This is a genomic window from Bradyrhizobium manausense (assembly GCF_018131105.1).
Lineage (GTDB): Bacteria > Pseudomonadota > Alphaproteobacteria > Rhizobiales > Xanthobacteraceae > Bradyrhizobium > Bradyrhizobium manausense_B.
Genome location: NZ_JAFCJI010000001.1, coordinates 2541240 through 2652473 on the forward strand (window position 1 = coordinate 2541240; position 111234 = coordinate 2652473).

Here is a 111234-nt window from a genome sequence, read left to right on the forward strand (position 1 = left end):
GATAGCTATCACCGTGTCTACCGGCAGATATCAACTGCTTACGCGCTGACTTCGACGTCCGGCATTGCCGCGAAAATCGGCCGCATCCTGGTCGAGGACATCGCGTATCAGCCGTCGAAGTTTCGTCCAGGAGAACTGCTGGCGGTGATGCCAAAAGATCCGTCTGCCCATCAAAACCCCGCGCAGATGCGGGAATTGATGGAGAAGGTCGGAAACCTCTATGAGGGCGCACGGATCGGCAAAGCGACAATTGCCGATCTGTCGATGGAGACACCGCAAGGGACCGGCAAACTCAACGCCATCAGATATTCCGAGGGCGAGTTCGCGCTGGAGGGTTTCGATGCGCCAACCCCGCAGGGCCGGATCAAGATGGAGCGCTTCGCGCTGAAGTCGTTCAGCGTCGCGAACCTGTTGCGTTGGGCGGCAAACCTCACCACTCCCGGAAGAGCGCCCTCGCCCGATCAGATGCTCGGGCTGTTCGGCGTGCTGGCAGGCGCGGAGATCAAGGGCGTGGTGGCGCCGTTCAAGACCACCAAGAAGCTGGTCACGATCGACACGGTGAGCCTGGATTGGGGGCAGTTGATCGGTTCGATCCCGAGCAAGACGCACATGGTTGCCAAATTTGTCACGCCCACCGATCCATCTGATCCGAAGCAGCTTCCGTTGCTCGCCGCCGGCATCGACAAGCTCGCGATCGACCTCGATCTCGGCGCGGCCTGGACCGAGTCCACCAACAGCTTCGCTCTGACCCCGGCGACCCTGGACATCGGAGGGATCGCCAAGGCGCAATTGCGCGTCGCACTCGGCAATGTGCCGCGCGAGACGTTTTCGACTGAGCCCGCTCAGCTCATGGGACAAGCTGCCCGGATCGAGGCCGGCGCGCTCGAGTTCTCACTGCACGACAACGGTGGCGTCGACCTCGTCGTCGCGCAGTTCGCGCGCATGCAGAATGTCAGCCGCGACGCCGCGCGTCAGGCGATCGTCGAAAGCATCAAGGCAAAACGCGAGCAGATTGCATCCGCCAATCCGGATGCGGACGCCGCCGTGGATGCGGTCGCCCGTTTCGTCGAGACGCCGGGCCAGACGTTGTCCATCAAGCTCTCCCCGCGCGCCAAGGCGCCGCTGATGCAGATCATGCAGCTCTTGCAAACCGACCCGCAGAGCGCGTTGGCGCAGTTCAGGATCGAGGCGTCGACGGGACTGTAGAGCGGGCGCGCGCTCTCACCACCGTCATGGCCGGGCTCGTCCCGGCCATCCACGCTCTTCCGCGCCTGCCCAAAAACGTGGATGCCCGGGACAAGCCCGGGCATGACGGATTCTTGCTACCTCCCCGCACACGAAGGGGCAAAGACCCTCATTTCTGCGGCAGGTTCACCTTCACATGCAGCTCGCGGAGCTGCTTCGTCGTCGCATCCGACGGCGCGCCCATCAGCAGGTCCATGGCCTGCTGGTTCATCGGGAACAGCGAGATCTCGCGCAGATTGTTGGTGCCACAGAGCAGCATCACGATGCGGTCGACACCCGCGGCCATGCCGCCATGTGGCGGCGCGCCGTACTGGAAGGCGCGGTACATGCCGCCGAAGCGGTCGACCACTTCCTGCTCGCCGTAGCCTGCGATCTCGAACGCCTTCACCATCGCTTCCGGCACGTGGTTGCGGATGCCGCCCGAGGCGATCTCGTAACCGTTGCAGGTGATGTCGTACTGGAACGCCTTGATGGTCAGCGGATCCTGGCCCTTCAGCGCCTCGAGGCCGCCCTGCGGCATCGAGAACGGGTTGTGCGAGAAGTCGACCTTCTTGTCGTCCTCATTGTACTCGTACATCGGGAAGTCGACGATCCAGGCGAGCTCGAACCGCTCCCTGTCGGTGAGGTTCAGTTCCTCGCCTACCTTGTTACGGGCGAGCCCTGAAAACTTCCAGAACTTGTCGGGATCGCCGGCGACGAAGAAGGCGGCATCGCCTTCCTTGGTGCCGATCTGCGCACGGATCGCGGCGGTCCGCTCCGGTCCGATGTTGTTCGCAAGCGGACCTGCGCCCTCGCCGCCCTCGCGCCACATGATGTAGCCGAGGCCGGGCTGGCCTTCGCCCTGCGCCCACGAGTTCATGCGGTCGCAGAATGCACGGCTGCCTCCACCGGTCGCCGGGATCGCCCAGACCTGGTTCTTGGGGTCTTCGAGCATGCGCGCAAAGACCTTGAAGCCGGAGCCGCGGAAGTGCTCGGAGACGTCCTGCATCTCGATCGGGTTGCGCAAATCAGGCTTGTCGCTGCCGTATTTGCGCAGCGCCTCGGCGAACGGAATCCGGCGCCAGTTCTTGCTCACCGGCTTGCCCTTGGCGAACTCCTCGAACACGCCGGTGATGACGGGCTCCATCGCCGCGAAGACGTCTTCCTGCGTGACGAAGCTCATCTCGACGTCGAGCTGGTAGAACTCGCCGGGCAGACGGTCAGCGCGCGGGTCCTCGTCGCGGAAGCACGGCGCGATCTGGAAGTAGCGATCGAAGCCCGACATCATCAGCAGCTGCTTGTACTGCTGTGGCGCCTGCGGCAGTGCGTAGAACTTGCCGGGATGGATGCGCGACGGCACCAGGAAGTCGCGCGCGCCTTCCGGCGACGACGCGGTCAGGATCGGCGTGTTGAACTCGAAGAAGCCCTGCCCCTCCATGCGCCGGCGCATCGACTTGATGATCTCGACGCGGGTCATGATGTTCTGATGCAGCTTCTCGCGACGCAGATCGAGGAAGCGGTACTTCAGACGGATGTCCTCGGGATATTCCTGGTCGCCGAAGACAGGCAGCGGCAGATCGCCGGCCGGACCCAGCACCTCGATCTCGGTGACGTAGATCTCGATCTTGCCGGTCGGCAGATCGTCATTGTCGGTGCTCTTGTTATCCGCGCCGGCCGGGCGGCGGCGCACCTTGCCGTCCAACTTGACCACGAATTCGGAACGCAGCTTTTCCGCTTGTGCGAACGCCGGCGAGTCCGGATCGACCACGCACTGGGTCAGGCCGTAATGGTCGCGCAGGTCGACGAAGAGCACGCCGCCATGGTCGCGGACGCGATGGACCCAGCCCGAGAGGCGAACCGTTTCGCCGATGTTGCTCTCGCGGAGCGCGCCGCATGTATGTGACCGGTAGCGATGCATGGTCGTCCCAAAATCAATGTCGGAGGATACGAATCGGACGGCCTGAAACGACCGGTCCGACGTTGCGGCAGGGTTTACCCGACGAGGCCCAAAGCGGCAACCTCAAGGCGGTAACCAAGGGAACGGCCTGTTTTGGGCCTGACGGCCGCCATTTTTGCCCAATCCGGACCCGTCCCTTTGCCATCGGGCGTTCCAGCCCTATCTTGACGGTATGACCGTGCATTTCCCCTTCCAGAACTCATATTCGGCCTTGCCGGACAGCTTCTTTGCCCGCGTCGCGCCGACCCCCGTATCCGCGCCCCGGCTGATCAAGCTGAACCGGCCCCTGGCAATCCAGCTCGGGCTCGATCCTGATCTGCTTGAAAGCCCTGAGGGCGCCGAGATCCTGGCCGGAAAGACGGTTCCTGATGGAGCCGACCCCATCGCCATGGCTTATGCCGGACACCAGTTCGGGCATTTCGTGCCCCAGCTCGGCGACGGCCGCGCGATCCTGCTCGGCGAGGTTATCGACCGAGACGGCGTCCGCCGCGACATCCAGCTCAAGGGCTCGGGTCCCACCCCGTTCTCCCGCCGCGGCGACGGCCGCGCAGCGCTTGGGCCGGTGCTGCGCGAATACATCGTCAGCGAAGCCATGTTTGCGTTGGGCATCCCGACCACACGTTCGCTGGCCGCCGTCATCACCGGCGATCACGTCATCCGCGAGACCGCGCTGCCCGGCGCCGTGCTGACCCGCATCGCCTCCAGCCACATCCGGGTCGGTACCTTCCAGTTCTTCGCGGTGCGCCGCGACACCGACGCGATCCGCCGGCTCGCCGATCACGTCATCACCAGGCACTATCCGGATCTGCTTCATGCCGAGCGGCCCTATCACGCGCTGCTCGCGGGCGTCGTCGCGCGCCAGGCCGAACTGATCGCGCGGTGGCTGCTGGTCGGCTTCATCCATGGCGTGATGAACACCGACAACTCCTCCATCTCAGGCGAGACCATTGACTACGGCCCCTGCGCTTTCATGGACGCCTACAACCCTTCGCAGGTGTTTTCGTCGATCGACGAGATGGGCCGCTACGCCTACGCGAACCAGCCCCGCATTGCGTTGTGGAACCTGACGCGACTGGCCGAATGCCTGCTGCCGTTGTTCTCCGACGACCAGGAGAAGGCCGTCGCGGAAGCCCAGGACATTCTCGGCGCTTTCTCCGAGACGTTCAGCGCCGCCTATCAGGCAGGCCTGCGCAAGAAGGTGGGCCTGTTCACAGAGCGCGATGGCGACGAGGCCCTGATCCAGGACCTGCTCGACGCCATGGCCAAGAACCAGGCCGACTTCACGCTGACGTTCCGCAAGCTCGGCGAGGCCGCCGGCGATGACAGCGCCGACGTCCGCGCGCAGTTCACGGAGCCCGCAGCCTTCGACGAGTGGGCCGGACTCTGGCGCGCGCGCATCGCGCTGGAGCCGCAAAGCGCGGCCGAGCGGCAAGCCGCGATGCATGCCGTCAATCCGATCTTCATCCCGCGCAACCACCGCGTCGAGGCCGTGATCCAGGCCGCGGTGAACGATGACAACTACGCACCGTTCGAGGAATTGGTGAAGGTGCTGGCGAAACCGTTCGAGGACCAGCCGGATTACGCCGCCTACGCCGACCCGCCGTTGCCGGACCAGCGGGTGCTGCAGACGTTCTGCGGGACGTGAGGCAAGCGGGGCTTCGTATGCAGCCCTGCCATCGATCGCCGCCGTCCGCGCGCTCTGCGGATTTTCCGATAATCGCATCATGCCCCTGTTTTGCCCGACGTGTCAACGGATGCTGAAACACGCGTAACTCATCATCGCGGCAACCACCGGCTACTGTGCATGGGGTTGTTTTCGAGATTTTTCTTCGCCCACACATTCTGTGGAATTCCGGGCGCGCGGAACCGCTGTCATCAAACTGAAACACACGCGCTCTAACGGCCTGTCAGGGCCGTCTTGCCGGAGGCGCCCATCCTCCAACGATCCTGACAGCGCACCATGCCGTTCAAATTCGTCCACATCACCGACACGCATCTCGCGAACCCCGGGATGAAGCTCTATGGGCTAGATCCGCGCGCCCGGCTCGACGCGGCGATCGCCGACATCAACACGCACCAGTCCGACGCCGCCTTCGCGGTCGTGACCGGCGACCTCACCCATTGGGGCGAGCCGGAGTCCTATGCCAATTTCGCCGAGGCGATGTCGGCGCTGAAGATTCCCTACATCGCCATGGTCGGCAATCACGACAAGCGCGTTGCCTGCCTCGACGGCCTGAAGGCCGCGCCGCGCGATCCCAATGGTTTCGTGCAGGGCACCCGCACCACCGAGCACGGCCTGTTCATCTTCCTCGACACGCTGGACGAGACCAGCCACGCCGGCGAGATGTGCGCCAAGCGCTTCGCGTGGCTGGCAAAGACGCTCGCCGCAGCGCCCGCCGATCAGCCTTTCGTCGTGTTCATGCATCACCCGCCCTTCCCGGTCGGCGTGCACGCAATGGACGAGATCGGGCTGAAGCAAAGCGCGGAGTTTGCCGAGGTGATCGCGCCCTACCGCTCGCGCATCCGCCACCTCTTCTTCGGCCATGTGCACCGGCCGATCTTCGGCAGCTACGGCAAGATCCCGTTCTCGACGCTGCGCGGCACCAATCATCAGGTCTGGTTCGAGCTCGATGCGGGCGCGCCGCATCTGGCGAGCCACGAGCCGCCGGCCTATGGCGTGGTGCTGATCGATGACGAAAACCTCGTCGTGCACAGCCACGACTTCCTCGACACCAGTCTGCGCTTCCCATTCGAGCCGCCTGCGGACGTGGACGGCCGCGACTATGCGCTCAACTTCCCGGCGCGGTGAGATGAGCCTCGCAGAACCCGCGGCTCTCCCGGTCGCGGTATCGGCGCCGCCGCGCCTGAACCTCATGACGCGGTTCACCACCCGCTTCAAAGCCTCGCTCCCGGCCTATCTGCTGCTGCTGCCCTCGCTGGTCTTCCTCGCGCTGTTCACCTATGGCGCGATGGGACGCGTGCTGATCGATGCACTCTATCAGCGCGCCACGCCGCGGGCGCCGCTTCGCTTCGTCGGTCTCGACAATATCAGCGCCGTGCTGGCCGACCCTGCCTTCACCGGCGCCGTCATCAACAACCTCATCTACGCCATCGGCACCGCGATCCCGAGCATCGGCCTTGCCCTGTTGTTTGCACTGGCACTTGCACGTACCAATGCCGTGACCAGCGCGCTGCGCGCCGCGCTGTTCTTGCCGGTGCTGATCCCGATGGTCGCGGCCTCCGCGCTATTCCTGTTCATCTTCCTGCCCAATGTCGGCCTGCTCGACTACTACATCGGCCGCTTCCTGCCGGTGCTGCCGAACTGGCTCGGCGATCCCGACATCGCGCTCTACGCGATCATGATCATCACGATCTGGAAGAACGCCGGCTACTACATGCTGTTCTTCCTCGCCGGCCTCCAGGCCGTGCCCGAGGACGTGATGGAAGCCGCGCATCTCGATGGCGCAGGGCCGTATCAGAGGCTGCGCTACATCATCCTGCCGGAGCTCAAACCCACGTTCCTGTTCGTCATCGTGATCGCAACGCTGAACGCGGTGACGCAGGTCGACCACGTCTTCGTCTTGACCCAGGGCGGCCCGTCGAACGCCACCAATCTGGTGCTGTTCTACATCTATCAGCAGGCGGTCGAGCATTTCGACATCGGGAGAGCCTCAGCCGCGACGCTGCTGACGCTCGCCGCCTTGATGGCCCTGACCGCACTGTCGTTCCGCACCATGGCGAACCGTGAGAGCGGGCCATGACGCTGATCGACAAGCTCTACAAGGACGGCCCGCTCGCGACGCGCAACGAGATTACGCCGAAGCTCGGCTTCCTGCTGACGATCCTGCTCGCGCTCGCCTGGCTGATCCCGTTCCTGTGGATGGGCGTCGCCACACTGCGCCCGGCCTCCGACGGCATCAATCTGATGGCGGAGCTGATGCCGAGCCTGAAGCCGACGCTCGACAATATCAGGGACGCCTGGGAGATCGGCGATTTTCCGCGCTACTTCCTCAACACCACGATCATCTGCACCGGCATCCTTCTCGTGCAGTTCGTCACGATCACGCTGGCTGGCTTCGCCTTTGCGCGGCTCGACTTCGCCGGCAAGACGCCGATCTTCTATCTGTTCCTGATGCAGCTGATGCTGGTGCCGGTTCTGCTGATCGTGCCGAACCTGAGCCTGGTGGTGCAGCTCGGCCTCTATGACACGCTCGCCGGCGTGATGATGCCGTTCTTCGCTTCCGCCTTCGGCACCTTCCTGATGCGCCAGGCCTTCGAGGCCATTCCAACCGAGCTGGAAGACGCCGCGCTGATCGACGGCGCCAGCCTGATCCAGCGCATGCGCCACATCTACGTGCCGCTGTCGCTGCCGAGCTTTTCCGCCTTCGCCATCATCTCCGTCACCAGCCACTGGAACGACTTCCTGTGGCCGCTGATGGTGATCAATTCGCCGGACAAGCGACCGCTCACGGTCGGGCTCTCGGTCTTCACCAAGACCGCGGAAGGCACGCAGGCCTGGGGCACCATCGCCGCCGGCACGCTGATGGTGATTGCACCGCTGCTCATCACGTTCCTGATCTTTCAGAAACGCTTCATCAGTTCTTTCGTCACCTCAGGCATCAAATAGGAGATTCTTGGATGCTGTTCTCCCGCAGGCTCATGCTCGGCCTCGCCATGGCCGGTGCTTTCGCCTTCCCGGCGCTCGCCGGTGAAGGTCCGACCGAGATCGATTTGTTCTTCCCCGTGCCCGTCGACGGCAAGCTCGCCCGCGACATGGGCACACTGATCAAGGAGTTCAACGAGGGTCACCCCGACATCAAGGCGACCGCGGTTTACACCGGCTCCTATGACGACACGCTGATCAAGACGCGCGCCTCGATCAAGGCCGGCAAGCCGCCAGCTGCCGTGATCATGTCGGCCAACTTCCTGCTCGACATGCAGATCGAGAACGAGCTCACCAATCTCGACAGCCTGATCGCAGCCGACGGCAGCACCAAGGACCAATTCCTCGGCCAGTTCTTCCCCGCTCTCCAGGGCAATGCGGTGATCAACCGGTCGGTTTACGGCGTGCCGTTCCACAATTCGACGCCGCTGCTCTACATCAACGCCGACAAGGCCAAGGAAGCAGGCCTCGACCCGAACAAGCCGCCGCAGACCTGGGCCGAGCTTACCGACTGGGCCAAGAAGCTCACCAAGCGTGAGGGCGACAAGGTGACCCAATGGGGCATCGCGATCCCCTGCGCTTATGACTATTGCGGATGGATGATGGAAACGCTCACCATGACCAATGGCGGGCGTTACTACAACGAAGAGTTCGGCGGCGAGGTCTATTACGACACGCCCTCGATGCTGGGCGCGCTGACCTGGTGGAACGACCTCGTGAGCAAGTACAAGGTCCACCCGCCCGGCGCCACGCCTGGTCCGGCCGTCAGCACCTCCTTCATCTCCGGCAACGCCGCGATGATGATGCTGTCGACGGGATCGCTGACCTATGTGCGCGAGAATGCCAAGTTCAACTACAAGGTCGCCTTCATCCCGCGCAACGTCCGTAACGCCGTGCCGATCGGCGGCGCCTCGCTGATCATTCCGGCGGGCGTGGAAGCCGACAAGCAGAAGGCCGCCTGGACGCTGATCAAGTGGATGACGTCGCCCGAGAAGAGCGCCTGGTGGAGCCGCGCGACCGGCTACTTCGCGCCCAACATGGCCGCCTACAAGACGCCTGACATGGTCGACTTCCTCAACAAGAACCCGGACGCCAAGACCGCCGTGGAGCAGCTCGACGTCGCCAAACCGTGGTTCGCGACCTACAAGACCGTGCCGGTGCGCAAGAACCTGGAGGACGAGGTGATGCTGGTGCTCAACGGCAAGAAGCAGCCGAAGGAAGCTCTTGTCGCCGCCCAGAAGGCAGCGGAGGAGACGCTTAAGCCGTACAACGCCGAGACGTCGCTGAAGCTGCCGTAAGGCGAGCGAACCACATGAGAAAGCTTCGGCGTCCCGTCATGCGGGACGCCGAAGTCGTTTCGGTGGCCAGTGTCGCCCCGGATCAATAGAGCTTGGTACCGTTGCTCTTCACAACCGTCACATCATGTCCCTTGGCGGTCATGCATTGCTTGTAGACGGCCCCCTGCGCGTAAGTTGCCTTGCGCGCCGAAAAGATTGCCTCTGTCGTTCCCGCCTCGGCGAGGCAGGTAGCCCGGGCATTCGCATAGCCTTTACCCGCCGCAAGTGCTGACGAGCCGATGCAGCCGACTGCAGCCGAAATCAATGCGATCGAAATCAACCTCTTCATTGCTACCCCCTGAATCAAAAAGTGCGCAAAGCTATTCTCTCAATCAAAGCGTGAAAAGTAACACGGACAGCGGCATGCATTCAAGCCTCGCCGGCACAGGCCGGACGAACTCGTCTAGTCACGCTTGCCGTCGAGCCTGAACACCATCTGGGTCGGGCGCACGAAGCGCAGCGCGACCAGGAGTACTGACAGCACGGTGCACATGTAGATCACCGCCATGGCGTCGATCGAATAGACCGGGCGGACGCCGCCGGCGAAGACGTTGTAGTACAGCGCAACGACGAGGGTCTGCGAGCCGCCCCCGGCAAGCAGGAACGCCAGCTCGAAATTCGAGATCGTGTTCACGAGAACCAGCAAGCCTGCCGTGAGAATGCCCGGCAGCATCAGCGGCAACAGGATACGGCGAAATATCTGCAGGCGGCTGGCGCCAAGCATCTGCGCCGACCATTCCAGATTGAGGCTGATCTGCTCGAAGAACGGCAGCAGGATGAACACAGCCAGCGGCACCATGGGGACGAGCACGGCGAGAACGACACCGAGCACTGTCCCGCCGACCCCGAAACCATAGAGGGTTGTGGCAAGCGGAATGCCATAGGTCATCTGGGGGATGAGCAGCGGCAGGAAGTACAGCAGCAGCAGGACCGGCTTGGCGTTGAAATTCCGCCGCGCCAGCACATAGGCCGCCGGAAAGCCGATCGCGAGCGCGATGAGTACCACCGCCATCGCGATGAACAAGGTGATGAAGAGGACGTGAGGCAGCTCGAACTCTCGCCAGGCATAAGCGAACCAGTCCGTCGTGAAGGCCGGCGGCAACGGCTTGCCGAACCAGCGCTTGGCGAACGAGCTCACCACGACATGCGTCACGATCCCGAGCAGGTTGAGGATGAACCCGAGCAGGAACAGATAGATTGCCAGTCTCCACATCCGTCCGCGCATTGGCTTCCCCTCAGCGTTTGCCGACGCCCATGGTCGTGGCGATGGTCATGCGGCGACGCACCAGCACGATCAGCACCAGCGCCGCGAGCTGGCAAAGCCCCATGATGACCGCGATCGCGGATGCATAGGACATGTCGTATTGCTCGAATGCCTGCTGATAGGCCGCGATCGAAATCGTCCGCGTCGAGCCGGCCGGCTGGCCCACCATCACCGCGGACGGAAACACGGCGAAGCTCATCACGAAGACCAGTGCGAACGCGATGATCAGGCCGGGCGCGATCAATGGAAACATGACGCGCCGGAAGATCGTCCAGGGGCCCGCCCCCAGCATGCGGGCGGAGCTTTCCAGGCTCGGGTCGATGCCGGAGATGTAGCCGAGCAACATCAGGAAGCAGAACGGAAAGTTCTGCATGAACAGCGAGAAGGTGACGCCGATGGAATTATGCGTCAGCTCGAGCGGGTTCTCAATCAGCCCGGCGGCGATCAGCAACTGGTTGAGCCAACCGTTATGGCCATAGAAGCCCAGAATTCCTTCCGACAGGAAAACGACGCCGAGCGAGATCGGCAGCACCAGGATCGTCGTGATCGTGCGCTCGAACCAGATGCCGCGCCGCATGCCGTAGGCGAGAAACAGCGCCACCAGCACCACCGCAACCGTCGTCGGCAAGGCCAGCATGAAGGTGGTCTTGATCGTGCTATATTGATAGGCGTCGCTGAAGAAGGCGACATAGTTCGCGAATATCCCCGCTCCTGGCTTCTTCGGCTGCAAGCTGATGTAGATACCGTACAGGAACGGGTAGACGAACATCGCGAGCACATAAAGCAGCGACGGCGCGAGACACAGGATCGCGACGAGGTCGAGTTCGCTGCGAGAGTCGGAGCGGATGCGAGCCACGATCTGCCCTCTCACTCGCGCCGCAACAGGACGAACTTGTCCGCCGGCAGGGTCAGATCCAGCGTCTCGCCCAATGTGAGCTTCTCAAGCGAGCGGATCCAGAGCCGCGCACCACCCTCGAGCGAGATCTCGGCCTCCTGCTCGCGCCCAAGATATTCGACCAGTTCGACCTTGCCGCGCATCGCATTGGCGCCATCGGCGGCCTTGCCGAGACGCACATCCTCAGGGCGGATTGCGAGGACAGCCTGCTCGCCCGGGCGAAAGCCGTCCCTCGCCCTGGCACTCAGGATCTGTCCCCTGAAACCAGCCTCGATCGTGCCGCCCGCTTCGATGCCGAGCGTGACATCGAGGAAATTTCGAACGCCCATGAAATCGGCGACGAAGACGTTGTTGGGCGTGTCATGGATCTGTTGCGGCGTGCCGACCTGCATCAGCACGCCCTCACGCAGCACGACGATGCGGTCGGAGAGCGACAGCGCCTCGGCCTGATCGTGGGTGACGTAGATGGACGTCAAGCCGAGCCGCGCGTGGAGCTGCTTGATCTCGGCGCGCATCTCGACGCGCAGCTTGGCGTCGAGATTGGACAGCGGCTCGTCGAACAGCATCAAGCGGGGATGCAGCACGAGAGCGCGCGCGATGGCGACGCGTTGCTGCTGTCCTCCGGAGAGCTGGCCGGGATAGCGGTCTTCATAGCCGGCAAGGCGCACCAGGCCGAGCATTTCCTGGACACGCTGCGCGATTTCCGCGGACGGGCGCTTCTGCAGCGAGAGGCCGAAGGCGACATTGCCGAAGACGGTCAAATGCGGGAACAGCGCATAGTTCTGGAACACCATGCCGAAGCCCCGCCTCTCCGCCGGCACGTCGTCAATTCGCCGCCCGTTCAGGTGAATCTCGCCGTCGCTCGGCGGCACAAGACCCGCGATGATGCCGAGCGCCGTAGACTTCCCGCACCCGCTCGGCCCCAGGAAGGTGACGAATTCACCGCCGACGATCTCGAGCGGAAAATGGTCGAGCACGACCTTGCCGCCGTAGCGCTTCGTGATCGACATCTGCAGATTGTCAATGGAATCGGCCATGCTTCCGCCCCGCACGCGCGCGCGAGGGCCGCTTCAGCGAGCCCTCGCGTCCTGATCTTTGTTGTTATTGCTTCTTGACCTGGTCGGCGCCGATCTCACGGTCCCACCGTTCCATCGCGTAGCTCAGCTCGGTCACGCCCAACGGAGGGGATACCTTCCACTTGGTCCCGATCTGATCGTATTCAGGACGCCAGAACTCCTTCACCTCGTCCTGGATCTCCTTGGGCGCCGATGCCAGCGACGCGGCCTTCACGACCGGGCCGATGAAGGCCTTCCAGGTCAGCGCCTGCTGGTCCGGCTTCCACATGAACTTCATGAGGTCGACGATGACGTCGACCTGCTCCTGAGGCACTCCCTTCGGGATGCACCAATAGTGGCCATCGACCACGAACGTGGTGTTCTCCAGAATGGCGATCTTGGACTCCGGCGGAATCACGCTCTGCGCGCGGGGCTTCATGTCCCACTCCATGATCCCCGCGATCATCCAACGCTGCCCCTGCGCGAACTCCTTCAGCGTGATCGCAGTGCCGGTCGGATAGTACTCCACCGACTTGCCGAGCTCCTTGAGGTAGTCCCAGCTCTTGTCCCAGCCCTTTTCCGGGTCGAGCGGCTTGGAATCCCCGAGCATGAAGGCAAAGCCCTGCAGGATCGCCCGGCCCGGTCCGCTGTTCGCCGGGCGCGCGTACATGAACTTGCCCGGGTTCGCCTTCACCCACGCCTGCAACTCCTGCGCGGTCTTGGGCGGGTTCGGCACCTTCGCCGGATTGTAGATCAGCACCGGCCCTCCGGCATTGCCGACGGACGGAATGAGGACGCCTTTGCCCTCGTCGTAAAGCGCCTTGCCCGCGTCGGTGAGAGCGTCACGCGGAAAACTTTTCTGATAGTCGGGGATCGCGATAAGCTGGCCGTTCTGGGCCAACAGCGCGCCGCCATCCTGCCCGGTCAGCACCAGATTGATATCGAGTCGTCCGGCGTCCTGCTGCGCCTTGATCTTGGCCGGAAGCTCCGGCGCTGGCGCGCGCTGGATCTTGATCTCACCGACCTTGTCCGGATTGGCCTTCTTGTAGTTCTCAATGATGATTTGCGTGGAGGCGAGGTCGCCGCCGGTATCGATGATAGAAAGACTGATCGGAGCAGCAAGGGCTCCGCCACAAAACGCCGCTCCCATCAAGGCGGCGGCCGTCAAGGTCGCAGACCTGATCCTCATTCTCACCTCCCACGCGCTTTATTTTTGGCGCAACTTGTTATTTATTTGTAAGGCGAGCATCAACGAAGTTCTTGCCGCTTGTCAAGCGGTCTGTTCTTCAGCCGCTTCGAGCTGCGGCCAAGCGCCTCGGCGCACGGATTGAGATGTTAAAAACTTGTTTGTATGCCCCACGCAAAACCGGGCGGAGCTGGACTTGAAAAAGCCTGCGATGAAATCCGCGGAATTGCAGCTCTCCTCCTCGACGGGACGGTTGAGCGATCGCGTCTATGACCACGTGCTCGGTCATATCGCGATGGGCATCCTTCCTGTCGACTGCCGGCTGCCGCCCGAGAACGGCCTTGCCGAACTGCTCGACGTCTCGCGCCCCGTCGTTCGCGAAGCGCTGATGCGATTGCGCGATGACGGGCTGATCGCATCGCGCCAGGGAGCGGGCTGGTTCGTCACGCGGCGCCCGGCCGCCAATGCCTTCGACTTCGCGCCGGTCAGCAGCATCCCCGACATCCAGCGCTGCTTTGTGTTCCGGATGGCCGTCGAGGGCGATGCCGCCGCGTTGGCCGCGCGAAACCGCGACAAGCAAAGTCTCCGTCGTATCCAGCAGGTCCTGACGAAGCTCGATGCCATGGTTGCGCAGGGGCGCGAGGGCGGCCTCGGCGTCGAGGAGGATCTGCTCTTCCATCGCACGATCGCAGAGGCGAGCGGCAACCGCTTCTTCGTCGAAACGCTGATGTCGCTGAGGGAACAGATCGCCATCGGCGTCAATCTGAACCGCAACCTGTCGCTCATTCAACCGCGCGGCCGAATCCTGCGAGGCCAGCAGGAGCACCGCCGCGTTTTCGAAGCCGTCGAGGCCCAGGACGAAGAAGGCGCCCGTCGCGCGATGCGCACGCATGTCGACAACGCACGAAAGAGAATCTTCGAGGGAGGCTGATATCGCCGCTATCAGCGGCTCGAATGCGGGTCCAGCGTCCGCGTCAAACACCACGCGCTCACCCCGGACGTCGAAGGGTCCTCGCCGCCGTGGAGACCTTGGCGGCAGGCTACCGAAGTTCATCACGTGATGGGGGGCCCTCCGACCATTAACCCCCCGTCCACCATCCGGCCCGGCCCGCCGCCGGTAACCATTTGAATTAACAGACCCTCAACGCACAGCCGACAAATCTAACGGTGTTTCTGGAGATTTCCGCCGTGGATCTGTTGGTTTTCGAGTTCCTGGGATTGGCGCTGGTTGGCATGTGCCTGGTCGTGGTGGCAGTCCCCTGCGCCCGCAAATCCTCGCACCGGATCCGCTACGAATAGGAATTCTGGCCGCTTCAGGCGATTCTAGTCCCAATGCAAGGCTCGAATTCGTTAAGAGCCCCTTGACATCACAGCGCTTTCGGCAGAACGGCTGATAGCAAGTGTCATGGGCCGTTCATGGATTTGATTACCACCACCGCTGACCTCGCGGCTGCCTGCAGCCGGCTGGCCAAGCATCCCGTCATTACCGTCGATACCGAGTTCCTGCGCGAGACCACCTATTACCCGCTGTTGTGCGTGGTGCAGATGGCCAGCCCCGAGGAAGCGATCGTCATCGACACCCTGGCCGAGGGCATCGACCTCAAGCCTTTCTTCGAATTGATGGCCAACGAGAGCGTGCTGAAGGTGTTCCACGCCGCGCGCCAGGACATCGAGATCATCTGGCATCAGGCCAATATCATCCCGCATCCGGTGTTCGACACCCAGGTCGCCGCCATGGTGCTCGGCTATGGCGACAGCATCGCCTATGACGCGCTGGTCGAGAAAGTCACCGGCCACCGGCCGGACAAGACCCACCGCTTCACCGACTGGTCGCGCCGGCCGCTGACGAAAGAGCAGATGCATTACGCGGTCTCCGACGTGACGCATCTGCGCGACGTCTTCGCCGCGCTCGACGCCGACCTGAAGAAGCGCCGCCGCAGCGAATGGGTCTCGATCGAGATGGAGGTCCTGACTTCGCCCAAGACCTACGACTTCCACCCCGAGCGCGCCTGGGAGCGGCTGAAGACACGGGTGCGCAAGCCGAAGGACCTCGCGGTGCTCATGGAGGTCGCGGCCTGGCGCGAGCAGGAAGCGCAGAGTCGTGACGTCCCGCGGGGGCGCGTGCTGCGCGATGAGGCCGTGAGCGACATCGCGACCCACGCCCCCAACACGATCGAGAAGCTTGCCCATCTGCGCTCGGTACCGAAGGGCTTTGAGAAGTCCAAATGGGGCTCGGACATCGTCGCCGCCGTCGAGCGCGGGCTGGCGCGGGATTTCGCCACGCTGCCGAAGCTGGAGAAGCCGCGCAACAACAACAATGGCGCCGCGACCGTCGAACTGCTGAAGGTGCTGCTGCGCATGACCGCCGAGCGTCATGCCGTGGCGAGCAAGGTGATCGCAACCGTCGACGATCTCGAGGAGATCGCAGCCGACGACGAGGCCGACGTGCCGGCGCTCCGCGGCTGGCGCCGCGAGCTGTTCGGCGATGCCGCGCTGAAGCTGAAACGCGGCGAACTCGCGCTTGCGATCGAGAAGGGGCGCGTGGTCGGGGTTCAGCGGGCGTAGGACTCGCTGCCTGCCCTACCCCCATTGCGAGCGTAGCGAAGCAATCCAGTCCGTTTTCGCGGAGACAGTCTGGATTGCTTCGTCGCTTCGCTCCTCGCAATGACGAGGAGAGCGCTTACGCCTGCGGCAGCTTCGCCACTTCCGGCTTCATGTCATCAAGCACGCCTGATATCGCGGCAATCAGTTCGTCGATCTGAGCCTTGGTGACGATCAGCGGCGGGCAGATGGCGATGGCATCGAGCATGTTGCGCGAGATCACGCCGCGTTCCTGGAGCATGCGGCTCGCCATGCCGCCGACGGCGCCGGGCGTCGCGGCTGCAGTCTTGCGGCCCTTGTCGAGCACCAGCTCGAGCGCGGCGATCATGCCGACGCCGCGAACCTCGCCGACCAGCGGATGGCTGGTGAGCTCGCGCAGCTTGCCCTGCATGTAGCCGCCGAGTTCGGCGGCATGCGCGACCAGACCGCGCTCCTCGATGATCTTGAGGTTTTCCAGTGCAATCGCCGAGCCGACCGGATGGCCGCCTGCGGTGAAGCCATGCCCGAGCACGCCAATCTTGTTGCTCTCGTCCGCGATCGGCTCGAACATGCGCTCGTTCATGATGATGGCCGACAGCGGGAAATAGCTCGAGGTGATCTGCTTGGAGACCACCATCGCGTCGGGCTTGATGCCATAGGTCTCGCAGCCAAACATCTTCCCAGTGCGACCGAAGCCGCAGATCACCTCGTCGGCGACCAGCAGGATGTCGTACTTCTTCAGGACCTTCTGGATCTTGTCCCAATAGGTGGCCGGCGGCACGACAACGCCGCCCGCTCCCATCACCGGCTCACCGAAGAAGGCCGCAATCGTGTCCGGGCCCTCCTTCTGGATCAACGCATCGAGCTCCTCGGCCCGACGCGTCGCAAACGCTTCCTCGCTCTCGCCCGGCGCGCCGTCCTTGTAAAAATGCGGTGAGCCCGTGTGCAGGATGTACGGCAGCGGCAAATCGAACGAACGGTGATTATTGGGCAGGCCGGTGAGGCTCGCAGATGCAATGGTGACGCCGTGATAGGCGCGCATTCGGCTGATGATCTTCTTGCGCTGGGGCTGGCCGAGCGCGTTCGAACGATAGGCGATCAGCTTGAGGACGGTGTCGTTCGCCTCCGAGCCGGAATTGGTGAAGAACACCTTGCTCATGGTGACAGGCGCGAGCGCGACCAGCTTCTCGGCGAGATCGATCGAGGGTCCGTGCGATTTGGCCGAGAACGTGTGATAGAATGGCAGCGCCTGCATCTGCTTGTGCGCGGCCTCGACCAGCCGCTTCTCGTTGAACCCGAGCCCGACGCTCCACAGGCCCGCCATCGCCTCGAAATAGCGTTTGCCCGCCGCATCGAACACGTACGGCCCCTCGCCGCGCTCGATCACCAGCGGACCAGCCTGCTGATGGGCGCGCGCATTGGTGTAAGCGTGGAGCTGGTAGGCCACATCCCGGGCTTCTTGCGAATTGGGCAGCATGGACATTTGCGGAATCCCTTACGTCACTTGGCTATTGCGACAGGGCAGAACTTGCAACGCCAATTCGTCGGCAGCAAGCGCTCAGCAGCGTTGCACAAAGCCGCACACGGCGCAGCGCTCAGGCCGCGCCGTCATCATTCCCGTCGTCGTCGGCTGCGGCCTCCCTCACCTCGACCAGAGCCATCGACAACAGATAGGCGGTCGTGGGCAGACCGGCCCGGCGCGCCGCCTCGACGGCACGCGACAGGTCGCTCGCCAGCTCCTTGAGCTCGTCCTCCCGCGACAATGTCCCCCCATCCATCCGCCGATCGCGTCGGCCTAGACCGCGACGGCGCCGCTGGTTCTGATCAGTTCAGCGCTGGACTGGAGTGTAGCAAAATTGGCGATGACATTCACCACCGACTGCTTGTAGACGGCCGCCTCGCTTGTGTCCGGCTGCCGGCAGGCCACGGCATTGGTGACCACCTGATAGCGGTGGCTTCGATGAAATCCCTCGACGACGGTAGCCAGGATAGTCTCGTCGAGGGAAAAGCCGGTCAGCACGCAGCGCACATTGCGGATACTGGACATGTGGTCGGCGAACCGGGAGGAACTGTAGGCCGATGGCAACGCGTGCTCGAACATCATCTCGCCCGGCCGGGGCTTGGCCTCGGCAATCCAATCGGTCAGCCTGGGTGACGGATTGAACCACGCCGCCTCCGCGATGCGTTTCAAATGCATTACCGGCCAGCCATTGCTCCGCCACAACGCGAGCAGTTCCAGGCAGCGCTTGATTGCGGCGTCGCCGTCGAGAACGACGTGGCGGCGCCCTGGGATCAGATATTCCACCTGGAGGTCCGCGCAGACCAGAACCAGCGGATCGTCGTGGGAGATCGGCATTATCTTGCGCAGAGCTGCACCCGTTTCAGCTGTCGGCCAGCGCGAGATCCCGCAGCGGCGAGGTCACCGCCCGCCCCGCCGAGGCATCGAGCACGCCGGGACGATCCCAGTCGCCCTCGGGACGGATGATCACGTAGGGATCGCTATCCAGCGTGATAGCGTCCGGCCCCGGCTCGATCTCCAGCAGCATTTCCGTATAGGAAAAGTCCGAGAAGGTGATCTTGCGATTGTGGCCCATCGGCTTCGCGCCGAAATGAGCCCAGAAATCCACCAGCCGGTCCTGCGCCTGGCCGTAGATCTTGCGGAACCCCTTGCGCTTCACATAGTCGACGCTGGCCTGCACCAGCTTGAACGAGATGCGCGAGCGGCGATATTGGTGCCGCACCGCCAAGCGCTCCACCTTGGCGAAGTCGCCGAAGAAGCGCACGCGCAGGCAGCCCGCCGGCTCGTTGCCGATGTAGCCGATGAAGTGCGCGGCCACCATGTCGTTGCCGTCGAACTCCTCGTCAAACGGACAATCCTGCTCGGCAAGATAGACCGCGGAGCGGATGGCCGTGACCAGCATGAGGTCACTCGGATCACGCGCAAGGCGGATGGTGATGGCGCGGGAGTCGGGCTTGGCGAGAGGGATCCTAGTGCCGTGCATCTGAAAAGCTCCTTGCTTGGATGATCGCGCTTGGCATGAGCATCGCCTGTCGACGCCAGGGGCGCTCGTAACACCAAAGGTCGGGTTGGAAGCTCGAAACAGGCTTGAATCCGGTCGCCCTCATGATCTCGCGTCCGGCCTCGGTTGACGGCTGCGCATAGCAGTCCGCGCCGCGAAACCTTATCTGGCGCAGATGAGCCGCGGCCTTGCCGAGACCGGCGATGCCCCGGCCGGTCGCCGCAATCGCCCAGATGTAGATCGCAGAAACTTCTTCATTCGCGGAAGCGAGATAGCGCGTCTCAGGCGCGGTCAGACAGATATCGTCGAGCAACAACGCATCATGACCGCGATCGCTCAGAAACAGGAAGGCCATTCCGCCGAGCAGATGGCCGTTCCGGGTAAAGGTCAGGATGCTGTGAGGATCGAAGGCAAAGTACTTCGCAAGCTCCGCTGCCCCGATCTGAACGCCCGGCACGAGCCGGCGCGCCATCTCGGAGAGCGCTGCGATTTCGGAAAATTGCGCGCAGCGGACATCGACCTCGGGGCTCAGCGGCAAGGCATCGAAATCATGCCTTGCGGCAAACGAGCCCCTTTCCATACTCATGCCGTGCCTCTATCGTTCAGGGGTTTTACGCGCCGCTATCGGGAAAAGCTTAGCGGCAGGAGATCAGGAGTATGCAGCAAGTATTGCACCGGGGTGCTGCAATGATGCAGCACCATGAAGAAGCGCTAAATGCGTCCTGGGACGATTTGAAATTATTTTTAGCCTGCGCAAAATTTAAAAGTTTCCGGAACGCCGCCGAAGAGCTCGGGCTCACCTCCACGACCTTGATGCGCAGGATCGACCGGCTCGAAGAGAGCATTGGTTGCAAGCTTTTCCTGCGCGACCAGAGCGGGCTCACGCTCAGCGACGAAGGCACCGCGATGATCGCCGACGTCGCGCATATGGAGCGTCACGCCTTCAACGTCTTCCGGCGCGCCTCGCGCTCGTCCAACGACACGGCGGGCACGGTGCGCGTTGCGGTGACGGAAGGCCCCGGAAATTTCTGGATCCTGCCGCGGCTGATCGATTTTCAGAAGACCTATCGCAAGATCACGGTCGACCTGCGTTGCGCGATGGAGCAAGCGGATGTGGCGCGGCTGGAGTCGGACATTGCGATCCAGCTCGAGCCACCGACCAATCCCGACCTCATCGTCGCCAAGCTCGGCCGGCTGCACATCTATCCCTTCGTCTCGAAGGACTACGCGGATCTCTACGGCGTGCCGGCGACGCTCGCTGAGCTGCCAAGCCACCGCATCATCAAGCAGAGCGCGCCGCAGGTCGACGACGGCGCCTACGCCCGCGTGCTCGGGCTGAAATCGCTGGAGGGCATTGTCGGCATCAAGACCAACTCTTCGGTCGGCGTGCTCTACGCGGTCGAGCGCGGCGCCGGCATCGGCTTCCTGCCGTCGGTCTCGATCGCACTCGGTGCGCCGCTCATAGCCGTCGACCTCGGCGTCAGCCACCACGCCGACCTGTGGCTGACCTATCACAAGGAGTTCCGTTCCTCCGAGCGGCATAAGATCGTGGTCGACTGGCTGAAGAAGATATTCGATCCCAAGACCTATCCCTGCTTCCGCGACGAATTCATCCATCCGAACGCGTTGGTGCCGATGATGACGGCCGCGCGAGAAGGCCTTGGGTTGACGGGCTATGTCGCCGCGACGCCGACGTAGACACGAACGAACGGCGCCTCACCACCGATATTCGAAGCCGATCGTGCCCTGGTGCGACGTCAGCTCGTTGCGGAACTTGCCGTCGTAATTGACGTAGAGCCGTGCGGTGTTGGTCAGGCTGAGCGACGCCGAGGCGCCGGCGTCCATGCCGTAACGGCTCTCGCCGATGCCGGGGACGATGATGTTCTGGGTGCCGAGGCTCACCTGCACCGAGCCCAGATCCTGATAAAAATTGTCGACGAACTTGCCGTAGGCCGATAGGTCCAGGATCTTCCGATCGAAGATGAAGTAGCGCCCGATCTCGGCGCCGACCAAGAGGCGTGCTCGCGCGATCGCGCTCGAGCCGACGTTGAGCGGATCGAGTCCACCCGCCTCCTGGAAGGCAGCCCCGGTGGCCCGAACATATTCGAGCCCGCCCTTGGGCACGACGCGCATCTGGTCCTTGGTCCAGTAGTAGCTGATCTCGGTCAGCGCACCGTCGACTGCGGCGCGATAGCCCGCCGTCGCAAGGCCAAAGCCGGTGTCCCGGCTGGAATGGACCTTGCCGAAACCGTGCACCACCGCAAACGCCCAGGTCCAGGGCCCCTTGTCGACGGAGCCGTTGAAGCCGATCTGCGTGAGGTCAAGCGTCGCCGACTGGAGCGCGAGCGGCACGTCGATGTCGGTATGGCTCTGATCGACGGAGAAGCCGAGATTGACGCCAGGCGCGATCCGCGCACCGAAGCCGGCGACGCCGCCGAACGTCTTGCGCTTGTCGCCGACGAAATCGCCCTGCGGGTCGGTCCGGACCGAAATGCCGTAACCTTCGTACCAGGTCCGATAGCGCGGATCCTCCGCGCTATCGGAAGCGCCGCCGCCGCCGGGATTGGTGCGTGACATCCGGTTGATGCCGCCGGAGGCCTGGTTGCCGAGGCGCTCCAGGAAGTTCGAGCCGAGATTGAGCGTGCTGCTGCCGGCCGACTGGTTGTAATTGGTCGATGTCGGGCTCGGCGTCGGCGCTGCCGGCGCGAGCGCCTGCGCGAAACCTGATGTCGCCGGCATGATCACGACGACCACAAGGGCCACGGCGATCGCCGTCACGATCCGGCGCACACGGTCCAGCCCGATCGTCTGCCGTATCCCCTGGGGCTGCGGAGTGCAGCACATGACGACTATTCCCGAAGCAAAAAGACGGCCCGCAAAAATACAACACGAACGGCGAGCAGGTGCGGCGATTTGTGCCGAACTGCCACGAAGGGTCAACCGTTTGGCATGCTATCGCTGGGGCGATTGCGCCGGGCTGTGGTTCCGTTGCCACAGGTCGCAAATTGCGGCGGGATATCTCCGGACTGATCTTGAAATTCGCACGCGGCTTGCTAGCGCGCGGTTTTCGTGTTGGAATACTGCACACAATCGGAATTGGCCGCTCGGCTGTGCGTTTCGCGACAATGAGACTCGAACAGACTTCCGGAAGCCCGTTTGTGACGTGGCACGCGAAAAGCGGCCGCGTCTTTTTAGTATCTAGCGGAGGAGACTAACGATGCCACAAAAGGGCACCGTCAAATGGTTCAACCCGACCAAGGGGTATGGGTTCATCAAGCCGAACGGCAGCGATAAGGACGTGTTCGTCCACATCTCGGCTGTCGAGCGTGCCGGACTCTCGACCCTGAATGAGAACCAGGTGGTTGAATACGACCTCGTGGAGAACCGCGGCAAAGCGTCCGCGGAAAACCTCAAGGTCTCCTGATTTCTCTCAAAGCTGCGCGCGAGAGATCATCATGACGTTGCCCCCGGCTCTGCCGGGGGATTTTGTTTGGAACGATGAATTGCGACCGCGCTTCAGTTCACCACCGGCGCAACCAGAAAATTCTCAGACGCCGAACTGCCCGCTGTCTTGCAGACATCCCCCTCTATCTTGACCTTGCCGGTCGCGAGCAACCTCAGCGCTGCGGGATAGATGCGATGCTCGACTTCGAGGATGCGCTCCGACAGAGTCTCTGCCGTGTCGTGATCGCCGACAGGCACCGCACCTTGCATCACGATCGGGCCGGCATCGGTCTCGGGGATGACGAAGTGCACTGTCGCGCCGGACAGTTTGACGCCGGCTCGCAAGGCCTGGCCGTGCGGATCGAGGCCGGGGAAAGACGGCAACAGCGAGGGATGGATGTTGAGCATCCGCCCGTACCAGGCATTTGTGAACTCGGCCGTGAACAGGCGCATGAAGCCGCCCAGGCAAATCAACTCGATGCCGTGCTGGTCCAGCGCTGCCTGCAACACCGCCTCGAAGCCGGCGCGGTCCTTGCCGAACGGCTTGCTCTCGATAACCTGCGTCTTCACGCCCGCCGCGTTGGCCCTTTCGAGCCCGAGCGCGTCAGCCTTGTTCGAGATGACGAGCGAGATCTCCGCCGGAAAATCCGCGGCGCTTGCTGCCTTGATCAGCGCGGACATGTTGGAACCGCGACCGGAAATCAGGATGGCGACGCGGCGCTTCATCACAGCGCCAGATCGAGATGGCCGTTATAGACGACGCGATGCTCGCCCTCGGCCGGGATCACGGTGCCGAGCTGTGCCACAGTCTCGCCGGCATCGATGAAGACCCGCATGACCTCGTCGACCTTGTCAGGCTCGACGATCGCGATCATGCCGATGCCGCAGTTGAAGGTGCGCAGCATTTCGAGTTCGGCGATGCCGGCCTGGGCCGCCAGCCATTTGAACACCGGCAGCACCGGCAGGCGCGCCAGATCGATGCCCACGCCGAGGTGGCTCGGCAGCACGCGCGGAATGTTGTCGGTGAAACCGCCGCCGGTGATGTGCGCAAGGCCCTTCACCGCAGCCGTCTCGCGAATCGCGCGCAGGCAGGATTTGACGTAGAGCCGCGTCGGCGTCAGCAGCGCGCCGCCGAGCGTCATGACAGGTGCGAACGGCGCCTGTGCCTCGAAGCCGAGACCGGACTGTTCCACGATCTTGCGCACCAGCGAGAATCCATTGGAATGCACGCCCGACGAGGCGAGACCGATCACCGCGTCGCCCGCGGCGATGTCCTTGCGTGGCAAAAGCGTGCCACGCTCGGCGGCGCCGACGGCAAACCCGCCGAGATCGTAGTCGCCGTCCTTGTAGAGGCCGGGCATTTCGGCGGTCTCACCGCCGATCAGGGCGCAGCCGGACTCGCGGCAACCTTCCGCGACGCCCGCGACGATCGAGGCCGTTGCCTCCGGGTCGAGCTTGCCGCACGCGAAATAGTCAAGGAAGAACAGCGGTTCGGCGCCCTGCACCACGAGGTCGTTGACGCTCATGGCAACGAGGTCGATGCCGATCCCGCCATGCAGGCCGGTCTCGATCGCGATCTTGACCTTGGTGCCAACACCGTCGGTGGCCGCAACCAGGACGGGGTCCTTGAAGCCGGCCGCCTTGAGATCGAACAAACCGCCGAATCCGCCGATCTCAGCGTCGGCGCCGGGCCGTGCGGTGGCGCGCACCATCGGCTTGATCAGGTCGACCAAGCGGTTGCCCGCGTCGATATCGACGCCTGAATCGGCGTAAGTGAGGCCGTTTTTGCGGTCGGTCATGCCGGATTTCCAGTGGGTTTGCGGCTGGTTACGTCGAATTCCGGGGACACGCAATGGCAAGCGTGGCGCCCCGGCCTATACTATGTAGATATCAACCGGTTCAGCCTCTAATGGGCCGGTTTCGAGGTCAGACAGGGTGCCGGGAAGCGCCGCGTGAGTATTCCGAACATTATTACCTTGGGCCGCATCATGCTGGTCCCGATCATCGTCTGGGCCATCGTGTCGAGCCAAATGGAGGTGGCGTTCGCCGTCTTCCTGATCGCGGGCATCAGCGACGCCGTGGACGGTTTCCTCGCCAAACGCTTCAACATGACGAGCGAGCTCGGCGCCCTGCTCGACCCGCTGGCCGACAAGGCGCTGCTGGTGTCGATCTACCTGTCGCTTGGGATCTGGGGCGACATTCCGCGCTGGATCGTGATCCTGGTGGTCTCCCGCGACATCATGATCGTCACGGCGGTGATCGTATCCTGGCTGTTCGACAAGCCGGTCGAGATGCGGCCCTCCAAAGTATCCAAGCTAAACACAGCCGCACAGGTCGCCTACGCGGCCTTGGTGCTGGCCGCGCTTGCCTTCGGCTTCAGGCCGGCGCCCTATGATGTCATCCTGATGGGCTTCGTCACCCTGTTCACGCTCTCCTCCGTGTCGCTCTATCTCGTCGAGTGGCTGCGGCACATGAGCACGATCGAGGCCAAATGAGCGAGGAGGCGGCCCCGTAAAAGGCCAACTCCCGATCGAATAAATCGAATCTCTTTCAGATATTGCCGGCGCGCCGGCACGGAGCAAAGCAAGCGTGGCAGGCCGCGTTCATCCCCGACAATTGGCGTTTTCGCTTCCGCATGCGGAAAGCCTCAGCCGGGACAATTTTCTCGAGGGCCCAGCCAACGCCGCCGGACTTGCCCTGATCGACGGCTGGCCGGAATGGCCGAACCGGATCATGTGGCTCGCCGGACCCGAAGGCTCAGGCAAGAGCCACCTCGCTGCGATCTGGGCCGAGGACGCCGGCGCCCGCTCCACGACCGCCAATGCGCTCAGCGCCGCCGCCGTCCCCGGCGCGCTCGCGACCGGAGCCCTGGTGATCGAGGATCTCAAGGCCGGGGATTTCGACGAGCGCGCGCTCTTCCATCTGATGAACCTCGCCCGCGAGGACGGCGCCTACGTCCTGTTCACGGGCCGAGAGATTCCGGCAGCGCTTGAGGTGGAGCTCCGCGACCTCAGGTCCCGGCTTCGAACGATTCCGGTGATTTCGCTCGCGCCGCCGGACGACCAGCTGCTTCGCGGACTGATCGTCAAGTTTTGCGCCGATCGCCAGCTCACCGTGGACGAAAGCGTGGTGAGCTACCTCGCGACCCGGCTGGAGCGGTCTTCGGCCGCCGCTCGGCATGCCGTGGAGCTGCTCGACAGCGAGGCCCTGCGGCTTGGCCGCCCCGTCACCCGGGCGCTCGCCGCCGAGCTGCTTCGGGACGCCTGACCGCCAACGCCCCCAGGCCCCGCTTGACGCGGCTCGGCCGCGGAACATCAATGTCATCGAAACGTCATCGCACTAACACATGCTCCGGCCGGTTTTGCGCACAAGTCGCAAATTGGGGCAAATTGGATGGACCGACTTCGCATGGACTCCGCGCAAGCTGTTGAAACGAAAGAGAAAGCCACGGAGGCCGAGGGCCTGCCGGCAATTGCGTCGAGCCCCGAGCGATTTATCAATCGCGAGCTGTCCTGGCTGCATTTCAACCGCCGCGTCCTGGAGGAATCGGTCAATCCCAGCCACCCCGTGCTGGAGCGGGTGCGATTCCTGTCGATTTCGGCAAATAACCTCGATGAGTTCTTCATGGTCCGCGTCGCCGGCATCAAGGCGCAGGTCCGAGAGGGCATTGCCGAACGTGCCCCGGATGGCCTGACCCCGTCCGAGCAGCTCGCGCTGATCAACCGCACGGTCTCGCAGCTTGCCAGCGATCAGCAGGCGATCTGGCGCGACCTGCGCGGCACACTCGCCGACGTCGGCATCGTGCTGGTCGACGGCAAGGAGGTCACCAAGGCAGAGCGGACCTGGCTCGAGGACTATTTCCTCAACAACGTGTTTCCACTGCTGACGCCGCTGGCGATCGACCCGGCCCACCCCTTCCCGTTCATCCCGAGCCTGGGCTTCACCATCGCGCTCCAGCTGACGCGCGAGGCTGACGGCAAGCCGATGAACGCTCTGATCCGCATGCCCGGCAAGATCGACCGCTTCATCCGTCTGCCGGCCGAGGGCAAGGTCCGTTTGATCTCGCTGGAACAGGCGACCGGCCTGTTCATCAACCGCCTGTTCCCGGGCTATAGCCTCCACGGCCAGGGCGCCTTCCGTATCATCCGCGACTCCGAACTCGAAATCGAGGAAGAGGCCGAAGACCTCGTCCGCCTGTTCGAGACCGCGCTGAAGCGCCGCCGCCGCGGATCGGTGATCCGGCTCGAAATCGATGCCAAGATGCCTGAGGAGTTGCGCAACTTCGTGCAGCACGCGCTGTCGGCGGCCGACGACGAGGTGTTCCTGGTCGATGGCGTGCTCGCCATGAACGAACTGTCGCAGCTCACGCGGCTCGACCGGCCCGACCTCGAATTCACCCCTTACGTCCCGCGGCATCCCGAGCGCGTGCGCGAACACGGCGGCGACATCTTCGCTGCTATCAGGCAGAAGGACCTGATCGTCCATCATCCCTACGAATCCTTCGACGTCGTGGTGCAGTTTCTGCAGCAAGCCACCCGCGATCCTGACGTCGTCGCGATCAAGCAGACGCTCTATCGCACCTCGAACAACTCTCCGATCGTGCGCGCGCTCGCCGAAGCTGCCGAAGCCGGCAAGTCCGTCACCGCGCTGATCGAACTGAAGGCGCGCTTCGACGAAGAGGCCAACATCCGCTGGGCCCGCGACTTGGAGCGCGCCGGCGTGCAGGTCGTCTATGGCTTCCTCGAGTTGAAGACGCACGCAAAGCTCTCGATGGTGGTGCGCCGCGAGGGCGGCAGCCTGACCACTTACGTCCATACCGGGACCGGCAACTATCACCCGGTTACCGCGCGCATTTATACAGACCTTTCCTACTTCACCTCCGAACCGACCATCGGCCGCGACGCCGCGCGCGTGTTCAATTTCATCACCGGCTACGCCGCGCCGAGCGATCTGGAAAAGATGGCGGTGTCGCCGCTGACTCTGCGCAAGCGCATCATCGAGCACATCCAGGGCGAGACCGAGCACGCGCGTCACGGCAAGCCCGGTGCCGTCTGGATGAAGATGAATGCGCTTGTCGACCCCGATATCATCGATGCGCTCTACGAGGCCTCACAGGCCGGCGTGCAGGTCGAGCTCGTGGTGCGCGGCATCTGTTGCCTCCGCCCCGGCATTCCCGGTCTGTCGGAGAACATCCGCGTCAAGTCGATCATCGGACGCTTCCTGGAACATGGCCGGATCTACTGCTTCGGCATGGGTCAAGGCCTGCCGAGCGCCAAGGCGGCTGTGTATATCTCGTCGGCCGATATGATGCCGCGCAACCTCGACCGTCGCGTCGAAGTGCTGTGTCCGCTGCAAAATCCCACGGTGCATCAGCAGGTTCTCGAACAGATCATGGTCGCGAACCTGAAGGACAATGAGCAGAGCTGGCAATTGTTGCCGGATGGGTCGTCAACGCGTATGAAGGCCGCGAAGGGCGAAGAGCCTTTCAACGTGCACAACTACTTCATGACAAATCCGAGTCTGTCTGGCCGTGGAAAGTCGCTCAAGGAATCCTCGCCGCGCCGTCTCACGCGCCGAAACGAACGCCATCAGTCCTGACCGGAGATTTTTGCCGTGAAACGGCCGCGCAAGCGTGGCGCTAGCGTCGCGGTCATCGATATCGGCTCCAACTCGGTTCGTCTCGTCGTCTACGAGGCGCTGACACGGAGCCTGATTCCGATCTTCAACGAGAAGACCCTGTGCGGCCTCGGACGGGAGGTGCAGAGCACGGGTCTGCTCGCGCCTGATGCCGTCGACAAGGCACTGACCTCGCTGAGGCGCTTCCGCGCGTTGTGCCGCGTGATGCAGGTCGGCCGCGTGTTCGCGATTGCGACGGCGGCGTGCCGCGACGCCTCCAACGGCCCTGACTTCATCGCGAAGGCCGAGCGCATCTGCGCCGTGAAGATCGAGATCCTGTCGGGACCGCGCGAAGCGAAACTGTCGGCGCTCGGCGTGATCTCGGGCATCCATCGTCCCGACGGCATCGTCGGCGATCTCGGCGGCGGCTCGCTGGAACTGATCGACGTGCGCGGAAACAGCGTGCGCAGCGGCGTGACGCTGCCGCTCGGTGGCCTCGCGCTGCAGGACCTCGCGCACAAATCGCTCAAGCGCGCCGACCGCATCGTGCGCGAGGCGATCGATGATGTGCCGCAGCTCACCGCCGGACGCGGCCGCGCCTTTTACGCCGTCGGCGGCACATGGCGCGCGCTCGCGCGCATCCACATCATCCAGAGCGGCTATCCGCTCCAGGTGATGCACGGCTATTCGATTCCCGCGACCGAGGCGCTTGATTTTGCTCGTCGCCTGCGGCGCCTCGCCGCCGTCGACATGCTCGCCGACATCGAGGTCGTCGCGGATGCGCGGCGCCCTCTCCTCACCTATGCAGCGCTGGTGCTCGAGCACATCATCCGCGTCGCCAAACCGAAGACCATCGTGTTCTCGACGTTCGGCGTGCGCGAGGGCCTGCTGCATGAAAAGCTGCCGGAGTCCGAGCGCAACAAGGACGGCCTGATCTGCGCCGCCGAGGAACTGAACCAGTTGCTGTCACGCTCGGCAAAGCATGCCCGCGAGCTGATGGCCTGGACCGATCGTCTGGCGCGCGTGGTGAAACTGCGCGAGACCGAGGAGGATCGCCGCCTGCGCCACACCGCATGTCTTCTTTCCGACATAGGCTGGCGCGTCCACCCTGATCATCGCGGGGAGCAGACGTTGAGCCTCGTGGTCAACGCGAATTTCGGCGCGATCGACCACCGCGAGCGCGCCTTTGTCGGCCTGTCGGTGTTCTATCGCTATGCAGGCCTCAGCGAAGAGAACCAGCCGCCGCTGACCATGCAGGAACTGCTGACGCCGGCGCAGCTCGAACGTGCCCGTCTGCTCGGCGCGGCGTTCCGCGTCGCGCATCTGATCTCGGCTGCGCGTCCGGGCGTGCTGCCGGCCACGCATTTCCGCAGCCAGGGCCGCAATCTGATGCTGGTGTTCGAGCACAGGCTCGGCGATCTCGTCGCCGACCGCGTCGGCAGCCGCTTCAAGCAGCTCGCCCGCCTGATCGGGCGATCCGGCTCGATCGTCAGACGCTAGGGCTTATTCAGCAGCTTTTGCATGTTCGAGTGCAGCCTGGTTCAGGCTGCGCCGTCGCCAGATCGATCCGACCAGCAGTACGACGACGATACCGAGCGCGGCGCAGAAATATTCGGCGCCTGCGCCGCCATGAGCGAATTGCGGCGGGATGTGCAGGCCGCCGAGCATCTTGTCGAGCGAGGCGCCGAACGGACCTTCGGATAGCGAATGCAGCTTCGGCGCGATACCTGGATCGGTCGCGATCACCTCGCCTGCGATCCAGCCGAGCAGCGCCGCACCGGCCCAGACCAGGATCGGCAGCTTCGCAAGCAGCGCCATGATCAGCGCGGCACCAGCGACGATCAGCGGCACGCTGATGGCAAGGCCGAGGACCAGCAACGGCACGCTGCCATTGGCGGCGGCAGCCACCGCAATGACGTTGTCGAGGCTCATCACGATGTCGGCCACGACAACGATCTGCACCGCCTGCCACAGATGCGAAGCGGACTCGACGTCCTCTTCCTCGTTTTCGGGCACCAGCAGTTTGGCCGCGATGACGATCAGCGCGAGGCCGCCGACCAGCTTGAGGTACGGCAGCTCCATCAGGCTCGCGACGATGCCGGTGAAGATGATCCGCAGCAGCACCGCGGCGCCCGCACCGAGCACCATGCCCCACAGGCGATGCCGGGGCTTGAGGCCGCGGCAGGCAAGCGCAATCACCAGCGCGTTGTCGCCGGACAAAAGGACGTTGATCCAGATGATCTTGCCGACCGCGATCCAGAAGGTCGGTTCAGCCATCTCATTGCGGAACTGGGTGAAGAATGCCCCGATCGTGGCGGGATCGAAGATCTGCCAGAGCCAGTTCACAACAAGTCCTTTCGCCCCGTCGACTTAACCTGTCGGCTGAAGGATCAGCCGACGATCTCGTTGCCCGAGAAGAACTGCGCGATCTCGATCGCGGCGGTTTCCGGAGCGTCCGAGCCGTGAGCGGAGTTTTCGCCGATCGATTTGGCGTAGAGCTTGCGGATGGTGCCGTCGGCCGCCTTGGACGGATCGGTCGCGCCCATGGCGTCGCGGTACTTGGCGATCGCGCCCTCGGCTTCCAGCACCTGCACCACGACCGGGCCCGAGGTCATGAACTCGACCAGCTCGCCGAAGAACGGACGGGCCTTGTGGACGGCGTAGAAGGTTTCGGCCTGTTCCTTGGTCATGCGGATGCGCTTCTGCGCGACGATGCGCAGCCCCGCCTTCTCGATCACGGCGTTCACTGCGCCGGTCAGGTTACGCGCGGTCGCGTCGGGCTTGATGATCGAGAAAGTGCGTTCGATGGCCATGATCTTGTCCTTGAAGAGAAAAAGGGTGGTTCGGAGTTGCGGGGCTTATATCGGCGCCTTGGCGATCCGGCAAGCGAGTGCCCGAACGGCCCGACGGGCGCTTCGCCGCAGGCTGGGAGCCGGATTCCAACATGGATTACAACGATTTCACTCAGATGAACCCAATCTGAAGGCCCTGTCAGGGTTTGGTTCAGCCTCACTGGCGTAACGTCAGTCCCATCGAAACCAAAGCCTACCCCTGAGGCGGATCGTTTCGGCGGCCTTTCCATCGACGCGATTGCCCCGCGCCGGCAGTTCTGAGGAGATCACCATGTTGAGGAAACTTTCGCTCGCTGCAGTCGCCGCGGTCGCGCTGGGTGCCGCGCTGGCCCCCACCTCCGCCTCCGCTCACTGGCATGGCGGCGGCTTTGGCTGGCACGGCGGTGGCGGCTGGCATCACGGCGGCTGGGGCTGGGGCAGTCCGCGCTTCTACGCCGCGCCCGTCTCCTACGGTTACGGCGGCTGCTATGTCCGCCAGTTGGTCCCGACCCCCTGGGGCCCCCGCTGGCGGCTGGTCAACCGCTGCTACTGAGCCCGAAATGCCTTCCTGAGGTATCGTTCCCCCCTGCGGTACCTTCCAAGAGAGGCCCCGGCGTTCCCCCCGCCGGGGCCTTGTATTTGGGCAGATACGACGAATTCATACAATTTTTACTAGAATGCCTGGCGTCCCCAACAACCGGCGAAACCATTTTGGGGGCCAATGACTTGGTACCGTGTCGTTACTTTGAACACACGGAACCCTGCGATGCCCGGCCATTTTGCCAATGACAGCGAGCAGATCGACCGGCGTACCAGCCGCTCGATTTGTGATGCCGTGGGCGAGCGTCTGCAGCAGAGCATTCGCCCCGAGCCCCGGCTCCCGACACATCTCGAGCAGCTCCTGAACGAGCTGAAGAAGCGCGACCGCGATCCGCACTAGTTAAGTGCTCACAGAAAAACGGGTTGCGTTCGCCGCGCCTTGCGGTGACAAGGCCGCATGCTCTCCATCACCGACCTCTCCATCCGCCTCGCCGGACGCCTTCTGATCGACAATAGCTCCGTGCAGATTGCGCCCGGCTCGCGCGTCGGCATGGTCGGACGCAACGGCACCGGCAAATCGACGCTGTTCAAGGTGATCCGTGGCGAACTCGCGGCCGAGCACGGCTCGGTGACCCTGCCGCCGCGCTGGCGGGTCGGCAGCCTGGCGCAGGAAGCGCCGAACGGCCCGGAGAGCCTGATCTCGGTCGTGCTCAAGGCCGACCTCGAGCGCGAGGCGTTGCTCAACGAAGCGGAGAGCGCGACCGACCCGCACCGGATCGCCGAGATCCAGACCCGCCTCGTCGACATCGACGCGCATTCGGCGCCGAGTCGCGCCGCCGCGATCCTGTCCGGTCTCGGCTTCTCCGCCGCCGACCAACTGCGGCCCTGCGCCGAATTCTCCGGCGGCTGGCGCATGCGTGTCGCGCTGGCCGCGACGCTGTTCGCGGCGCCCGATCTGCTGCTGCTCGACGAGCCCACCAACTATCTCGACCTCGAAGGCACGCTGTGGCTGGAGGATCACCTCGCGCATTATCCGCGCACGGTGATCGTGATCAGCCATGATCGCGATCTGCTGGAGAGCTCCGTCGACCAGATCCTGCATCTGGAGCGCGGCAAGCTCACGCTCTACAAGGGCAGCTATTCCTCGTTCGAGGAGCAGCGCGCCGCGCGCGAGCTGCTCGATGCCAAGGCGGTCAAGCGCCAGGAGGCCGAGCGCGCCCGCCTGCAAGCCTTCGTCGACCGCTTCAAGGCCAAAGCCTCGAAGGCCCGGCAGGCGCAGTCTCGCGTCAAGATGCTGGAGCGGCTGAAGCCGATCACGGCGTTGGTGACGGAGGACGTGCGCGAGATCACCTTCCCCGCGCCCGAGAAACTATTGTCGCCGCCGATCATCGCCGTCGACAATGCGTCGGTCGGCTACGATCCGGCGACGCCAGTGCTCAGCCGCGTCACGCTGCGCATCGACAATGACGACCGCATCGCGTTGCTGGGTGCCAACGGCAACGGCAAGTCGACGCTCGTCAAGCTGCTCGCCGCGCGTCTCGCCCCCTTCTCCGGCAAGGTGACGCGCGCCGACAAGCTGTCGATCGCCTATTTCGCGCAGCATCAGCTCGACGAGCTGAACGAGGACGCCTCGACCTACGACCATGTCCGCAAGCTGATGGGGAGCGATGCGCCCGAGGCCAAGGTGCGGGCCCGCGCCGGCGCGATCGGCTTCTCCGGCAAGGCGGCCGACACCAAGGCCGGCAAACTCTCGGGCGGCGAGAAGGCGCGGTTGCTGCTGGGACTCGCCACCTTCTTCGGCCCCAACATGATCATCCTGGACGAACCGACCAACCATCTCGACATCGACAGCCGCGCGGCGCTTGCCGAAGCCATCAACGAATTTCCCGGCGCGATCATCATGGTCTCGCACGACCGCTATCTGATCGAGGCCTGCGCCGACCAGCTCTGGATCGTCGCCGACCGCACCGTGACCAATTACGACGGCGACCTCGACGAGTACCGCCGCCTGGTGCTGTCTTCGCGCAATGGCGAGCCCGCGCCGCGCGAGCGCAGCATTCCCAGCGAGAAGCCGCAGCGTCCGAAGTCGGACAATCGCGGCTCGCTGAAGAAACGCATCGCGGAAGCTGAAAGCGAGATCGCGCGGGTCACCGACATCATCGCCAAGATCGACACCGCGCTGGCGCTGCCCGACATCTTTACGCGCGATCCAAAGCAGGCCGCGCAACTGTCGAAGGCGCGTGCGAATGCGGCCGACGCGCTGGCGCGCGCGGAAGAGCAATGGCTGGAGGCGAGCGCGCAGTTCGACGAAGCCGCCGGCTAGATCGAAAACTGAAAAACAACCCCATGCACAGTAGCCGGGCCGCTGCCGGAAAAACCGCCATGACGCGACGCAACCGATTGAAATAGCGAAGACAATTCCCCGAAACTAGCGTTCCCGCATGATCTCGTGCCGGTAGCGCTGCAGCGGCGAAAGCAGGTAGCTCAGGATGGTGCGCGAGCCGGTCCTGATCTCCACAGTGACCGCCATTCCCGGAGCCAGGCTGACGAGGCGGTCGTCCACCTGCATTTGCGTACGATCGAGCGAAATGCGGGCGCTGTAGCTGAGCTCCTGCCCGCTGGGTTCGCTGCTGCCGCGCTGCGCGCCCGGCGCGCTGTCGCCGCGCTCCGGCGGACGATCGCGAATGATGGCATCCTGCGAGACGCTCACGACCCGGCCCTGCAGCAGGCCGTAGCGGGTGAAGTTGAAAGTGTCGATCTTGATCGCGGCGCCCTGCCCGGCCTCGACAAAGCCGATGTCGCGGTTGGAGATCATCGCTTCGATCTCGAGCCGCGTGTCTGACGGCACGATCACGAGCAGCGATTGCGCCGGCGTGACCACACCGCCGACAGTGTGAACCGCAAGCTGCTGCACGACGCCGTCGACCGGTGACGTCAGCAGCTGGAGGTTAGTCCGCTGCTGGGCCTTGACCAGGTCGCGCGCGAGGCCATTGGCCTTCTGCTCGCTCTTGGCGAGCTCATCGGACAGGCTCTTGCGATACTCCGCCACGGCCTGGATGCGGGTCTCCCGGATCGCGGAGACGGCGGCCTCGGCCTCCTTCAGATGGCTGCGCTGGACCCCGAGCTCCTCCTGCTGCTCGATCTGGAGCTGAAGCGTTTCGTAATAAGTCAGCTTCGAGCCGATCTCCTTCTCCATCAATGTCCTGCGGATATCGACGCGCTGCTCGGTCACCGGCAGCAACGCGTCCAGCTTGTGGATCGTCGCTGCGATGGTCTGATGCTCGGCCTCCTTCTGCGCCTCCTGGCGCTCGAGGGAGGCGAGCTTGGCGCGATGCTCGCCGACCTGGCTGGTGAGAAGCTGCTGCTGCGTCGCGACGAGCAACGGATCGGCGTCGGCGGGCGGAACGAGATTGGCGGCGTCGGTTTCGCCGGCCGCGAGCGCAGCGCGGAGACGCGCGCTGTTGAGCCGTTCTGCCATGAGATCGTCATGCAGGTGATCGCGCTCAGCCGCATTCACAGTGGGATCAAGCTCGATCAGCACATCGCCTGACTTGACCGCCTGCCCGTCCTGCACGTGGATGGCGCGTACCACGCCGGTCTCGAATGGCTGCACCACCTTGCTGCGCCCGCTCGACACGACCTTGCCGGTTGCGGACGCCACGATATCGATCGTGCCCCAGGCCGACCACGCGAGCGCCGCGCACACAAGAGCCATCAGCGCAAACGCGATGCCCCGGCCGATCGGCGACGGCGGCGTCTCGGTCATCTCAAGCGCTGCCGGCAGGAAGGCGGTTTCCTCGACGCGCCGGCTCTTCCCGCTCCGGAAGGGAACGACTGATGGTTCCGGCCTCGAGGCCGGCATTGCGTTAGCCGACCTCATAGATGCCTCCCTGAAGCCGATGCAGCGAGGCGTAGCGGCCGCCGTTCCTGATCAAGGCATCATGCGTGCCGTCCTCGACCAGACGTCCCCGCTCCAGCGTGAAAATGCGGTCGGCGCCGCGGACGGTGGAGAGACGATGCGCGATGATCAGGACGGTGCGGCCCTTGGCGATGTCCTTCATGTTGTCGTGGATGATCCGCTCGCTTTCATAGTCGAGCGCGCTGGTGGCTTCGTCGAAGATCAGGATGCGCGGATTTGTCACCAGCGCGCGGGCGATCGCGATGCGCTGGCGTTGCCCGCCCGAAAGCGTCGAGCCGCGCTCGCCGACAACAGTGTCGTAACCTTCCGGAAGTTCCAGAATGAAGTCATGCGCACCTGCAAGCCTTGCCGCCTCCATGATGCGGTCCATCGGCAGGGTCGGATCGGCGAGCGCAATGTTGTCGCGCACCGAGCGATTGAAGAGCATGTTCTCCTGGAGCACGACGCCGATCTGCCGCCGCAGCCAGGCAGGATCGGTCATCACCAGATCCATGCCGTCGATCAGCACGCGGCCGCCTTGTGGCACATAGAGCCGCTGCACCAGCTTTGCGAAGGTGCTCTTGCCGGAGCCCGACGAGCCGACGATGCCGACGGTTTGACCGGCCGGAATATCGAACGAGACCTCGTGCAGGATTTCCGGCCCGTCGAGCCTGTAGCGGAAGCCGACATGCTCGAAGCGGATGTTGCCCCGGAGCGGCGGCAGCCCGGCGCGGCCGGCGGAATAAGCCGGCTCGGCGGCGCTGTTGAGGATATCGCCGAGACGGACGACCGAGAGCCGCGCCTGGTGAAAATCCTGCCAGACCTGCGCCAGCCGCAGCACCGGCGCTGAAACCCTTCCGGCAAAGATGTTGAACGCGACGAGCTCGCCGACGGTCAAGGCGTCGCCGATCACGAGCCGCGCGCCGACATAGAGGATCGCGGCCGTGACGACCTTGCTGACGAACTGCACCAGCTGGCTTGCCGTATTGCCGAGACTGGTGACGCCAAAGCTCGCGGAGACGTAGCCAGCAAGCTGTTCCTCCCAGCGGCGCTGCATCTGCGGCTCGACCGCCATTGCCTTCAGCGTCTCGATGCCGCTGACGCTCTCGACCAGAAAGGCCTGGTTCTCGGCGCCACGGCGGAATTTCTCTTCCAGCCGGCGGCGGAACAGCGGCGTCGCCACCGCCGAGATCGCGACGTAGAACGGGAATGAGCCGAGCACGATGCCCGTCATGACAGGCGAATAGACAAACATCACCGCGAGAAACACCGAGGTGAAGACCAGGTCGATGAGAAGCGTCAGTGACGAGGAGGTGATGAAGTTGCGGATGTTTTCGAGCTCGCGCACCCGCGCCACTGAATCGCCGACGCGCCGGGCCTGAAACCAGGCCATCGGCAGCGCCAGCAAATGATTGAACAGGCGCGCACCGAGCTCCACGTCGATGCGGTTGGTCGTATGGGCGAACAGATAATTCCGAAGGATTCCGAGCACGGTGTCGAACAGCGAGACGACGACGAGCCCGATGACCAGCACGTCGAGCGTAGACAGCGAGCGGTGTACCAGCACCTTGTCGATCACGACCTGGAAGAACAGCGGCGACACCAGCGCGAAGAGCTGGAGGAAGAACGAGGCGGCCACCACCTCGCCGAGCAACCGCCGGTATTTGCCGATCGCGCCTATGAACCAGGTGATGTCGAACCGGCGGCCCAGATCTGAGAGCCCGGCGCGCCTGACCATCAGGATCAATCCGCCGTCCCAGATCGCGGCGAGTTCGTCGCGTTCCATGAACACCGGCCGCTGAGCCAGTGGCGACTGCACCAGCACCTTGTCGGCAGAGGCTTTGGCTATGACCATGAAGCTGCCGTCACGCAGCATCGCGATCGCCGGCAGCGGACTGTCCGCCAGACGGCTCCATTGCGTACGATAGGTTCGCGCCTTCAGTCCGAGAGACCTGGCGCAGCGGATGATGTCCGCTGCGCCGAAGCTCGCCGCACCGAGCCGGTGCCGGAGCTGATCACGGTCCGCCGCCACGCCTTGCATGTGAAGCAAGGTCAAGAGCGCGTCGAGCCCCGTATCGGTCGGCACTGCATTCGCTGTCATGGTCGTTCTCCCCGCGGTGCCGCAGATCAGGCGTGCTGCGGCGGAGCGAGCGTCTGGGTTTGCGCCATGTGCGGATCGGCCAGCGGCATCGCACCATGGCCGTCGCCAGCCGGAACGAAGCTCGCCGCCATTGCCTGGTTCAGCAGCATCGCCGCCGCCAACGCCCCGCCGTCCTGGATGAGGACATTGTTGCCGGTGCCGCCATCGAGGATGTCCTGGCCGGGCCCGCCGATCAGAACATCGTCGCCCGCCCCACCCAGCAGCGTGTCGTTGCCGGAGCCGCCGATGAGGACGTCGTCACCATTGCCGCCCGCGGCAACGAGCTGAATGCCGTTGTTCAGGCCCGAGGCGGTGATGACGTCGTCGCCATCGAGGCCGTTGATGACGAGCCTGTCGCCCGCGCCGGCAGCGGCGATGTTGATGTCCTGGCCAAGTCCCGACACCGTGATGATGCCGTCGTGCTCGGTCACCGTGATGACGTCGTTGCCGGCAGTTCCGTTGATGGTCACGGTGTCGGCGGCGCCGTCATTCGCACCGAGGTCGAGATTGACCTGGTTCACGCCGGTGCCGGAGAGATCATTGACCGTGATGTTGTCGGCGCCGCCGAGGGCGTTGAAGTCGACATGTTCGACCCCGTTCAGGTCCATCGCGATGCTGGCGACATCGCGCGTGAACAGCACCCGGCCGCCGTTGGCCGAGATGTTGATGTTCTCGCTGATGTTGGCACCATTGAACAGCAGCGTATCGGTGCCCTGGCCGCCTTCGACAGTATCGCTGCCGTCGCCGGGATTCCAGACGAAGGTGTCATCGCCGGCGCCGAGACTGGCGACATCGTTGCCACGGCCGCCATTCACGATGTCATTTCCGGCGCCGCCGGTGATGGTGTCGTTGCCGTCGCCACCGTTGATATTGAGGCTCATAAGCTGACCGGCCTTGATCGCGGAGGCATCGATCACATCGTTGCCACCTCCTCCGTTGACGGCGAGCACGTCACCCGCATCCGCGTGCGCGACCGTTACTTGCGCGGCGAGGCCGTTGACCAGGATTGATCCACCTGAGGTGACGACCTTGATGGTGTCGTCGCCCGTGGTGCCGTTCACCGTCACACGGTCCGCCGCGCCGTCTCCGCTCTGGCTGCCCGGGCCGGCGCTGAGGTCGATCGCGACCTGCGTGACGCCGGTGCCCGTGAGATCGCCGACATTGATGTTGTCGGCGCCGCCGGCTGCGGCGATCTGCACGTGCTCGACATCATTGAGGTCCATGGTGACAGCGCCGACGTCGCGGGTGAGAAGCGCACGGCTTCCGTTCGCCGAGATCGACATGGTCTCGGCCACATTGGAGCCGTTGAACACCAGCGTATCCGTTCCCGCGCCGCCTTCGACAGTGTCGCTGCCGTCACCCGGATTCCACGTGAACAGGTCATCGCCTGCACCGAGAAGAGCCACGTCATTGCCGCGGCCGCCGGTAACCTTATCGTTGCCATCGCCACCGATCAGGGTGTCGGCCCCCTGACTGCCGGTGATGGTGTCATTGCCCGCGCCGCCGTCGATGGTCAGCCCGATCACCGCAGCGAGTGCGGATGCGTCGATGACGTCGTTGCCGCCGAGCGCCTGGATCACCAGCCGGTCGTTGGCAGCCTCAGCATTCGCAATCGTAACGACTTCCGGCAGACCGGTCACCGTCACGGTCGTGCCGGCGGCCGCGACCTGGATGTGCTGATTGCCATTAGTCCCGTCGACGGTCACCGTATCAGCCGCGTCATCGCCTTGCGTTCCGCCAGGGATGGCCCCGAGATCGACGAGGATTTCCTTCACGCCGGTGCCGCTGAGATCGCCGACGGCAATGTTGTCGGCCCCGCCACGCGCATCGAACTCGATCTGCTCGATGCTGTTGAGGTCCATGGTGATGTTGGCGACATCGCGCGTAAAGCGCACCCTGCCGCCATTGGCCGTGACGTTGATGGTCTCGTTGATGTTGGCGCCGTTGAACACGAGCTTGTCGTTGCCGGATCCGCCGTCCACGGTGTCGCTGCCGTCACCGGGATTCCAGATGAAGGTGTCGTCGCCCGTTCCAAGCTGGGCGACGTCGCTGCCGCGTCCACCACTGACGATGTCGTTGCCGGCACCACCGATCAGGAGATCGCTGCCGTCACCGCCGGTCATCGTGTCGTTGCCGGCACCGCCATCGAGCGTCAGCGAGATCAGGCTGCCGAGCCCGTTGCCCGCGGTAATGACATCGTCGCCGCCGCCGGCACGCAGCACGAGATTCTCCGTCGTGCCGATATCGAGGGAGAATGGCGCAGCGCCGCCCGTCCCGTCGAAGCGCACGCGCGTGCCGTTCGCGGTGACGGTGAAGGTCTCAGCGGCATTGCTCCCGTTGACCTGGGCCGTGTCGTTGCCGTCGCCGCCCTCGACAACGTTGCTGCCGCCGCCGGGATTCCAGATCATGAGGTCGTCGCCGGCTTCGCCGAACAGCTGATTATCACCGCTGCCGCCGTCCAGCGTGTCGTTACCCGCGCCACCGAACAGCAGATCGTTGCCGCCACCGCCCTTGATTACATCGTCGCCGGCCTGCCCGAACAACAGATCGGCTCCCGAGCCACCCGTGATCCTGTCATTGCCGTCGCCGCCGAAGATGTGCACCGCGGGCATCGGACCGTGGCATTCGTTGACCGTGATCGTGTCGTCACCGCTCTGACCGAAAATGTCGATCTCATTGGTATTGGCGATTGTCGGATCGCCGCCGAGCGTCTTCACTTGCCCGTTGTTGACGAGAATGCGGCCGGACGTGTTGCGGCCGATCACGAGGCCGTTATTGGCGCTGTCGCCGAAGATCGTGAGCTGCCCGGTAACCGGGGAAAAAACAGAAGTAATGGACATCCAAATCATCCTTCGATCGATCCAGCCCCTCCCTCGATGCGTAGCAGCCGCCAGCATGACATTCTTGAAGCGTTGCTTGAGACGCGCGTGATTATTCTGGAGATTTCCTCCAGATTTGCGGCGGGCCAGTTTTGGACATCGGCAGATGCGAGGACGCGCACATTGCGTGGCGCCTGATCACGTTTCACAACCGCGCGATTTTCGATCGCACGCACGGATGTGCAGAGCCTCCTGCTATCCGATCACGCGATCGGCGCGAGCGAGCAGCACGGCCGGCACATCGATGCCGAGCGCCTTGGCCGTCTTCAGGTTGATGACCGGTTCATAGCGGCGCGGCGCCTGGATCAGCGGCTTCGAACCAGAAAATCCAGACTGCAAACTCGCGGCAGTTGCTCCGAACCTGCTTGTGCAATCGTCCTGCGCCTCATAGGCTTGCGTCAATTTTCGAGTTCTGACGTCGCGAGGCCCGCCGTATCGCAGATCTCTGGGCCTGTCATTTCGATGTGAATGCAATTGGCCAAGGGGGTGTCATGCCGATCACCGAAAGCCACGTCCGCGGGTCAAGCGATACCCCTCTCATCGAGGACACGATCGGAGTTTTCTTCGACCAGGCCTGCGAGCGGCTATCGGAGCGCGAGGCTCTGGTCGTCCGGCATCAAGGCATCCGGTGGAGCTTCCAGGAGCTGCGCCAACAAGTCGATGGGTTGGCCGCGGGCCTTCTTGCGCTCGGACTGAAGCGCGGCGACCGGGTCGGGATCTGGTCGCCCAACAATGCGGAGTGGATCCTCACGCAATTCGCCACGGCCAAGGCGGGTCTGATCCTGGTGAACATCAATCCGGCCTACCGCGTGGGTGAGCTTGAATACGCACTCAACAAGGTGGGCTGCGCGGCGCTGGTCACGGCCGCGACTTTCAAGACCAGCAACTACATCGACATGTTGAACGCGCTCGCGCCGGAGATCGCGACATCGTCGCTCGGCCATTTGACATCGGCCAGGCTGCCGTCGCTGAAAGCCCTGATTTGCATCGGAACAGATGCGCCGGGATTTATCCGCTTCGACGCGGTGCCTAAGATGGCGACGGATCGCTCTCGCGCGCGGCTGAGCGAGCTGAGCAGCGAGCTGAGAAACACCGACGCGGTGAACATCCAGTTCACCAGCGGCACAACGGGCTCGCCGAAGGGCGCGACGTTGAGCCATCGCAACATCCTCAACAATGCGTTCTTTTCCGGCGCGACCATGGGCCTGACAGGGAGCGACAGATATTGCATCCAGGTGCCGCTCTATCATTGCGGAGGAATGGTCGTCGGAACGCTGATGTGCCTCGTTCACGGCGCCACAATGGTACTGCCGTCCGAATGGTTCGATCCGCTGGCTTCGCTCGAAACGATGGAAGCCGAGCGCTGCACGGGCGTCGGCGGTGTCCCCACGATGTTTTTGGGAATGCTGAATCACCCCGAGTTCTCGCGCTTCGACCTGCGCTCGCTGCGCACCGGATGGGCCGGTGGCGCACCCTGCCCCATCGAGATGATGAAGCGCTGCCTGTCAGACATGCATTTGCGTGATCTCACCATCGTCTTCGGCATGACGGAGACCAGCCCGGTCTCCCTGCAGACTGCGAGCAATGATCCGATCGAACGCAAGGTCGGCAGCGTCGGCCGTATCCATCCGCATGTCGAAGTCAAGATCGTCGATCCCGACGGCAAGACGGTGCCTGTCGGCACACCCGGCGAGTTTTGCACCCGCGGCTATTCCGTGATGCTTGGCTATTGGAACGACCCCGGGAAGACCGGCGAGGCGATCGATGCCAACGGCTGGATGCACACCGGTGATCTCGGCACCTTCGACGCTGACGGCTACGGCAATGTCGTCGGCCGCAGCAAGGACATGGCGATCCGCGGCGGCGAAAATATCTACCCGGTCGAGATCGAGAACGTCCTCTACCAGCATCCGGCCGTCGCCGACGCGCAAGTGTTCGGCATACCGGACGAGCGCTTCGGCGAAGAGCTTTGCGCCTGGATCAGGCTCAAGCAAGGCAGCACAACGACGGACATGGATGTCAGGTCGTTTTGCAAGGATCGCATCGCCCATTTCAAGGTCCCTCGCTATATCCGCTTCGTCGAGGAATTCCCGACGACCGTGACCGGCAAGATTCAGAAATTCGTGATGCGTCAGCGCATGATCGATGAATTGCAATTGAATGTGCAAAAGACTGCGTAGGATGCACGCTCAAGGGGGATCCCGGATGTCGTCACCCGCACCGATCAAATTCACCGATGGCACGGCTTACGAGCGCTTCATGTCGCCGTGGAGCCGATCGGCCGGGACGCTGTTCCTCGATTGGCTGGCGCGAGGCTCCGGACTGGCCTGGGCGGATGTCGGCTGCGGCAATGGCGCGTTCACCGAACTCATTCTTGCGAAGTCCGCACCTGCGTCCGTTTGCGCGGTCGATCCCTCCGACGGACAGATTGCCACTGCGCGCCAGAAATTTTCGACAAAGCCGGTCGAGCTTTCGATAGGCGATGCGATGGCCCTGCCCTACGACGCCAACCGCTTTGACGTAGCAGTCATGGCGCTGGCCCTGTTCTTTGTTCCCGACGCGCGCAAAGGTGCCTCGGAGCTGGTGCGCATCACCAAGCCCCGTGGCGTGGTCGCGTCCTATACGTGGGACATCGTGCGGGGCGGCTCACCCACGCAGCCCCTCTGGGAAGAAATGGATGGCCTCGGCAAGCCGGCTTTACGCCCCCCGAGCGCGGATGTATCGCGTTTCGAGGCGTTGAAAAGGTTGTGGGCAGAGCTCGGCCTTCGCGACGTCGAAACCCGCGAGCTGGTCGTGCAGCGGACATTTGCGGACTTCGAGGATTACTGGATCTCCATGGTCGTGAGCAGCCCGAGCGGCCCGCTGGGAAGGTTGTCAAATGCCGAGAGCGAAGAGCTGAAGCGCCGCTTGCAGGCGCGACTGCCAGCGAGCGCGACTGGCGAGATCACCGTTCACGCCTTCGCGACCGCGATCAAGGGACGCAAGGCCGCGTGACGAATGCTCACGGCGCGCAAGCACGTGGCGAAGTTCTTGGCAGCTATTCGTCCTGGAGGCTCGGCGGGCGCAGGTAGTAGATGTCCCAATCGGCTTCGTCCGTCTGCGTGAAGCCGTGGCGCCGATAGAAGCGGTTCGATGCGCTGCCACGCAACGCGCCCACGCGGATAGAGGCGCGGTGGGTATCGGCATCCGCAAAGATCTGTCGAAGCACGGCGGCTCCGATGCCCTTTCCCTGATGTTCCGGCACGATGTACAAATGGTCCAGAAGCCAGTGGTCCTGCCCAGGACGAACCGCGACGAAGCCCACGCGGACACCATCGGCTTCGATGAAGCGACAGAACGCCGGGTCAAAGGACGACAGGAAGCGATCGCGCGCACGCTGCGGGTCAAAACGTCCAGCCCGTTCCAGACTCTCGCGCATTGCGTCGATGCGAATGGTCACCAGGACTTCCGCATCAGATGGCGTCGTGGGAAAGAGTGTGACATTCACGCGAAGGCTCGTGCTGTCGCGTTCGGCATTAGGGCACCGTATTACGTCGCCGCTTTCTTCTTCGCCTTCGGCTTCACCGGCTTTGCAACGACCGGCGGCTCGGGCGTGCCTTCGATCGAGGAGAGGCGCCCTGACGTGAAGGTGTAGATGCCCGCGCGCGGGCCCGTGGTCCAGGTCACCACCGCGACACGACGGCCGGCGGCATCATTGGAGAGGTTGACGGTCGAGGGCGCGCCGATGCCGCGCACCACGTCGCATTCGGTGTGACCGAGCGCGACCGTGCCGCCCATCGGCGCCGGCGCTGTCGTCGACGCGTTGGCGTCGGCAGGTCCAGGCGGCGGTGCCATGCCGGGGCACGCACCATCGGCGCTGACGAGATCCTCGGCTGCCACCGGCTTGTCGGGGGTCAAAGGCGGCGACTCGATCGAGATATTCTTGATGAACAGGCGGCTCGGCTTGTTGAACCACTCGGCGTCCTTGGCAGATGCCAGCAGATCGGTTCCGCCCGAGCAGCCCGCGATCAGCGGCGCGACTGCCGCCAGCGCAACTATGAGCGACTTTGGAAGCTTTTGATGTCGCACGATAAACGAAAGTCCCCGCATGAAGGAGCAGCCCTAAGCGATTGTCCCAACATCACTTTGCGGCACGAAGGTGGCCAAAGCCAGTCTGGCCAAGAAAGACCAAATTATCATTAATTGCAAACGACCGCTAATTCCGCCGCTGCCACCGGCCCCGCTCGTCGGCCTGCCAATAGGTCACCTCAAATCCGCGCGCCTTGCAATCCGTCCAGGTACTGCGCGCCGACGCAAGCGCGTCCGGATCATCGCCATTGAACAGCAGCACCATCCGTTCATAGGCTTGCGCGTCCTCGGGCAATGCGGCGTTGTCGACCAGGAAGCGGACATTGGCGCCGTTCGGGTTGTCCGGCTCGATCGCCAGCACGATCGGCTGTTCGGCCACATCGTTCACGCGCCATGTCGCATGCGGCAGGAAGGAATCGTCGCGATAGGTCCATAGATGCGCGTCGAGCGCGTCGGCGCGCTCTGGCGAGGTCGACTGCACCACGACGCGCCAGCCGCGCTCGCGCGATTTCTCGAGAAGCGGCGGCAAGACGTTCTCAATCGTCATGTTTTGCAGGTGGTAGAACAGGACTTCAGTCATCTCGCGTCATTTGCGCTCATAGTGGTCTGCCACAAGGCGATCGAGCAGCCGGACGCCATAGCCGGAACCCCAGCTCTGGTTGATGTCGGTCTTGGGCGCCCCCATCGCGGTACCTGCGATGTCGAGGTGCGCCCAGGGGGTGCCGTCGACGAATCGTTGCAGGAACTGCGCCGCGGTGATCGAGCCGCCGTGACGGCCGCCGGTGTTCTTCATGTCCGCGAACTGGGAATCGATCAGCTTGTCGTATTCTGGGCCGAGCGGCAGGCGCCAGACCTTCTCGCCGCTCTCGATGCCCGCCGCGAGCAGGCGCTCGGAGAGTTCGTCATTGTTGGAGAACATGCCGGCATGATCGGTGCCGAGGGCGACCACGATCGCACCGGTCAGCGTCGCCAGATCCACCATGAATTTCGGCTTGGTCTTCCTGGCGACGTACCAGAGCACGTCGGCGAGCACGAGGCGGCCTTCCGCGTCGGTGTTGATGATCTCGATGGTCTGGCCCGACATCGAGGTGACGATGTCGCCTGGCCGCTGCGCATTGCCATCGGGCATGTTCTCGACGAGGCCGATGGCGCCGACCGCGTTGACCCTGGCCTTGCGCGCCGCGAGCGCGTGCATCAGGCCGACGACGCAGGCCGCTCCGCCCATGTCGCCCTTCATGTCCTCCATGCTGCCGGCCGGCTTGATCGAGATGCCGCCGGTGTCGAAGCAGACCCCCTTGCCGACGAAGGCCACCGGCGCCTCGCCCTTCTTGCCGCCGTCCCAGCGCATGATGACGGTGCGGCTCGGTCGCGCCGAGCCCTGGCCGACGCCGAGCAGCGCGCCCATGCCGAGCTTTTGCATCGCCTTGACGTCGAGCACCTCGATTCTGACGCCGAGCTTGCGCAGCTGGCTGGCGCGGCGCGCGAACTCCTCGGGATACAGCACGTTCGGCGGCTCGTTGACGAGATCGCGCGCGATGATGACGCCGTCGACCACAGCACCGGCCGAGGCAAAGGCTTTCTTCGCAGCGGCCGCATCGCTGACAGCGAGCGAGATTTCTGCGCGCAGCGCGCCCTCCTCGCCATCCTTCTTTTTGGTCTTGTAGCGGTCGAACTTGTAGGCGCGTAAGCGCAGCCCCGAGGCGATCCCAACCGCCTGCTCGCTGCTCATGGCCCCGCCGGGCAGCTCCGCGATGATAGTCATGGCCGCGGAACCCGCCTTGAGTTTGCTCGCCGCGATGCCTCCGAATTTGAGGAAGTCGTTGGCTTTCAGGCCCGAGGCCTTGCCGGTTCCGATCAGGATCAGGCGCTCGGCCTTCAGACCCTCGGGGGCGAGGATGTCCAGGGCGGCGCCGCTTTTGCCCTTGAATGAGCCGGCGGCCGCTGCCCGCTTGACGAGTTCGTTCGCCCCGCCGAGCGCCTTTGATGTCGCCGGGCCGACCTTCAGAGCATCGTCACAGAACACGACCAGAATGCCACGGGCGGCAGAAGCCATTGGGACAAAGCCGACCTTGATGGCATCGGACATGAGTAACTCCTCGAAAACATGGGGCTTTTTGTCGATCAACCGGTACGGCCGAAGGCCGGAGCTGAACGACGATTCACAGGTCTCTTCCCACTATGGGCGAGAAGCGCGGTCGATGCCAAGCACCGCCCGTGGCCGGGACGCCACATCGAGGGAAATATTAACCATATAGCGAGGGTGCCATGGGTCAGCCATTTTGTTGACGGATCAAAGGGATGGTAGTGAGAATGTAAGCCTCCGGAAGAGGTGATTGGCCGGCCTTGGGGATCCCTGTCAGGGGATTGGTCGGACAGCCCGAATTCTGGTGCGCGTTGGGGTCTTGGTGGGATTCGTGCGGTAGCGCATGGGGTCGATCGACAGGTATATTTTCCGCACGACGCTGGCGTCGTTTGCGCTCGTCCTGGTCAGCCTCACCGGCGTGATCTGGATTACGCAGGCGTTGCGCGGCATCGACCTGATGACGAGCCAGGGTCAGACCATCATGACCTTTCTCGGCATCACCAGCCTGGTGATCCCGGCGCTGGTGCTGATCATCTCGCCGATCGCGCTGATGATCGCGATCTCGCACACGCTGAACAAGCTCGCGACCGATTCCGAGATCATCGTGATGAATGCCGCCGGCTTCTCGCCGTTCCGGCTGTTCTATCCGTTCTTCTACGCCACCTGCGTGGTGGCGCTGCTGGTCGCCTTCATCGCCGCCTATCTCGCGCCCGACGGCATGCGGCGGATCAAGCAGTGGGACGCCGAGATCACCGCCGACGTGCTCACCAACATCCTCCAGCCGGGCCGCTTCGCCCAGCTCGACAAGAATCTCACGATCCGGATTCGCGAGCGGCTGCCCGGCGGCATCCTCGCGGGCATCTTCATCGACGACCGCCGCGATCCGAACGAGCGCGTCTCGATCGTCGCCGAGCATGGCGAGGTCGTGAAGAACGAGAACGGCTCGTTCCTGGTGCTCAAGGACGGCAATCTCCAGCGCTTCGAGGCCGGCAAGCGCGATCCTGCGCTGGTGGCGTTCGGCCGCTACGGCTTCGACATGTCGAAGTTCGGCAATCAGGGCCACGACGTCACCCTCGGAATCCGCGAGCGCTATCTGTGGGAGCTGTTCTCGCCGTCCGAGGACGACCCCGTCTACAAGCAGATCCCCGGCCAGTTCCGCTCGGCCCTGCATGACAGCCTGCTGGCGCCGATCTATCCCTTCGCCTTTGCCGTGCTGACCTTCGCCTTCCTGGGGGCGCCGCGAACCACCCGCCAGAGTCGCAACTTTTCGATCGGCTCCTCGATCCTCGCCGTGTTCGGCCTGCGCATGGCCGGCTTCGCCTGCTCGGTCATGTCGGTGAAATCGTCGGGCCCGGTGCTGGTCCAATACGCGATGGTGCTCGGGGGCATCGGCCTCGGGCTGTGGATGATCATCGGCGGCATCGTGGTCGAGCCGCCGCCCGGTCTGATGGAGGCCGTCAACAGGTCGAATGCGCGCATCGCGCGGCTGTTCGGACGGCCGGTCGCCGCATGAGCATGCTCACCAATACGCTCGGGCGCTATTTCGCCGGCCGCTTCGTGGTCGCCGCACTCGGCGTGTTCGCGAGCATCTTCCTGCTGCTGGTGCTGGTCGATTACATCGAGATGGTGCGCAAGACCTCAGGGCTCGCATCGGCGTCCGCGATCATGGTGGCCGAGACCTCGCTGTTCCGGGTGCCGCAGCTGCTGGAGAAGCTGACGCCGTTCTGCATGCTGATCGGCGCCATGACCTGCTATCTCGCCCTCTCCCGCCGGCTCGAGCTCGTGGTCGCGCGCGCGGCCGGCATCTCGGCCTGGCAGTTCATCTCGCCGGCGCTCGGCAGCGCGCTGCTGATCGGCGTGATCGCCACCGTCGCCTACAATCCGATGTCGGCGAATTTGCGCGAGCTCTCCAAGCGCATGGAAGCCGAGCTGTTCGGCTCGGCGCCCGGCGGCGGCATCCAGGATGCCTCGGGCTTCTGGCTCAACCAGGTGACCAGCGACGGCCAGACCATCATCAACGCGGCGCGCAGCGAGCAGCAGGGCGTCCGGCTGACCGGGCTTACGCTGTTCCGGTTTGACACAGAGCAGCACTTCAAGGAGCGGGTCGAGGCGCGCGAGGCGACGCTCGAGGCCGGCCACTGGCTGTTCAAAGGCGTCCGCCGCTTCTCGCTCGACGGTCCTCCGGTCGACCAGGCGAGTCTGGAGATTCCGACGACGCTGACCGAGGCGCAGGTTCGCAACAGCTTTTCCACACCCGAGACTGTGTCCTTTTGGCAACTACCGAGCTACATCCGCTCGTCCGAGAGTTCGGGGTTCGCGACAGCGGGATATCGACTCCAGTATCACAAACTGCTGGCACAGCCGTTTTTGCTCGCCGCCATGGTGATGCTCGCGGCTTCCGTGTCGCTGCGCTTCTTCCGGATGGGCGGCGTACAGAAGATGGTTTTGAGTGGCGTGGGCGCAGGCTTTCTGCTCTACGTCCTGTCGAAAGTGACTGAAGACTTGAGCAAGGCTGAGTTGATGCATCCGATCGCTGCGGCGTGGTTGCCCGTGGTGGTGGGCGGCCTCACCGGCTTTTTGGCCTTGCTGTATCAGGAGGACGGATAGTGACGGCCGTCCGCCGAGGACAATTGGCTGGCTGGGCGCCGCGCACCCTGTTGCGCGCGAACGGGTGCGGCTTGTCCATCCGCAAGCACGCGCTGGCCGTCCTCGCCGTCGCCTCGCTCGCCGGCATGATGGACCTTGCCGCGGTGGCGCCTGCCGCCGCCCAGGGCTTCACCTACAATCCGCTGCCGCCCCGCCCGAAGCCGCCGAAGGTCGCCAATGACGGGCAGATGCTCGTGCAGGCCACCGAGGTCGACTACGACTACAACAATTCGCGCGTCTCCGCGGTCGGCAACGTGCAGCTGTTCTACAACGGCACAAGTGTCGAGGCCGACCGGGTCATCTACGACCAGAAGACCAAGCGCCTCCATGCCGAAGGCAACATCCGCATGACGGATGCCGACGGCAAGATCACCTATGCCGAGATCCTGGATCTCTCCGACGATTACCGCGACGGTTTCGTCGATTCGCTGCGCGTGGACACCGCCGACCAGACCCGCATGGCCGCGACCCGCGCCGACCGCTCCAGCGGCAACTACACGGTGTTCGAGAACGGCGTCTACACGGCCTGCGCGCCGTGCAAGGACGATCCGAAGAAGCCGCCGCTGTGGCAGGTCAAGGGTGCCCGCATCATCCACGACCAGCAGGAGAAGATGCTGTACTTCGAGACAGCGTCGCTTGAGTTCTTCGGCGTGCCGATCGCCTACATGCCCTACTTCTCGACGCCCGACCCGACCGTGAAGCGCAAGACCGGCTTCCTGATGCCTGGCTTCACCTCCTACACGGCGTTCGGCTACGGCGTCGAAGTGCCGTTCTACTGGGCGATCGCGCCCGACATGGACGCGACCTTCAGCCCGCGCATCACCTCCAAGCAGGGCGTGCTGTTCCAGGCCGAGTTCCGCCAGCGCCTGATGGACGGCGCCTACCAGGTCCGTGTCTACGGCATCGACCAGCTCAACCCGGGCAATTTCGTCGGCCAGCCGGGTGACCGTCAGTTCCGCGGCGGCATCGAGACCAAGGGCCAGTTCGCGCTCAACGACAAATGGGTCTGGGGCTGGGACGGCGTCCTGCTCTCCGACTACTACTTCATGTCGGACTACCGTCTGTCGGCCTATCGCGACCCGCTCGGCTCGTTCCTGAACCTGCCGACGGATGCGCTGTCGCAGCTCTATCTGACCGGCGTCGGCAATCGCAGCTTCTTCGACGCGCGCACGATGTACTGGACGAGCTTCTCGGGTAACCAGCAGCAGGTGCCGGTCGTCTACCCCGTGATCGACTACTCGAACGTGCTGAACTATCCGGTCTTCGGCGGCGAGTTCTCCTACAAGACGAACTTCGTCAACCTGACGCGGAACGACGCGGCGTTCGATCCGATCACGACGACCTCCAACACCTCGGGCCTCTGCGCAATCCTGTCGGCCGACCCCGGTGCCCGCAGCATGCCGAATGGATGTCTGCTGCGCGGCGTCCCCGGCACCTACACCCGCCTGACGGCGGAGGCGCAGTGGCGCAAGTCCTACACCGATCCGTTCGGCGAGATCTGGACGCCGTTTGCGATCCTGCGCGCAGACGCGATCAACGCCGACATCTCCAACCAGCCGGGCGTGTCGAACTACCTGCCCGTCGGCGACACCCAGGCGTTCCGCCTGATGCCGACCGTCGGCCTCGAATACCGCTATCCCTTCATCAACGTTCAGCCCTGGGGCTCGACCACCATCGAGCCGATCGCGCAGGTCATCATCCGCCCGAACGAGACCTATGCCGGCAAGCTTCCGAACGAGGACGCGCAGAGCATGGTGTTCGACGCCACGAACCTGTTCAGCGTCGACAAGTTCTCCGGCTACGACCGCGTCGAAGGCGGCGGCCGCGCCAATGTCGGCGTGCAGGCGACCACGCAGTTCGACAAGGGCGGCGCCGTCAAGGTGCTGTTCGGGCAGTCCTACCAGCTGTTCGGCATGAACTCCTTCGCGGTTCAGGACACCATCAATACAGGCCTCGATTCCGGCCTCGACAAGCCGCGTTCCGACTACGTCGCAAGCGCCGCCTACTCGCCGAACAGCACCTACACGTTCAGCGTCCGCTCCCGCATGGACGAGCAGACCTGGAACATCCAGCGCTTCGAGGCCGAAGGCCGCGCCAACTTCAATCGCTGGTCGGTCAGCATGATGTACGGCAATTACGCGCCGCAGCCGGAACTCGGTTACCTGACCCGCCGTGAGGGCATCCTGACCTCGGGCTCGATCAAGGTCGCGACCAACTGGGTGGTGACGGGCTCGGCGCGCTGGGACCTCGAGGCCAACAAGATCAACCAATATGTGCTCGGCGCCGGCTATGTCGACGATTGCTTCGTGCTGGCGGCGAACTATGTAACTTCCTATAGCTATTCTGCGGGCACCACGCCGCCCGTGCTGAGCCACGCGTTCATGTTCCAGATCGGCCTGCGCACGCTGGCGACCTCGACCGGCTCCAGCACATCCGGCCTCCAGTGAACCTGTTTGAACTGCCGGCCGCCTGTTCCCGATTGCGGGATCATCTCGGCTGACATGCGAGCGACAACCATGACGACCCGATTGCCTGTATTCCGCCTTCTCCCCTTCATGCTCGTCGTGTTGCTGACTCTCGCCGGCGCACCGGCATGGGCACAGAACATCGTGGTCATGGTCAACGGCGATCCCATCACCGATTTCGACATCGAGCAGCGCACCAAGCTCGACACGCTGACGACGCAGAAGACGCCGAGCCGGCAGGACGTCATCAACACGCTGATCGACGACAAGATCAAGATCAAGGAAGGCAAGAAGTACGGCGTCGAGCCCGGCGTCTCCGACATCAACCAGTCCTATGACGGCATGGCGCAGCGCATGCGCATCTCGACCGACACGCTCACCAAATCGCTGGAGAGCAAGGGCGTGCGCCCCGACACCCTCAAGAGCCGCATGCGGTCCGAGATGGTCTGGACCAGCCTCGTGCGCGGTCGCTTCAAGGAGAAGCTGATCGTTGGCGAGAAGGACGTCGCCGACAAAGTGCGGGAGAACGGTGAGGCGAAGCTCCAGATCGAGGGCACCGAATACAAGATGCAGCCGATCGTGCTGATCGTGCCGCGCGGTTCGTCCTCCGCATTCCAGGAGACGCGGATGAAGGAAGCCGAGCAATATCGCGCGCGTGTCGGAAGCTGCGAGGAAGCCAATTCGTTGTTCCGTTCGACGCCGAACGCCACCATCCGCGACACTGTCACCAAGACCACCGCCGACCTGCCGGAGGCGCTCCGCAAGGTGCTCGACGACACGCCGATCGGCCACCTCACGGCACCCGAAGTGACAAGGTCCGGCATCGAGATGGTCGTGCTTTGCTCACGCAAGCCGACCACGATCGACACGCCGAAGAAGCGCGAAATCCGCGACAAGATGTATCAGGAGAAGTACGAGAAGACCCAGAAGGCCTATCTCGACGAGCTCCGCAAAGCAGCGATGATCGAATATCGCAACCACTGATGGCCACCGCTCCCGCAAAGCCCCTCGCGCTCACGCTCGGAGAACCCGCCGGCATCGGCCCCGACATCACCATTGCAGCCTGGCTCAGGCGCCGCGAGCTGGATCTGCCTGCCTTCTATCTGCTCGGCGACGAGGCGATGATCGCGCAGCGCGCCAGGACGCTGGGCACAGAGATCAGGATCGCCGCGGTCAGCCCGGGCGAAGCCGCAACGGCCTTTTCCGACGCCCTGCCCGTGGTTGCGACCGGCGAGCGCGTAACGGCCGTACCAGGCAAGCCGGACGCTTCGAGCGCACCGGCTGCGCTCGCCTCGATCCGCCAGGCTGTCAGCGACGTGCGCGCAGGGCTCGCCAGTGCCGTCGTCACCAACCCCATCGCCAAGAGCGTGCTCTACCGCGCGGGCTTCCGCCACCCCGGCCACACCGAATTCCTCGCAGAGCTCGCAGCCACCGACGATGCCGGCGCGCCACAGCCGGTGATGATGCTGTGGTCGCCGCGTCTCGCCGTGGTGCCGGTGACGATCCACGTGTCCTTGCGGGATGCTCTCGCAGAGCTCACCAGCGACCTCATCGTCTCGACCGTGCGCATCGTCGCGACCGAGCTTGCATCCCGCTTCGGCATTGCCCGTCCCCGCATCGCGATCTCCGGACTCAATCCCCATGCCGGCGAAGATGGGTCGCTCGGCCACGAAGAGCAGACCGTGATCGCGCCGGCGCTCAAGGTTCTGCGCAATGACGGCATCGACGCCAGGGGCCCGCTGCCCGCCGACACCATGTTCCACGACGCTGCGCGCAACACCTATGACTGCGCGGTCTGCATGTATCACGACCAGGCGCTGATCCCGATCAAGACCGTTGCCTTCGACGACGCGGTCAACGTCACGCTCGGCCTGCCCTTCATCCGCACCTCGCCCGATCACGGCACCGCCTTCGACATCGCCGGCACCGGCAAGGCCAATCCGTCCAGCCTGATCGCTGCGCTCAAGCTCGCAGGCCGCATGGCGGCTGCGAACAGCTGATGAGCGCCATCGACGACCTCCCGCCGCTTCGCGAGGTCATTCGCCAGCATGCGCTGTCGGCCCGCAAATCGTTGGGGCAGAATTTTCTGCTCGATCTCAATCTCACTGCGCGCATCGCGCGCGCGGCAGCCCCGCTTGAAGAGTCCACCATTGTCGAGATCGGTCCGGGCCCGGGCGGGTTGACACGCGCGCTGCTCGCGCTCGGCGCCAGACGCGTCATCGCCATCGAACACGACGAGCGCGCGATTCCGGCGCTGAACGATATTTCCGCGCGCTACCCGGGCCGGCTCGAAATCGTGCATGGGGACGCCATGACCTTCGATCCGCGGCCGCTGCTTGCAGGCGAGCGCGCCAAGATCGTCGCCAACCTGCCTTACAACATCGCGACCCAGCTTCTGATCAACTGGCTCACCATCGAGCCCTGGCCGCCCTGGTACGACATGATGGTGCTGATGTTTCAGCGAGAGGTCGGCGAGCGCATCGTCGCACGCGAGGACGAGGAGGCCTATGGCCGACTCGGCGTGCTCGCCAACTGGCGTGCGGAGACAAAGATCCTGTTCGACATTTCGCCATCCGCCTTCGTGCCGCCGCCGAAGGTCACATCGTCCGTCGTGCGGCTGGTGCCGCGCGCCGAACCGCTGCCCTGCGATCGCAGGATGCTCGAGCAGGTCGCGGCCGCCGCCTTCGGACAACGGCGCAAAATGCTGCGCCAGAGCCTGAAATCGCTCGGCGTCGATCCGGCGCGACTAGCCGCCGCCGCCGGCGTCGATGCGACGCGGCGCGCCGAGACCATTCCCATCTCCGGCTTTGTTGCCATGGCACGTGAATTGGCCGATATACGCAGCGAAGCCTGACAATTTATATTCCGGAGGAAAGAAAATGGCGTTGATGCGTCGGCAGTCGCTGGTCAAATTCGATGCGCCCCTGTGCGAGACCATCGTCGATACGCCCAAGCCGCAAGGCTCCGAGGTGCTGGTGCGCATCGAGCGCTGCGGCCTCTGCCATTCCGACCTGCACATCCAGGACGGCTATGCCGATCTCGGCGGCGGCAAGAAGCTCGACACCACGCGCGGCATGACGCTGCCCTTCACGCTCGGCCACGAGATCGCCGGCGTCGTCGACGAAGTCGGCCCCGACGTACCGGCTGGTCTTGTCGGTGCGAAGAAGGCGGTGTTTCCCTGGATCGGCTGCGGCCAGTGCCGCGACTGCAAGAACGGCGACGAGAACCTCTGCGCCAAGCAGCGCTTCCTCGGTGTGGCCATCGACGGGGGCTTCGCCACCCACGTGCTGGTGCCGGACGCAAAGTATCTGCTCGACTACGATCCCCTGCCCGTCAACCAGGCCGCGACGCTGATGTGTTCCGGCGTGACCGCCTACGGCGCGCTCAAGCGCCTGGTCGATCGTCCGCGCCAGCGCAACCTTCTGCTGATCGGTCTCGGCGGGGTCGGCATGATGGGCCTGTCGTTCGCGCAGGCAATGTTCAAGCAGCCGATCACGGTCGCAGATCTCTCGCCGGCCGCGCGCGAGACCGCACTGAAGAACGGCGCCGCCAACGCCTACGATCCGTCCGAGCCCGACGTCATCAAGCGCATCCTGAAGGAAACCGACGGCGGCTTCGATGAGGTCGTCGATTTCGCCGGCAACGAGAAGTCGATGGCGTTTGCGGTCGCGGTCGCCGCGCGTGGTGGCAAGGTCGTTGTCTCCGGCCTGATGGGCGGCCAGTTCACGCTGCCGATGGTGCAATGGATCTACAAGCGCCTGACGGTCGAGGGCTTCATGGTCGGCACGCTTGCGGAGGCCCACGAACTGATGGCGCTCGCCCGCGCCGGCAAGATCAAGCCGACGCCGATGCGCGAGGAGCCGATGGGCGACGTCCAGAAATGGATCGATGAATTGCGCGCCGGCAAGGTCGTCGGACGCATCGTGCTGAAGAACTGAGCTGCCGCCGGCGGCGAGATGCATGTCTCGCCGCCCCTCGCGGAACGGCTGCGGCAGCACCGCGTTGGCAGCGCATGTCCATTCGCTGCACGGTCGAGAGCGCATTCTTCATCGCCTGGAGCTTCCTTGAGAAGACCGGCGAACTCGGCCCGCCCGACACCGCCGCAAACACCATTCTGGATGCGATCGAAGCGCAGCTCAAAACCGGCGAACGCCGGCCGTTGATGCTTGCCAACAGGGCAATCGATGCCTACCGGCGCTTGAACCAGCTGTCAGCCGCGCGCGAGGCTCGCCTGGGGTGACGGGCGATGCCCCTGGCCCGGCCCTTGTGTTCACTCCTGAACAGAGCCTCGTTCGATTTCGAAATTCCGTAGTTCTCCGGGCGAGAACAAAGTTCGGGGCGTGGCCCGCATGCAACGCAACGCGTGCGTCGCGGTTCGGGGTCACTCTTTTTCGATTTCCCGCAAGTCCTTGTGTGCACTTTGGAACCGTCGGTTCCTGCGTGGAAAAGTAGGGTTCTCCTCGGTTGCCGATTCCCGGCAGTTAAGAGAACCAAGCGTGACCGGCCGGCCCAAGAACGAGCTCCTCGAGAAGCTCAGCACCCACGATTTCGAGCTGCTTGCCCCTCATTTGCAGTCGGTCGACCTCGCGGCGAACCACATCCTTCACCATGCCGGCGACAGCATCGCCGTGGTCCACTTTCCCTGCGGCCCCACCTTCGTGTCGCTCGCGGTGCCCGTCGAGGATGATCGCGAGGTCGAAAGCCTCCTGGTCGGCCGCGAGGGGGTGATCGGCCTTTCGGCTGGCCGGGGCCCGTCACTGGCCTATGCGCGCATCGTCGTGAAGGTGGGCGGCACGGCACTGCGCCTGCCGCTGCGCGCGCTCGAACAGGCGCAGCAGAGATCGGCGAGCCTGCAGGATTCGTTCGCACGCTACGCCGCCTGTCAGCTCGCACAGCTGCTCCAGACCGCAGCCTGCAACGCCGCGCATTCGATCGAGCAGCGCGCTGCAAAATGGATCATCGCGGCGCAGGAGCACATCGGCGGCGACGAGATTCCCTTCACCCACGAGCAGCTCGCCGGCATGCTTGGCGTCTCTCGCAGCTATGCCAGCCGCGTCATCCAGATGCTGAAGGCAAGGCGCATCCTTGCAACGCGCCGCTGCGCCATCCTGATCCTCGACGGACCGGCGCTTGCCGCCAGCGCCTGCGCCTGCAACCACGCGGTCAGGAAGCACTTCGGCGAAGTGCTGGGCGCGCGCTGACGGCGCGGCCGTTCCGCACGCCCCGGAACATATTCACGTCGCCCGCATTGCCGCACATGCAGCGGTACTTTTTCCATTTCGAAGGGCAGCAGCCTCACACCGACACGACAGGCGAGTCGCTCGCCGACGACGAGGCTGCCTGGCGCGAAGCGGTCCGCCTCTCCCGCGATGTCGAACATGCGCTGCGTCCCGGCGACAACTGGACGCTCAGCGTGTTCGACGGCACCGAGCCGGTGTTCGTGCTGGCGATGGTGACGCGGCGGTTTCGGTAGCGCACGAGGCGCGCAGCACCGGCAGACAGCATCGGCCGAAGCCGAACCCGCATGGTTTCAATTCGGGGATCGACCCGGCGCGCATCCGGACGTTCGCCCGCAACCGCGCCGAATTCCGATAACCATCCCGCCTGAAACTTGCATGCATCGAAAGCACAACTTGCTTTGACGCGCGAACGGCCGTTCAATAACCGCTTGAACCACGAGCACATTTCTTAACCTTTGGTTTTTCAATGCGGACCGTTCTCATCATCCTGGGCGTCTGGCTCCTGATCAACGTGCTCTTCGTCGTGATCATGATCCCGCCGCGCAAGCCGCGGAAACCGAATCAGACGCGACCCGCGAGCGGGCTCGCGCCCGTCACGATCGGTCGGAATGTCTACGCCTACGATGAAGACGAGAAGGTCTCGCTGCGTCACACCATCATCGCCATTGCGATGGGGACGGCGCTCGCGCTGGCGCCGCCCTTGCTGGAGGCCATCGACGACATCAAGCGGATGATCGGGAAGTATCGCAAGCCGCAGGCCGAGGCCGCAGGCGAAGGACGATCCCTCGATAAGGCCTCGAGCGACCTCCGCACCCAGGAGAGCGAGCAGCCATCCGACCGCTCGTCATCCGGCGCACACGACGTGTCGAAGCACTAATCCTCTTCGCACTGCCACAATTACGTCAGACCCGATCGTGGAACGCCCCGTGCGTCCAGCGCGTTGGCCTTTCGTCAAGGCAACGACGGAGTCTGAACTGCATGACGAAGCCGCTGACAAAAACCGTGCAGCCTGTTCCCGACGAGAACCAGAGCCACAAGGGCGCCGGCAGTGCGCCGACAGTTCCCGTCGACACCACCAAGGGCCATCGCGACGACGAGAAACAGAATATCCGTGAGCAGGCCGCGCACGGCAACCTGACCCAGAACACGAGCAACCGGCGCATGGGATAGGCGCAGAACCAGGGGGATGAAGAGGAGATACGAACGTGGTGACCCCGAACAAATGGTACGATCCGATCTCCGAACGCTGGATCGCGCCGCGCGAGCTCCACTCCGCAGCTCCCTCCCCCGCAAGCGAGAACCACGTGCTCGAGATGCAGAGATCAGTCGAGATCCAGCGCATCTGGCGTTTATTGGTCGACTGCTGCGCCAGCACGTGATGCTGTTGCCCCTGCTTGTCGGTGCAGCGGCGCGCTGCTCGCCACAACCTTGTCCTCCCGCATGATAGATCCCGCAGCTCCCGCCAGGCCCCTCGCGACGGCGATCCGCTATTTCGCCATCGTCGCCGGCTGCGCCTGCCTGCTCCTCACCGGGATCTGCTTCGCCATCGCATGTCAGGTCTTCATCCAGACCGGCGTGTTCGCGCAATCCTACGCGATGGTAGGATTGATCAGCGGCGTGCTGGGAGTCCTGGCGCTGAAGCTGGCGAGTTTGTGGAAGTAAACTTTTTCCGGCTGCCACCAACGAGCTCCCTCCGTCATTTCTTCGACGCCAACGCTTTTTCTCCGAAGGTCAGCCCTCCGGCATGTTCCGGCGCCCTGCCCATGACCTGGCCAGGCTTGATCTAGGTCAACAGGCGCCGCGCCATTCTGCCGCTCCATTATTCCCTATCGGCAATCTATAGCCCTGACCGCAGCCTCACCGCAGCCGGCGATGGCCGAAAGGTCATTTCTATACCGGCGCACGCAGCATCCCGAGTGGAGGACCTCATGTCGAATGCCGCAGATGCCGTCATCATGGCTGCCATCCATGCGGCCTTCGACAGCTACCCGAAGGAAGGTGACCCGGACTGGCGCAGCCCGAGCTGGATCATGCCGGAAGAATGCGCGCACCTGACGGGCGTGATCATGCGGGCCCTGGAGAGCGCGGGTTTCCAGATCGTGCAGAAGCAATCGTGATGTCGGGAGACGAATGATGCACCGACGCGAGGCCTTGAGGATGTTCGCCGGCTTGTCGCTGTGCCAGCTCTGCACTTCGGCCGCTTCTGCTGCCGAGCATCATTGGAGCTACGCTGGAGAAGGCGGACCGGACAAATGGAGTGGTCTCGACGAGGCGAACACTGCGTGTTCGATCGGCGGCCAGCAATCGCCCATCAACATCACCGGCACCATCGGCGCGCGACAACCTCCCCTCAGGATCCGCTGGACCAAGCACCCCGCCACCATTGTCAACAACGGCCACACCATTCAGCTCGGCTTCGAAGACGGCAACACGCTGCATTTGGGCGATCGCTCTTTCGCGCTGAAACAGATGCACTTCCATCATCCGGGCGAACATCAGATCGAGGGCAAGGGTTTCGCCATGGAGGCACATTTCGTTCACGAAGGGACGGATGGCCTGGCCGTCGTCGGCGTGCTTCTCGTCCCTGGCAAGTCGAACCCGGTGTTCAAGACGATCATGGCGACGATGCCGCCGCAAGAAGGCGCGCCCGTTCAGGCGGACCCAAAAATCGAGCCTGTCCGCTTGCTGCCTTCGCAAAGGGCCTATTTCCACTACGAGGGTTCGCTGACGACCCCGCCATGCAGCGAGACGGTCGAGTGGATTGTGCTCGCCCATCCGATCGAAGTGGACGAGGCCGACATCGCCAGGTTCGGCAAGCTCTATCCGATGAACGCCCGTCCCCTGCAAAAGCGTGATCGGCGCTTCATTCTCAGCTCGAACCCCCGGTGAATTCGAAACGTGCCTTTTTGAGAGTCGGACAAATCGGCCCGTGCGCTCCGCGACAGTTGCTCGGGAACCTGGACCGCGAGCCAGCAAAAGCGCCGACAAAAAGCCTGAATTCGCGGTGGAACGAATGCCGCGCAGGCCCGATTCAAGCCACATCCTCTCCGGATTTGCGGCTCATTGCCACCCAACTCTTTGTCGAGAAGGGGAAGGTAACGAGTTGCGTCATGCGTAATCGGGAGACCAGGATGGGCAACCGCACCGCAAAGTTCATATCCGCGCTGGTCGGCGGCGTCATTGCCGGCGCGCCATTGGCTGCCGTTTCGCAGAACGCGCCGAGTGCACCGGGCACTGCGAGCACGGCGAATGCCGCGAGCGATTGCCTCGCCTCGCCGAAGGGTGCCGCGCCGCAGGGCCAGCACTGGCACTATCGCGTGGAGCGCGGGACGAAACGGCAATGCTGGTACCTGCGCGCCGAAGGCGCCAAGGAAAACGGCAAGGCCACAACGACCGCCCAGACCGCGAGTAGCACGCCGCAACCGGATTCAGCGCCGCCGCAATCGGTGCAGAACGCACACGCCGAATACGTCGCGCCCCAGACCAGCCCCGCGGTGAGCGCGCCGGCGCCGGCCGCAGCTACGACGCAGCAGGCTCCCAGCGCCACTGATGCCAGCGCGGCACAGCCCGCTGTCGCCGCGCCCTGGCCGGACGCCGCACCCGCCTCGCCGGCACCGCAATCATCGCCAGCACCGCAATCGGCGCCGGCGCCGGCGTCCGCACCTGCAGCAGCCGCCGTACAGCCAGATGCAGTGCCGGCCGCATCCCCTGCCCCGGTGGCGCTCGCCACCGCCGACGCCCCCGTCGGGAAACCGACCGGCTCGCTCCAGATGCTCCTGCTCGTCATCGGCGGCGCGCTCGCGCTCGCCGGCCTTCTCGCCAGCGTGATCTACCGCTTCGCCGGTGGGCGCACTCGCACGCAGACGGCCGATCGCCGCGTGAACTGGGATCACAGGCAGGATCACGACGACGACCGCGCGCCGTGGCTCAACGAGCCCGTTCCGGCGCCGCGCGCAGAACGGGCGCTTCCGGTCGACTTCGACGCCGTGCGTCCGCAAGCCCGGCAGATCGCCGCATTCTCCGACGCCATCGGCCGGATCGCGGCGCAGGGCCGTCCCACCTCTGAGGTTGCGGTGGAAGAACCTGAAGAGACCGAAATCGACTATTTCCACGGCGAATTCGAGATCGAGGCGGCAGCGCCTCAGCTTGCAGCTGACGATGTCCAGCACGAAGAAGCGGCCGCGCAGGACACCGACGCGCATGAGGACCACGCGCAGCACGGCAATGCCGTCGATATCGACATCATCACGGCGATGCTGGAACGGCTGGCGAAGGAAGGGCCGCGGCTGACGCAGCCGAGCTTCGACCCTAGCCTTGAAGCTGACCTTGCAGCCCTCGCACGAAGCTCACGAGGCCGGTCCGCCGCTCGCGCTTGAGGCGCTCGGCCTTCAGGATCGACTGCACCTCGGCGAAGGCGTCATCCACATTGTGGTTGATGACGATGTAGTCGTACTCGGCCCAGTGGCTCATCTCGTGGCTGGCGCGGCTCATCCGCTTGCGGATCACCTCGTCGGAATCCTGGGCGCGCGAATGCAGGCGTTTCTCCAGTTCGCCGGCCGACGGCGGCAGGATGAACACGCTGACGACGTCGGCGCGGGCCTTCTCGCGCAGCTGCTGCGTGCCCTGCCAGTCGATGTCGAACAGCACGTCCTGTCCCGCCGACAGCGCAGCCTCGACGGGGCTGCGCGGCGTGCCGTAGCTGTTGTCGAACACGGTCGCCCATTCCAGCAGCTCGTCGCCCTTCACCATGGCGTCGAACTTGGGTTTGTCGACGAACAGATAGTCGCGGCCATCGACCTCGCCGGGCCGCATCGCGCGCGTCGTCGCCGACACCGACATGCGAAGACCCGGCATGCGGTCGATCAGAAGACGCGACAGCGTCGTCTTGCCTGCGCCCGATGGCGAGGACAGCACGAACATCAATCCGCGCCGCTCGACACCGTCAGTTCCGTGACCGCCCGTCGTCATCGATCACTCCAGATTCTGGACCTGCTCGCGGAATTGCTCGACCACGTTCTTCATGGCGAGCCCGGTATTGGTCAGCTCGATGTCGTTCGACTTCGAGCAGCAGGTGTTGACCTCGCGGTGAAACTCCTGCGCCAGGAAATCGAGCTTGCGGCCGATCGGGCCGCCCTTGCCGATCAGCTCGCGCGCCTGTGCGATGTGCGAAGCGATGCGGTCGAGTTCCTCGCGGATGTCGGCCTTGGTGGCGATCAGGATCGCCTCCTGCATCAGGCGGTCGGAATCGAAACGATCCGACGTGTCGAGCAACGCCGCGATCTGCTCGGCGAGCTTCGCCTTGATCGCCTCGGGCTTGCGGCCCGGCGCGCCTTCCGCCTTCTTCGCCAATTGCTCGACCTCGTCGACGCGCTGGGTCAGGATCTGCCCGAGCGAAGCGCCCTCGCGCTTGCGCATCGCCACGAGTTCGTCGAGCGCCTTGTCGAAAGCCTCGGCTACGGCAACACGCGCGGCCTTGTCCTCCTCCTCGTCGCCCTCGGGCTCGGCGACCTCGACGACGCCCTTGATCGAGAGCAGGCCGTCAACGCTCGGGGCGACCGCATCGACCTTGCCGGCGATCACGGCGGCAGCCTTCAGCACGGCGTTGAGCACGTCCTCATTAACACGGACGGTGGCGGCGGCATTGGCGCGCTTGACGTTGAGATTGGCGTAGACGGTGCCGCGCGAGAGCAGCTCGCCGGCGCGCTTCTTGGCGTGGGCCTCGAGCTCGTCGAACCCCTGCGGCAGCCGCACCCTGAGGTCAAAGCCCTTGGCGTTGACCGACTTCAATTCCCATTCGAACGTATACGGCCCGCTTGCGCCGTGGCTTCGGGCAAAGCCGGTCATGGACGACAGCGCCATCAGGTCAAATTCTCCGACATCATGGGATTCGCGAGGCCATCAGGCCACGCGAATCTTAAGACTATTTTGCAGGAAAGTGGAATCCGCAAAGTCCGCAGGCAGGTCTGCGCAGGGGCTAACGCTCGGCAAGGGCCTAGCGCTGGATCACCGGCGGCCACGGCTGCACTGCGCCCTGCCGTGCGGGCCGTGCCGGCGGCTTCTTCTGCTGGGTCGGCCGGGGTGCCGGCGTTGTCGCGGTCGGCGCCGTATCCGCGGCCGCGGGCGCAGCGGTGGCCGGCGCCGGCGCATCGTCGGCCGGCTCGACCGTGTCGTTCTGGATCTGCTTCTCCATCGCGCGCAGCTTGGCGACGTTTTTCTGGTGCGCGTCGTAGGTCTCGGTGAAGGCATGCCCGCCCGAGCCGTCGGCGACGAAATAGAGGTCGCGGGTGCGAGCGGGATTGGCAGCAGCTTCCAGCGAGGCGCGGCCGGGATTGGAGATCGGGCCCGGCGGCAGGCCCTCGATCACATAGGTGTTGTAGGGCGAGGGCTGTGTGATCTCGCTGCGCTTGATCGGGCGGCCCAGCGTGCCCTTGCCGCCGACGAGACCGTAGATGATGGTCGGATCGGACTGGAGCTTGATCCTCTGCTTGAGGCGATTGACGAACACGGCGGCGACGCGGCTGCGCTCGTCCGGCTTGCCCGTTTCCTTCTCGACGATCGAGGCGAGCGTTACCAGCTGCTCGGGCGTCTTGACCGGCAGATCCTGGCTGCGGCGCTCCCAGATCTCGGCGAGCACGCGCTTATGCGCCTGCTGCATGCGCTGGATCACCTGGTCGCGCGGGGTCCCGCGCGGGAACTTGTAGGTCTCGGGCAGCAGCGTGCCTTCACGCGGCACTTCGCGGACGCTGCCGGTGAAGATGTCGTTGTCGCTCAAGCGCGTCACGATCTGCTCGGAGGTCAGGCCTTCCGGAATCGTGATGGCGTGCTGCACCACCTTGCCCTCGACGATGGTGGCGATGACGTCGCGCAAGCTCGCGTTCTTCTGGAACGAATATTCACCGGGCTTCAGGTCCGAGCTCGCCTTCAGCGCGGCAACGGCGCCGATGAAGATCCACGGATTGACGTCGGTCACGCCTTCCCGGTTCAGGGTCTCGGCAATGTCGCGCTTGCCGGCGCGCTGCGGGATGTTGACGACCTTGTCCTCTTTCAGCGGCCCCGCCGCCTCGAGCACCTGCCGGCCGTAGTAATAGGCCGCGCCCGCGCCGATGAGGCCGATCAGGAGCAAGGTGATGATGGCGTTGCCGACCACCACAAAGGGATTGCGCGCCCGCTCCGAACGTTTCGGCGGCGGCGGGACCTGCTCGGGCTCGAGCGCTGCCCGCGGACTCCGGGGCGAAATGGGCGGCCTTTCACTCATCGAAGCAACCTGAATCCTGCCGGTTCAATCGCAGCCTGACAATCGCTTGCCGAGCCAAATGCACGCGCCCACGGATATGACTATCGCCGAATACGGCAAAACGGTGGATTCGTCTCAAACGCAAACTATTGGGCCAGACGCCGGACGATCACCGACGCATTGGTACCGCCGAAGCCGAAAGAATTCGACAGCGCGATGTTCACCTCGCGCTGCTTCGCCTTGTGCGGCACGAGATCGATCGCGGTCTCCACCGACGGATTGTCCAGATTGATGGTCGGCGGCACGACATTATCGCGAATCGCGAGAACGGCGAAGATCGCCTCGATCGCGCCGGCGGCACCGAGCAGATGGCCGGTCGAGGATTTGGTCGAGGACATCGCGACCTTGGAGGCGGCGTTGCCGAGCAGGCGTTCCACCGCGCCGAGCTCGATCTCGTCGCCGAGCGGCGTCGAGGTGCCGTGCGCGTTGATGTAGTCGAGGTCGGATGCGGTCAGGCCGGCGCGCTTGAGCGCGGCCGACATACTGCGGAAACCGCCATCGCCATCGGGCGAAGGCGACGTAATGTGATAGGCGTCACCCGACAGACCGTAGCCGATCACCTCGGCATAAATCCTGGCGCCGCGGCGCCTTGCGTGCTCGAGCTCTTCCAGGACGAGGACGCCAGCGCCCTCACCCATCACGAAACCGTCGCGATCCTTGTCGTAGGGACGCGATGCCTTCTCAGGCGTATCGTTGAAGCCGGTCGACAGCGCGCGCGCCGCATTGAAACCGGCAATGCCGATGCGGCTGATCGGCGACTCCGCACCACCCGCGACCATCACGTCGGCATCGCCGAGCGCGATCAGGCGGGCGGCGTCTCCGACGGCATGGGCGCCAGTCGAGCAGGCCGTGACCACCGAATGGTTCGGCCCCTTCAGTCCGTGCGCGATCGAGACATAACCGGAGGCGAGATTGATCAGGCGGCCGGGAATGAAGAACGGCGACACCCGGCGCGGTCCGCGCTCCTTGAGCAGGATCGCGGTCTCGGCGATGCCGTTGAGGCCGCCGATGCCCGAGCCGATCATGGTGCCGGTCGCGCATTTGTCCTCTTCGGTCTCGGGATGCCAGTTGGCATCGTCGAGCGCCTGGCCGGCCGCGGCCATGCCGAAGATGATGAAGTCGTCGACCTTGCGCTGGTCCTTCGGCTCCATCCACTTGTCGGGATTGAAGGTGTCGTTGCTGCCGTCGCCGCGCACCACCGTGCAGGCGTATTTGGTCTGGAGATCGGAGACATCGAAGCTCTCGATCGCTCGCGCACCGCTCTCGCCATTGAGGATGCGTTTCCAGGTCGGCTCGACCCCGCAGCCGAGTGGCGACACCATGCCGAGACCAGTGACGACAACCCGCCTCATATCCGAAAACTCCGCATCGAAAGATTCACGGCCAATAACAAGAAACCGGCTGACCGCTGGGAAGCGGCCCGTCCGGTTTCAATGTTGTCCCCGCGAAATGAAGAGCCTTAGCTCTTCGCGTTCTTCTCGAGAAACTTCGTGGCGTCGCCGACGGTGAGAATCGTCTCAGCGGCGTCGTCCGGAATCTCGCACCCGAATTCTTCTTCGAACGCCATCACCAGCTCGACGGTGTCCAAACTGTCGGCGCCGAGGTCGTCGATGAAGCTCGCAGCATCGACAACCTTCTCGGGTTCAACACCAAGGTGTTCGACCACGATCTTCTTAACCCGCTCGCCAATCTCACTCATTGCATAACCTCGTGTTGTTCCCTGTAGACCCGACCCCCCGGGACGATACGAGCCGTCGTGGTCGTTGACTGCCTTCGCTTACGAACTTTGATCTGGTCCCACCCTAACCGATGGAGACCCGGCGAACGACGGCCAAGGCTCCGCATCGCCAATATACAGGGTTTCAAAAACCTGCAATGGCGTTCTTTGCCCATCCGTTGAGCGTCCGGTTATCATACTTCAACTGCCTTGACTACACGCCTCAATTCGCTCCGGAAACAGCCGTTTGCCGCATCCTGCCCCGCCCATGTGGGCAGTGCGGAACGAACGTTTCAGATCATGGCCATGCCGCCGTTGACGTGGATGGTCTGGCCGGTGACGTAGGCCGCTTCGTTCGAACTCAGGTAGACCGCGGCGGCCGCAATGTCCTCGGGCGTCCCCAGGCGGGCGGCCGGAACCTTGGTCAGAATCGTCTCGCGCTGCTTGTCATTGAGGGCGTCCGTCATCGGCGTCTTGATGAAGCCGGGCGCGATGCAGTTCGCAGTCACGCCGCGCTTGGCGTATTCGGCCCCCAGCGTCTTGATCATGCCGATCAGGCCGGCCTTCGACGCGGTGTAGTTGCCCTGCCCCGGATTGCCGGTGACGCCGACGATCGAGGTGATGGCGATGATGCGGCCGAAGCGCTTGCGCATCATCAGCTTGGTGGCAGCGCGGGCCAGGCGGAAGGTCGAGGTCAGATTGATGTTGATGACCTCCTCCCAATCCTCGTCGCGGAGTTGCACGAAAAGATTGTCGCGGGTGATGCCGGCATTGGCGACGAGAATATCGACCTGTCCCATCGCGGCCTCCGCCGCGGGCACCAGCGCCTCGACCTCGTCGGCCTTGGAGAGGTTGCAGGGCAGCACATGGGTACGCTCGCCGAGCTTGCCGGCAAGCTCATCCAGCACCTCCTTGCGCGTCCCCGAGATCGCGACGGTTGCGCCCTGCGCGTGCAGCGCCTGGGCGATCGCGTTGCCGATACCGCCGGTCGCGCCGGTGACGAGCGCCTTCTTGCCAGTCAGATCGAACATCGAAAACTCCTCCAAAGCACGATCCGGAAAAGCGTGCAGCGGCTTTCCGGAAAGATCGTGCGCAAACTTAAGCCTGCTTGGCAGCGGCCAATGCATCCTTGGCGGCGGCAATATCGTTCGGACCGCCCACGGCGATACCGACGGCACCGTCGGCGATGCGCTTGACGAGTCCCGTCAGCACCTTGCCCGCACCGATCTCGAAGAAGCGGGTGACGCCCTGCCCCGCCATATAGCCAACCGACTCGCGCCAGCGCACCGTGCCGGTCACCTGCTCGACCAGGCGGCGGCGGATCTCGTCGGGATCGGTGATCGCGCTGGCCAGCACGTTCGACACCAGCGGCGCGGCCGGAGCCTTGATCGTGACCCTGGACAGCGCTTCGGCCATCGCGTCGGCGGCAGGCTGCATCAGCTTGCAATGGAACGGTGCGGACACCGGCAGCAGCATGGCGCGCTTGGCACCCTTGGTCTTGGCGATCTCGACGGCGCGATCGACCGCGGCCTTGTCGCCGGAGACGACGACCTGCCCGCCGCCATTGTCATTGGCGGCCTGGCAGACCTGGCCCTGCGCCGCCTCTTTGGCGACCTCCAGGGCGGCGTCGTAATCGAGGCCGAGCAGCGCGGCCATGGCGCCGGCACCAACAGGCACGGCCTTTTGCATTGCGAGACCGCGGGTGCGAAGCAGCCGCGCGGTGTCCGAGATCGTCAGGCTGCCGGCCGCGGCCAGCGCCGAATATTCGCCGAGTGAGTGACCGGCCACGAAGGCTGCGTCCCGACCCACGGAAAACCCGGCTTCAGCCTCCAGCACGCGCAGAGTGGCGACAGACACCGCCATCAGGGCCGGCTGGGCGTTCTCGGTGAGTTGGAGGGTTTCGGCCGGGCCGTCCCAGATGATTGCCGTCAGCTTCTCGCCAAGCGCGGCATCGACCTCGTCGAACACGGCGCGTGCCACCGGAAAGGCGTCGGCCAAGGCCTTGCCCATACCGACCGCCTGGGAACCCTGCCCCGGAAATGTGAATGCTGCCGTCATCGGCGCTCCCTGGATCGCTCGAGCCGTGTGCATCGAGAACCCGGCAGCCGTTGACGTCCGGCCCGAGCCTTGGTTCCCGACCATGCTCCGAAAGGGGCCGTAGACACTGTCCAGGGCCAGACTGTCAAGCCAAGATGGACACCCGGGCCGGCCTTCAACTGGGGATACGCCCCTTAAAACCCGCCGGCCTTCTGATCCGCGCCGATCTCGGCCCCGGCCTGCGCACGGCGCACATTGCTGACCAATTGCCCCGGACGATCATCGCGGTTCGGTTTCGCGGTCGCGAGCCGCAGCACTGCGGCGTAGTTCGGCTGCACTTCCATGCGGGTGGCATGCCGGCTCTCACTGAGCAGTCGATGCACCTTCGGCAGATTGTAGCAGGGCACGTAGAACAAGAGATGATGCTCGAGATGGTAGTTCACGTAATACGGCGCGATGAACAGACGCTCGAGAAGATTGGCGTGCGTGGTGCGAGTGTTGCGCAAGGGATCGCTGCTGTCCGGGACGACGGCATGCTCGGCGATGTTGCGGATGCGGGTGATGACCATCATCCAGGTCAGCAGCGGCACCAGCCATAGCAGCGGATAGGCCCACCACACGCCGGCAGCCGCGCACGCCACGAACATCGCGGCGTTGACGAGACATTGCGGGCCGAGCTTGTCCCGGAAATGCGCGGCGCGCTGGCGCCAGGGCCAATCCTTCGATCCAAGCGCGTTGAGTAATTGCGCCTTGCGCTGCTGGTAGCCGGTCTGTCCGGTGATGTCGCGGATGAACTTGCGGCGGTAGCTCAGTTTCGTGATCGGAAACGGCGCCGACAGCACCAGATCAGGATCGTCCTCCTGTTGCGTGCGCGCATGATGCTGGAGGTGATAGCGCCGGTAGCTGCGCGTCTCGGCAAACAGAGGATAGGCGCAGAGCCACTGGCTCAGCGCGAGATTGGTTCTTTCATCGGCGGACAGGCAGCCGTGCGCACCGTCATGCATCAGGATCGCCAAGCCCAGTTGGCGTGACCCGATGATCGCGACGGCGAGAATATAGGTGATCGGATTAGGCCACCACGCGACCAGCGCAATCGCACCAATGATGAGCGCCCAGGCATGGACGATCATCGCGATACCCTTCCAGGTCACACGCCGGCGCACATCAGCGAGTTCATCGTCGGTCAGAAAATCGCGGGCGCGCATGCGAAGTGCGGTCATGGCTTAACCCTCTCGTTCGAATTGCCGGATGCATCGCGCTCCTCGACGAGACGCAGGCGCGCAGGCTCGCCAGTCGATTTCGCCTGCTCGCCGAGCACGCGCAGCATCTCGGCGCAGAGCGCCTCGGGCGAACGGCCCATGGCATAGCCTTCGAGGATGATTCCAATGGCGACGGCCCAGAACCGCCGCGAGCTTTCGTCGGGCGCGCGCAGCGAACGCCAGCCATGGCGCGCCACCTGGCCCGCATAGGCGCGCGCGCCTTCAGTGTGCAAGCGCTCGATGGTGCGCTCGACCAGCGGCGCGAGATCCTGACGCCGCCGCGTCAAAGTCAAAGCCTCGGCAAAGAACGCGATCGAATCGCTGGCCGTCACGGTCTCGGCCAGCGCGTGGGTATACTCCCGCGGCGTGCGCGCCTTCAGCGCCGCCTGCTCGGTCGCCCGCGCCAGATAGAGGAGATCGCGGCAGGCGCATTCGACGAACAGCGCCTCCTTGGTGCGGAAATAATAGGTGATCTGGCTCGGGAATGCGTCTGCCGCGGCTGCGATGTCGGTGATCGCGGTGCCCGACAATCCCCGCTCCCGAAACAGCGGGCTGGCGGCATCGAGCAGCAGGGAGCGCATTTTGCGGCCGGCCGAGCGCGTCGCCCGCACGGCATGCTTGGGGTTGCCAGCCACCTCAAGCGGCTCCTGGGCCGACTTTTCCACCATCGGATCCTCTCCCTGAATTTATTTGTATGATATACAAACAAATAGATCAAGCCAAATATGGTGCGGAAGGGACCGGTCCTGCCCTGCACCCGGAACCATCCGGGCCGAAAACACGGCCCCAAACCTTGCCAAGCCGACCAAAATCCGTATAACGCGCGCATCCGCAGACCCCGGCCGGGAGCTGAACGGACGGTCTCAGCAAATCATTCGTGATTTTGGTGTGGCAGGGCCAGTCGGCCCGTCGTCCCGTGTTTCCGCCTTCTGAGCTTAATCCCAGAGTCCTTTCCGAAGGTCTCTTAAGGGCTTGACGCCGGGCGATGCGCCAACACGAGGAAAGGACGACTATGGCTCTCTATGAGCATGTTTTTCTCGCGCGCCAAGACGCGAGCACGCAGCAGGTCGAAGAGCTGACTGCGCAGATGACCGGCATCGTCGAAGGTCTCGGCGGCAAGGTCACCAAGACCGAGAATTGGGGCGTTCGCTCCCTCACCTACCGCATGAACAAGAACCGCAAGGCGCACTTCGTGCTCCTCAACATCGACGCGCCCTCCGCGGCGATCGCCGAGATCGAGCGCCAGGAGCGCATCAGCGAAGACGTGATCCGCTATCTCAGCGTCCGCGTCGAAGAGCTCGAGGAAGGCCCGTCCGCGATGATGCGCAAGGCCGACCGCGATCGCGAGCGTGACGACCGTGGCGGTGGATTCCGCGACCGTGAAGGCGGCGGCTTCCGTGGCGACCGCGAAGGCGGTTTCCGTGGTGGTGATCGTGACGGCGGTGGCTTCCGCGGCGATCGCGGCCCGCGTCGTCCGCGCGACGAAGCTGAAACCACCACGACGGATGGGGAGTAAGACCAATGGCTGAAGCTGGTGCACGCCGCCCGTTTTTCCGTCGTCGCAAGAGCTGCCCGTTCACGGGAGCCAATGCGCCGAAGATCGACTACAAGGACAGCAAGCTGCTGATGCGTTACGTCTCCGAGCGCGGCAAGATCGTGCCGAGCCGCATCACCGCGGTATCCGCGAAGAAGCAGCGTGAGCTCGCCCGCGCCATCAAGCGCGCGCGGTTCCTGGGCCTGCTGCCCTACGTCATTCGCTAAGACGAATTCGACCGGCGGCCACGTCGCCGCCGGTCGTGACTTCTGAACTCATAAGGCTTCCGGGTCGTCCGGTCGCCGATGGTTGGGGCAAGACGCCTCTAACCGCTCGTTTGAGCAACATCAATTTTCTTCAATAATATCAACGGATCTGTTGTCGCAGATTCACGTTACGTACCGGGCGTTTCGCTCCATTTCTGCTACGAAACTGCTACGGGCCGAGGAGGCTTCGTTCCTCCACGCCGCGCTGCCACCCCTACCCGCCTTTCCGCACGCGCCTCCCGTGAGAGGCACGATCGCGAGATCAAATCTTCAGGGTTGCCAGACCTGCCCCGCGCAATTGCCGCGAGCGATTGTGCTGTTACAGTGGGCCTTTGCCCATGGAGAGGGACAAACATGCAGGACCCGTCGATCGATGAAGTATGCCGCCTGCTCTTACGGAGGGCGGAATGATTCGGCTGCCGAAGGGGTCGTGATCGTCCTCGCAGCATCGTTGATTGGCTGAAGTGGCGACGGTAAGCGATGTCCGCAGTTGCACGAAGGACGATCGCGACTGTTGACGTCGCCGGACGGCTCATGATCTGGGCGTCCGTGCAGACGCATTCTTAGTCATATTGTTAGACCTGCTCCGCAGGTTTCCGTGCGGTGCTCTATGGGAATCAACGGGTGGTCGCAGTACTGATTGCTGTGGATGGCGTGATCCATCATTCTGCCTTTCCGATCGTGCTTGGGCGGCCATCGAGCGTGGACCATCTCAAAACCTTCAACTGCTCCACCTTCACCGCGACAACCACTACAACCGACCGTCCATGCTCTCGCGCTCACGTTCCACTCCGGGCAATCGGATGCCTTCAAGCAGATCCAAGACAGAGTGAGTTGCCGCGATGGCGATGATCGCACCTGAACGCCAACTAGAAGAGTCGCTTGTCACGAAGCTGCGGGATCTCAAATATGAGTATCGCCCCGATATCCGCGATCGAACCACGCTTGAGGCAAACTTCAGGACGAAGTTCGAAGCCTTGAATCGTGTCACGCTTACCGACGGCGAGTTCCAGCGTCTCCTGGACGAGATCGTCACACCGGATGTATTCGGAGCCGCCCGAACCCTCCGGAACCGGGAAGCGTTCACGCGCGACGACGGCACGCCGCTCAACTACACCCTCGTCAACATCAAGGACTGGTGCAAGAACGCCTTTGAGGTCGTCAACCAACTCCGCATCAATACCGACAACAGTCATCACCGCTACGACGTCATACTCCTCATCAACGGAGTCCCCGTCGTTCAGATCGAGCTAAAGACGCTCGGGATCAGCCCTCGGCGGGCGATGGAGCAGATCGTCGACTACAAGAACGACCCCGGCAACGGATACACGAAGACGCTTCTCTGCTTCGTGCAACTCTTCATCGTTAGCAACCGCACGGAGACGTGGTACTTCGCTAATAACAACGCACGACACTTCGCCTTCGAGGCGGACGAGCGATTCCTGCCGATCTACCAGTTCGCGGCCGAGGACAACACGAAGATTGCTCACCTTGACGACTTTGCCGATCGGTTCCTCGCCAAGTGCACACTTGGCCAGATGATCAGCAAGTACATGGTCCTCATCGCGAGCGAACAGAAGCTCCTAATGATGCGCGCGTACCAGATCTACGCCGTCAAGGCCATCGTCGACTGCATAGATCAGAACTGCGGCAACGGATATATCTGGCACACTACCGGCTCGGGCAAGACGCTCACCTCCTTCAAGGCCTCGACGCTCCTCAAGACCAACGAGAGCATCCACAAGTGCCTCTTCGTCGTTGACCGCAAGGATCTCGACCGCCAAACCCGTGAGGAGTTCAACCGTTTCCAAGAGAACTGCGTCGAGGAAAATACTAACACCGCGGCGCTCGTCCGACGCCTAGAGTCCGACGACTATGCGGACAAGGTCATCGTCACGACCATCCAGAAGCTCGGGCTCGCTCTGGACGAGAACAGTAAGCACAACAAGCAGAACATCGCTCAGGGGCGTTCAACGTTCAAGCAGCGACTCGAGCAGATCCGAGATAAGCGGATGGTTTTCATCTTTGACGAATGCCATCGATCGCAGTTCGGCGAGAACCACAAAGCCATTAAGGAGTTCTTCCCGAACTCCCAGCTCTTCGGCTTCACTGGCACCCCGATCTTCGAGGACAACGCCACCATTAAGCAGATCGAGGGAGACGTCGCTACCCTTCGAACCACCAAAGACCTATTCCAGAAAGAACTCCACGCCTACACAATCACTCACGCGATCGAGGATCGGAACGTCCTCCGCTTCCACGTCGACTACTACAAGCCCAAGGATGAACCCGGCCTCAAGCCCGGTCAGACGCTCACCAAGCAGGCGGTCGTCCAGGCCATCCTCGACAAACACGACGCCGCGACCGGAGGTCGGCGCTTCAACGCACTGCTGGCTACCGCCTCGATCAACGACGCCATCGAGTACTACGAAGTCTTCAAGAAGCTCCAGGCCGAGCGTCAAGCCGCCGACGCAGAGCGTGTCCCTCTAAAGATCGCCGCCGTCTTCTCCCCGCCTGCGGAGGGCAACAAGGACGTTCAGCAGATCCAAGAGGACCTCCCTCAAGAGAGGGAGGACAATCGGCACGACCCCGAGGGTAAGAAGACCGCGCTCAAGGCCATCATCGCCGACTACAACCGGCGGTATGGCACGAACCACGACATCTACAACTTCGACCTCTACTACCAAGACATCCAGCAGCGCATCAAGGATCAGCAGTTCCCCAACCGCGACTTGACCCGCAAGGGCCAGGAAAAGATCGACATAACCATCGTCGTCGACATGCTCCTCACCGGCTTCGACGCCAAGTTCCTAAACACGCTCTACGTTGACAAGAACCTCAAGCACCACGGCCTGATCCAGGCCTTCTCCCGCACCAATCGCGTTCTCAATGCGACCAAGCCGTACGGCCACATCCTCGACTTCCGCAACCAGCAGGACAGCGTCGATTCGGCCATCGCTCTCTTCTCCGGTGCGCACGCTGACCGGGCTCGCGAGATCTGGCTAGTCGACAAGGCTCCCGTAGTCATCGGAAATTTCAAACAGGCCGTCGCCGACCTCGGCAAGTTCATGCAGTCGCAGGGCCTCGAAGCCACGCCCGATCAGGTGACCAACCTCATGGGCGACGACGCCCGTGTCCAGTTCATCAAGCGCTTCAAGGAAGTCCAGCGCCTCCAGACCCAGCTTGATCAGTACACCGACCTGACCGACGACCAGCGGGAACAGATCGAGCAAGCGCTCCCCACTGACGACCTACGCGCTTTCCGCGGCGTCTATCTCGAAACCGCTCAGCGTCTTAAGGAACAGCAGCGCACCCCCGCTCAGGATGGCGAGTCCGATCGTCCCGAGGTCGACCAGCTCGACTTCGAGTTCGTCCTCTTCGCCTCCGCCGTCATTGACTACGACTACATCATGAAGCTGATCGCCAAGTACTCGGGTCAGGACCCGAAAAAGCTCACGATCAGCCGTGATCAGCTCATCGGCCTGATCCAGTCCGACGCCAAGTTCCTCGACGAACGGCAGGAGATCACCGAGTACGTACGCTCACTCAAGGAAGGCGAAGGCCTCGACGAGGCCGCCATCCGTGCCGGCTACGAGCAGTTCAAGGCGGAGAAGCAGGCCACGGAGATCAAGCGCCTCGCGCACGCGCACGGTCTAACGACCGAGTCCCTCACGGCCTTCGTAGACACGATCCTCCAGCGCATGATCTTCGACGGAGAGCAGCTCACTGACCTGATGGAGCCGCTCGACCTCGGCTGGCGTGAACGCCGCGAGCGCGAACTCGCCCTAATGGTCAATCTCGTTCCGCTCCTGAACAAGCGGGCCCACGGCCGTGAAATCTCAGGTCTTAATGCCTACGAGCACGGAGGGACGCGATGACCGCCGACGAGCCATCGCAGCTCGTGCCGAAGCTGCGGTTTCCGAACTTCCGCGATGAGCCGCAATGGGAAGTCGCAGCTTTGGGGGACTTTGCAACGTTCACCTCAGGAGGCACGCCTTCGATAGATATTCCCGAGTACTGGAACGGGCACATTCCTTGGATAAGTGCCGCGTCAATGTATGACATGAACATCTATGACTCTGATCGCAAGGTGACCACGTTAGCTATCGGAAACGGCACGCGGATAGCGAAGGCTGGATCGCTCTTGATCCTTACCCGAGGAAGCATGCTCTACAATCGGGTACCGATCGGCATTGCGTCCATTGACGTGGCGTTCAACCAAGATGTGCGCGCCCTCACGATTGACCCAACGGTCGATACTTCATTCCTGATGAGGCAATTGACCTCACAAGAATCCCGCATCCCGATTAATGACACGGGTATCGGCGCAGGAAAGATCGATACTGACGATCTGCGTCGATTGCCGATAGCCTTTCCGTCCTTAGCCGAGCAGCAGAAGATCGCCGACTGCCTCAGTTCACTCGACGACATGATAGCGGCGGAGGTTCGGAAGCTCAAAGCCCTGCGGCAGCACAAGCAAGGGCTGATGCAGCAGCTCTTCCCTCTCCCCGGCGAGACCGTGCCACGTCTCCGATTCCCCGAATTCCGCAACGTGGGGGAGTGGAAAGAAGAGAAACTCGATAATCTAGCAAGGCGAGGTACTGGCCACACGCCGAACAAAGCAAAAGCGGAGTACTACAACGGCGGCATTAAGTGGGTGTCACTCGCCGATTCAAAGCGACTAGATGGTGGTCTGATCTCTGAAACCGCGATCGAAATCTCCGAAACAGGGATCAAAAACTCATCTGCGGTACTTCATCCAGCCGGTTCGGTCGTTCTAAGTCGGGATGCAGGCGTCGGGAAGAGCGCCGTTATTAGTTGCGACATGGCGGTAAGCCAGCACTTTATTGTTTGGACTTGCGACCCAGTCATGCTGTCGAATTGGTTCTTGTATTACCAATTGCAACTTCTGAAGCCGCTCTTTGAACAAGTTGCAACCGGTAGCACGATCAAGACTATTGGCCTTCCGTTCTTCGACGCCATGCAAATTACTATCCCCCGGCTCTCGGAGCAGAAGAAGATCGCAGCATGTCTTTCTTCGCTGGACGAAATGCTGGCCGCGCAGTCTCAGAAAGTGAAGGGTTTGACGACACACAAGCACGGCCTGCTGCAACAGCTCTTTCCGCCGCTGGAGGCCAGTGAGTCATGAGCGACGCAACGGCGTTCGCGAATCTAAACGTCCTTGCCGATTACCTGCGGCACGAGCTGGAGAACAAGAAGTTCGTCCTGCTCTACGCCTACAATGGTACGGGCAAGACACGGTTGTCTACCGCGTTCAAGGATCTGGGCAAGTCGATAAACGCTGACGGCGAAACGATCTCTCGCGACACGCTTTACTTCAATGCCTTCACTGAAGACTTATTCTCGTGGGATAACGATCTGGCGAATGACAGCGAGCGGAAGCTGAAACTCAATACAGATTCGAGCTTCTTTGCGGGCCTCGAATCGCTGGAAATGGACAATCGAATCCGCACCCTTCTCAGCCGTTATGCCGACTTCGAGTTCCGGATCGACACCACCAGGTGGGAAGTGGTCTTCGAGCGAGAGTTCCGGACGAAAAAGGCCAGCGGCGCCGGCGTCGGGAGCGACAATACAGGCGTGGGACAAAGTGAGGGTGAAGACGAGTACGAAACACGTCGCGAGGAGGCCATCAAGGTCTCCCGTGGCGAAGAGAACATCTTCATCTGGTGCTTTTTCCTCGCCATCGTCGAGCTTGCGCTCGATGACGATGGGACCGGTCCCTACAACTGGGTTAAGCACCTCTACATCGATGACCCAATCTCGTCACTCGATGAGCACAACGCCATTGCAGTGGCAAATCATCTTGCAAAGCTGCTCAAGAGGCCGGAGAACCGCCTGAAGACGGTCATCTCGACGCATCACACGCTCTTCTTCAACGTGCTCTGCAATGAGCTGAATAATGCCAACAAATATTTTCTCAGTCGCGACGAGGCGGCAGAAGGGCTTCTTCTACGCAAGACCGGGGATACGCCATTTTTCCACCATGTAGCCACGCTCGCTGAACTCTATAAGGCGGATCGTGATGGGAAGCTGTGCACTCATCACTTCAACATGCTCCGCGCAATCCTGGAGAAGACCGCAAGTTTTCATGGCTATCCAAACTTCTCGGCATGTATCAAACGAGATGCTGACGATGAAGATGGCATACTTCACACACGGTTGATCAATATCCTTAGCCACGGGAATTACTCATTGTACGAGCCGCAAGAGATGCTGGAAGAGAACAAACGATACTTCCGGAAGATCCTCCACGAGTTTGTCCACCGTTACCCCTTCAATCCCGCCTTGTTTCCGAGTGTGTCGGCGACTGCAATGAATGATGCGACATGACTGAGAACGATCAGAGGCAGCTCGGCAAAACGCTCTGGGCCATCGCCGACCAGCTGCGCGGGGCGATGAACGCGGACGACTTCCGGGACTACATGCTTGCGTTTCTCTTTCTTCGCTACCTCTCAGACAACTACCAGCAGGCCGCGAAGAAGGAACTCGGGCGAGACTATCCTGACCCTAACGCCGTCGGCAACGGCGGACGATCCTCACTGTCGGTATGGTACGAGCAGAACCCCACCGATGTGACAGCCTTCGAGAAGCAGATGCGGCTCAAGGCGCACTACGTCATCCGCCCCGAGCACCTCTGGGCCAGCATCGCCCACATGGCTCGCACCCAAGACAGCGAGCTGCTCAATACGCTCCAGGCCGGGTTCAAGTACATCGAGAATGAGTCCTTCCAGAGCACGTTCTCCGGCCTTTTTTCGGAAATTAACCTCGGCTCCGAAAAGCTCGGCAAGACCTACGCAGATCGGAACGCGAAGCTCTGCACGATCATAACTAAGATCGCCGAAGGCCTCGCGGAGTTCACCACGGACAGCGACACACTAGGCGACGCCTACGAGTATCTGATCGGGCAGTTCGCCGCAGGCTCGGGCAAGAAGGCCGGCGAGTTCTACACGCCACAGCGGATCTCGGACATCCTCTCCGCAATCGTTACGCTCGACAGCCAGGAGCCGAAGACCGGCAAGCGGAAGCACCTCGCCAGCGTGATGGACTTCGCTTGCGGCTCGGGCTCACTGCTGCTCAATGTGCGCAAGCGTATGGGGGCGCGCGGCATCGGGAAAATCTACGGGCAGGAAAAAAACATCACCACCTACAACCTCGCGCGGATGAATATGCTGCTGCACGGGGTAAAGGACTCTGAGTTCGAGATCTACCACGGCGACACGCTCACCAACGACTGGGACATGCTTCGGGAGACGAACCCGGCGAAGAAACCCTACTTCGACGCCGTGGTCGCTAACCCGCCATTCAGCTACCGCTGGGCCCCGAACGAGACGTTGGAGGAGGACGTACGCTTCAAGAACTACGGACTGGCTCCGAAGTCGGCGGCCGACTTCGCATTCCTGCTGCACGGGTTTCACTACCTAAAGGATGACGGCGTGATGGCAATCATCTTGCCCCACGGCGTGCTATTCCGCGGCGGCGCGGAGGCGAAGATCCGCCGCAAACTCCTGGAAGACGGGCACATCGACACCATCATCGGCCTGCCGGCGAACCTCTTCTACTCGACCGGCATCCCGGTCTGCATCCTCGTCTTGAAGAAGTGCAAAAAGCCCGATGATGTCCTGTTCATCAACGCATCGGAGCATTTCGAAAAGGGCAAGCGACAGAACTACCTATCGGACGGCCATATCGGGAAGATCGTCGACACCTACCAACAGCGTCCGGCGAGCATCGAGCGGTACGCCAGACGTGTAGGCATGGACGAGATTGAGGCCAACGACTTCAGCCTGAACATCTCGCGCTATGTCAGCACAGCCGAGCAGGAGGTCGCGATCGATCTGTCGGCTACGCATAGGGAGTTGGTCGAGATCGAAAAGCAGATTCGGGAGTCAACGGCGAAGCACAACATCTTTCTGAAGGAACTTGGACTATCCCAATTGCCGACATCTGACGAGTAATTGAAAAGACGAGCGCCATCTTCTTTTCGCTCTGCTGCCAGCCCTCTTGGTGGGAGTTTTTCGGAGGGCCGGCGGGTGAGCCGGTGCATCAACAACGGCGTGCAGTTAGACCTTTCCTGCCGCTGCCGCATCGACGAGCTTCTTCACCCTGCCGACCGTGGTCCGCACTTTCACGTAGCGTTTTGTGAACCACGGAGTCCGCGTATTCTCCCATCGGCAGCGTATGACGAGCTTTTCGTCATCTTTCGCGTGTTCGAACGAGGCGAAGCGATGAAGAGAAAATCTTCTCTCTTCGTCTGGTTTAAGGATCACGAACTCGCCCAAGAATCTTGCATCATCTTTCCCAGCGGTAGTCGGATAAAATGCTTTCTGCCGCTCCTCATTCTTTGTGATCAGGTCGTTGGCGCGAGCAGCGCGCAAAAAATCCTTAGGAGTGATGCTTATCTCATCAATGATGACCGTCTCTTTTGTGACGTTCCTCAACCGCAGATCTGCCTTGTAGTCAGACACCCCTAAATACGTGATCGGCCTTGAACGGACCAAGCGGTCGTAAATCAGAAAGCCCGCAGTGCATAAGCCGGCAACGCCGCCGACAAACTTGATGATCTCTACGACATCCAGGGTCATGCTTAGTAATAGTCACTTCCGACCTAGCGCTTGCTTCACCTTCGCAACTGCTTCGGCGTTGTGATTGCCCTTCAGATATTCATCGACCGGTATCTTCTTTTTACCGGCATTGCCGCCCTTCCCGAAGGCGTTCTCGTGTGACCATTCGTGTTCGATGTAGCTCTCGCCGCTATCCTCGATCACGAGAACGTACCAATCCTCCTTCTCTCCTAGAGGACCTTTCTTGGCCTCTGTAAGCGGTATGCGCTTCGGCATAGTCAATCCTCCAGGTTGAACTGGTAACCACATACACCGATTGATTGGACGTTGTCCAAGAATTGTGCGAGCTGTCTCGCCACGAGCCGGAGAGCACCGTCAGCCATCGTCGGCTGGATGCCTCGGCGGCCAGAAGCCAGCCAGACCCAGCACAGTGCCATCCCGGGGAGCAGGACCGCTAAGGGCGGCACCGTCACAAGTGGCGACGGTAGTCTGCTGGCGCGCCGCGACGCTCACACTGCCCTTCCTCTGCCCCTCCTCGCAGCCGGCGACACGATTGGGCTCGATGTCCTGGCACGGCTCCGGCGGGAACGGCATGGGATGATCCCTCCAGTCCGCGACGGCGAAGTCGCCAGCCACGATCAGCCAGGGCACCCTCACTGGTCGGCCGCCCGGCGTCCCGCATGACCTTGAAGCCCGCGCGCGGAGCACGCCCGGCATAGGCCCGGGCATCCGTACGAATTTTCTGGCGCCTTGCCGCCGGCCGGTGAAAATCGAGCGTGCCCGGCAAAGTCGGGTCCGTCGCCCGACGTCTTCGGCGCACACAGGAGCCAGCACCATGGTGCGAGTTTCCCTTCGTCCCTACCCGTCTATCGAGTTCGAGGGCCTGTTCGGCTACGTGGCCTTCTCGTTGGTCGCGTTCATGGTCCTCATGTACGCGGTCCTGTCGCGGTAGGATCAGCCAGGAACCGAGACCCTCGCCGCCACGGCGGCGGGGTGACTGGCTGATCGGCCCACGGCGCTCGCTACACTCGGGGAGAACGAGGCTAACGGCCGCGCCACGGCTTGTCGATCCAGGTGATCAGCGCCACTTCAAAGCCGGATGCCGCTCCAGCCAACGTACGACGAACAGCTGCCGGACGTCGTGATAGGTTTGTGCTTTGTCCTCGTCGATCAGTGTCGCGAACGTGGTGCGCTTCCTTTTCATGCCTACTTCCAGCCAGCAGGATCGTAGCGGCATCGGTGCCCGTAGACTAGCGTGAAGCGCTCGCTACACTCAGGCTGTGTGCGCGGGCTTCGGGGGGATCAGATGAAGCGTGCCTTGTTCGTCCTCACGATCTTGCTGTGTGGCTCACAGGGACGAGCCGACCCGCTTACGACCCCTGATGGGACGGATGCGTTCTTTGGCTTGGGGTGGGCCGCAGCAGCGGACAAGATCTGCACCCTGAAGACTTACCGGATCGTCCTCGTTGCATCCAAGGCGGCAGGGCTCACCGATCAGGAGATCGCCGACAATGCTTGGAAAATTGCTGAGACCGCGGTCCAGGCCGCTCAGGAGGTTCAGCGCACCGGCCGGGACAAATGGTGTGCCAACTACCGGCGCGGCTTCCTGACTGGCAGGTGAAGGGCTTACGTGTTCCAGGCGCTATGATCGCCGCTCCGTCACTGTGTAGCCGCGCTCTTCAAGGCAGCGGCTCACCGGGGCGCCGAGCTGAACCCAGCCGCCGTTGCGAGCGCGCTCCTGACACGCGGCCAGATCGTCCGCGTATTTTGTGCCGTCCACGCCGCGCATGTCCACGCCCGGCGCAGTATTGACGGTGTTTACGGCGCAGCCACCGACGATGAGCGCCATCGTGAAGATGAACAAACGTAGTCGCATTAATGCGGGTTCCAATCAGGGCGTGTGGCTACCGAACGGTGACGTAGACGCCGCCCTTGTCGAGCTTCTCGACTGTGTAGTTGATCGGCTGCGCCAGCTTGTTGGCCCAGTCCAGTGCATCCTTGTCGTAGGTCGCGCCAGGCTTCGGCACCATCGTCGTGTAGTAGGTCGCCGCGCAGACCAGCTGATGGTCGTTGGCGCCCTGCTGCCGGATGTCTTCAAAGCGATGGACGGTCTTCGTTGCATCAAATCCGTCTGGCACGCCGACCGGCGCGGTAGCCTCGCGGTAGAACGCTGTTAGCTTCTCGACTACGGGGCCCGACGAGCAAGTAAAGTCGCCAGAACCGCAGCCGGCAAGCAGCAGCGACATCGCCATCGGAATACACTTTCTGATCATGAATCGTCCCCAGCATACAACTGCTCCTGACTGCCAACCCGCCCGTGAGTCTTCAAGGGCTCAGATCGCGGGGGCAGTGATCTGGAGCCGGATCTTATTCTCGGCGTCGATCCACTTCAGTGTGAAACGCATGTCTGTGCGGCGCCTCTGTGGACTCTGAAAATCCACCACCCCCATAATGAGGCGTCGCAGGGCCGTCTTTCGATAGTCCCTGTCAAACATCAACCACAGAGAACTTGATGCCCTACTTCTACGACGCTGACAACGCGCGGCCGGTTCTGGCCGTCCGCCTCGCCGCCCACCAGATGGCTCGCATCGATGAAGCCCGCCATCGCCTGAAGATCTCGCGAAGCGACTTGGCGAGACGCGCATTGAATGACCTGCTCGACCGAATGCAGGTTGAAGACGCCCCGAAGTAACTCCCATCAAACGAAAGCCCCAGCGCTGGAACGCCGGGGCTGAGATCAACTCAAATTCGAAGCAACCAGAATATGAAACAATCCGCGAAAAAAATCAACTCCGACGCGCCCATCCTCAGGTCACCGGGTGGCGTGAAATTCCGTGTCACCGCTGGCAGCAAGTGGAAGTTCACTCGCGCCGTTCAGCGCGACCCGCGATATTCCAAGCTTCAAAAGCAGCTCCTGACTGTCTTGATCGATATGACCAACGAAGGCCGCAACGATGACGAGTCGAGGTGGGGGTACGCCTATCCCGGGTACGATAAGCTGGCGACTGAATGTGGCTGCACGCGCCGTGCTGTCATCGAGAACATCACCAAGCTGGAAGAGAAGGCAGCCCTGAAGGTGCACCGGTCAGCCGGGCAGCGAGCGTCCGGAAGGAAGGGCCACGGTGGAGGTGGAGGACGCGACAATGCCAACCTGTATTTCCTCTGCGACTGGACCGAGTTCGGCGACACGGAAAACGGTGAACGCGAAACGGTGCACGCGATGCACTGTTTCGAGGAAACGGTGAACGGCAAGCGAGAAACAGTGAACGGGAAACGCGAAACGGTGAACGGCGCGCATGGAAACGGTGAACCCGCTTCACCCGACTCTTCTCTGTACCCTTCTGAGAAACCCGTCTCAAAGAACACACAAGAGCACGACCCCGCTCACGCGGATCGTTGGGCTGGCCGCTTCGATCAGGTTCCGATGGAAACCCCCATCCCGGCAGATCCCCATGGCATGTCCCAACGCGAGCGCTTCGAGTTCCTGAAGCGGGTTTGGGAATCGAGCGGACGGCGGGAGTCTGGCGAAGCGCCAGCGTGGGAGAGCTTCCGCCGACTTGAAGCATCGCGCAGTTCCTGCACCGACTTCGTCGGAATCTTGCAGAGCATCGATGAATGCCGCGGCGTTCACTGCCGCCCACCGGTCGATTTGACGGGCGGCATGTCCTTCGCGGAGTTTCTGAACGATTGGCTGGCTGCAATCGCGGAGAGCGACAGATTTGAAGCGCTCCGCCAGCGCACGAAGGATGCCGATCTGTCGCCGCAGGCCTGCGACATGGATGAACCCTTCTGATCGAAGTTGACCGGCCCTGCCAGCGCGGCGGCTGGTCACCTTTCCACCAGCCACCACCATCATCACCATGTCGGTGTGACGCCGTCTGCGGCGGCACCGGCCGAAGGTACTGTTACATGTCGACCACGACCATCAAACGACCAACCGGCAACGCTACCAACGCGGGCCGCCACCGCATCACCGTCCGCGAAGCTGATGGCCGACATGGTCGGTTCGAAATCCTGCTTCCGGATGGGTTGACCCTGCCGGCTTCCCGCACGCCGCTGCTCACGGCAGCTCGCTACCTGCTCAGTGAAGGTGTGAACCCTTCTGCCGTTATCGAGATGCGTCACGCCAGCCGGCCTGATACCGTGGCCGCGTACGGCAGGGTGGGCGCACTCGCAAAGCTCGACGTTCGGGAGGATCAAACGAGCGGACCACGCTTCTGCAAGTGGCGACCACCACCACAAGACCGGGGCTAGACGCTGCGGGTATCGATCGTGGGTGCGTTATTTTGCGGCGGGGCTACCAGCGTAGCCTTCGACGTCAAGCGCGCTCCACGGGTCTGCTGTACGACATTCAGCGCGATCAGCAGCAGACCTGTGAAACGGTCTGTCGAGTCGCCGGCTTACCCGCCTTAAAAAGCAACGCGCATTCTGGATGCGATTCGCATCCCGAAGCCCCGCGAGCCTTGACTTTTTTCCTATATGTGATACGAAATTCTCTATATTGGCACCAGATTGAACGATGGGTCCCCGCGTGGGGCCTTTTTCATTTCTGCACCCTGACACAACGCAGCCCGCTCGGCATTCTGCCCGGCGGGTTTTTTGCGTTTGGAGAACCCGACATGAAGAAAACCGACCCCTTCGCCCCGGATGAGCTTGTCTGCTCACCGATGGTACACGTAGCGCTGAAGCTGCCCAAAATCCTGCTCGACAGGATCGACGCTGCCGCCGCTCAAGATGATCCGTCATGCGCGAACCGTAGCTCGAAGATGCGCCGATACCTGATCGCCGGCCTTCGCCGCGAACATGAGGCTGCCTGAGATGACCACGGATGAGATTGAGGACGCCGTCGTCTCTGCCGCGCGCGCCAGAGGCTATGCGCTCAACTCCGCGACCATGGCGACGGTCGCAATCGATCTGGCTGGAAGCTCGCTGTCCGGCGACCAGATCACCGTTCCCGGTAAGGGCTCGCTGTCCGTCCAGGACTATCTTCGTGACCTGCATGACCGGGCACCGAGCGGCTTCAGCCGGCTGCAACAGCCAGACAAGCCCGACTCAGAGAGGACCATCACCGAGATGCGTCGAAAACGACCGCTCGATTCTGCATGGCATGCACGCCATGCGAAGGCTACCGGCATCACGAAGTCCATGATGAGCGAGATCGCTGCAAGTCGCGGCGAAGAGAAGGGGAACTGACATGACACGACGACTGCGTAGCGCAATCTCAACCCGGGTTGCCATCGAGGCAATTCCCCCCGATGCCCGCGAGCAACGCGCCAGACACCTTGTCGCCCGCGAGCGAGCACAGCGCTTGGCTACTGCTCAAGTGGAGCTGGCCATGGCTGAGCGGATGCATGCGGACGCCCTTGCGCTTGTGCCAGAAGCAGAAGCCGCCGTAGCAGCAGCCAAGACACGCCTCGCGGAGATCGAAGCGGAGATGAGCAAAGCAGCACTGGCCGCCTGACAGGCAGCCCATTAGATTGGACCGCGGTTTCAGCTTCTCCAGAGCCGCCGCGGTCCATCGGAGGCGCAGCAGATGATACTGAGACGACTCGCAGGACTGCACGCACTCGCGTTGGCTCTCACTGTTGCGCCTCCCGTCATGCTTCCAACACCGGCTGCCGCTGAGAGCCCGTATGCAACACCGACCCCTGATGGTCGTGAGCGTATCCCTCGCACTGGCGCTTGCCCTACGGGCTTCGTTGGCAAGGGCAATTTCTGTGAGGCGCTGCACCAGGACACGCCCCACGCCTTCCCGGTCATCCGAGGCAAGCCCTGCCCGTCCGGGACGTTCAGGAGCGGCGATGCCTGTGTCAGCCTTAGATGATTAGGCGGCCTTCTGATCCTTCATCCGCTTGACGATCTTCGCGATTGTCGCCCGACCACACCCCGTCGCCTTCTGAATGTCGTTCCACGACATCCCGGAGGTCAGCATGCCTTCGATACCGGCATTCCGATCCACGTTTTCCGGACGGCCTTGAAACTTCCCTTCCACCCGCGCCTTGGCGACCCCTTGCGCCTGACGGCGGCGGCGGTCCTCGTAATCCTTCCGTGCCGTCGCGGCCAACAGGTCCAGCAATAGGCCATTCACAGCCTCCAAAACGCGGCCAGTGAAGCCATCCGCGTTAGACCCCAGGAGTTGGTGTGACGTTGGCAAATCAAGAGCAACAATGCGGACGCCCTTGGCATCAATCGCCGCCCGGAGTTTCTTCCAGTCCGCGTCGTTGAGACGGCTCAGCCGGTCCACTTGCTCAATCAAGAGAACGTCACCCTCTTGAGCGTCGGACAGCAGCTTGAATAATTCCGGTCGATCCAACTTCGCACCGGACTCGTTCTCACGGTACCAGGACGCGATCTTAAGCCCTCGCTCAGTGGCAAAGGTTTTCAACTGGCCCTCCGCACGGCTCGCGTCCTGATCCCGCGTACTGGCCCGCAAATATGCACGTACGAACATTGGAAAAACCCTTTAAAGTTCCGTTTGACTAGTTCTCTTATATTGGTCTCGTTTGACTAGTTCAAGAACTATTTTACGGAACTGCTGGGTCGGTGCCGGTGGGGTATACTCAAAGTGAACTAGATTTTGGGCTCGGTTGTCGGCGCGATGCGGTGACCCTACCCGGCCTCTTTGGCCACGCCATGCCGTCAGTGCGCCGAAATGCTTGGCCACGGTGCTGCTGGTCACTCGACCACTAGCGCCGCAGCACGATCACTCATCACTGCCGCAGGGCATTGGTCATCATGTTCCTGAGGGCCTTAGCCGCGTCCACCAAATATATCAATGGAACAGCAAGCGGGCCGAGCGTTAGAGCCGCCATCCCCCATCGGTCCCGGCTCCAACCGCGTCTGCGCGCAAGGTAATCGACGATCAACACCGACGCGAAGATCGTCACGCCATACAGAAGATACCCCATCGCAGCCTCCTGCTTCGTCGTATTCCGAATAGGCTAGTTCTTAGCGACACGCTTCACAAGGGAGCGGCGCGTGCCGCCGTTCGGCAGGCAACGCTTGATCGTCCTAGTCCCAGCTCAGGCCAGTCACCTTTCCCAAATCCGCGAGCACGGGAGGGGTGAAGGCGAAACTTTTTGGGCATATGGCCCCGGCATTGGCTCAGAGGCTCCGTCCAAAAACGTCCAAAAGCCGATTTACCCGACCCTCGGATGTACCCCACTCCGTTCGGGAGGTTCACGCATCCGCATGACCCCCACCCCCGAAATAATCGGGCGTCACCATTTTCGGCGCCGTATGAGCGCATTTTCCAAAAGACGATTTACCTCGCCACCGCCTCCGCGCGCTCGACGCGCCAACAACAAGAGAAACCATGTCAGAGATCATCAGCGTCCACGCATCCTTGACCGCGACCGACAGCGCGAGCCCGGTCATTGCCGGACTTCTCCGGAACGTTCGCAAGCTGGAGGCCGCAGTCAAGTCCATCAACGGCATCTCAGCATCCAAGCTGTTTCCCGAGAGTGTCTCAGCCGGCCTCCAGAAGATCACCGACGACGCTCGCAAGGCCGCGTCGAGCTACCGCACAGAATGGAAGTCGGCCTATGCAGACAGCCTGCGTGACGCGCGGGCGTTCCACCGTGAACTGGACCGCCTCGACCGGCAGACCTTCAATCGGTGGCAGGCTGAGCAACGCGCCGTTGGTCGTGGCGCCAGCTCCGGCAGCCGCGGCGCACTCCCCCGCGGCATTTCGCCAACCACCGCGCTCATCTCCGGGGGCATCACCATCTCCGGCGTCGCATCCGCCTTCAAGCGACGGATGGAGGCCGACGTTGCCGAGACCAAGGCGCAAATCTTCGGCGGGCTGTCGCAGGCTGAGGTGAAGCGGCTGCGTGGCGACTGGTCCGATCAGGTCGCGATCAAGTTCGGCGAGTCCGCTGCCGCGGTGCTGGACAGCTTCACCGAGGCGCTTAAGCAAGGCTTCGACGCATCGGCCGCAAAGAAGGTCACAGAGAACGCCTTGGAAGCGTCGTCCGCGCTGGAAATGAACATCGGTGAGCTGATGAAGCTGGCAGGTAAGACCGCGACCAGCCTGTACGGTAATGTCCGCAACGCCGATCCCGCCCGCGTGGCCCGGATGATGACCTCTGTTGCCGTTGCCGCTGCCGCGACTGCCGCAGACCCGAACGAAGTGGTTGAGGCGAACAAGCGCGCCCTGTCCGCCTTGAGCACGACGAAGATGAAGGAAACCGATCTGAGCGCCTTCACGTCGGTGGGCATCTCGGCAGGCCTCCAGCCGAACAAGGCCGGTACGTTCCTCGGTTACTTGACCTCCGAATTTGCAAACGCTGGCAACGCTCACGGCCAGCGCGGGAAAGATCTGGACCAGGCTGCGCGGATGATCGGGTACGGCGGCCGGGCGCAGATGGCTCAGCGGATGGCTGCTGCCCCGACTGAGTTCATGCTCGATATGTTTTCGAAGATGCGGAACATGAGCGAGCAGACCCGGGCCAAATTCGCGAACCTCGCAGGCATGCGGGAGTGGCGCGACGAACTGGTACAGATGGCCAAGGCCTCCGATCAAATCCGGGAGACGTTGAAGGAAATCGACCAGAAGAGCGACGCGGTGTCCGCGTTCTCCCGCACCAAGCTCAACTCGCTTCAGAAGCGCTGGGACCGCATCAAGGCGACGTTCGGTCTCGCCTGGGAAAAGTTCGGAAGCGGATTCGAGCAAAGCTTCATCGAGGTGTCGGATTGGTTCGATAAGCACACCAGCATCGTCACCTCCGGCAACATCGGGGAGAAGTCGAGAGAGTTTGTCGAAAGGCTGAAGAAAACCTTTGGCGTCACCAACATGGGCGACGCGCTCGACAAGATCGCTGAGAAGCTTTCGTCCATCGACGTGGACAAGATCATCGGCTTTGCGTCGGGCTTCGCGAGCGGGCTCAAGTCGGTCTCCGATACCGTCATCACCCTGCTGAAGGGGGTCGCCACCGTGATGGGCAAGGATGGCAGCGCTGAAGTCCTGGGTAAGCTGGCCGGCCAGATCGTCGGATTTTCCGGCGCACTCGGATTGCTCGCCCCAGTCATCGGCGTACTCGGCGTTTTCGAGACAATCATCCGCCGCATGGCCGGCCTGCTCACTGGCCGTGCGTTGCTCGGTGCTGCCAGCGCCAACCCAGTTGGCACCGCTGCTGCCCTCGCGTGGCTCCTCGCGGAGAACAACGACACCGGCTTGTCGGATGCTTCAAAAAAGCGGCCGGGCGAGACGACTAGCCAATGGCGAGAACGTCAACGCCAGCACAAGAAAGACCTGTATCAGAAGCAGTCCGGCGAGGGCTTCAACCCCGCGGACGTTCACCCGATGAGCTTCATCGGGAACAAGCTGGACAATCTGGGTGGAAAGATCGAACGCGCCTCGTTCATGAGCACTGACTTCAGCTCCCGCGGTCGCACCTACAGCGGCGGCGCGCTGAGCAGTGGCAGCACCGCGATCGGCGCCAACATGAACCGGATCGTCAGCGGAGTCGGCACTCCCGATGCTCTGTGGAAGAACGTAACGCCGGGCGGCGTCCTTCCGAACTTCGGTGTTGGCTCTGGCGGCATCATCAAGCGCAGCAACATCCCGTCATTCAATGGCGGAGGCGGCAGCGTTGACGACATGAGCCGGTCGGCCTTCGATAAGAAGTTCGCTGGTACTCCACTCGCAGGCAAGTACGATCAGATCGTGTCCGCGGCCAGAGCCAACGGCATCCCTCCCGCTTTGCTGGCTGGTGTGATCGCGCACGAAACCGGCAACGGTCATGTGCTGTCGGGAAACAACGTGGCGGGCCTGATGGACCCGGCAACCGGCATGGCGAAGAAGATGCAGTTCGCCAGTCTCGATGCAGGCATCAGCCGGGCGGGCCAAGTAGTCGCAAAGAACTACCGTCTGGCCGGTGGCAACCTCGATAAGATGGGGGAGCGCTATGCACCGGTCGGCGCCGCGAATGATCCACGTAGACTGAACGGCGGCTGGCCCGCGGGCGTGCGCAAGCAGATGAATGCGCTATCCGGCGGTGGATCAGCAGGCAGCGGCGATGCCGTTGCGTGGGCTGAAAAGTACAAGGGCATGAACGAGTACACCGACAACAGAGTGTTGGCGGCAGCCCTTGGCGGTGACGTGCGCGGCAAGTCGAATGCTTGGTGTGCTCGCTTCGTTAACAAGGCATTGGAAGCGGCCGGAGGCAACGGCACGAGCAGCGCGGTGGCGAACAGCTTCCAGAAATGGGGCTCCGCGATCAGCCCGCCCGACGTCAAGCGCAATGACGTTCTGCTTCAGACGCACGGCCTTGGGTACAATCAGCCCGGTGGCCATGTAGGCCTCGCGACCGGCGAGACCCGCATGAGCAACGGCCGGCTGCAAATCAAGATGCTGGCCGGCAACGATGGCGACTCAGTGCGCGAGCACTGGATCGACGCAGACAAGAACCTGATGGTTCGTCGCGGCAATCCCATCGGTCAGGTCCCGTCGCCCGTTGACGCGGTCAGGAACGTTCCGGCTGCGCCGCAGTCTGGTGTCCCAATGAGGGGCGGCTTTGGCGGCGGTGCCGGCGGTAACGTCGCGATCCACATCAACGGCAATAGCCACGATCCGGAAGCACTCGCGACGCTGGTGCAGCGCCGCGTGGACGAGCAGATGAACTGGCGGGTTCACGACAGCGAGTCAGAGTACACGTAAGCATTAGCCGGCCTTCGCGGGCCGGCTTCTCGTTTGCTCGACTGCAAAAATGCAAGAGCCTTGAAAGCAAACGCGGACCTCTTCACATTCGTGTCGTATCGAAAGCGAGACCTGGTGTTTCCATCCTATCGGCTTCGACCGCAACACAGTCAGTCGGCAAAAGTGGAACAATGCCTCAAAGTGGTAAGAGAACTCTCAAGCCAGCAAACGATGACTTACGCAACATTTCGCCGACGTCGCCGCTTCGGCTTGAGGTCGCTGCAAGGTTGGCGTTTCCCGATGGGTCAATGACGATACGCGGGCTGCGCCGACAGATTGCCCGTGGCCGCCTCGCCTACGAGGTCATCGCCGGAAAACACTACACGACGTTGGCTGATATCGACGAAATGAGAAAGCGGTGTCGCGTCCCGGCAAAAGTCCGCGCGCCCCCTGGGTCATGCGTGACGGTGAGAGGCATGACGGTGGCAGGCTTGTCTCCTCGGGAGGTGTTGCTGGCGAGACTCGAGCGAAGCCTCAAAACCAAACCGAAGAGTTCGTCGCCGAAATCTGACGCGAAAGCATGATCCTGACGTCGAGCCTCATCGACATGCAGGCGCTCCACTCGCAGCGGGACCTGATGGTCCCGCGCGATCATCTTCGTTGAGCCCCACTCATCCGAGCACTAGACCCCCGCTCGCTAAACGCCCTCGGACACTCCAGCTGGGGGCGTTTTTGCTTCGTTCGCGTGGACTGCCGCGCAGGTGCACCCGCATAGTCCAGTACCCATCCCCATGTTGGCTGACCGCAATGAACATCCACTCCGATGTCGGTATCATCACCGCGACTACTCCTCTACGGCTGGATGTGGCCGCGCGACTCGCTTTTCCCGATGGGTCGATGTCAGTATCGGCGTTGAGGAGACTCGTGGTCTCAGGCAAGATCACCCATGAGTTTTTTGCCGGAAAATACTTCGTCACATTGAATGCAATTGAGGAGTTTCGCTCATCATGCCGCGTCGTAGCAAAGGCCCCCGACTCGAGCTTCAAACCGGAGAAGGCCGTACCCCTAAGTGGATCATCCGAGACGGGGCAAAAAATATCAGCACTCGATGCGATGAACGCGACCGCGAACAGGCTGAGGCGAAGCTTGCAGAGTACATCCTCGCCAAGCACGACCCGGCCAAGGCAATCCGGTCAGGTAGTCCCAATGAGGTCATGATAGCCGACATCCTCGCCGTAGAGATGACCCGAATTGCTGCGAAGCCGCACCTGGACGAACACAGGAAGAAGGAACTGATCGCGGTCTGCCAGAACATGGGCAATTGGTTCGGCCATAGGGTCGTCGGCGATCTGAACGGCGAGCTACAGGAACGCTATGCGGTTCAGCGGACGCGCCACGTCATCAGGATGGTTGACGGTGTCAGGGCCAATGTGGACACCGGCGAACATGCACCCGTTGCGGCCTATCGTGACCTGAAGTTTCTTGCCGCCGCCATCAACCGGTACTTCAAGCACAAGGTTGGCGGCGTCGTCACCCAGTTCAGCCCGGTCCTGCCCGACGCTCCCGAGTCCCGTATCCGGTGGCTGACCCGATCCGAGGCTGCCAAGCTGCTCTGGGCAGCGTGGCGGGGACGGAAGGAAACAAAGCTGCCGGGGAGCAAGGGACGCCACACCTCGCGGCACATCGCCCGGTACATCCTGGTCGGCCTCTACACCGGCTCCCGCAATGGCGACATCTGCGGGGCCGCGACCATTCCGACGATCGGACGCGGCTACGTTGACCTGGAGAAGGGTATCTTCAGGCGGAAGCCCGACGACAAGAAAGAGACCTCCAAGCGGCAGCCCACGGTCCCCATCCCGCCCCGGCTACTGGCCCATATGCGGCGTTGGCAGCGGCTCGGCATTTCCCAGCGCGCCGTCATTGAGTTCAACGGCAAGCCCGTCGTGACGATCCGGGAGGGCTGGGAGAGCGTGGTGGAGCGCGCCGGTCTGGCGACCGAGGACAAGCAACAGAAGGTCCTCCGCCATACCCTGCGCCACACAGCTATCACATGGTACCTGGACCAGGGCGTGGATATCGAGAAGGTCAGCCTCTATTGCGGTGTGTCCGTGGCGACCATCCGAAAAACCTATCGCCACGTCATGCCCGGAACCTTCGATGATCTGCTCAATGCTGCTCATAAGATCGGGCGTTGAACGTCGGACGTAGGCATCCGCGGCAACCTCCATTCCATCGGCGACACTCTGTGTCGAGCCCCCGTCAGCGCCATCTGACGCGGGCCGTCTTTCGGGTCGGGATAGCTGCCGGTCCTGCTGAACGACCTGGGCGCAGCCCTCGACGCAATTCGGCGCCCTCACAAGACCTGCTGTTGCGAGCACGAAACCCTCGCCACACTTGCGCGTTGCAGGTGCAGCTGCAAATGTAAGTCCCACGGCAAGCGGGGCATCTGGTGGATTATCATTTGGAGCGCGGGCTACGGCTGCACACTCGGCCGAAGCACAAGAATTTGTACAGCTGGGCGATCAATGAGATCGACGACAAGGGGAATAGGGTCGGCGAAGATCAGATCCCCTGGCCCTGGTCTCTATACTTCATTGCCACCTCCGCCGCGTTTGCTGACAGCATCGACCTCAAGACCAGGCACGGCTCGCAAGACGCTACTCTCTCCATCCCTGAAGTAACGGAGCGTCAGGTCATCTCGGTGCAACTGCGCCCGCGAGATGATCATTGGATGTATCGAACTAAGTACTCGATGTTTGGCACGGATCGGGTCATCAAGTCCTTCGAACTAGCGATTGAACCGTTCGCCAATCAGTCAGATCAGGAAAACTGCACGAGCTGGGGTTCGGTGTCGTACACATCGGAGGTCGATTTCAGAAGCTCGACGTCCGACGACTGTGTGGTTTTCTATCTGTCGGTCAAGCCCGATACGTTCGCTCGCTACGCCGCAAAAGTCGCAGCCGGAGCGGTTGATGAGATCACCTTCCGCATTGGATCTGTGGCCGGTTTCTATGCGGAGTGGAGCCCTAGCATCTCGACCAACAGCGTGAAGGTTCTCACGAGAGGCGATGAACAGCGAGTCCAGCTGCCGCAAGGCGTGGAGTTCGAGCCGCCGCGGCTCGGCGAGGTTGGAGCAGCCGCGCTGTACATCAATCGCCGCCTGGAGTTCGCAAAGCGGGAGGCGGACACGGACGATGATCAGGAGCCGGCCCTCCCCGGTACAGTGCTGCTGGCGCCCGAGACGAAGGTTGCCGTCGCCGCGCCCGACCCGCAGACACTGAGGGCGCTGAAATCGCTGAAGCGTGCCGCATGGTTCATCGCCAGCGTCCTGACGCTGATCTTCCTGGCCCTGGTGCTGAAGGTCTGAGAGCGGCGCCCCAGCCCTTCCCCGGACTCATCCGGATGTTGCAACTGGGCGACAATTTTCGGTTTCGTGCAATTCCACGCTGAAATCAGCTCAAATAGTGAGCTTCCGCGTGTTCATAGGTCGCAAAGCGCCTACCTTGTGCGTTGCGCAGACTCGTCACCCGGGTGTTTTATGAAGGCAGTGGTGCTCACGCTGATTCGTAGTCAAGCGTGAGTATCACAGAGGGGCAGGAAGCCGGCCCATTGGCACGGGATATAACCCGGCCCCTGACACCTCTGGAGCTGCACCCGCAGGTGACGGTTCGATCCGCACGATTGGACCGTCACCACCGGGGTGAACCGAATCAAGCGTAGTCCGAAGCCACCGTTTGTAAAGGGCCGAGGGGCAACACCCCTTGGTCATTCTCTCAGCGCGGAGCGCTCGCTACACTCTGGCCGTGTGCGGCGACCCTGGGGGATCAAATGAAGCGCGTCCTGTGCGTCCTTGCGATGTTGTTGTGTGGCTCTCAGGGGCGAGCTGGCCCGCTCACGACCCCTGAAGGAACGGATGCGTTCTATGGCCTGGGGTGGTCGGCTGCAGCGGACAAGCTGTGCGGCGTGAATACCTACAGGATCGTCCTGATCGCGGCCAAGGCCAAAGGGCTCACCGATCAGGAGATCGTCGACAACGCATGGCACATTGCAGAGGCTGCGGTCCTGGCTACCCAGGACGCCCTGCACATCGGACGGGACCGATGGTGTGCCAACTACCGCCGCGGCTTCCTGACGGGTAGGTGATCTGGGGAAGCGCGAAGCGCTCGCTACACTCTCCGCGCAGGCGGGGCCGCAATTAGAACTTCGGCTGGTCCTTGCTCGCCTTTGCGGCGCTCGCTGCTTTGGCTTGGTCCTTCAACGTGGGGCTGGATAGTTGCAAGCCACAGCTGTTCCCTTGCGGGTCACAAAATAGGTCCAGGGCCGATCCGTTCGGGAGCGCCCAGCTTGCCGTGAAGACCTTCTTCTTCACCGGCTGTTGGCCGTACTGTTCAGAGACGTTCGCCACAACCTGCTCAAAGGAGGCGTCCCGCCGGTACCAGTTAAAATCGACGTCTGTCACCGGACTATTCGGGAGATTTTGGGCTACGAAAAACCGGATGTCTCCCATGTTGCCGTTGCACGTCAAAGTGCCGTCGCTTTGAGGCGGCTCGCACGTCATCTGTTTCTGCTGCACCATCTCCTTGGCGAGCGCGACCGGCACGCCCGGCGAGAAGCCGAATAGATCCGTCTTGGACTGAGCGAGCACCGCAGTCGTCGTCGAGACCGCAAGTGCGATCGAGATGGTCAGGGTTAGTCGAAGCATCTTTCCTCCCAGCAGCACAGCCGCGCAGCTGTCTTACCAGCGCGAAACGCTCGCCGGCCATGGATTTCTTTCTGGTTGCGCACAGCGCTCGCTACCCACGGTCACCATGGTACGATGGTCTCGGCTTTACCGAGGGCACGACCATGGCCGAGAGCGCTGCCGAGATGGCCAGACTGATGAAGGTGACCGAGGCGATCGTTGCCGAGTTGGAGCGGCAGGGCGTGGCCGAGGCGCTGTCCAATCTGGGGTTCGACCCGATGGCCATGGCCAAGGTGGTGATCCGGGCGGCTGACGGCGACGTCATCCCCCTCTTCCGGGGGCCCAGGGGTCGCTGAGGGCTTCCCTCTTGCCGCCGAATAGCGAAACTGAGCTGTCGAGGCTCTCCGATGTCGGCGGGTACTCAGGCGCCCGAGGTGGGCGCGGAGGTAATCGACATGTTAACGATCAAGATTGGCAAGTACGAGGTCAAGGTCAGCGGCGCGATCGGGGCGGTGTGCTTCATGATGGCCGGGTTCCTGATCTACGCCGCCCGCATCCAAGGCGCCCTGTAGCTCAATCGACATCAGAACCGGCAGCGCCGCCACGAGCGCGGCGTTGACTGGTCTGATTTACCCGATTCACGATGGCGCAGAACCGGTTCGGGACGTCAGATTCAAGACGAACAAGGCCGGTTCGACACGCATGCCCTCTCTCAACCAGAATCTTTTTCGCGGACTATCGACTCTTATGTTCTTGTTATGTTCTATAATACTATGAGTGACCGACCCGCGAGCTGGCGTATGCCCACACCGAAGCACATGGCTAAGATAGCCGGCTCCGCCGGCAGAAATGCGCCCTTGAAGCCGGGCTTGGCTCCAGACGCGGACCTGCCGCCGGAATATTGGCAGGCCGTTCTAGACGACCCTCGCGCCAATGTAGCCGACCTGGACTCCCGGGCGGCCATCGGCGCGCAGCGGCTGAACCAAGTTGCTGGCCACCTTCTGAGGGTGAGGTGCCGACGCTGCGGCAGAACCGTCGAAATTCAGAAGGTCGATGCGGTGCGCCTCTACGGGCCCGAGGCGCTGTGGAAAAAGGTTGGGCAGCGCCTACTGGACAACACCTGCACGCAGCGGACCGGGCGCCATGAGGAAGACGGCTGCTGGCCCGCATTCGAGTAGACGCCAGCGCAGCGGAGACTAGATGCTGCCATGGCACCGAAGCATCACCCGACGCCCCTGTCCGGCGGGGATCGGTAGGCGCTCACCAAGGAGCTGGGCCGCGCCCGCGCCATGACCACGATCCTTGCCGCACAGTCGGCTGAGACCCGCACCAAAGGCGAGACGTTGATCCGACAGGCCGACCGGCTTTTGTGCGAAAGCTGGAACGAGCGCATGTGGGCCGACGGTGGTCCGATCGACCCGTCGCCGACCGTCGACCAGGCGGTCAACGGCGGCTACGCCTGGCTCGAGATTGAATGCTCTCGATGCAAGGCAAAACGTGAGGTCGACATGGCTGCGCTGCGCCATCCGCCCACGACTGCCGTCCATGATCTCGCGAGTAGGCTCCGATGCAGCAAGTGCGCCAAGGCCGGTCGCCGGCCGTCGGCGACGCTGCTACAGCTATCGCAGCGAGCCCGCCATCCTGATCCGGAAGCATGAATGTGTAATCTGTACTCGATCACCACCAACCAAGCCGCCATCAGCGCGTTGTTTCGCGTCGTCAATCGGTATGTCGGCAACCTCGCGCCGATGCCTGGCGTGTTTCCCGATTACAAGGCGCCGATCGTCCGGACCGGCACTGACGGCCGCGAGCTCGTCACTGCGAGGTGGGGCATGCCTTCGTCGGCGCAGGCTCTCCTGGTAGCGACCAAGAAGCGCGCAGCGAAGTTGGAAGCCAAGGGCAAACCCGTAGACCTCAAGCACCTGCTCCGGATGGAGCCCGACGGCGGTACGACCAACATCCGCAATGTGAGGAGCAAACACTGGACGAGGTGGCTGGGTCCGGAGCACCGCTGCGTGGTGCCGTTCAACTCGTTCAGCGAGTTCAACAAGGCCGAGGGCGGCGACATCTGGTTCGCGCTCGACGACAGCCGTCCGCTCGCATGCTTCGCCGGCATCTGAGCGAACTGGACTTCGGTCCGGAAGGTCAAGGAAGGCGAGACCACCAACGACCTCTTCGCGTTCCTGACGACGGAGGCCAACGCCGAAGTCTTTGCCATCCACCCCAAGGCGATGCCTGTGATCCTGACGACGCCCGACGAGGTCGAGACCTGGATGACCGCGCCGGCCGACGAAGCGCTGCGGCTGCAGCGGCCGCTTCCGGACGGGGCGCTGCGGATCGTCGCCCGCGGCGTGAAGGAAGACCCTTCGCCGGCGATGTAACATTCTCCACAGGCCGCGGAACACGTGGACAAGCCCGAGCCCTGCCGTTCGGGAATCCCTGACCCGTGCTAACCGCCCGGAACGATCAGGAGGGCGGAAGATTCGTCCCGGCAGGAGCGATCTCGATGCTGATGACGAAGGAACGACGGCCGGCGATACGTACGCTGCGCGGGTGGGCCATCCACGTGCTGCAGGAGGCTGGCGCCATCCAGGAATGCGAAGAGCACGGTTGGGCCAAGGACCGGACCGACCCTCACGCCAACGAGCGCGCTATGGAGCTTGCCCGACAGGATCCTCCGATCGGCGTCCCTGCTGGCGAGGCCATCGCGGCACTTCGTGACGTCCTCGACTCTATCGGCGATACCTGTCCGGAGTGTCCGCCGTTTCCCGAATAGCGGCGGCAGGTGTCGACCCGAGGAACTTTGTTCCGTCCTGCCGGTTCCATTTCCGGATCCTTGCGATTTTGGGCAAACGTCCTGTCTGGGAAGGAGAGCGCGATGCACCATAGGCGTCGTTTCAAACAATCGATTTCATTGAAAGACCGGCTCGCCTCGTTCGCAAGAGAGGCAAACGAAAAGGCATCCAAGCTGCCGCCCGGCCCCGAGCGCGAAAGCCTTCTCAAAAAGGCGCGGCAAGCCGAAACCGCGGCCCGTGTGGACGAATGGGCCACGGATTGCGGTCAACCTGCACCGCTCGAGATTTCATCGGTTCTGGAGCGGCGAGGTCAGCCATGACGCAGCTCGATGACCGCACCATGGCCAACCTCGACGTCGTGCTGGAGGAGGTGTGCCGCTCGCTGCCGCATGGCGGCGATCACGAACTGAGAAAAACTATCGCGGAAAAGCTTCTCGACAGTGCGCTGAAAGGTAACAAAACTATCGGCGGGCTGACCGAAATCGCCCGGGCCGCTCTCGCTGAGTTGACGAAAAAGTCAGCCTAGCCGCCATCGTCCGCATTCCCGCCGCCGGCACGACCGCATGCGGCCATGCCGGCATCATTCCTTGGCTGCATCCAGGACGTCGCGGACCTTCGCGGCCAGCTCGTTGAAGCTGAACGGCTTGACGATCAACTGTACCCCTTTGTCCAGTCGGCCGTGATGGATGATGGCGTTGCGGGCGTAACCAGTCGTGAACAGCACCTTCAAAGTAGGACGAAGCGCGGTCGCCTGTGCCGCCACCTGGGCGCCCGTGAGGCCGCCGGGCAACACGACATCCGTGAAAAGCAGGTCTACGCGAGGTTGACGTTCAAGCAGCCTCAGCGCGGAGGGACCGTCGTGAGCCTCAAGAACGCGATAGCCGAGCTCCCGCAGGCTGTCGACAGAGTAGGATCTCACGTCGTCGTCGTCCTCCAGAACGAGAATGGTCTCCTCCTGAGCGGCCTCGGGATTGGGAAGACCGTCGGTCTCTTCCTTGCCGCCTCCCACGACGGCGAGCCGCGGCAAATAAAGCTTCACCGTCGTGCCTTGTCCGATCTCCGAGTAGATCTTGACGTGACCGCCGGACTGCTTGACGAAACCGTAGACCTGACTGAGACCGAGCCCCGTTCCCTTGCCCACCGCCTTCGTCGTGAAGAACGGCTCGAATGCCTGAGCGATGGTCTTGGCGTCCATCCCGACGCCGGTGTCGGTCACCGAGACGGCGACGTACTGCCCCGGGACCACTTCCGAATGCGAGGCGACGTAGGCCTCATCGATGTGCGCGTTGCTGGTCTCGATCGTCAACCGCCCGCCGTTTGACATCGCGTCGCGTGCATTGACGGCGAGGTTGACGATCGCCGCCTCCAGCTCGGCAGGGTCGGCCTCCACACGCCACAGGCCCGCCCCTAGGACGGTTTCGACGGATATCGTTTCTCCCAGGGTGCGGTGGATCATGTCGGACAGACCATTGACCAACATATTGATGTCGAGCGGCTTGGGATCGAGAGGTTGCCGACGAGAGAAGGCCAGAAGCCGCTGCGTCAGGGAAGCGGCGCGCTGCGCGCCGTTCATCGCATGTTTTGCGGCCCGTTGAAGTCGGCCCGATTCCTGCGGCAAATTGCGCTGAAGGGTGTCGAGATTGCCTATGATGACCTGCAGCAGATTGTTGAAGTCGTGTGCGACGCCACCGGTCAATTGACCGACCGCTTCCATTTTCTGAGCTTGTCGGAGCGCCTCTTCGTTCTTCCGCAACTGTTCAGTTCGCTCCGTCACCTGCTGTTCCAACGTGGAATTCAGTTGGACGAGCGCTTCCTGCGCCTTCTTGCGCTCATCGATTTCGCGCTGCATGGCCTGGGACAAACGGACGTTGTCGATCGCCACCGCGGCCTCGGCGGCCAATCCCGATAGGCCGCGCTCCGAGCGCTCGTTGAACATTCCCGTTTTCGCGTGTCCGAAGAACAGGCCACCGAGAACCTCTCCCGTGCGCGACGCGACGGGCACCGCTAGATAGCTCCTGACGGGCAGGTGGCCGTCGGGCATGCCGCGGCGCGGCGAATTTTTGCCGTAGCGTGGATCCTTGGTGATGTCGTCGGAGCGGACGATGCTCGCCCCGCTGAACGTGGGTGCGAACACTTCGGTATTTCGGGGCATCGGGAATTTGGAGAACGCCTCGATCGGAGCCCCCGACAGAGTGTAGAGCATGTAGCTCTCGCCCGCGTTGTCGATCACGTTGTAGAAGAAGGCCCCGAATTCGGCTCCCGAAAGCTCGACGCCCGCGTCGGTCACGATCTGCACAAGCTTGGCCAGATCGGTCTCCTGTGCCAGACTCGAACCCGCGCGATTGAGCACCTCGAGCGCATGGCGTTCCTCGCGGATGATTTCTTCGGCGTCCCGCTGCGCCGTCCGGTCCCTCAGGATCTTAACGAAGCCGACGATGTCCGAACCGTCGCGGATGGGGCTCAATTCTCCTACGGCCCAGAGCCGAGTCCCGTCCTTCCGATAACGCCAGCCCTCTTCGCCTCCGCCCTTGCCGGTCGAGACCGCATCCTTGATTTCGCGGCGGAGCTGGGCCTCCTGATCCTCTTCTACGAAAATGCGGCTAAGCGACCTTCCCAGCATGTCGGAAGCCGACCAGCCAAGAATGTTCGAGGCGCCCGTATTCCAGCTCGTCACCCGTCCCTGAACGTCCGTCGTGATGATGGCTGTATCTGTGGCGCCGTTTACGATCTGGCGCCATTGCCCGGAAACGATTTCCGCCAACGGATCTGCCTGGCTGTGCTTCGTCATGAATTCCCTAGTCTCGGTCGAAAGCCGCAACATGCGGTGCCAGCCGACTTGATTCCCTAGTGTTTACAGCGAAGAAGGCCCCTGGGCCTGACCGACACGAAGCACTTGCTGGCAGGTTCCAGCGGCCCGCACGGCGAATCTTGGTGCGAAGCTGCCACCGGGAGGACGCGCCCGTCTATGATCAACAAGTCCAAGCGCTGTCGGTTGCTGTTCGTTCCCGGGACAAGCTCCTGTCCGGACCGACCGGCAGTCAGAGCGCAACCACGACGCTGCAGCGCACGCCGGCCACGTCGTATTGGAGCTTCATGCTTCCGCCGAGGTCGCGTGAAAGCAGGACCTCCAGCAATCGAGTGCCGAATCCCTGCTGGGTTGGAGGGGCCACGGGCGGCCCGCCGTCTTCTTTCCAGTCGATGCGAAGCTTTCCATCCCGGACCGACCACGCCAAATTCACCGACCCGCCCGAGCACGACAGAGCGCCGTACTTCGTCGCGTTCGTGGCGAGCTCATGTAGCGCCAGCGACAAGGCAAGTGTGTGCCTCGATGAAAGCTCGACGGATTCTCCGGAAACCTGTACTTGGGTTGGCGTAAAGGCCTCAAGGGCGCGCGCTACGACATCGGTCATGTTGGCGCCCTTCCAGGAACGGGACGTCAGAAGGTCGTGAGCTTGCGCCATCGAATGGATGCGCCGTTCCACGGCCTCCCTCGCCGAGGGAAGATCGCGCGCCGTCCGCAGGGTCTGTGTGGTGATCGCCTGGACCGTCGCCAAAGTATTTTTGACGCGGTGGTTCAGTTCGTCCAGAAGAAGCCGCTGCTGTTCCTCTGCCTGTTTCCTCTGCGTCAGATCCCTGCTTGCGCCGGCGATTGCCGTCGGCTTTCGGTCGGAGCCTTCGCCTTCGAATTCGACGAGACCCCACGCACTCAGCCATCGCCAGCTTCCGTCGAACTGCTTGACCCGATACTCGACGTCGTAGCGGCCATCGCTCTCAAGATCGAGCGCCTTCGCAACCCGCGCCCACATGAGCTCCAGGTCGTCGGGATGAAATTTGGATTTCACTCCCTCGTCGTCATGGAGAAAACGCGCTTCGGACAGCCCGTAGAGGCGCTGCGCGTTCTCGTCGTAGACGCAGATGTTGTCGGCAAGCGTATAGCGCCATGTTCCCATGTCGGAGGCCGTCATCGCGAAGTCGAAGACGCGCTTCTGCCGCGCCAGCTCGTCCCGCAGTCGCTGAACTTCAGGATCTTGTGGTACAGCTCTCAACCCATCGATGAGGATGGCCGCCCCATTCGCACCGTGCTGACGCGGGGCCCGTGGCAAGCTTGGCACCGTCAAGTCATGACGTTCCATCACCTCCAATTGCGCGCTGTTTCGAAGTTCTTCCGTGCAGTAGCTGCAAAGGCAGATCATGCGCCGCCCGCGCACGGCGCTCTGCACAAGCGTCTCATAGGTCAGAAAGTCGGGCCATTGATGCTCTCGCACCCACGCGCAATTGCCGTTGGTTCTCAGGCCGTCATAGCCGAGCGCGAGCGCATCCTGTTCGCGCTGCAGAAGGCCGTTGACGAGTTCTTGGGGCTGTATCTTCTGTCCGGCCGCGTACCACTCGTCGCCATCGACGATTTCGATTTGGCCGGTACGCTCCCGACCGTCGAGGTCCGGCACCGCGGCACGCAGCGACGAGCGGGCCCGCTCCGCGTCGAAGGCCTCGCCGGTTACCCAAAGGCACCGCTCGTTGTTCTCGAGACCGGCCTTGAAATAGGGAATGAGAAGATCGTGCAGCTCGTCGCCCGATGCGAAAAAATGCGCCAGATGACTGCCCCATTGAAGCTGGGGGGCGGCGGGCAAGCCGGATGGGGACCAGGACTCCATGTGACATGCCTACGGCAGTGAAGTGGGGAACTCAACAACGGCTCTTAGTCGCATACCTCGGCTGCATTGGCAGTCGCCGGTAAGGAGCGCCAGCCGCTACGCGGCCAGGCGCTCCGACCGACCCCTGATGTTCGTCCAACAGACGCTGTTCTCGCTCGATCTTAGCGTAATAAAGTGCGCGCTTGCTTTCACTCGTCGAGCGGCGAGAAATAGCCGGTAGTGGTTGATGATCTTCTCGCTGCCGCGGATGAGCACGTCGCGAAGATCGCTCATGGCTCTGCCGCCAGGCTGGCGGCCGCCGGGCTTCCCTGGGAATGCCAAAACGCGATTGGAAAAGTCTCGGCAGTCAGCGCGGCCAGCGAGCTCAGCTCTTCGGCCAGACGTCGTTCGATGAACTGGCGCTCCAATTCGGAAAGATTGGTTAGGAGCAACCGACGATAGCGGTGGATGTTGTTGCGGTGGGCGCGAATGCGGGCGAGATCAGCGTCGAGCATCATCGTCACTCCAGACGTAATAATTTCCTTCCATGTCCGAGAGCGGGAATGCTTCCCGCTCGAAAAATATTCCGCCAGCGGGTCGTGTCAAGCTCGTTTGAGGCGAAGGCGTTCTAGACTTCGACGAAGATCGCCACGCCGTTCGACCAAGACGCCGCCGGCCAAACGCGTCCTTGCCGGCGAGCGCCTAGTCTTCCACTCGTCGACCTGCCGTCGCAGGTTGTGGGCGAGGCTCCGCTCGAACTGGTCGCCCGTCTCCTCGATTGCCTGCATCGTCCCCCTCCTAGGCCGCTATGCGATCGACCGGTCGCAAACGCATCGGCTTGCCGCCAGGCGGATTTTTCGGTCCTTGGTCGAGCGCACAGAGCGCTTCAAGAATCTCGTCGATCGTCACCGGAGCCTTCAGGCCTTCGGGCGCCCGCAGCGCGGGGTCCGACGCGATCGCGGAAGCGTCCGAAGCCCACGAAGCCAGGATCGCGCGCTTTTCGGACAAGCTGAGGGCGGGATGGGAGACCACGTCCCGCGGATGTTCGAAGACGGTACCGGGATGTATGATGGCGTTGAGATCGACAACGTTGTCGTGCAGAGCGGTCGTCGGCCGCATGGCTTCCTCCATTTCCAAGACGAATGACGGGATAGCCGCGCGGCAAGGCCCGCGCGGCTTGCTCGCAGATCTTCAGGAAGGCCTCAGGCCGCCTTGGATTCAATCTGCGTGACGTTCCTGGGCGCGGCACCGTTGATCGCGATGCGCCGCGGCTTCATCGCCTCGGGGATCTCCCGCTGGAGGTCGACGATCAGCAGGCCGTTCTCGAAGCTGGCGCCCTTGACCTCGACGTGGTCGGCAAGCGTGAACTGCCGCTTGAAGTTGCGGGCCGAAATTCCGCGGTGCAGGAAGGTCTTGCCCTCCTTCTCGCTCTTGTGGCCTTCCAGCGTCAGGACGTTCTGCTCGACCGTCAGCGCGACCTCCTCCGGAGTGAAGCCGGCGAGCGCCACCGAGATCTGGAAGCGGTTCTCGTCGAGCCGCTCGATGTTGTAGGGGGGATAGGTCTCCTCGCCCGCGCGCTGGGCGGCTTCGGCGAGGTCGAAAAGACGGTCGAAGCCGATGGCTGACCGGAAGAGGGGCGAAAAATCAACAGTGCGCATAGCCAGATCCTCCTGGGAGCAAAATGGTTACGAGCGGCACCGGACACGACCGGTGCCCGTCTCAAGTGGCGGGACCCCTGACGGCATCCCGATCGTCGTAGGACGACGTCGAAAAAATTTGGAAGCCTGAAAAAAGTTTCAAGGGGCCTCCGCAAAATTTTCGGCAAGGACGCGAAGACGGTTAATCGGCAGTTGCCGGCCTAATCCCGGGCTCGGCACAATGCAGCTTTTAGCCTCTCCTTTGCGCGTTCCCAACGTCTGTCCTCAGCCTCGACTCGCTTTTCGAGGTCGCGCCGTTCGGCCTCCAAGGCGCCCGACCGGTCTTCGTGCTCGCGCTGCGCGCTGTCCAGAGCCGCCTGCGCCTTTGCGATCAGCTCTTCCCTCTTGGCGCGCTCCTTTTGCCGCGCCGCCTCCTCCTTGCGCCGCTCGGCGTCGCGCCGCCTTTGCTCACGCTCGAACTTTGCGGTTGCCCTGCTTGAATCCTCGATGCCGACCCTGGGCGCGGCGCGCCGCTTCGGCTCGGAACGACGGCTCTTTTTCGGGCCGCTCTCCCCGCCGTCCAGGTCTGGCAGGTCGGCATCTTCGGCGAAGCGCCCGCTCGACCCGGCGGGACGCTTCAGAACCACGCCCGGCTTCGCCATCGTTACGGCAACGACGTCCGGATCGTCGGTCTCCTTGGCAAAACCCTGATGGAACAGATTGCCGCCGGCACCCCACGCCTCCAGCGCCGCCTTCATCGACGGCGCGGCGATGGCGAGATCGTAGAATCCGAGCGAGGTCTCTTAGGTCTTCAGTTTGCGCGGCATCTGGAGCTCAACCGCCGGAAGGCAAGACCTTGGCGTACCACGCGGCGTAGGGCGTGTTTTCCGCCATGCGGCGATTGAAGTCCGCGGCGCCATCCGTCCACCAGACCGGTCCCCGCTCGCCCAGGGCTGGTTTGACCCCGTCCACGCTGCGGTGTGCAACGGCTTCCGCGCCCGGATCCTTGGCGGCCTTCGCAGCCCCCCGCCTGGCCGACATCAGGCGCTTGACCAGTCTTGATCGCTCGTCCTCCAACAGGCCAGGGTTGGCCATCCTCCAGAGGCGGCCGCGGACGACGAAGTAGCGTCCATCCGGCGTCACCGGATACTTCATGCCGACTTTCGCCGCGCCGCTGCGGCCGGCTTCTTTGCCGGCGCCTCCTTGGCGACGGCAGCCTTTTTGCCGGCGATCGGCATCAGCATTTCCTTCTGACCGACGGCCGCCTTCTTCGTTTTCTTGGCGGGCTTCTTTTGCGCGGCCGCCTCGGCCGCAGCGCCGCCGACGCTCTTCCGCAGAGCGTCCATCAGATCCACGACGTTCTCGCCCTTCGGCCGCTCCTTCGGGCGGATGACCTTACCGGCGCGTTTCTGGTTGATGAGCTCGACCAACGCGCTCTCGTAGTGATCCTCGAATTTCTCAGGATCGAAGCGACCCGTCTTCTGATTCACGATGTGCTTGGCGAGATCCAGCATGTCCTTCGTGACCTTCACGTCCTGAATCTCGTCGAAATACGCCTGCTCGCTACGGACTTCGTAGGGGTAGCGCAGCAGCGTACCGACGAGCCCCTTGTCCATTGCCTCGAGGGCGACGATGTGCTCGCGGTTGGTCAGCACCACGCGGCCGACGGCGACCTTGTCCATCTCGCGAATTGTCTCGCGGATCACCGCGAAAGCGTCGTGGCCGACCTTGCCGTCCGGGCGGACGTAGTACGGGCGGATCAGGTAGCGCGGATCGATGTCGGCCTTGTCAACGAACTCGTCGATCTCGATGGTGCGAGTGGACTCCAGCGCGATCTCCTCGAGCTCTTCCTTCGACACCTCGATGTATTGGCCCTTCTCAAACTCGTAGCCCTTGACGATGTCCTCGTTCTGCACCTCGTCGCCGGTATCCGCATCGACCTTCAGGTATTTGATGCAATGGCCGGTCTCGCGATTGAGCTGATTGAACGAGATCTTCTCGCTCTCCGACGTCGCGGGGTAGAGCGCCACCGGACAGGTGACGAGGGACAGACGCAGGAAGCCTTTCCAGTTGGCGCGCGGGGCCATGTTACGCAGAATTCCATTGGGGTGGCCTGGATTCAAGACGAACGGCAGATGGCAGTTCCGACGGGCGGGCCTCTCCGGGCGAAGATTCATCCGTACGGTCCTCGCCACCGGCGGAATCCGACGGATGCCCATTGACTCATATGGAACAAATAGAGAACATAGAAAGCATGTCCGCCGCTTCCGAACCTGCTGCGCTCGCCAAGGGCGATCTTGAGCGCGCCGCCGACCAGGCCATCGAAGTCTGCGGCGGACCCCCCCGGGAGGCGGTCAAGGCGTTGTTGATCGCCATCGACTTTCTCGAGGCCGAGGCCAACGAGCTGCGTGCGGCGGTCTCGAAAGGATATTCGCGGGGGCGGCATGGCCCGCACCGCGAACGCAAGGAGTGACTGCGATGGACGTCACCTACTACGTGGCATTGCCGTTCGTCATGGCCGATGACGGCGTCGCGCCCGGCGAGGCGGTCGAGTGCCTGAGTGCCAACGCCGCCGTCATGCGCGCCGAAGCGCTCTCGCGGAAACCAGGCTGCACGGGCGCGGTCGCCTTTTCGCGGACTGGAGACCCGTCCAGCGGCGACTTCGGCGACGCTAAGCTGATCCGGAAGTTCGGCGAGGTTCCGGACGATCTCAGCGCGCTCTGACCGGCACGAACCGATCATTCCTCGCCCGGGGCGGCGGCATCGCCCGACTCGAGCAGGTTCAGCGCGGTCTCGATCTGCGCGAGCAGGCGCTCGATTTCCTCGCGTTCGTTCGGTCCGGTACCGCTCTGCAGTCGCTCCATGAGCGCCTGCTTTCGCGCAAGCAGATTTGCGACAGCCGACACATCGCACCTCCCCATGTTTGGCATCTACAAGGGAGTTGGTGCGGCCTTGACGAACTTGCCAGTCCCGATGCTGCGAGGTCCGGACCAGCCCGGGCCCTCCGGACCGCTATTTCGCAGGCGGCCGCAGCGGGCCGTCCACCCACTTCCGGGCGGCGGGGTCGTGCAGCGGATCGTCGTCGCAATCGGAGCAGACGTAGCGCTCTCCGCCTCTTGCGCACTCGTCGAGCACGAGCTTCATCGCCCGCCCACAGTGCGGGCACGGCTTCCGGATTGGATGCTGCAGCGACATTTGCCTTCCCCCACCTCGGTCAGCGTAGTGCCCTTTGCCGGGCGGGCACAAGCGATCTCTTGACGTGAGCCTCGTCGACCATCGAAGATCGGCATTCGGTGATGTTGTGGGGTGGCGTCATGGAAGAGTTCTACAGTGGCTTCGCGCAGCGGGCGCGCGATCTGGCCGAGAAGGCCGACCCGTTCACTAGGCGGCGGCTTCTCGATCTGGCCCAACGGTACGAGCTCAAGAGCAGACCGGGATCGACCTACGGGCGGCCATCGCCGCCGCCGCGCGCAACTCCTCCGACGGTGCTCTTCTCCGGCTCCGGCGAAGCCTGACGCCAGGGCCTGCCTTCACTCTTGCGAAGAGCGGTTCTCAGACGATCGGCCAGTTACCCCGGCGAGGTCGCGCCACCGAGCAGCTGCGAGACGGCGGCGGCCAATTGCGCGGGTGCAAAGGGCTTCTGGATCAAGACGCTGCCACCGACACTCTGCGATTCCCAGTCCGGCGTGCTGGCGCTCGTCATGTAGAGCACAGGAAAGTCAGGCGTGATTTCCCTGATTTGCCGCGCCAGCTCCCAGCCGGTGATGCCATCCCCCAGGTTGATGTCCGTCAGCAGGACCCGACATCCCTCGCGGCCGTCGCAAAACGTGGACATGGCCTCCTCCCCCGAATGGACCGAGCAGGCTGGAAACCGCCGTCGTACAAGGCGTCCTCCACGAAGCTTGCGATGAGAGCTTCATCCTCCACGACCAGAACACGAACGGCATCACTCACTTTCAAATCTCCTCGGCGACCGAGCCGGGTCGTCTCGCGTGCGGCAATGCGCTGGTCCGCGGTCCGGCGGAAGAGCCGCCGTCAGCCAGCCAAGCACCGTAATGCGCCGTGTCAAGCCACCGGCACACCGTAATAGGCATTCACTGAGCGCGTCGTCGCCGGGTCGCTCCAATTCCAACTGCTCTCGTCGGCGTATTTGGGGGCGCCGCGGAGCTGGTCCTGGGAAATGCCGGTGACTACATAGCCGCCGAGGTTGGTGTCGTATTTCAGCGTCTGCCATGGCAACGGATAGTGATCGTCGCCGATGCCGAGCAGGCCGCCGAAGCTGAGCACCGCGTACGACACCTTGCCGCTGATCTTGTCGATCATGACGCGCTCGATGTAGCCCACCTTTTCGCCCTTCGCGTCGTACGCGTTTGTGCCCTCGACCTTGTCGCTGCCGATCAGGCTGAACGTCTCGCGATCTTCCATGGTCATGTTGACCTCCTGGCTGGGTGTTGTCTTCGGGAATCAACGGGGCCACGATGCCTCTGTTCCTGGCACAATCCGGGGCAAAAAGTTGATTTCCCAGGGATGAAGCGGCCGGATCGGATGACGCGCCGCAATGTGCCGGAAAAGTCGGCGAGCGGAGTTAGAGCATGGAGCTGACCGATCTGGAGCGGGATTTTCTGAGGAAGCTCCTCGGCGAATCCTGGGTCAGCCCGCCGACGTTCGACCATGGAATCGTGGCGCGGCTCGTGGAGCTCGGTCTCGTGGAAACCGAACCGCTTCCATCCGGAGATATCGAGTATCGCATCACCGAGGCCGGACGGGCGGCGGCTACCGCGTGAACCACAGATCGGCGGGCCGCGGGCAGATCGGAGGAACGATAGCCTTGCCGCCCTATTGAACTGCAGGGACCGTCGCCCGCCGTTGAACTACGGCGCCTGTCGCGGATAGCCAAAGATCTCACGACCCGCTATTCAGAACTAGCGCTCGCGAGGATAGCCAAAGGCTGCGGTCTCTCCGAAACCTCGGCATTCTCGCAGCTATGCGCCTTCGCGCCCTCGCCGGCAGGCGCGATCACCATCCCGCCCGCCTTATCTGTTCCTCAGCGAGAGACTGATGCGCGTTACGATGTGGTCCCACTCGCGCTCTTCGCTCGCCGGGTAGTTGAGCAGGACGCAGTGGATCAGTCCGCTCGAGAAGTTGCACCGGTTGTACCAGACCTTGTCGCGCCTGTAGCTGGACACCGCAAAGAATCGAGGCGTCGTCCGCTTGTACTGAATGCGCGCGGGCGGATGCTTCTTTGCCAGAAATGCAGCGGGTGAATCGTTCGAGACGTTGGGTGCGGCCTGTATCGTGAGGTCGGCTCGGCCGTCAGCCGTCCGAAATCGCTGTCCGCACCCGCCCGGACGGCCGGCTTCTTCAGTAAAGATCGAGGCCGGGAAATCGACAGAGGTGCCTGTCTGCGGGATGGAAACGTCGTCCATCTCACCGGCTCCGCCGAGACCGTGTAGCTCGAGGCGACAAATCCGAGAACGAGCGCCGACACTGCCGATTTCATCCCGTCTCCTCCATGAATCACGAAGACCCGACGAGCGGCGTCTCGGGTTCGATCATCAGGGTGCCGCCGGTCCGATCGGCTTCGGGCGCAAGGCGGCGTTGCGACGAACTGCCCGCCGCTTCGGAAGGTCACTTCCGGCCCGATGGCGCCTGAGCATTCGAATCGTTCGGGTTCTTCTTGTTCGCCTCATGATGGCCGATCACGCAGCCGGCGGCAGCGCCGAGCTTGCCGTGCCCCGCCATGTGGCCCGCGACGCCCCCGACGATGGCGCCCTTGATGCAGCCCTTCGCGTCCGCGCCGTCGGCCGATGCCAGCGCCATTGCGGCCACGCATGCCGCCGTGAAGATCCATTTCATGAGCGTTCTCCGGGCTCGGTTTCCGCGAAATCAATTCGATCCGGAGGCTGTCGTTCCGCTGCGGGCATGTTCCTGACGGCAGCTCCGCGATTTTGCTCGTTTGCAGCCGGCCTCGTCGGCGCGAGCCGCCCCCCGCGTGTAGGAGCAAGTCGCTGGCCTCCGAGTTTCCCATCTGCTGGAGCGAAGTCGTTCATGCATGGAGAGGTCGTGCGCGCGGTCAAGGAGAGCAAACGGTCCAAGCGGTCCCGCTTCCTCCGCGACGCGATGGTCGACGTGCAGATCGCCGGCCGCGGCATTCGCAGCAGGCGAGTCCTGCTGGCGATGCGGCAGGTCCCCCGCGAAATCTTCCTTGATCGGCGGTTCGCGGAAGCCGCGTACGAAGACAGCGCGGTACCGATTCAGAAAGGGCAGACCATCTCTCAGCCCTACATCGTTGCCAGGATGCTCGAGGCTGCCGAGATCGCCAAGTCGGACCGGGTTCTGGAGATCGGCGCGGGGTCGGGTTATCTGGCGGCACTCGCCGCCAAGCTCGGGCGGGCGGTTTGCGCGCTCGAGCGCCATGAGGCATTGGTCCAGCGCGCCCGGTCGCGTCTTCGGCATCTCGGCTGCCGTAATGTGGATCTTCGTCAGGGCGACGGGACCGCAGGATGGCCGGAAGGCGGCGAGTTCGACGTGATCCTGGTGTCGGCCGCCGGCGCGCAGACGCCCGCGGTCCTGAAGGCTCAACTAGCTCCGTCGGGACGCCTTCTCATTCCGCTCGGAGATCCTGACGGTGTGCAGTGGCTGACGAAGCTGACACGCGAGCCGGACGGTCGTTTCGTCGAGGAAAGGATAGAGGAGGTCCGCTTCGTTCCTCTTGTTTCAGGCTGGAGCCGCGGAAGCGATAACGAGCCTTGAACTCGCGAAGTCCCCGACTCAAGATGTCCGTGATCGTTCGCGGGCCTCTCGACGCCGCTCGCGACGTTCGCGCCGCCGTTTCGCCCGCTCGGCCGGCTGCCGCAGCGCAGGCACCGGCGCAGTCTCGGTCAGGGGCACCTGCACTATCTGGTCGGTCCCGGGGCGGGCCTCCAGGAATTCCAGTACCGCCCGCCCCTTCTCGGTGATCTTGACCACCGCTTTCGCGCTCGACCAAGGCTTGCGAGAAGTTGTCGAGGTCCGACATGCGCGAGGCGAGCCGCTTCGTGCGCTCCGCCCAACATAAACGAGAAAGCAGAGCGACCGTCGCCGTTCCAGGGAGCGTTCCTCTGGTCTGCGTCATCCTCAGCATGATGATCG

Annotated in this window: 117 protein-coding genes and 4 pseudogenes (1 of these 121 cut by a window edge); 66 read left to right on the plus strand and 55 right to left on the minus strand. The window is 63.0% G+C overall.

What is annotated here, in order from left to right; genetic code table 11:
• Positions 1 to 1206 carry the 3' portion of an aq_1923 C-terminal domain gene (locus JQ631_RS12070; protein ID WP_212326437.1) on the plus strand. It extends 759 nt beyond the left edge of the window, so the window shows 1206 of its 1965 coding nt (coding positions 760-1965); its start codon lies off the left edge, out of view; its stop codon occupies positions 1204 to 1206.
• Between the two features lie 148 nt (positions 1207 to 1354).
• Here the strand turns inward: JQ631_RS12070 and aspS are convergent, their stop codons facing one another.
• Entirely contained in the window at positions 1355 to 3142 is a 1788-nt protein-coding gene (gene aspS / locus JQ631_RS12075) for an aspartate--tRNA ligase (protein ID WP_212326438.1), read from the minus strand.
• Positions 3143 to 3353: 211 nt separating this feature from the next.
• Here aspS and JQ631_RS12080 point away from each other — a divergent pair, with 211 nt between their 5' ends.
• The 5 genes from JQ631_RS12080 (at position 3354) to JQ631_RS12100 (ending at position 9142) form a co-directional block, all read left to right on the plus strand.
• Entirely contained in the window at positions 3354 to 4826 is a 1473-nt protein-coding gene (locus JQ631_RS12080) for a protein adenylyltransferase SelO (protein WP_212326439.1), read from the plus strand.
• A gap of 315 nt (positions 4827 to 5141) precedes the next feature.
• Positions 5142 to 5990: a phosphodiesterase gene (locus JQ631_RS12085; RefSeq protein WP_212326440.1), complete on the plus strand. Its 849-nt coding sequence runs from the start codon at positions 5142 to 5144 to the stop codon at positions 5988 to 5990.
• 1 nt (position 5991) lies between these two features.
• Positions 5992 to 6942, plus strand: a complete 951-nt coding sequence (locus tag JQ631_RS12090) for a carbohydrate ABC transporter permease (protein WP_212326441.1) — start codon at positions 5992 to 5994, stop codon at positions 6940 to 6942.
• Positions 6939 to 7808, plus strand: a complete 870-nt coding sequence (locus tag JQ631_RS12095) for a carbohydrate ABC transporter permease (protein ID WP_212326443.1) — start codon at positions 6939 to 6941, stop codon at positions 7806 to 7808. The genes JQ631_RS12090 and JQ631_RS12095 overlap by 4 nt, the downstream gene beginning before the upstream one ends.
• A gap of 11 nt (positions 7809 to 7819) precedes the next feature.
• Entirely contained in the window at positions 7820 to 9142 is a 1323-nt protein-coding gene (locus JQ631_RS12100) for an ABC transporter substrate-binding protein (RefSeq protein WP_212326445.1), read from the plus strand.
• 82 nt (positions 9143 to 9224) lie between these two features.
• Here JQ631_RS12100 and JQ631_RS12105 read toward each other — a convergent pair whose 3' ends face one another.
• The 5 genes from JQ631_RS12105 to JQ631_RS12125 all read right to left on the minus strand — a co-directional run bounded on the left by JQ631_RS12105 (position 9225) and on the right by JQ631_RS12125 (position 13584).
• The gene (locus JQ631_RS12105; protein ID WP_212326447.1) at positions 9225 to 9470 is read right to left on the minus strand and encodes a hypothetical protein; all 246 of its coding nucleotides are present in this window, start codon (positions 9468 to 9470) and stop codon (positions 9225 to 9227) included.
• Positions 9471 to 9584: 114 nt separating this feature from the next.
• Positions 9585 to 10406 carry an ABC transporter permease gene (locus JQ631_RS12110; RefSeq protein ID WP_212326449.1) on the minus strand — a complete coding sequence of 274 codons (822 nt, stop codon included), beginning with the start codon at positions 10404 to 10406 and terminating at the stop codon, positions 9585 to 9587.
• A gap of 10 nt (positions 10407 to 10416) precedes the next feature.
• On the minus strand, positions 10417 to 11301 hold the full coding sequence (locus JQ631_RS12115; RefSeq protein ID WP_212326452.1) for an ABC transporter permease: 885 nt from the start codon (positions 11299 to 11301) through the stop codon (positions 10417 to 10419).
• A gap of 11 nt (positions 11302 to 11312) precedes the next feature.
• Positions 11313 to 12377: an ABC transporter ATP-binding protein gene (locus JQ631_RS12120; RefSeq protein ID WP_212326454.1), complete on the minus strand. Its 1065-nt coding sequence runs from the start codon at positions 12375 to 12377 to the stop codon at positions 11313 to 11315.
• A gap of 64 nt (positions 12378 to 12441) precedes the next feature.
• A complete protein-coding gene (locus JQ631_RS12125) occupies positions 12442 to 13584 on the minus strand; it encodes an ABC transporter substrate-binding protein (protein ID WP_212326456.1) in 1143 nt (380 codons plus the stop codon).
• Positions 13585 to 13777: 193 nt separating this feature from the next.
• Between JQ631_RS12125 and JQ631_RS12130 the strand changes: the two genes are divergently transcribed.
• Both JQ631_RS12130 and rnd read left to right on the plus strand, forming a co-directional pair.
• Positions 13778 to 14512: a FadR/GntR family transcriptional regulator gene (locus JQ631_RS12130; protein WP_212326458.1), complete on the plus strand. Its 735-nt coding sequence runs from the start codon at positions 13778 to 13780 to the stop codon at positions 14510 to 14512.
• 485 nt (positions 14513 to 14997) lie between these two features.
• The gene (rnd, locus tag JQ631_RS12135; protein ID WP_212326460.1) at positions 14998 to 16146 is read left to right on the plus strand and encodes a ribonuclease D; all 1149 of its coding nucleotides are present in this window, start codon (positions 14998 to 15000) and stop codon (positions 16144 to 16146) included.
• 115 nt (positions 16147 to 16261) lie between these two features.
• Here the strand turns inward: rnd and JQ631_RS12140 are convergent, their stop codons facing one another.
• From JQ631_RS12140 to JQ631_RS12160, 5 genes are all read right to left on the minus strand, one after another.
• The gene (locus tag JQ631_RS12140) at positions 16262 to 17644 is read right to left on the minus strand and encodes an aspartate aminotransferase family protein (RefSeq protein ID WP_212326462.1); all 1383 of its coding nucleotides are present in this window, start codon (positions 17642 to 17644) and stop codon (positions 16262 to 16264) included.
• Positions 17645 to 17756: 112 nt separating this feature from the next.
• The gene (locus JQ631_RS12145; RefSeq protein WP_212328664.1) at positions 17757 to 17939 is read right to left on the minus strand and encodes a hypothetical protein; all 183 of its coding nucleotides are present in this window, start codon (positions 17937 to 17939) and stop codon (positions 17757 to 17759) included.
• 17 nt (positions 17940 to 17956) lie between these two features.
• The gene (locus JQ631_RS12150) at positions 17957 to 18517 is read right to left on the minus strand and encodes an isochorismatase family protein (protein ID WP_212326464.1); all 561 of its coding nucleotides are present in this window, start codon (positions 18515 to 18517) and stop codon (positions 17957 to 17959) included.
• Positions 18518 to 18542: 25 nt separating this feature from the next.
• Complete coding sequence (locus tag JQ631_RS12155; protein WP_212326466.1) at positions 18543 to 19163, minus strand: GNAT family N-acetyltransferase; 621 nt, start codon at positions 19161 to 19163, stop codon at positions 18543 to 18545.
• Positions 19150 to 19767: a hypothetical protein gene (locus JQ631_RS12160; protein ID WP_212326468.1), complete on the minus strand. Its 618-nt coding sequence runs from the start codon at positions 19765 to 19767 to the stop codon at positions 19150 to 19152. The genes JQ631_RS12155 and JQ631_RS12160 overlap by 14 nt, the downstream gene beginning before the upstream one ends.
• 71 nt (positions 19768 to 19838) lie before the next feature.
• Between JQ631_RS12160 and JQ631_RS12165 the strand changes: the two genes are divergently transcribed.
• Positions 19839 to 20879, plus strand: coding sequence for a LysR family transcriptional regulator (locus JQ631_RS12165; RefSeq protein WP_212326470.1), 1041 nt, complete (start codon positions 19839 to 19841; stop codon positions 20877 to 20879).
• Between the two features lie 18 nt (positions 20880 to 20897).
• On the opposite strand, the gene JQ631_RS12170 is transcribed toward JQ631_RS12165, so the two are convergent.
• A complete protein-coding gene (locus tag JQ631_RS12170; RefSeq protein ID WP_212326472.1) occupies positions 20898 to 22025 on the minus strand; it encodes an autotransporter outer membrane beta-barrel domain-containing protein in 1128 nt (375 codons plus the stop codon).
• Between the two features lie 373 nt (positions 22026 to 22398).
• Between JQ631_RS12170 and JQ631_RS12175 the strand changes: the two genes are divergently transcribed.
• On the plus strand, positions 22399 to 22605 hold the full coding sequence (locus tag JQ631_RS12175; RefSeq protein ID WP_007591938.1) for a cold-shock protein: 207 nt from the start codon (positions 22399 to 22401) through the stop codon (positions 22603 to 22605).
• A gap of 92 nt (positions 22606 to 22697) precedes the next feature.
• On the opposite strand, the gene purN is transcribed toward JQ631_RS12175, so the two are convergent.
• Positions 22698 to 23351, minus strand: a complete 654-nt coding sequence (gene purN, locus JQ631_RS12180; RefSeq protein WP_212326476.1) for a phosphoribosylglycinamide formyltransferase — start codon at positions 23349 to 23351, stop codon at positions 22698 to 22700.
• Entirely contained in the window at positions 23351 to 24424 is a 1074-nt protein-coding gene (gene purM / locus JQ631_RS12185) for a phosphoribosylformylglycinamidine cyclo-ligase (RefSeq protein WP_212326479.1), read from the minus strand. Before purM ends, purN begins: the two co-directional genes overlap by 1 nt.
• A 153-nt stretch (positions 24425 to 24577) precedes the next feature.
• Here purM and JQ631_RS12190 point away from each other — a divergent pair, with 153 nt between their 5' ends.
• The 4 genes from JQ631_RS12190 to ppx all read left to right on the plus strand — a co-directional run bounded on the left by JQ631_RS12190 (position 24578) and on the right by ppx (position 29741).
• Positions 24578 to 25120 (plus strand): CDP-alcohol phosphatidyltransferase family protein, encoded by a 543-nt coding sequence (locus tag JQ631_RS12190; RefSeq protein ID WP_212326480.1) that lies wholly within the window; start codon positions 24578 to 24580, stop codon positions 25118 to 25120.
• Positions 25121 to 25214: 94 nt separating this feature from the next.
• Positions 25215 to 25892, plus strand: a complete 678-nt coding sequence (locus tag JQ631_RS12195) for a P-loop NTPase family protein (RefSeq protein WP_212326481.1) — start codon at positions 25215 to 25217, stop codon at positions 25890 to 25892.
• A 141-nt stretch (positions 25893 to 26033) separates the two neighbouring features.
• Positions 26034 to 28223, plus strand: coding sequence for an RNA degradosome polyphosphate kinase (locus tag JQ631_RS12200; RefSeq protein WP_212328581.1), 2190 nt, complete (start codon positions 26034 to 26036; stop codon positions 28221 to 28223).
• A gap of 15 nt (positions 28224 to 28238) precedes the next feature.
• Positions 28239 to 29741: an exopolyphosphatase gene (gene ppx / locus JQ631_RS12205; protein WP_212326482.1), complete on the plus strand. Its 1503-nt coding sequence runs from the start codon at positions 28239 to 28241 to the stop codon at positions 29739 to 29741.
• A gap of 3 nt (positions 29742 to 29744) precedes the next feature.
• Here the strand turns inward: ppx and JQ631_RS12210 are convergent, their stop codons facing one another.
• Entirely contained in the window at positions 29745 to 30587 is an 843-nt protein-coding gene (locus JQ631_RS12210; protein ID WP_212326483.1) for a TerC family protein, read from the minus strand.
• 44 nt (positions 30588 to 30631) lie between these two features.
• Positions 30632 to 31054: a nucleoside-diphosphate kinase gene (ndk, locus tag JQ631_RS12215; RefSeq protein ID WP_027535388.1), complete on the minus strand. Its 423-nt coding sequence runs from the start codon at positions 31052 to 31054 to the stop codon at positions 30632 to 30634.
• Between the two features lie 310 nt (positions 31055 to 31364).
• On the opposite strand from ndk, the gene JQ631_RS12220 reads away from it, so the two are divergent.
• The 3 genes from JQ631_RS12220 (at position 31365) to JQ631_RS12230 (ending at position 33935) form a co-directional block, all read left to right on the plus strand.
• A complete protein-coding gene (locus JQ631_RS12220) occupies positions 31365 to 31625 on the plus strand; it encodes a sulfur globule protein precursor (protein WP_212326485.1) in 261 nt (86 codons plus the stop codon).
• Positions 31626 to 31838: 213 nt separating this feature from the next.
• Positions 31839 to 32012, plus strand: coding sequence for a hypothetical protein (locus JQ631_RS12225; protein WP_212326487.1), 174 nt, complete (start codon positions 31839 to 31841; stop codon positions 32010 to 32012).
• A 57-nt stretch (positions 32013 to 32069) separates the two neighbouring features.
• The gene (locus JQ631_RS12230) at positions 32070 to 33935 is read left to right on the plus strand and encodes an ABC-F family ATP-binding cassette domain-containing protein (protein WP_212326489.1); all 1866 of its coding nucleotides are present in this window, start codon (positions 32070 to 32072) and stop codon (positions 33933 to 33935) included.
• A 105-nt stretch (positions 33936 to 34040) separates the two neighbouring features.
• Here the strand turns inward: JQ631_RS12230 and JQ631_RS12235 are convergent, their stop codons facing one another.
• From JQ631_RS12235 to JQ631_RS12250, 4 genes are all read right to left on the minus strand, one after another.
• Positions 34041 to 35492, minus strand: a complete 1452-nt coding sequence (locus tag JQ631_RS12235; RefSeq protein ID WP_212326490.1) for an HlyD family type I secretion periplasmic adaptor subunit — start codon at positions 35490 to 35492, stop codon at positions 34041 to 34043.
• Positions 35479 to 37611, minus strand: a complete 2133-nt coding sequence (locus JQ631_RS12240) for a type I secretion system permease/ATPase (RefSeq protein ID WP_212326491.1) — start codon at positions 37609 to 37611, stop codon at positions 35479 to 35481. The genes JQ631_RS12235 and JQ631_RS12240 overlap by 14 nt, the downstream gene beginning before the upstream one ends.
• A gap of 26 nt (positions 37612 to 37637) precedes the next feature.
• On the minus strand, positions 37638 to 40490 hold the full coding sequence (locus tag JQ631_RS12245) for a beta strand repeat-containing protein (protein WP_212326492.1): 2853 nt from the start codon (positions 40488 to 40490) through the stop codon (positions 37638 to 37640).
• Between the two features lie 234 nt (positions 40491 to 40724).
• Positions 40725 to 40868, minus strand: a complete 144-nt coding sequence (locus tag JQ631_RS12250) for a hypothetical protein (protein WP_212326493.1) — start codon at positions 40866 to 40868, stop codon at positions 40725 to 40727.
• Between the two features lie 152 nt (positions 40869 to 41020).
• Here JQ631_RS12250 and JQ631_RS12255 point away from each other — a divergent pair, with 152 nt between their 5' ends.
• Positions 41021 to 42709 carry an AMP-binding protein gene (locus JQ631_RS12255; protein WP_212326494.1) on the plus strand — a complete coding sequence of 563 codons (1689 nt, stop codon included), beginning with the start codon at positions 41021 to 41023 and terminating at the stop codon, positions 42707 to 42709.
• A gap of 25 nt (positions 42710 to 42734) precedes the next feature.
• Positions 42735 to 43523 carry a class I SAM-dependent methyltransferase gene (locus JQ631_RS12260; protein WP_212326495.1) on the plus strand — a complete coding sequence of 263 codons (789 nt, stop codon included), beginning with the start codon at positions 42735 to 42737 and terminating at the stop codon, positions 43521 to 43523.
• A gap of 43 nt (positions 43524 to 43566) precedes the next feature.
• Here the strand turns inward: JQ631_RS12260 and JQ631_RS12265 are convergent, their stop codons facing one another.
• From JQ631_RS12265 to JQ631_RS12280, 4 genes are all read right to left on the minus strand, one after another.
• Positions 43567 to 43968: a GNAT family N-acetyltransferase gene (locus JQ631_RS12265; protein ID WP_349644976.1), complete on the minus strand. Its 402-nt coding sequence runs from the start codon at positions 43966 to 43968 to the stop codon at positions 43567 to 43569.
• A gap of 89 nt (positions 43969 to 44057) precedes the next feature.
• Positions 44058 to 44558 (minus strand): hypothetical protein, encoded by a 501-nt coding sequence (locus tag JQ631_RS12270; RefSeq protein ID WP_212328583.1) that lies wholly within the window; start codon positions 44556 to 44558, stop codon positions 44058 to 44060.
• 166 nt (positions 44559 to 44724) lie between these two features.
• A complete protein-coding gene (locus tag JQ631_RS12275) occupies positions 44725 to 45177 on the minus strand; it encodes a DNA polymerase III subunit chi (RefSeq protein WP_212326496.1) in 453 nt (150 codons plus the stop codon).
• A gap of 6 nt (positions 45178 to 45183) precedes the next feature.
• Positions 45184 to 46683 (minus strand): leucyl aminopeptidase, encoded by a 1500-nt coding sequence (locus JQ631_RS12280; protein ID WP_212326497.1) that lies wholly within the window; start codon positions 46681 to 46683, stop codon positions 45184 to 45186.
• A 340-nt stretch (positions 46684 to 47023) separates the two neighbouring features.
• On the opposite strand from JQ631_RS12280, the gene lptF reads away from it, so the two are divergent.
• The 17 genes from lptF (at position 47024) to JQ631_RS12365 (ending at position 61407) form a co-directional block, all read left to right on the plus strand.
• Positions 47024 to 48193: an LPS export ABC transporter permease LptF gene (gene lptF, locus JQ631_RS12285; protein ID WP_212326498.1), complete on the plus strand. Its 1170-nt coding sequence runs from the start codon at positions 47024 to 47026 to the stop codon at positions 48191 to 48193.
• On the plus strand, positions 48190 to 49287 hold the full coding sequence (gene lptG, locus JQ631_RS12290) for an LPS export ABC transporter permease LptG (protein WP_212326499.1): 1098 nt from the start codon (positions 48190 to 48192) through the stop codon (positions 49285 to 49287). Before lptF ends, lptG begins: the two co-directional genes overlap by 4 nt.
• A complete protein-coding gene (locus tag JQ631_RS12295; protein WP_212326505.1) occupies positions 49287 to 51773 on the plus strand; it encodes an LPS-assembly protein LptD in 2487 nt (828 codons plus the stop codon). The genes lptG and JQ631_RS12295 overlap by 1 nt, the downstream gene beginning before the upstream one ends.
• A 69-nt stretch (positions 51774 to 51842) precedes the next feature.
• Positions 51843 to 52775, plus strand: coding sequence for a SurA N-terminal domain-containing protein (locus JQ631_RS12300; protein WP_212326506.1), 933 nt, complete (start codon positions 51843 to 51845; stop codon positions 52773 to 52775).
• Positions 52775 to 53791, plus strand: coding sequence for a 4-hydroxythreonine-4-phosphate dehydrogenase PdxA (gene pdxA, locus JQ631_RS12305; protein WP_212326507.1), 1017 nt, complete (start codon positions 52775 to 52777; stop codon positions 53789 to 53791). Before JQ631_RS12300 ends, pdxA begins: the two co-directional genes overlap by 1 nt.
• A complete protein-coding gene (rsmA, locus tag JQ631_RS12310; protein WP_212326508.1) occupies positions 53791 to 54645 on the plus strand; it encodes a 16S rRNA (adenine(1518)-N(6)/adenine(1519)-N(6))-dimethyltransferase RsmA in 855 nt (284 codons plus the stop codon). The genes pdxA and rsmA overlap by 1 nt, the downstream gene beginning before the upstream one ends.
• Positions 54646 to 54670: 25 nt before the next feature.
• Positions 54671 to 55729: an alcohol dehydrogenase gene (locus JQ631_RS12315; protein ID WP_212326509.1), complete on the plus strand. Its 1059-nt coding sequence runs from the start codon at positions 54671 to 54673 to the stop codon at positions 55727 to 55729.
• Positions 55730 to 55803: 74 nt separating this feature from the next.
• Positions 55804 to 56031: a hypothetical protein gene (locus JQ631_RS12320; protein WP_212326510.1), complete on the plus strand. Its 228-nt coding sequence runs from the start codon at positions 55804 to 55806 to the stop codon at positions 56029 to 56031.
• Positions 56032 to 56287: 256 nt separating this feature from the next.
• Positions 56288 to 56992: a Crp/Fnr family transcriptional regulator gene (locus JQ631_RS12325; RefSeq protein WP_212326511.1), complete on the plus strand. Its 705-nt coding sequence runs from the start codon at positions 56288 to 56290 to the stop codon at positions 56990 to 56992.
• 56 nt (positions 56993 to 57048) lie between these two features.
• The gene (locus JQ631_RS12330) at positions 57049 to 57264 is read left to right on the plus strand and encodes a DUF6894 family protein (protein WP_212326512.1); all 216 of its coding nucleotides are present in this window, start codon (positions 57049 to 57051) and stop codon (positions 57262 to 57264) included.
• Between the two features lie 233 nt (positions 57265 to 57497).
• Complete coding sequence (locus JQ631_RS12335; RefSeq protein WP_212326513.1) at positions 57498 to 57908, plus strand: phosphonate metabolism protein PhnM; 411 nt, start codon at positions 57498 to 57500, stop codon at positions 57906 to 57908.
• A gap of 101 nt (positions 57909 to 58009) precedes the next feature.
• Complete coding sequence (locus JQ631_RS12340; protein WP_200299952.1) at positions 58010 to 58201, plus strand: hypothetical protein; 192 nt, start codon at positions 58010 to 58012, stop codon at positions 58199 to 58201.
• Positions 58202 to 58236: 35 nt separating this feature from the next.
• Positions 58237 to 58410: a hypothetical protein gene (locus JQ631_RS12345; protein WP_212326515.1), complete on the plus strand. Its 174-nt coding sequence runs from the start codon at positions 58237 to 58239 to the stop codon at positions 58408 to 58410.
• A gap of 61 nt (positions 58411 to 58471) precedes the next feature.
• The gene (locus JQ631_RS12350) at positions 58472 to 58693 is read left to right on the plus strand and encodes a hypothetical protein (RefSeq protein ID WP_212326517.1); all 222 of its coding nucleotides are present in this window, start codon (positions 58472 to 58474) and stop codon (positions 58691 to 58693) included.
• A gap of 266 nt (positions 58694 to 58959) precedes the next feature.
• On the plus strand, positions 58960 to 59148 hold the full coding sequence (locus JQ631_RS12355; protein ID WP_212326519.1) for a hypothetical protein: 189 nt from the start codon (positions 58960 to 58962) through the stop codon (positions 59146 to 59148).
• Positions 59149 to 59164: 16 nt separating this feature from the next.
• Positions 59165 to 59920 (plus strand): carbonic anhydrase, encoded by a 756-nt coding sequence (locus JQ631_RS12360; protein WP_212328584.1) that lies wholly within the window; start codon positions 59165 to 59167, stop codon positions 59918 to 59920.
• A 221-nt stretch (positions 59921 to 60141) separates the two neighbouring features.
• Positions 60142 to 61407 (plus strand): hypothetical protein, encoded by a 1266-nt coding sequence (locus tag JQ631_RS12365; protein ID WP_249160267.1) that lies wholly within the window; start codon positions 60142 to 60144, stop codon positions 61405 to 61407.
• Here JQ631_RS12365 and gmk read toward each other — a convergent pair.
• From gmk to JQ631_RS12410, 9 genes are all read right to left on the minus strand, one after another.
• Positions 61340 to 61999: a guanylate kinase gene (gene gmk, locus JQ631_RS12370; RefSeq protein ID WP_212326521.1), complete on the minus strand. Its 660-nt coding sequence runs from the start codon at positions 61997 to 61999 to the stop codon at positions 61340 to 61342. The two genes, JQ631_RS12365 and gmk, sit on opposite strands and share 68 nt — an antisense overlap.
• Positions 62000 to 62002: 3 nt before the next feature.
• A complete protein-coding gene (locus tag JQ631_RS12375; protein ID WP_212326522.1) occupies positions 62003 to 62890 on the minus strand; it encodes a YicC/YloC family endoribonuclease in 888 nt (295 codons plus the stop codon).
• Positions 62891 to 63023: 133 nt separating this feature from the next.
• Entirely contained in the window at positions 63024 to 64286 is a 1263-nt protein-coding gene (gene mltG, locus JQ631_RS12380) for an endolytic transglycosylase MltG (protein ID WP_212326524.1), read from the minus strand.
• 125 nt (positions 64287 to 64411) lie between these two features.
• Complete coding sequence (gene fabF, locus JQ631_RS12385) at positions 64412 to 65677, minus strand: beta-ketoacyl-ACP synthase II (RefSeq protein ID WP_212326526.1); 1266 nt, start codon at positions 65675 to 65677, stop codon at positions 64412 to 64414.
• A gap of 107 nt (positions 65678 to 65784) precedes the next feature.
• Positions 65785 to 66024: an acyl carrier protein gene (locus JQ631_RS12390; RefSeq protein ID WP_006020277.1), complete on the minus strand. Its 240-nt coding sequence runs from the start codon at positions 66022 to 66024 to the stop codon at positions 65785 to 65787.
• Between the two features lie 311 nt (positions 66025 to 66335).
• Positions 66336 to 67073, minus strand: coding sequence for a 3-oxoacyl-[acyl-carrier-protein] reductase (fabG, locus tag JQ631_RS12395; protein ID WP_212326528.1), 738 nt, complete (start codon positions 67071 to 67073; stop codon positions 66336 to 66338).
• 67 nt (positions 67074 to 67140) lie between these two features.
• The gene (fabD, locus tag JQ631_RS12400) at positions 67141 to 68100 is read right to left on the minus strand and encodes an ACP S-malonyltransferase (RefSeq protein ID WP_212326529.1); all 960 of its coding nucleotides are present in this window, start codon (positions 68098 to 68100) and stop codon (positions 67141 to 67143) included.
• 173 nt (positions 68101 to 68273) lie between these two features.
• On the minus strand, positions 68274 to 69299 hold the full coding sequence (locus JQ631_RS12405) for a fatty acid desaturase family protein (protein WP_212326530.1): 1026 nt from the start codon (positions 69297 to 69299) through the stop codon (positions 68274 to 68276).
• Positions 69296 to 70006, minus strand: coding sequence for a TetR/AcrR family transcriptional regulator C-terminal domain-containing protein (locus JQ631_RS12410; protein ID WP_212326531.1), 711 nt, complete (start codon positions 70004 to 70006; stop codon positions 69296 to 69298). Before JQ631_RS12410 ends, JQ631_RS12405 begins: the two co-directional genes overlap by 4 nt.
• A gap of 344 nt (positions 70007 to 70350) precedes the next feature.
• Here JQ631_RS12410 and rpsF point away from each other — a divergent pair, with 344 nt between their 5' ends.
• From rpsF to JQ631_RS12440, 6 genes are all read left to right on the plus strand, one after another.
• Positions 70351 to 70854, plus strand: coding sequence for a 30S ribosomal protein S6 (rpsF, locus tag JQ631_RS12415; RefSeq protein WP_128917556.1), 504 nt, complete (start codon positions 70351 to 70353; stop codon positions 70852 to 70854).
• A 5-nt stretch (positions 70855 to 70859) separates the two neighbouring features.
• Positions 70860 to 71099 carry a 30S ribosomal protein S18 gene (rpsR, locus tag JQ631_RS12420; RefSeq protein ID WP_007592020.1) on the plus strand — a complete coding sequence of 80 codons (240 nt, stop codon included), beginning with the start codon at positions 70860 to 70862 and terminating at the stop codon, positions 71097 to 71099.
• Positions 71100 to 71980: 881 nt separating this feature from the next.
• Entirely contained in the window at positions 71981 to 75016 is a 3036-nt protein-coding gene (locus JQ631_RS12425; protein ID WP_249160269.1) for a type I restriction endonuclease subunit R, read from the plus strand.
• On the plus strand, positions 75013 to 76287 hold the full coding sequence (locus JQ631_RS12430; protein WP_212326532.1) for a restriction endonuclease subunit S: 1275 nt from the start codon (positions 75013 to 75015) through the stop codon (positions 76285 to 76287). The genes JQ631_RS12425 and JQ631_RS12430 overlap by 4 nt, the downstream gene beginning before the upstream one ends.
• Positions 76284 to 77489: an AAA family ATPase gene (locus JQ631_RS12435; RefSeq protein WP_212326533.1), complete on the plus strand. Its 1206-nt coding sequence runs from the start codon at positions 76284 to 76286 to the stop codon at positions 77487 to 77489. Before JQ631_RS12430 ends, JQ631_RS12435 begins: the two co-directional genes overlap by 4 nt.
• On the plus strand, positions 77486 to 79114 hold the full coding sequence (locus JQ631_RS12440; RefSeq protein WP_212326534.1) for a type I restriction-modification system subunit M: 1629 nt from the start codon (positions 77486 to 77488) through the stop codon (positions 79112 to 79114). Before JQ631_RS12435 ends, JQ631_RS12440 begins: the two co-directional genes overlap by 4 nt.
• Positions 79115 to 79219: 105 nt before the next feature.
• Here the strand turns inward: JQ631_RS12440 and JQ631_RS12445 are convergent, their stop codons facing one another.
• The 3 genes from JQ631_RS12445 to JQ631_RS32490 all read right to left on the minus strand — a co-directional run bounded on the left by JQ631_RS12445 (position 79220) and on the right by JQ631_RS32490 (position 80924).
• Complete coding sequence (locus JQ631_RS12445; RefSeq protein ID WP_212326535.1) at positions 79220 to 79741, minus strand: hypothetical protein; 522 nt, start codon at positions 79739 to 79741, stop codon at positions 79220 to 79222.
• Positions 79742 to 79753: 12 nt separating this feature from the next.
• Positions 79754 to 79996, minus strand: a complete 243-nt coding sequence (locus JQ631_RS12450) for a hypothetical protein (RefSeq protein ID WP_212326536.1) — start codon at positions 79994 to 79996, stop codon at positions 79754 to 79756.
• An 802-nt stretch (positions 79997 to 80798) separates the two neighbouring features.
• Positions 80799 to 80924: a hypothetical protein gene (locus JQ631_RS32490; RefSeq protein ID WP_283841763.1), complete on the minus strand. Its 126-nt coding sequence runs from the start codon at positions 80922 to 80924 to the stop codon at positions 80799 to 80801.
• Positions 80925 to 81026: 102 nt separating this feature from the next.
• Between JQ631_RS32490 and JQ631_RS12455 the strand changes: the two genes are divergently transcribed.
• The gene (locus JQ631_RS12455) at positions 81027 to 81341 is read left to right on the plus strand and encodes a hypothetical protein (RefSeq protein ID WP_212326537.1); all 315 of its coding nucleotides are present in this window, start codon (positions 81027 to 81029) and stop codon (positions 81339 to 81341) included.
• Positions 81342 to 81362: 21 nt separating this feature from the next.
• Here the strand turns inward: JQ631_RS12455 and JQ631_RS12460 are convergent, their stop codons facing one another.
• Both JQ631_RS12460 and JQ631_RS12465 read right to left on the minus strand, forming a co-directional pair.
• Positions 81363 to 81584 (minus strand): hypothetical protein, encoded by a 222-nt coding sequence (locus JQ631_RS12460; protein WP_212326538.1) that lies wholly within the window; start codon positions 81582 to 81584, stop codon positions 81363 to 81365.
• Between the two features lie 40 nt (positions 81585 to 81624).
• Positions 81625 to 81993, minus strand: coding sequence for a hypothetical protein (locus JQ631_RS12465; protein ID WP_212326539.1), 369 nt, complete (start codon positions 81991 to 81993; stop codon positions 81625 to 81627).
• 239 nt (positions 81994 to 82232) lie between these two features.
• Between JQ631_RS12465 and JQ631_RS12470 the strand changes: the two genes are divergently transcribed.
• The 6 genes from JQ631_RS12470 (at position 82233) to JQ631_RS12495 (ending at position 85181) form a co-directional block, all read left to right on the plus strand.
• Positions 82233 to 82412, plus strand: a complete 180-nt coding sequence (locus JQ631_RS12470) for a ribbon-helix-helix protein, CopG family (RefSeq protein WP_212326540.1) — start codon at positions 82233 to 82235, stop codon at positions 82410 to 82412.
• A gap of 72 nt (positions 82413 to 82484) precedes the next feature.
• Complete coding sequence (locus JQ631_RS12475) at positions 82485 to 83513, plus strand: helix-turn-helix domain-containing protein (RefSeq protein WP_212326542.1); 1029 nt, start codon at positions 82485 to 82487, stop codon at positions 83511 to 83513.
• A gap of 116 nt (positions 83514 to 83629) precedes the next feature.
• Positions 83630 to 83974 (plus strand): hypothetical protein, encoded by a 345-nt coding sequence (locus JQ631_RS12480; protein WP_212326543.1) that lies wholly within the window; start codon positions 83630 to 83632, stop codon positions 83972 to 83974.
• 365 nt (positions 83975 to 84339) lie between these two features.
• A complete protein-coding gene (locus JQ631_RS12485; RefSeq protein WP_095426830.1) occupies positions 84340 to 84537 on the plus strand; it encodes a hypothetical protein in 198 nt (65 codons plus the stop codon).
• A gap of 1 nt (position 84538) precedes the next feature.
• Positions 84539 to 84913, plus strand: a complete 375-nt coding sequence (locus tag JQ631_RS12490) for a hypothetical protein (protein ID WP_212326544.1) — start codon at positions 84539 to 84541, stop codon at positions 84911 to 84913.
• Between the two features lies 1 nt (position 84914).
• Complete coding sequence (locus tag JQ631_RS12495) at positions 84915 to 85181, plus strand: hypothetical protein (RefSeq protein ID WP_212326545.1); 267 nt, start codon at positions 84915 to 84917, stop codon at positions 85179 to 85181.
• A 363-nt stretch (positions 85182 to 85544) separates the two neighbouring features.
• On the opposite strand, the gene JQ631_RS12500 is transcribed toward JQ631_RS12495, so the two are convergent.
• On the minus strand, positions 85545 to 86171 hold the full coding sequence (locus JQ631_RS12500) for a recombinase family protein (RefSeq protein ID WP_212326546.1): 627 nt from the start codon (positions 86169 to 86171) through the stop codon (positions 85545 to 85547).
• Between the two features lie 259 nt (positions 86172 to 86430).
• Complete coding sequence (locus tag JQ631_RS12505) at positions 86431 to 86628, minus strand: hypothetical protein (protein ID WP_212326547.1); 198 nt, start codon at positions 86626 to 86628, stop codon at positions 86431 to 86433.
• 407 nt (positions 86629 to 87035) lie between these two features.
• Between JQ631_RS12505 and JQ631_RS12510 the strand changes: the two genes are divergently transcribed.
• The 4 genes from JQ631_RS12510 (at position 87036) to JQ631_RS12525 (ending at position 94502) form a co-directional block, all read left to right on the plus strand.
• Entirely contained in the window at positions 87036 to 90380 is a 3345-nt protein-coding gene (locus JQ631_RS12510; protein ID WP_212326548.1) for a phage tail tape measure protein, read from the plus strand.
• A gap of 986 nt (positions 90381 to 91366) precedes the next feature.
• On the plus strand, positions 91367 to 92554 hold the full coding sequence (locus JQ631_RS12515) for a site-specific integrase (protein WP_212326549.1): 1188 nt from the start codon (positions 91367 to 91369) through the stop codon (positions 92552 to 92554).
• 254 nt (positions 92555 to 92808) lie between these two features.
• Complete coding sequence (locus tag JQ631_RS12520; protein WP_212326551.1) at positions 92809 to 93726, plus strand: hypothetical protein; 918 nt, start codon at positions 92809 to 92811, stop codon at positions 93724 to 93726.
• A 461-nt stretch (positions 93727 to 94187) separates the two neighbouring features.
• On the plus strand, positions 94188 to 94502 hold the full coding sequence (locus JQ631_RS12525) for a hypothetical protein (RefSeq protein ID WP_212326553.1): 315 nt from the start codon (positions 94188 to 94190) through the stop codon (positions 94500 to 94502).
• Positions 94503 to 94554: 52 nt separating this feature from the next.
• On the opposite strand, the gene JQ631_RS12530 is transcribed toward JQ631_RS12525, so the two are convergent.
• A complete protein-coding gene (locus JQ631_RS12530) occupies positions 94555 to 95061 on the minus strand; it encodes a hypothetical protein (protein WP_212326555.1) in 507 nt (168 codons plus the stop codon).
• 59 nt (positions 95062 to 95120) lie between these two features.
• Between JQ631_RS12530 and JQ631_RS12535 the strand changes: the two genes are divergently transcribed.
• From JQ631_RS12535 to JQ631_RS12570, 8 genes and pseudogenes are all read left to right on the plus strand, one after another.
• Positions 95121 to 95396 (plus strand): hypothetical protein, encoded by a 276-nt coding sequence (locus JQ631_RS12535; RefSeq protein ID WP_212326557.1) that lies wholly within the window; start codon positions 95121 to 95123, stop codon positions 95394 to 95396.
• A 51-nt stretch (positions 95397 to 95447) separates the two neighbouring features.
• Positions 95448 to 95612: a hypothetical protein gene (locus JQ631_RS12540; protein WP_212326559.1), complete on the plus strand. Its 165-nt coding sequence runs from the start codon at positions 95448 to 95450 to the stop codon at positions 95610 to 95612.
• A 201-nt stretch (positions 95613 to 95813) separates the two neighbouring features.
• Complete coding sequence (locus tag JQ631_RS12545; protein WP_212326561.1) at positions 95814 to 96218, plus strand: hypothetical protein; 405 nt, start codon at positions 95814 to 95816, stop codon at positions 96216 to 96218.
• A gap of 30 nt (positions 96219 to 96248) precedes the next feature.
• A pseudogene (locus JQ631_RS12550) lies at positions 96249 to 96698 on the plus strand (hypothetical protein).
• Positions 96699 to 97421 (plus strand): annotated as a pseudogene (locus JQ631_RS12555) (SOS response-associated peptidase). It abuts the pseudogene before it with no gap.
• Positions 97422 to 97546: 125 nt separating this feature from the next.
• Complete coding sequence (locus JQ631_RS12560) at positions 97547 to 97816, plus strand: hypothetical protein (RefSeq protein WP_212326563.1); 270 nt, start codon at positions 97547 to 97549, stop codon at positions 97814 to 97816.
• A 102-nt stretch (positions 97817 to 97918) separates the two neighbouring features.
• Positions 97919 to 98155, plus strand: coding sequence for a hypothetical protein (locus tag JQ631_RS12565; RefSeq protein WP_212326565.1), 237 nt, complete (start codon positions 97919 to 97921; stop codon positions 98153 to 98155).
• Positions 98152 to 98361, plus strand: coding sequence for a hypothetical protein (locus JQ631_RS12570; protein WP_212326567.1), 210 nt, complete (start codon positions 98152 to 98154; stop codon positions 98359 to 98361). Before JQ631_RS12565 ends, JQ631_RS12570 begins: the two co-directional genes overlap by 4 nt.
• Before the next feature lie 54 nt (positions 98362 to 98415).
• Here the strand turns inward: JQ631_RS12570 and JQ631_RS12575 are convergent, their stop codons facing one another.
• The 8 genes from JQ631_RS12575 to ku form a co-directional block, all read right to left on the minus strand.
• Positions 98416 to 100623: a PAS domain S-box protein gene (locus JQ631_RS12575; protein WP_212326570.1), complete on the minus strand. Its 2208-nt coding sequence runs from the start codon at positions 100621 to 100623 to the stop codon at positions 98416 to 98418.
• 250 nt (positions 100624 to 100873) lie between these two features.
• Complete coding sequence (locus tag JQ631_RS12580) at positions 100874 to 102487, minus strand: sensor histidine kinase (protein ID WP_212326572.1); 1614 nt, start codon at positions 102485 to 102487, stop codon at positions 100874 to 100876.
• A gap of 269 nt (positions 102488 to 102756) precedes the next feature.
• Positions 102757 to 102984, minus strand: coding sequence for a hypothetical protein (locus JQ631_RS12585; protein WP_433995506.1), 228 nt, complete (start codon positions 102982 to 102984; stop codon positions 102757 to 102759).
• Between the two features lie 280 nt (positions 102985 to 103264).
• A complete protein-coding gene (locus JQ631_RS12590) occupies positions 103265 to 103585 on the minus strand; it encodes a hypothetical protein (protein WP_212326574.1) in 321 nt (106 codons plus the stop codon).
• 83 nt (positions 103586 to 103668) lie between these two features.
• Complete coding sequence (locus JQ631_RS12595) at positions 103669 to 104124, minus strand: Hsp20 family protein (protein ID WP_212326576.1); 456 nt, start codon at positions 104122 to 104124, stop codon at positions 103669 to 103671.
• A 200-nt stretch (positions 104125 to 104324) separates the two neighbouring features.
• Positions 104325 to 104861, minus strand: coding sequence for a cell envelope biogenesis protein TolA (locus JQ631_RS12600; RefSeq protein WP_349644977.1), 537 nt, complete (start codon positions 104859 to 104861; stop codon positions 104325 to 104327).
• 76 nt (positions 104862 to 104937) lie between these two features.
• Positions 104938 to 105258, minus strand: a complete 321-nt coding sequence (locus JQ631_RS12605) for a hypothetical protein (protein WP_212326577.1) — start codon at positions 105256 to 105258, stop codon at positions 104938 to 104940.
• On the minus strand, positions 105255 to 106190 hold the full coding sequence (gene ku, locus JQ631_RS12610) for a non-homologous end joining protein Ku (protein ID WP_212326579.1): 936 nt from the start codon (positions 106188 to 106190) through the stop codon (positions 105255 to 105257). The genes JQ631_RS12605 and ku overlap by 4 nt, the downstream gene beginning before the upstream one ends.
• Before the next feature lie 167 nt (positions 106191 to 106357).
• Between ku and JQ631_RS12615 the strand changes: the two genes are divergently transcribed.
• Complete coding sequence (locus JQ631_RS12615; RefSeq protein ID WP_212326581.1) at positions 106358 to 106576, plus strand: hypothetical protein; 219 nt, start codon at positions 106358 to 106360, stop codon at positions 106574 to 106576.
• Between the two features lie 5 nt (positions 106577 to 106581).
• Positions 106582 to 106827 (plus strand): hypothetical protein, encoded by a 246-nt coding sequence (locus JQ631_RS12620; protein WP_018643612.1) that lies wholly within the window; start codon positions 106582 to 106584, stop codon positions 106825 to 106827.
• A 14-nt stretch (positions 106828 to 106841) separates the two neighbouring features.
• Here JQ631_RS12620 and JQ631_RS12625 read toward each other — a convergent pair whose 3' ends face one another.
• On the minus strand, positions 106842 to 107009 hold the full coding sequence (locus JQ631_RS12625; RefSeq protein ID WP_018643613.1) for a hypothetical protein: 168 nt from the start codon (positions 107007 to 107009) through the stop codon (positions 106842 to 106844).
• 408 nt (positions 107010 to 107417) lie between these two features.
• Here JQ631_RS12625 and JQ631_RS12630 point away from each other — a divergent pair, with 408 nt between their 5' ends.
• Positions 107418 to 107618 carry a hypothetical protein gene (locus JQ631_RS12630; protein ID WP_211433506.1) on the plus strand — a complete coding sequence of 67 codons (201 nt, stop codon included), beginning with the start codon at positions 107418 to 107420 and terminating at the stop codon, positions 107616 to 107618.
• Positions 107619 to 107671: 53 nt separating this feature from the next.
• On the opposite strand, the gene JQ631_RS12635 is transcribed toward JQ631_RS12630, so the two are convergent.
• Entirely contained in the window at positions 107672 to 107938 is a 267-nt protein-coding gene (locus JQ631_RS12635) for a response regulator (RefSeq protein ID WP_349644978.1), read from the minus strand.
• A 230-nt stretch (positions 107939 to 108168) separates the two neighbouring features.
• Positions 108169 to 108534, minus strand: a complete 366-nt coding sequence (locus JQ631_RS12640) for a PRC-barrel domain-containing protein (protein ID WP_018643617.1) — start codon at positions 108532 to 108534, stop codon at positions 108169 to 108171.
• Between the two features lie 161 nt (positions 108535 to 108695).
• Here JQ631_RS12640 and JQ631_RS12645 point away from each other — a divergent pair, with 161 nt between their 5' ends.
• Positions 108696 to 108887, plus strand: coding sequence for a helix-turn-helix domain-containing protein (locus JQ631_RS12645; protein ID WP_212326584.1), 192 nt, complete (start codon positions 108696 to 108698; stop codon positions 108885 to 108887).
• A 249-nt stretch (positions 108888 to 109136) separates the two neighbouring features.
• Here JQ631_RS12645 and JQ631_RS12650 read toward each other — a convergent pair.
• Both JQ631_RS12650 and JQ631_RS12655 read right to left on the minus strand, forming a co-directional pair.
• A pseudogene (locus JQ631_RS12650) lies at positions 109137 to 109603 on the minus strand (hypothetical protein).
• Between the two features lie 128 nt (positions 109604 to 109731).
• The gene (locus tag JQ631_RS12655) at positions 109732 to 109959 is read right to left on the minus strand and encodes a hypothetical protein (RefSeq protein ID WP_018643620.1); all 228 of its coding nucleotides are present in this window, start codon (positions 109957 to 109959) and stop codon (positions 109732 to 109734) included.
• A 207-nt stretch (positions 109960 to 110166) separates the two neighbouring features.
• On the opposite strand from JQ631_RS12655, the gene JQ631_RS12660 reads away from it, so the two are divergent.
• Complete coding sequence (locus tag JQ631_RS12660; RefSeq protein ID WP_212326586.1) at positions 110167 to 110856, plus strand: protein-L-isoaspartate(D-aspartate) O-methyltransferase; 690 nt, start codon at positions 110167 to 110169, stop codon at positions 110854 to 110856.
• Positions 110857 to 110874: 18 nt separating this feature from the next.
• Here JQ631_RS12660 and JQ631_RS32305 read toward each other — a convergent pair.
• Positions 110875 to 111154, minus strand: a pseudogene (locus JQ631_RS32305) (hypothetical protein); the annotation flags it as partial.
• Between the last annotated feature and the right edge of the window lie 80 nt (positions 111155 to 111234).

What these genes read in the sequence shown, in the direction of transcription:
- aspS (WP_212326438.1), bottom strand. Translation starts at nt 3,142, where the DNA reads ATGCATCGCTACCGGTCACATACATGCGGCGCGCTCCGCGAGAGCAAC.
- JQ631_RS12450 (WP_212326536.1), bottom strand. Translation starts at nt 79,996, where the DNA reads ATGCCGAAGCGCATACCGCTTACAGAGGCCAAGAAAGGTCCTCTAGGA.
- JQ631_RS32490 (WP_283841763.1), bottom strand. Translation starts at nt 80,924, where the DNA reads ATGAAAAGGAAGCGCACCACGTTCGCGACACTGATCGACGAGGACAAA.
- JQ631_RS12500 (WP_212326546.1), bottom strand. Translation starts at nt 86,171, where the DNA reads ATGTTCGTACGTGCATATTTGCGGGCCAGTACGCGGGATCAGGACGCG.
- JQ631_RS12575 (WP_212326570.1), bottom strand. Translation starts at nt 100,623, where the DNA reads ATGACGAAGCACAGCCAGGCAGATCCGTTGGCGGAAATCGTTTCCGGG.
- JQ631_RS12485 (WP_095426830.1), top strand. Translation starts at nt 84,340, where the DNA reads ATGAAGAAAACCGACCCCTTCGCCCCGGATGAGCTTGTCTGCTCACCG.
- JQ631_RS12100 (WP_212326445.1), top strand. Translation starts at nt 7,820, where the DNA reads ATGCTGTTCTCCCGCAGGCTCATGCTCGGCCTCGCCATGGCCGGTGCT.
- ku (WP_212326579.1), bottom strand. Translation starts at nt 106,190, where the DNA reads ATGGCCCCGCGCGCCAACTGGAAAGGCTTCCTGCGTCTGTCCCTCGTC.
- JQ631_RS12245 (WP_212326492.1), bottom strand. Translation starts at nt 40,490, where the DNA reads ATGTCCATTACTTCTGTTTTTTCCCCGGTTACCGGGCAGCTCACGATC.
- JQ631_RS12535 (WP_212326557.1), top strand. Translation starts at nt 95,121, where the DNA reads ATGGATTTCTTTCTGGTTGCGCACAGCGCTCGCTACCCACGGTCACCA.
- lptG (WP_212326499.1), top strand. Translation starts at nt 48,190, where the DNA reads ATGAGCATGCTCACCAATACGCTCGGGCGCTATTTCGCCGGCCGCTTC.
- JQ631_RS12585 (WP_433995506.1), bottom strand. Translation starts at nt 102,984, where the DNA reads ATGATGCTCGACGCTGATCTCGCCCGCATTCGCGCCCACCGCAACAAC.
- JQ631_RS12160 (WP_212326468.1), bottom strand. Translation starts at nt 19,767, where the DNA reads ATGAGTATGGAAAGGGGCTCGTTTGCCGCAAGGCATGATTTCGATGCC.
- rnd (WP_212326460.1), top strand. Translation starts at nt 14,998, where the DNA reads ATGGATTTGATTACCACCACCGCTGACCTCGCGGCTGCCTGCAGCCGG.
- JQ631_RS12320 (WP_212326510.1), top strand. Translation starts at nt 55,804, where the DNA reads ATGTCCATTCGCTGCACGGTCGAGAGCGCATTCTTCATCGCCTGGAGC.
- JQ631_RS12480 (WP_212326543.1), top strand. Translation starts at nt 83,630, where the DNA reads ATGTCGACCACGACCATCAAACGACCAACCGGCAACGCTACCAACGCG.
- JQ631_RS12655 (WP_018643620.1), bottom strand. Translation starts at nt 109,959, where the DNA reads ATGAAATGGATCTTCACGGCGGCATGCGTGGCCGCAATGGCGCTGGCA.
- JQ631_RS12165 (WP_212326470.1), top strand. Translation starts at nt 19,839, where the DNA reads ATGCAGCAAGTATTGCACCGGGGTGCTGCAATGATGCAGCACCATGAA.
- JQ631_RS12435 (WP_212326533.1), top strand. Translation starts at nt 76,284, where the DNA reads ATGAGCGACGCAACGGCGTTCGCGAATCTAAACGTCCTTGCCGATTAC.
- rsmA (WP_212326508.1), top strand. Translation starts at nt 53,791, where the DNA reads ATGAGCGCCATCGACGACCTCCCGCCGCTTCGCGAGGTCATTCGCCAG.
- JQ631_RS12360 (WP_212328584.1), top strand. Translation starts at nt 59,165, where the DNA reads ATGCACCGACGCGAGGCCTTGAGGATGTTCGCCGGCTTGTCGCTGTGC.
- JQ631_RS12095 (WP_212326443.1), top strand. Translation starts at nt 6,939, where the DNA reads ATGACGCTGATCGACAAGCTCTACAAGGACGGCCCGCTCGCGACGCGC.
- JQ631_RS12335 (WP_212326513.1), top strand. Translation starts at nt 57,498, where the DNA reads ATGCGGACCGTTCTCATCATCCTGGGCGTCTGGCTCCTGATCAACGTG.
- JQ631_RS12175 (WP_007591938.1), top strand. Translation starts at nt 22,399, where the DNA reads ATGCCACAAAAGGGCACCGTCAAATGGTTCAACCCGACCAAGGGGTAT.
- fabG (WP_212326528.1), bottom strand. Translation starts at nt 67,073, where the DNA reads ATGTTCGATCTGACTGGCAAGAAGGCGCTCGTCACCGGCGCGACCGGC.
- JQ631_RS12240 (WP_212326491.1), bottom strand. Translation starts at nt 37,611, where the DNA reads ATGACAGCGAATGCAGTGCCGACCGATACGGGGCTCGACGCGCTCTTG.
- JQ631_RS12390 (WP_006020277.1), bottom strand. Translation starts at nt 66,024, where the DNA reads ATGAGTGAGATTGGCGAGCGGGTTAAGAAGATCGTGGTCGAACACCTT.
- JQ631_RS12430 (WP_212326532.1), top strand. Translation starts at nt 75,013, where the DNA reads ATGACCGCCGACGAGCCATCGCAGCTCGTGCCGAAGCTGCGGTTTCCG.
- JQ631_RS12455 (WP_212326537.1), top strand. Translation starts at nt 81,027, where the DNA reads ATGAAGCGTGCCTTGTTCGTCCTCACGATCTTGCTGTGTGGCTCACAG.
- JQ631_RS12570 (WP_212326567.1), top strand. Translation starts at nt 98,152, where the DNA reads ATGACGCAGCTCGATGACCGCACCATGGCCAACCTCGACGTCGTGCTG.
- JQ631_RS12600 (WP_349644977.1), bottom strand. Translation starts at nt 104,861, where the DNA reads ATGAAGGCGGCGCTGGAGGCGTGGGGTGCCGGCGGCAATCTGTTCCAT.
- fabD (WP_212326529.1), bottom strand. Translation starts at nt 68,100, where the DNA reads ATGACGGCAGCATTCACATTTCCGGGGCAGGGTTCCCAGGCGGTCGGT.
- JQ631_RS12355 (WP_212326519.1), top strand. Translation starts at nt 58,960, where the DNA reads ATGTCGAATGCCGCAGATGCCGTCATCATGGCTGCCATCCATGCGGCC.
- JQ631_RS12220 (WP_212326485.1), top strand. Translation starts at nt 31,365, where the DNA reads ATGTTGAGGAAACTTTCGCTCGCTGCAGTCGCCGCGGTCGCGCTGGGT.
- JQ631_RS12340 (WP_200299952.1), top strand. Translation starts at nt 58,010, where the DNA reads ATGACGAAGCCGCTGACAAAAACCGTGCAGCCTGTTCCCGACGAGAAC.
- JQ631_RS12145 (WP_212328664.1), bottom strand. Translation starts at nt 17,939, where the DNA reads ATGGATGGGGGGACATTGTCGCGGGAGGACGAGCTCAAGGAGCTGGCG.
- JQ631_RS12315 (WP_212326509.1), top strand. Translation starts at nt 54,671, where the DNA reads ATGGCGTTGATGCGTCGGCAGTCGCTGGTCAAATTCGATGCGCCCCTG.
- JQ631_RS12440 (WP_212326534.1), top strand. Translation starts at nt 77,486, where the DNA reads ATGACTGAGAACGATCAGAGGCAGCTCGGCAAAACGCTCTGGGCCATC.
- JQ631_RS12150 (WP_212326464.1), bottom strand. Translation starts at nt 18,517, where the DNA reads ATGCCGATCTCCCACGACGATCCGCTGGTTCTGGTCTGCGCGGACCTC.
- JQ631_RS12565 (WP_212326565.1), top strand. Translation starts at nt 97,919, where the DNA reads ATGCACCATAGGCGTCGTTTCAAACAATCGATTTCATTGAAAGACCGG.
- JQ631_RS12580 (WP_212326572.1), bottom strand. Translation starts at nt 102,487, where the DNA reads ATGGAGTCCTGGTCCCCATCCGGCTTGCCCGCCGCCCCCCAGCTTCAA.
- JQ631_RS12475 (WP_212326542.1), top strand. Translation starts at nt 82,485, where the DNA reads ATGAAACAATCCGCGAAAAAAATCAACTCCGACGCGCCCATCCTCAGG.
- JQ631_RS12110 (WP_212326449.1), bottom strand. Translation starts at nt 10,406, where the DNA reads ATGCGCGGACGGATGTGGAGACTGGCAATCTATCTGTTCCTGCTCGGG.
- JQ631_RS12620 (WP_018643612.1), top strand. Translation starts at nt 106,582, where the DNA reads ATGGACGTCACCTACTACGTGGCATTGCCGTTCGTCATGGCCGATGAC.
- pdxA (WP_212326507.1), top strand. Translation starts at nt 52,775, where the DNA reads ATGGCCACCGCTCCCGCAAAGCCCCTCGCGCTCACGCTCGGAGAACCC.
- JQ631_RS12510 (WP_212326548.1), top strand. Translation starts at nt 87,036, where the DNA reads ATGTCAGAGATCATCAGCGTCCACGCATCCTTGACCGCGACCGACAGC.
- JQ631_RS12350 (WP_212326517.1), top strand. Translation starts at nt 58,472, where the DNA reads ATGATAGATCCCGCAGCTCCCGCCAGGCCCCTCGCGACGGCGATCCGC.
- JQ631_RS12300 (WP_212326506.1), top strand. Translation starts at nt 51,843, where the DNA reads ATGACGACCCGATTGCCTGTATTCCGCCTTCTCCCCTTCATGCTCGTC.
- purM (WP_212326479.1), bottom strand. Translation starts at nt 24,424, where the DNA reads ATGACCGACCGCAAAAACGGCCTCACTTACGCCGATTCAGGCGTCGAT.
- JQ631_RS12530 (WP_212326555.1), bottom strand. Translation starts at nt 95,061, where the DNA reads ATGCTTCGACTAACCCTGACCATCTCGATCGCACTTGCGGTCTCGACG.
- mltG (WP_212326524.1), bottom strand. Translation starts at nt 64,286, where the DNA reads ATGAGTGAAAGGCCGCCCATTTCGCCCCGGAGTCCGCGGGCAGCGCTC.
- JQ631_RS12645 (WP_212326584.1), top strand. Translation starts at nt 108,696, where the DNA reads ATGGAGCTGACCGATCTGGAGCGGGATTTTCTGAGGAAGCTCCTCGGC.
- JQ631_RS12595 (WP_212326576.1), bottom strand. Translation starts at nt 104,124, where the DNA reads ATGCGCACTGTTGATTTTTCGCCCCTCTTCCGGTCAGCCATCGGCTTC.
- JQ631_RS12105 (WP_212326447.1), bottom strand. Translation starts at nt 9,470, where the DNA reads ATGAAGAGGTTGATTTCGATCGCATTGATTTCGGCTGCAGTCGGCTGC.
- JQ631_RS12225 (WP_212326487.1), top strand. Translation starts at nt 31,839, where the DNA reads ATGCCCGGCCATTTTGCCAATGACAGCGAGCAGATCGACCGGCGTACC.
- fabF (WP_212326526.1), bottom strand. Translation starts at nt 65,677, where the DNA reads ATGAGGCGGGTTGTCGTCACTGGTCTCGGCATGGTGTCGCCACTCGGC.
- JQ631_RS12125 (WP_212326456.1), bottom strand. Translation starts at nt 13,584, where the DNA reads ATGAGGATCAGGTCTGCGACCTTGACGGCCGCCGCCTTGATGGGAGCG.
- JQ631_RS12090 (WP_212326441.1), top strand. Translation starts at nt 5,992, where the DNA reads ATGAGCCTCGCAGAACCCGCGGCTCTCCCGGTCGCGGTATCGGCGCCG.
- JQ631_RS12605 (WP_212326577.1), bottom strand. Translation starts at nt 105,258, where the DNA reads ATGAAGTATCCGGTGACGCCGGATGGACGCTACTTCGTCGTCCGCGGC.
- JQ631_RS12280 (WP_212326497.1), bottom strand. Translation starts at nt 46,683, where the DNA reads ATGTCCGATGCCATCAAGGTCGGCTTTGTCCCAATGGCTTCTGCCGCC.
- rpsF (WP_128917556.1), top strand. Translation starts at nt 70,351, where the DNA reads ATGGCTCTCTATGAGCATGTTTTTCTCGCGCGCCAAGACGCGAGCACG.
- JQ631_RS12365 (WP_249160267.1), top strand. Translation starts at nt 60,142, where the DNA reads ATGCGTAATCGGGAGACCAGGATGGGCAACCGCACCGCAAAGTTCATA.
- JQ631_RS12590 (WP_212326574.1), bottom strand. Translation starts at nt 103,585, where the DNA reads ATGCGGCCGACGACCGCTCTGCACGACAACGTTGTCGATCTCAACGCC.
- rpsR (WP_007592020.1), top strand. Translation starts at nt 70,860, where the DNA reads ATGGCTGAAGCTGGTGCACGCCGCCCGTTTTTCCGTCGTCGCAAGAGC.
- JQ631_RS12560 (WP_212326563.1), top strand. Translation starts at nt 97,547, where the DNA reads ATGCTGATGACGAAGGAACGACGGCCGGCGATACGTACGCTGCGCGGG.
- JQ631_RS12545 (WP_212326561.1), top strand. Translation starts at nt 95,814, where the DNA reads ATGAGTGACCGACCCGCGAGCTGGCGTATGCCCACACCGAAGCACATG.
- JQ631_RS12630 (WP_211433506.1), top strand. Translation starts at nt 107,418, where the DNA reads ATGGAAGAGTTCTACAGTGGCTTCGCGCAGCGGGCGCGCGATCTGGCC.
- JQ631_RS12495 (WP_212326545.1), top strand. Translation starts at nt 84,915, where the DNA reads ATGACACGACGACTGCGTAGCGCAATCTCAACCCGGGTTGCCATCGAG.
- JQ631_RS12375 (WP_212326522.1), bottom strand. Translation starts at nt 62,890, where the DNA reads ATGGCGCTGTCGTCCATGACCGGCTTTGCCCGAAGCCACGGCGCAAGC.
- JQ631_RS12085 (WP_212326440.1), top strand. Translation starts at nt 5,142, where the DNA reads ATGCCGTTCAAATTCGTCCACATCACCGACACGCATCTCGCGAACCCC.
- JQ631_RS12255 (WP_212326494.1), top strand. Translation starts at nt 41,021, where the DNA reads ATGCCGATCACCGAAAGCCACGTCCGCGGGTCAAGCGATACCCCTCTC.
- JQ631_RS12470 (WP_212326540.1), top strand. Translation starts at nt 82,233, where the DNA reads ATGCCCTACTTCTACGACGCTGACAACGCGCGGCCGGTTCTGGCCGTC.
- JQ631_RS12615 (WP_212326581.1), top strand. Translation starts at nt 106,358, where the DNA reads ATGTCCGCCGCTTCCGAACCTGCTGCGCTCGCCAAGGGCGATCTTGAG.
- JQ631_RS12140 (WP_212326462.1), bottom strand. Translation starts at nt 17,644, where the DNA reads ATGTCCATGCTGCCCAATTCGCAAGAAGCCCGGGATGTGGCCTACCAG.
- JQ631_RS12260 (WP_212326495.1), top strand. Translation starts at nt 42,735, where the DNA reads ATGTCGTCACCCGCACCGATCAAATTCACCGATGGCACGGCTTACGAG.
- JQ631_RS12405 (WP_212326530.1), bottom strand. Translation starts at nt 69,299, where the DNA reads ATGACCGCACTTCGCATGCGCGCCCGCGATTTTCTGACCGACGATGAA.
- JQ631_RS12640 (WP_018643617.1), bottom strand. Translation starts at nt 108,534, where the DNA reads ATGACCATGGAAGATCGCGAGACGTTCAGCCTGATCGGCAGCGACAAG.
- JQ631_RS12410 (WP_212326531.1), bottom strand. Translation starts at nt 70,006, where the DNA reads ATGGTGGAAAAGTCGGCCCAGGAGCCGCTTGAGGTGGCTGGCAACCCC.
- JQ631_RS12080 (WP_212326439.1), top strand. Translation starts at nt 3,354, where the DNA reads ATGACCGTGCATTTCCCCTTCCAGAACTCATATTCGGCCTTGCCGGAC.
- JQ631_RS12505 (WP_212326547.1), bottom strand. Translation starts at nt 86,628, where the DNA reads ATGGGGTATCTTCTGTATGGCGTGACGATCTTCGCGTCGGTGTTGATC.
- JQ631_RS12230 (WP_212326489.1), top strand. Translation starts at nt 32,070, where the DNA reads ATGCTCTCCATCACCGACCTCTCCATCCGCCTCGCCGGACGCCTTCTG.
- purN (WP_212326476.1), bottom strand. Translation starts at nt 23,351, where the DNA reads ATGAAGCGCCGCGTCGCCATCCTGATTTCCGGTCGCGGTTCCAACATG.
- JQ631_RS12635 (WP_349644978.1), bottom strand. Translation starts at nt 107,938, where the DNA reads ATGTCCACGTTTTGCGACGGCCGCGAGGGATGTCGGGTCCTGCTGACG.
- JQ631_RS12540 (WP_212326559.1), top strand. Translation starts at nt 95,448, where the DNA reads ATGTCGGCGGGTACTCAGGCGCCCGAGGTGGGCGCGGAGGTAATCGAC.
- JQ631_RS12275 (WP_212326496.1), bottom strand. Translation starts at nt 45,177, where the DNA reads ATGACTGAAGTCCTGTTCTACCACCTGCAAAACATGACGATTGAGAAC.
- JQ631_RS12235 (WP_212326490.1), bottom strand. Translation starts at nt 35,492, where the DNA reads ATGAGGTCGGCTAACGCAATGCCGGCCTCGAGGCCGGAACCATCAGTC.
- JQ631_RS12155 (WP_212326466.1), bottom strand. Translation starts at nt 19,163, where the DNA reads ATGCACGGCACTAGGATCCCTCTCGCCAAGCCCGACTCCCGCGCCATC.
- JQ631_RS12200 (WP_212328581.1), top strand. Translation starts at nt 26,034, where the DNA reads ATGGACTCCGCGCAAGCTGTTGAAACGAAAGAGAAAGCCACGGAGGCC.
- JQ631_RS12170 (WP_212326472.1), bottom strand. Translation starts at nt 22,025, where the DNA reads ATGTGCTGCACTCCGCAGCCCCAGGGGATACGGCAGACGATCGGGCTG.
- JQ631_RS12525 (WP_212326553.1), top strand. Translation starts at nt 94,188, where the DNA reads ATGAAGCGCGTCCTGTGCGTCCTTGCGATGTTGTTGTGTGGCTCTCAG.
- JQ631_RS12330 (WP_212326512.1), top strand. Translation starts at nt 57,049, where the DNA reads ATGCAGCGGTACTTTTTCCATTTCGAAGGGCAGCAGCCTCACACCGAC.
- JQ631_RS12445 (WP_212326535.1), bottom strand. Translation starts at nt 79,741, where the DNA reads ATGACCCTGGATGTCGTAGAGATCATCAAGTTTGTCGGCGGCGTTGCC.
- JQ631_RS12120 (WP_212326454.1), bottom strand. Translation starts at nt 12,377, where the DNA reads ATGGCCGATTCCATTGACAATCTGCAGATGTCGATCACGAAGCGCTAC.
- JQ631_RS12465 (WP_212326539.1), bottom strand. Translation starts at nt 81,993, where the DNA reads ATGATCAGAAAGTGTATTCCGATGGCGATGTCGCTGCTGCTTGCCGGC.
- gmk (WP_212326521.1), bottom strand. Translation starts at nt 61,999, where the DNA reads ATGACGACGGGCGGTCACGGAACTGACGGTGTCGAGCGGCGCGGATTG.
- JQ631_RS12490 (WP_212326544.1), top strand. Translation starts at nt 84,539, where the DNA reads ATGACCACGGATGAGATTGAGGACGCCGTCGTCTCTGCCGCGCGCGCC.
- ndk (WP_027535388.1), bottom strand. Translation starts at nt 31,054, where the DNA reads ATGGCCATCGAACGCACTTTCTCGATCATCAAGCCCGACGCGACCGCG.
- lptF (WP_212326498.1), top strand. Translation starts at nt 47,024, where the DNA reads ATGGGGTCGATCGACAGGTATATTTTCCGCACGACGCTGGCGTCGTTT.
- JQ631_RS12515 (WP_212326549.1), top strand. Translation starts at nt 91,367, where the DNA reads ATGCCGCGTCGTAGCAAAGGCCCCCGACTCGAGCTTCAAACCGGAGAA.
- JQ631_RS12425 (WP_249160269.1), top strand. Translation starts at nt 71,981, where the DNA reads ATGGCGATGATCGCACCTGAACGCCAACTAGAAGAGTCGCTTGTCACG.